General features: G+C 59.8%; 93 protein-coding genes, 1 pseudogene and 4 riboswitches. Of the genes and pseudogenes, 49 read left to right on the plus strand and 45 right to left on the minus strand.

The window, feature by feature from the left end:
- Positions 1–130: 130 nt before the first annotated feature.
- Complete coding sequence (locus tag GO007_RS07610; protein WP_095097637.1) at positions 131–712, minus strand: flavin reductase family protein; 582 nt, start codon at positions 710–712, stop codon at positions 131–133.
- Between the two features lie 211 nt (positions 713–923).
- On the opposite strand from GO007_RS07610, the gene GO007_RS07615 reads away from it, so the two are divergent.
- From GO007_RS07615 to nhoA, 4 genes are all read left to right on the plus strand, one after another.
- On the plus strand, positions 924–1,628 hold the full coding sequence (locus GO007_RS07615; RefSeq protein WP_189339843.1) for an ABC transporter ATP-binding protein: 705 nt from the start codon (positions 924–926) through the stop codon (positions 1,626–1,628).
- Entirely contained in the window at positions 1,625–2,593 is a 969-nt protein-coding gene (locus tag GO007_RS07620) for an ABC transporter substrate-binding protein (RefSeq protein WP_095097643.1), read from the plus strand. Before GO007_RS07615 ends, GO007_RS07620 begins: the two co-directional genes overlap by 4 nt.
- A gap of 78 nt (positions 2,594–2,671) precedes the next feature.
- Complete coding sequence (locus tag GO007_RS07625) at positions 2,672–4,324, plus strand: ABC transporter permease (protein WP_095097646.1); 1,653 nt, start codon at positions 2,672–2,674, stop codon at positions 4,322–4,324.
- Positions 4,325–4,403: 79 nt separating this feature from the next.
- Positions 4,404–5,249, plus strand: a complete 846-nt coding sequence (nhoA, locus tag GO007_RS07630) for an N-hydroxyarylamine O-acetyltransferase (protein ID WP_095097649.1) — start codon at positions 4,404–4,406, stop codon at positions 5,247–5,249.
- A gap of 65 nt (positions 5,250–5,314) precedes the next feature.
- Here the strand turns inward: nhoA and narI are convergent, their stop codons facing one another.
- From narI to GO007_RS07660, 6 genes are all read right to left on the minus strand, one after another.
- Positions 5,315–5,995 carry a respiratory nitrate reductase subunit gamma gene (gene narI / locus GO007_RS07635; protein WP_095097652.1) on the minus strand — a complete coding sequence of 227 codons (681 nt, stop codon included), beginning with the start codon at positions 5,993–5,995 and terminating at the stop codon, positions 5,315–5,317.
- Complete coding sequence (narW, locus tag GO007_RS07640; RefSeq protein WP_095097655.1) at positions 5,992–6,687, minus strand: nitrate reductase molybdenum cofactor assembly chaperone; 696 nt, start codon at positions 6,685–6,687, stop codon at positions 5,992–5,994. The genes narI and narW overlap by 4 nt, the downstream gene beginning before the upstream one ends.
- A complete protein-coding gene (gene narH / locus GO007_RS07645; protein ID WP_095097658.1) occupies positions 6,687–8,213 on the minus strand; it encodes a nitrate reductase subunit beta in 1,527 nt (508 codons plus the stop codon). Before narH ends, narW begins: the two co-directional genes overlap by 1 nt.
- Complete coding sequence (locus GO007_RS07650; protein ID WP_095097660.1) at positions 8,210–11,950, minus strand: nitrate reductase subunit alpha; 3,741 nt, start codon at positions 11,948–11,950, stop codon at positions 8,210–8,212. Before GO007_RS07650 ends, narH begins: the two co-directional genes overlap by 4 nt.
- A 68-nt stretch (positions 11,951–12,018) precedes the next feature.
- Positions 12,019–13,407 (minus strand): NarK family nitrate/nitrite MFS transporter, encoded by a 1,389-nt coding sequence (locus GO007_RS07655; protein WP_095097662.1) that lies wholly within the window; start codon positions 13,405–13,407, stop codon positions 12,019–12,021.
- 291 nt (positions 13,408–13,698) lie between these two features.
- On the minus strand, positions 13,699–14,283 hold the full coding sequence (locus GO007_RS07660) for a TetR family transcriptional regulator (protein WP_095097664.1): 585 nt from the start codon (positions 14,281–14,283) through the stop codon (positions 13,699–13,701).
- A 120-nt stretch (positions 14,284–14,403) separates the two neighbouring features.
- Between GO007_RS07660 and GO007_RS07665 the strand changes: the two genes are divergently transcribed.
- Entirely contained in the window at positions 14,404–15,903 is a 1,500-nt protein-coding gene (locus GO007_RS07665) for a SmvA family efflux MFS transporter (protein WP_095097666.1), read from the plus strand.
- Between the two features lie 79 nt (positions 15,904–15,982).
- On the opposite strand, the gene yddG is transcribed toward GO007_RS07665, so the two are convergent.
- On the minus strand, positions 15,983–16,861 hold the full coding sequence (yddG, locus tag GO007_RS07670) for an aromatic amino acid DMT transporter YddG (RefSeq protein WP_095097668.1): 879 nt from the start codon (positions 16,859–16,861) through the stop codon (positions 15,983–15,985).
- A gap of 225 nt (positions 16,862–17,086) precedes the next feature.
- On the opposite strand from yddG, the gene fdnG reads away from it, so the two are divergent.
- Genes fdnG through fdnI form a run of 3 tightly spaced genes read left to right on the plus strand, consistent with a single transcriptional unit; the run spans position 17,087 to position 21,679 of the window.
- Entirely contained in the window at positions 17,087–20,134 is a 3,048-nt protein-coding gene (gene fdnG / locus GO007_RS07675) for a formate dehydrogenase-N subunit alpha (protein WP_143350146.1), read from the plus strand.
- Positions 20,135–20,145: 11 nt separating this feature from the next.
- Positions 20,146–21,030: a formate dehydrogenase subunit beta gene (gene fdxH, locus GO007_RS07680; RefSeq protein ID WP_095097675.1), complete on the plus strand. Its 885-nt coding sequence runs from the start codon at positions 20,146–20,148 to the stop codon at positions 21,028–21,030.
- Positions 21,023–21,679 (plus strand): formate dehydrogenase-N subunit gamma, encoded by a 657-nt coding sequence (gene fdnI, locus GO007_RS07685; protein WP_095097678.1) that lies wholly within the window; start codon positions 21,023–21,025, stop codon positions 21,677–21,679. The genes fdxH and fdnI overlap by 8 nt, the downstream gene beginning before the upstream one ends.
- 47 nt (positions 21,680–21,726) lie before the next feature.
- On the opposite strand, the gene GO007_RS07690 is transcribed toward fdnI, so the two are convergent.
- Positions 21,727–22,158: a VOC family protein gene (locus tag GO007_RS07690; RefSeq protein ID WP_095097681.1), complete on the minus strand. Its 432-nt coding sequence runs from the start codon at positions 22,156–22,158 to the stop codon at positions 21,727–21,729.
- A gap of 138 nt (positions 22,159–22,296) precedes the next feature.
- The gene (gene ppk2, locus GO007_RS07695; RefSeq protein WP_095097684.1) at positions 22,297–23,115 is read right to left on the minus strand and encodes a polyphosphate kinase 2; all 819 of its coding nucleotides are present in this window, start codon (positions 23,113–23,115) and stop codon (positions 22,297–22,299) included.
- A gap of 332 nt (positions 23,116–23,447) precedes the next feature.
- On the opposite strand from ppk2, the gene araJ reads away from it, so the two are divergent.
- Positions 23,448–24,599, plus strand: coding sequence for an MFS transporter AraJ (gene araJ, locus GO007_RS07700; protein ID WP_095097687.1), 1,152 nt, complete (start codon positions 23,448–23,450; stop codon positions 24,597–24,599).
- 42 nt (positions 24,600–24,641) lie between these two features.
- Here araJ and GO007_RS07705 read toward each other — a convergent pair whose 3' ends face one another.
- The 6 genes from GO007_RS07705 to GO007_RS07730 are packed head-to-tail and all read right to left on the minus strand — an operon-like array spanning position 24,642 to position 31,755.
- Positions 24,642–25,733 (minus strand): alkylhydroperoxidase domain protein, encoded by a 1,092-nt coding sequence (locus GO007_RS07705; protein WP_095097690.1) that lies wholly within the window; start codon positions 25,731–25,733, stop codon positions 24,642–24,644.
- Positions 25,734–25,742: 9 nt separating this feature from the next.
- Positions 25,743–26,732, minus strand: a complete 990-nt coding sequence (locus tag GO007_RS07710) for a putative FMN-dependent luciferase-like monooxygenase (RefSeq protein WP_095097693.1) — start codon at positions 26,730–26,732, stop codon at positions 25,743–25,745.
- The gene (locus GO007_RS07715) at positions 26,729–28,333 is read right to left on the minus strand and encodes a dipeptide ABC transporter ATP-binding protein (protein WP_095097696.1); all 1,605 of its coding nucleotides are present in this window, start codon (positions 28,331–28,333) and stop codon (positions 26,729–26,731) included. Before GO007_RS07715 ends, GO007_RS07710 begins: the two co-directional genes overlap by 4 nt.
- On the minus strand, positions 28,330–29,181 hold the full coding sequence (locus GO007_RS07720) for an ABC transporter permease (RefSeq protein WP_095097699.1): 852 nt from the start codon (positions 29,179–29,181) through the stop codon (positions 28,330–28,332). The genes GO007_RS07715 and GO007_RS07720 overlap by 4 nt, the downstream gene beginning before the upstream one ends.
- Entirely contained in the window at positions 29,178–30,122 is a 945-nt protein-coding gene (locus GO007_RS07725; RefSeq protein WP_095097702.1) for an ABC transporter permease, read from the minus strand. The genes GO007_RS07720 and GO007_RS07725 overlap by 4 nt, the downstream gene beginning before the upstream one ends.
- 10 nt (positions 30,123–30,132) lie before the next feature.
- A complete protein-coding gene (locus GO007_RS07730; RefSeq protein ID WP_095097705.1) occupies positions 30,133–31,755 on the minus strand; it encodes a TIGR04028 family ABC transporter substrate-binding protein in 1,623 nt (540 codons plus the stop codon).
- Between the two features lie 300 nt (positions 31,756–32,055).
- On the opposite strand from GO007_RS07730, the gene GO007_RS07735 reads away from it, so the two are divergent.
- A complete protein-coding gene (locus GO007_RS07735; protein WP_095097708.1) occupies positions 32,056–32,625 on the plus strand; it encodes a hypothetical protein in 570 nt (189 codons plus the stop codon).
- A gap of 42 nt (positions 32,626–32,667) precedes the next feature.
- On the opposite strand, the gene adhP is transcribed toward GO007_RS07735, so the two are convergent.
- The gene (gene adhP, locus GO007_RS07740) at positions 32,668–33,678 is read right to left on the minus strand and encodes an alcohol dehydrogenase AdhP (RefSeq protein WP_095097711.1); all 1,011 of its coding nucleotides are present in this window, start codon (positions 33,676–33,678) and stop codon (positions 32,668–32,670) included.
- Between the two features lie 256 nt (positions 33,679–33,934).
- Between adhP and GO007_RS07745 the strand changes: the two genes are divergently transcribed.
- Positions 33,935–34,534: an inorganic diphosphatase gene (locus tag GO007_RS07745; protein WP_095097714.1), complete on the plus strand. Its 600-nt coding sequence runs from the start codon at positions 33,935–33,937 to the stop codon at positions 34,532–34,534.
- A 55-nt stretch (positions 34,535–34,589) separates the two neighbouring features.
- On the opposite strand, the gene GO007_RS07750 is transcribed toward GO007_RS07745, so the two are convergent.
- The 4 genes from GO007_RS07750 to GO007_RS07765 all read right to left on the minus strand — a co-directional run bounded on the left by GO007_RS07750 (position 34,590) and on the right by GO007_RS07765 (position 39,696).
- Entirely contained in the window at positions 34,590–36,302 is a 1,713-nt protein-coding gene (locus GO007_RS07750; protein ID WP_095097717.1) for an ABC-F family ATP-binding cassette domain-containing protein, read from the minus strand.
- A 373-nt stretch (positions 36,303–36,675) separates the two neighbouring features.
- Complete coding sequence (locus GO007_RS07755) at positions 36,676–38,373, minus strand: NAD-dependent malic enzyme (RefSeq protein WP_095097720.1); 1,698 nt, start codon at positions 38,371–38,373, stop codon at positions 36,676–36,678.
- A 172-nt stretch (positions 38,374–38,545) separates the two neighbouring features.
- Positions 38,546–38,686, minus strand: a complete 141-nt coding sequence (gene sra / locus GO007_RS07760; RefSeq protein WP_004861775.1) for a stationary-phase-induced ribosome-associated protein — start codon at positions 38,684–38,686, stop codon at positions 38,546–38,548.
- A 158-nt stretch (positions 38,687–38,844) separates the two neighbouring features.
- Positions 38,845–39,696, minus strand: coding sequence for a Vmh family MBL fold metallo-hydrolase (locus GO007_RS07765; protein WP_095097723.1), 852 nt, complete (start codon positions 39,694–39,696; stop codon positions 38,845–38,847).
- Between the two features lie 113 nt (positions 39,697–39,809).
- Here GO007_RS07765 and GO007_RS07770 point away from each other — a divergent pair, with 113 nt between their 5' ends.
- From GO007_RS07770 to GO007_RS07800, 7 genes and pseudogenes are all read left to right on the plus strand, one after another.
- Complete coding sequence (locus GO007_RS07770; RefSeq protein ID WP_095097726.1) at positions 39,810–40,700, plus strand: LysR family transcriptional regulator; 891 nt, start codon at positions 39,810–39,812, stop codon at positions 40,698–40,700.
- A 25-nt stretch (positions 40,701–40,725) separates the two neighbouring features.
- Positions 40,726–41,235 (plus strand): GNAT family N-acetyltransferase, encoded by a 510-nt coding sequence (locus GO007_RS07775; protein WP_095097729.1) that lies wholly within the window; start codon positions 40,726–40,728, stop codon positions 41,233–41,235.
- A gap of 64 nt (positions 41,236–41,299) precedes the next feature.
- Positions 41,300–41,731 carry an OsmC family protein gene (locus GO007_RS07780; RefSeq protein ID WP_095097732.1) on the plus strand — a complete coding sequence of 144 codons (432 nt, stop codon included), beginning with the start codon at positions 41,300–41,302 and terminating at the stop codon, positions 41,729–41,731.
- Positions 41,732–41,863: 132 nt separating this feature from the next.
- Entirely contained in the window at positions 41,864–42,739 is an 876-nt protein-coding gene (locus GO007_RS07785; protein WP_095097734.1) for an oxygenase MpaB family protein, read from the plus strand.
- A 263-nt stretch (positions 42,740–43,002) separates the two neighbouring features.
- The gene (locus GO007_RS07790) at positions 43,003–43,920 is read left to right on the plus strand and encodes a bestrophin family protein (protein ID WP_095097737.1); all 918 of its coding nucleotides are present in this window, start codon (positions 43,003–43,005) and stop codon (positions 43,918–43,920) included.
- 227 nt (positions 43,921–44,147) lie between these two features.
- Positions 44,148–46,448, plus strand: a complete 2,301-nt coding sequence (locus GO007_RS07795; RefSeq protein WP_095097740.1) for an FdhF/YdeP family oxidoreductase — start codon at positions 44,148–44,150, stop codon at positions 46,446–46,448.
- A 190-nt stretch (positions 46,449–46,638) separates the two neighbouring features.
- Positions 46,639–47,520, plus strand: a pseudogene (locus GO007_RS07800) (LysR family transcriptional regulator).
- A gap of 83 nt (positions 47,521–47,603) precedes the next feature.
- On the opposite strand, the gene GO007_RS07805 reads toward GO007_RS07800, so the two are convergent.
- The 7 genes from GO007_RS07805 to GO007_RS07835 all read right to left on the minus strand — a co-directional run bounded on the left by GO007_RS07805 (position 47,604) and on the right by GO007_RS07835 (position 55,436).
- Complete coding sequence (locus GO007_RS07805) at positions 47,604–48,029, minus strand: hypothetical protein (RefSeq protein WP_095097743.1); 426 nt, start codon at positions 48,027–48,029, stop codon at positions 47,604–47,606.
- Positions 48,030–48,238: 209 nt separating this feature from the next.
- Positions 48,239–49,648, minus strand: a complete 1,410-nt coding sequence (locus GO007_RS07810) for an MFS transporter (protein WP_095097746.1) — start codon at positions 49,646–49,648, stop codon at positions 48,239–48,241.
- Between the two features lie 380 nt (positions 49,649–50,028).
- Positions 50,029–50,547, minus strand: coding sequence for a ClbS/DfsB family four-helix bundle protein (locus GO007_RS07815; protein WP_095097749.1), 519 nt, complete (start codon positions 50,545–50,547; stop codon positions 50,029–50,031).
- Positions 50,548–50,722: 175 nt separating this feature from the next.
- The gene (locus tag GO007_RS07820; RefSeq protein ID WP_095097752.1) at positions 50,723–51,745 is read right to left on the minus strand and encodes an ABC transporter substrate-binding protein; all 1,023 of its coding nucleotides are present in this window, start codon (positions 51,743–51,745) and stop codon (positions 50,723–50,725) included.
- A gap of 8 nt (positions 51,746–51,753) precedes the next feature.
- Entirely contained in the window at positions 51,754–53,877 is a 2,124-nt protein-coding gene (locus tag GO007_RS07825; RefSeq protein WP_095097755.1) for a TonB-dependent receptor, read from the minus strand.
- A 187-nt stretch (positions 53,878–54,064) separates the two neighbouring features.
- Complete coding sequence (locus GO007_RS07830) at positions 54,065–54,838, minus strand: MBL fold metallo-hydrolase (RefSeq protein ID WP_095098144.1); 774 nt, start codon at positions 54,836–54,838, stop codon at positions 54,065–54,067.
- A gap of 55 nt (positions 54,839–54,893) precedes the next feature.
- Entirely contained in the window at positions 54,894–55,436 is a 543-nt protein-coding gene (locus tag GO007_RS07835) for a sugar ABC transporter (RefSeq protein ID WP_095097758.1), read from the minus strand.
- 146 nt (positions 55,437–55,582) lie between these two features.
- On the opposite strand from GO007_RS07835, the gene GO007_RS07840 reads away from it, so the two are divergent.
- Positions 55,583–56,476 carry a LysR substrate-binding domain-containing protein gene (locus tag GO007_RS07840; RefSeq protein WP_095097761.1) on the plus strand — a complete coding sequence of 298 codons (894 nt, stop codon included), beginning with the start codon at positions 55,583–55,585 and terminating at the stop codon, positions 56,474–56,476.
- Positions 56,477–56,635: 159 nt separating this feature from the next.
- Here GO007_RS07840 and katG read toward each other — a convergent pair whose 3' ends face one another.
- Positions 56,636–58,813: a catalase/peroxidase HPI gene (gene katG, locus GO007_RS07845; protein WP_095097764.1), complete on the minus strand. Its 2,178-nt coding sequence runs from the start codon at positions 58,811–58,813 to the stop codon at positions 56,636–56,638.
- A gap of 358 nt (positions 58,814–59,171) precedes the next feature.
- Positions 59,172–59,252: riboswitch (ZMP/ZTP riboswitch) on the plus strand.
- Positions 59,253–59,271: 19 nt separating this feature from the next.
- Between katG and GO007_RS07850 the strand changes: the two genes are divergently transcribed.
- The 10 genes from GO007_RS07850 to GO007_RS07895 all read left to right on the plus strand — a co-directional run bounded on the left by GO007_RS07850 (position 59,272) and on the right by GO007_RS07895 (position 72,852).
- Positions 59,272–59,904 carry a LysE family translocator gene (locus GO007_RS07850; RefSeq protein WP_095097767.1) on the plus strand — a complete coding sequence of 211 codons (633 nt, stop codon included), beginning with the start codon at positions 59,272–59,274 and terminating at the stop codon, positions 59,902–59,904.
- Positions 59,905–60,089: 185 nt separating this feature from the next.
- Positions 60,090–60,188: riboswitch (guanidine-I (ykkC/yxkD leader) on the plus strand.
- 58 nt (positions 60,189–60,246) lie between these two features.
- Positions 60,247–61,305 carry a putative urea ABC transporter substrate-binding protein gene (locus GO007_RS07855; protein WP_095097770.1) on the plus strand — a complete coding sequence of 353 codons (1,059 nt, stop codon included), beginning with the start codon at positions 60,247–60,249 and terminating at the stop codon, positions 61,303–61,305.
- Positions 61,306–61,329: 24 nt separating this feature from the next.
- On the plus strand, positions 61,330–62,145 hold the full coding sequence (locus tag GO007_RS07860; protein WP_095097773.1) for an ABC transporter permease: 816 nt from the start codon (positions 61,330–61,332) through the stop codon (positions 62,143–62,145).
- On the plus strand, positions 62,142–62,921 hold the full coding sequence (locus GO007_RS07865) for an ABC transporter ATP-binding protein (protein ID WP_095097776.1): 780 nt from the start codon (positions 62,142–62,144) through the stop codon (positions 62,919–62,921). Before GO007_RS07860 ends, GO007_RS07865 begins: the two co-directional genes overlap by 4 nt.
- A 4-nt stretch (positions 62,922–62,925) precedes the next feature.
- On the plus strand, positions 62,926–63,654 hold the full coding sequence (locus tag GO007_RS07870) for an urea amidolyase associated protein UAAP1 (protein WP_095097779.1): 729 nt from the start codon (positions 62,926–62,928) through the stop codon (positions 63,652–63,654).
- A gap of 10 nt (positions 63,655–63,664) precedes the next feature.
- Positions 63,665–64,300, plus strand: a complete 636-nt coding sequence (locus GO007_RS07875) for an urea amidolyase associated protein UAAP2 (protein WP_095097782.1) — start codon at positions 63,665–63,667, stop codon at positions 64,298–64,300.
- Positions 64,301–64,469: 169 nt separating this feature from the next.
- Positions 64,470–68,075 carry an urea carboxylase gene (gene uca, locus GO007_RS07880; RefSeq protein WP_095097785.1) on the plus strand — a complete coding sequence of 1,202 codons (3,606 nt, stop codon included), beginning with the start codon at positions 64,470–64,472 and terminating at the stop codon, positions 68,073–68,075.
- On the plus strand, positions 68,072–69,868 hold the full coding sequence (gene atzF, locus GO007_RS07885) for an allophanate hydrolase (protein WP_095097788.1): 1,797 nt from the start codon (positions 68,072–68,074) through the stop codon (positions 69,866–69,868). Before uca ends, atzF begins: the two co-directional genes overlap by 4 nt.
- Before the next feature lie 184 nt (positions 69,869–70,052).
- Complete coding sequence (gene mrdA, locus GO007_RS07890; protein WP_189339829.1) at positions 70,053–71,978, plus strand: penicillin-binding protein 2; 1,926 nt, start codon at positions 70,053–70,055, stop codon at positions 71,976–71,978.
- Positions 71,979–72,114: 136 nt separating this feature from the next.
- Positions 72,115–72,852 carry a glutamine amidotransferase gene (locus GO007_RS07895; protein WP_370525529.1) on the plus strand — a complete coding sequence of 246 codons (738 nt, stop codon included), beginning with the start codon at positions 72,115–72,117 and terminating at the stop codon, positions 72,850–72,852.
- Here the strand turns inward: GO007_RS07895 and GO007_RS07900 are convergent.
- Entirely contained in the window at positions 72,849–73,403 is a 555-nt protein-coding gene (locus GO007_RS07900) for a TetR/AcrR family transcriptional regulator (protein WP_095097797.1), read from the minus strand. The two genes, GO007_RS07895 and GO007_RS07900, sit on opposite strands and share 4 nt — an antisense overlap.
- Positions 73,404–73,519: 116 nt before the next feature.
- Between GO007_RS07900 and GO007_RS07905 the strand changes: the two genes are divergently transcribed.
- Complete coding sequence (locus tag GO007_RS07905; protein ID WP_095097801.1) at positions 73,520–74,302, plus strand: SDR family NAD(P)-dependent oxidoreductase; 783 nt, start codon at positions 73,520–73,522, stop codon at positions 74,300–74,302.
- Between the two features lie 18 nt (positions 74,303–74,320).
- Here the strand turns inward: GO007_RS07905 and GO007_RS07910 are convergent, their stop codons facing one another.
- Positions 74,321–75,208, minus strand: coding sequence for a LysR substrate-binding domain-containing protein (locus tag GO007_RS07910; protein WP_223261762.1), 888 nt, complete (start codon positions 75,206–75,208; stop codon positions 74,321–74,323).
- A gap of 99 nt (positions 75,209–75,307) precedes the next feature.
- Here GO007_RS07910 and GO007_RS07915 point away from each other — a divergent pair, with 99 nt between their 5' ends.
- Entirely contained in the window at positions 75,308–75,817 is a 510-nt protein-coding gene (locus GO007_RS07915) for a DUF4865 family protein (protein WP_095097804.1), read from the plus strand.
- 101 nt (positions 75,818–75,918) lie between these two features.
- Here the strand turns inward: GO007_RS07915 and GO007_RS07920 are convergent, their stop codons facing one another.
- The 6 genes from GO007_RS07920 to GO007_RS07945 all read right to left on the minus strand — a co-directional run bounded on the left by GO007_RS07920 (position 75,919) and on the right by GO007_RS07945 (position 82,222).
- Positions 75,919–77,400 (minus strand): pyridoxal phosphate-dependent decarboxylase family protein, encoded by a 1,482-nt coding sequence (locus GO007_RS07920; RefSeq protein ID WP_189339830.1) that lies wholly within the window; start codon positions 77,398–77,400, stop codon positions 75,919–75,921.
- A gap of 9 nt (positions 77,401–77,409) precedes the next feature.
- Complete coding sequence (locus tag GO007_RS07925; protein WP_095097810.1) at positions 77,410–78,795, minus strand: diaminobutyrate--2-oxoglutarate transaminase; 1,386 nt, start codon at positions 78,793–78,795, stop codon at positions 77,410–77,412.
- A 306-nt stretch (positions 78,796–79,101) separates the two neighbouring features.
- Positions 79,102–80,037 (minus strand): ABC transporter substrate-binding protein, encoded by a 936-nt coding sequence (locus tag GO007_RS07930; protein WP_095097813.1) that lies wholly within the window; start codon positions 80,035–80,037, stop codon positions 79,102–79,104.
- Between the two features lie 27 nt (positions 80,038–80,064).
- The gene (locus GO007_RS07935) at positions 80,065–80,805 is read right to left on the minus strand and encodes an ABC transporter permease (protein ID WP_095097816.1); all 741 of its coding nucleotides are present in this window, start codon (positions 80,803–80,805) and stop codon (positions 80,065–80,067) included.
- Positions 80,802–81,530, minus strand: coding sequence for an ABC transporter ATP-binding protein (locus tag GO007_RS07940; protein WP_095097819.1), 729 nt, complete (start codon positions 81,528–81,530; stop codon positions 80,802–80,804). Before GO007_RS07940 ends, GO007_RS07935 begins: the two co-directional genes overlap by 4 nt.
- Positions 81,527–82,222, minus strand: a complete 696-nt coding sequence (locus tag GO007_RS07945; protein ID WP_095097821.1) for a TenA family protein — start codon at positions 82,220–82,222, stop codon at positions 81,527–81,529. The genes GO007_RS07940 and GO007_RS07945 overlap by 4 nt, the downstream gene beginning before the upstream one ends.
- A 65-nt stretch (positions 82,223–82,287) precedes the next feature.
- Positions 82,288–82,389, minus strand: a riboswitch (TPP riboswitch).
- A gap of 683 nt (positions 82,390–83,072) precedes the next feature.
- Between GO007_RS07945 and GO007_RS07950 the strand changes: the two genes are divergently transcribed.
- The 5 genes from GO007_RS07950 (at position 83,073) to GO007_RS07970 (ending at position 87,217) form a co-directional block, all read left to right on the plus strand.
- The gene (locus GO007_RS07950; protein ID WP_095097824.1) at positions 83,073–84,311 is read left to right on the plus strand and encodes a GGDEF domain-containing protein; all 1,239 of its coding nucleotides are present in this window, start codon (positions 83,073–83,075) and stop codon (positions 84,309–84,311) included.
- A 146-nt stretch (positions 84,312–84,457) separates the two neighbouring features.
- The gene (locus tag GO007_RS07955; protein WP_095097827.1) at positions 84,458–84,883 is read left to right on the plus strand and encodes a hypothetical protein; all 426 of its coding nucleotides are present in this window, start codon (positions 84,458–84,460) and stop codon (positions 84,881–84,883) included.
- A gap of 5 nt (positions 84,884–84,888) precedes the next feature.
- Complete coding sequence (locus tag GO007_RS07960; RefSeq protein ID WP_095098149.1) at positions 84,889–85,449, plus strand: RNA polymerase sigma factor; 561 nt, start codon at positions 84,889–84,891, stop codon at positions 85,447–85,449.
- A 182-nt stretch (positions 85,450–85,631) separates the two neighbouring features.
- On the plus strand, positions 85,632–85,898 hold the full coding sequence (gene hipB, locus GO007_RS07965; protein ID WP_095097830.1) for a type II toxin-antitoxin system antitoxin HipB: 267 nt from the start codon (positions 85,632–85,634) through the stop codon (positions 85,896–85,898).
- Positions 85,898–87,217, plus strand: a complete 1,320-nt coding sequence (locus GO007_RS07970; RefSeq protein WP_095097833.1) for a type II toxin-antitoxin system HipA family toxin — start codon at positions 85,898–85,900, stop codon at positions 87,215–87,217. The genes hipB and GO007_RS07970 overlap by 1 nt, the downstream gene beginning before the upstream one ends.
- Here GO007_RS07970 and GO007_RS07975 read toward each other — a convergent pair.
- The 5 genes from GO007_RS07975 to GO007_RS07995 all read right to left on the minus strand — a co-directional run bounded on the left by GO007_RS07975 (position 87,214) and on the right by GO007_RS07995 (position 91,705).
- Positions 87,214–87,843, minus strand: coding sequence for an NrsF family protein (locus GO007_RS07975; protein WP_095097836.1), 630 nt, complete (start codon positions 87,841–87,843; stop codon positions 87,214–87,216). The genes GO007_RS07970 and GO007_RS07975 overlap by 4 nt on opposite strands.
- On the minus strand, positions 87,830–88,384 hold the full coding sequence (locus GO007_RS07980; RefSeq protein ID WP_095097839.1) for a sigma-70 family RNA polymerase sigma factor: 555 nt from the start codon (positions 88,382–88,384) through the stop codon (positions 87,830–87,832). Before GO007_RS07980 ends, GO007_RS07975 begins: the two co-directional genes overlap by 14 nt.
- Before the next feature lie 14 nt (positions 88,385–88,398).
- Positions 88,399–89,631, minus strand: coding sequence for a protein-disulfide reductase DsbD family protein (locus tag GO007_RS07985; protein ID WP_095097842.1), 1,233 nt, complete (start codon positions 89,629–89,631; stop codon positions 88,399–88,401).
- Positions 89,632–89,646: 15 nt separating this feature from the next.
- Positions 89,647–90,219: a peroxiredoxin gene (locus GO007_RS07990; protein ID WP_095097845.1), complete on the minus strand. Its 573-nt coding sequence runs from the start codon at positions 90,217–90,219 to the stop codon at positions 89,647–89,649.
- A gap of 190 nt (positions 90,220–90,409) precedes the next feature.
- Entirely contained in the window at positions 90,410–91,705 is a 1,296-nt protein-coding gene (locus GO007_RS07995; protein WP_189339844.1) for a glycoside hydrolase family 10-like protein, read from the minus strand.
- A 656-nt stretch (positions 91,706–92,361) separates the two neighbouring features.
- On the opposite strand from GO007_RS07995, the gene GO007_RS08000 reads away from it, so the two are divergent.
- The 6 genes from GO007_RS08000 to GO007_RS08025 all read left to right on the plus strand — a co-directional run bounded on the left by GO007_RS08000 (position 92,362) and on the right by GO007_RS08025 (position 98,782).
- Positions 92,362–93,420 (plus strand): branched-chain amino acid ABC transporter substrate-binding protein, encoded by a 1,059-nt coding sequence (locus GO007_RS08000; protein WP_189339845.1) that lies wholly within the window; start codon positions 92,362–92,364, stop codon positions 93,418–93,420.
- A 108-nt stretch (positions 93,421–93,528) separates the two neighbouring features.
- Positions 93,529–94,443, plus strand: coding sequence for an ABC transporter permease subunit (locus GO007_RS08005; RefSeq protein ID WP_095097854.1), 915 nt, complete (start codon positions 93,529–93,531; stop codon positions 94,441–94,443).
- Positions 94,444–94,453: 10 nt separating this feature from the next.
- On the plus strand, positions 94,454–95,740 hold the full coding sequence (livM, locus tag GO007_RS08010; RefSeq protein WP_095097857.1) for a high-affinity branched-chain amino acid ABC transporter permease LivM: 1,287 nt from the start codon (positions 94,454–94,456) through the stop codon (positions 95,738–95,740).
- Positions 95,737–96,612 (plus strand): ABC transporter ATP-binding protein, encoded by an 876-nt coding sequence (locus tag GO007_RS08015; RefSeq protein WP_095097860.1) that lies wholly within the window; start codon positions 95,737–95,739, stop codon positions 96,610–96,612. Before livM ends, GO007_RS08015 begins: the two co-directional genes overlap by 4 nt.
- On the plus strand, positions 96,609–97,325 hold the full coding sequence (locus GO007_RS08020; protein ID WP_095097863.1) for an ABC transporter ATP-binding protein: 717 nt from the start codon (positions 96,609–96,611) through the stop codon (positions 97,323–97,325). The genes GO007_RS08015 and GO007_RS08020 overlap by 4 nt, the downstream gene beginning before the upstream one ends.
- A 173-nt stretch (positions 97,326–97,498) precedes the next feature.
- Positions 97,499–98,782, plus strand: a complete 1,284-nt coding sequence (locus tag GO007_RS08025; protein ID WP_095097866.1) for a citrate synthase — start codon at positions 97,499–97,501, stop codon at positions 98,780–98,782.
- A 40-nt stretch (positions 98,783–98,822) separates the two neighbouring features.
- On the opposite strand, the gene GO007_RS08030 is transcribed toward GO007_RS08025, so the two are convergent.
- Positions 98,823–99,782: a DHHA2 domain-containing protein gene (locus tag GO007_RS08030; RefSeq protein WP_095097869.1), complete on the minus strand. Its 960-nt coding sequence runs from the start codon at positions 99,780–99,782 to the stop codon at positions 98,823–98,825.
- Between the two features lie 42 nt (positions 99,783–99,824).
- Positions 99,825–99,899, minus strand: a riboswitch (Fluoride riboswitch).
- A 242-nt stretch (positions 99,900–100,141) separates the two neighbouring features.
- Here GO007_RS08030 and GO007_RS08035 point away from each other — a divergent pair.
- The 3 genes from GO007_RS08035 to GO007_RS08045 all read left to right on the plus strand — a co-directional run bounded on the left by GO007_RS08035 (position 100,142) and on the right by GO007_RS08045 (position 101,820).
- On the plus strand, positions 100,142–100,819 hold the full coding sequence (locus tag GO007_RS08035) for a transporter substrate-binding domain-containing protein (protein ID WP_095097872.1): 678 nt from the start codon (positions 100,142–100,144) through the stop codon (positions 100,817–100,819).
- 95 nt (positions 100,820–100,914) lie between these two features.
- Complete coding sequence (locus GO007_RS08040; RefSeq protein WP_095097875.1) at positions 100,915–101,406, plus strand: GNAT family N-acetyltransferase; 492 nt, start codon at positions 100,915–100,917, stop codon at positions 101,404–101,406.
- A 168-nt stretch (positions 101,407–101,574) separates the two neighbouring features.
- On the plus strand, positions 101,575–101,820 hold the full coding sequence (locus tag GO007_RS08045; RefSeq protein ID WP_095097878.1) for a DUF2543 family protein: 246 nt from the start codon (positions 101,575–101,577) through the stop codon (positions 101,818–101,820).
- 242 nt (positions 101,821–102,062) lie between these two features.
- Here GO007_RS08045 and bdcA read toward each other — a convergent pair whose 3' ends face one another.
- Positions 102,063–102,776: an SDR family oxidoreductase gene (gene bdcA / locus GO007_RS08050; protein ID WP_095097881.1), complete on the minus strand. Its 714-nt coding sequence runs from the start codon at positions 102,774–102,776 to the stop codon at positions 102,063–102,065.
- A 37-nt stretch (positions 102,777–102,813) separates the two neighbouring features.
- Here bdcA and GO007_RS08055 point away from each other — a divergent pair, with 37 nt between their 5' ends.
- Positions 102,814–103,443 (plus strand): TetR/AcrR family transcriptional regulator, encoded by a 630-nt coding sequence (locus GO007_RS08055; protein ID WP_095097884.1) that lies wholly within the window; start codon positions 102,814–102,816, stop codon positions 103,441–103,443.
- A gap of 29 nt (positions 103,444–103,472) precedes the next feature.
- Here GO007_RS08055 and GO007_RS08060 read toward each other — a convergent pair whose 3' ends face one another.
- Positions 103,473–104,228, minus strand: coding sequence for an SDR family NAD(P)-dependent oxidoreductase (locus GO007_RS08060; RefSeq protein WP_095097887.1), 756 nt, complete (start codon positions 104,226–104,228; stop codon positions 103,473–103,475).
- A gap of 158 nt (positions 104,229–104,386) precedes the next feature.
- On the opposite strand from GO007_RS08060, the gene GO007_RS08065 reads away from it, so the two are divergent.
- The 3 genes from GO007_RS08065 to GO007_RS08075 all read left to right on the plus strand — a co-directional run.
- On the plus strand, positions 104,387–105,265 hold the full coding sequence (locus GO007_RS08065) for an AraC family transcriptional regulator (protein ID WP_095097890.1): 879 nt from the start codon (positions 104,387–104,389) through the stop codon (positions 105,263–105,265).
- Positions 105,266–105,480: 215 nt separating this feature from the next.
- The gene (locus GO007_RS08070; RefSeq protein WP_095097893.1) at positions 105,481–107,010 is read left to right on the plus strand and encodes an EAL domain-containing protein; all 1,530 of its coding nucleotides are present in this window, start codon (positions 105,481–105,483) and stop codon (positions 107,008–107,010) included.
- 576 nt (positions 107,011–107,586) lie between these two features.
- A partial coding sequence (locus tag GO007_RS08075) for a GlgB N-terminal domain-containing protein (protein ID WP_143350147.1) occupies positions 107,587–107,797 on the plus strand: 211 nt, incomplete at its 3' end.

Genomic DNA, 107,797 nt, shown 5'->3' on the forward strand with positions numbered 1-107,797 from the left:
ATCCGCCGGGTGCATCAGGCAGCGGTTGATGGCCGCCGGTTGCGCCTCACTTAGCAGCAGGTGAGCGATCCCCGCCATGCGTTTCACAATGCCCTGCGCGCCCTCAACCAGCCTGCCGTGAGCAGCGGGATTACTCTTCCGGCGTGTTCGCCCGGACGTGCCGGCCGCTGGCGACAAAGTTGCCGGTGCCGAGATGATGCAGCGTATTGAGCTTATCATCGTCGAACTGCCAGCGTCCGGTGACGAAAACCCGCTCATCGGCGGCGGCGGAAACCACTTCGCCGAACAGGGTATCGTACTGCTCCTGGGCGGCGGTGGGCGGCAGCAGCCGACACTCCATCCATGCCAGACACTTTTCTTCAATTAACGGCAGGCCGAGCTCCGGACCGTTAACCACCGGAATGCCGTAGGCGTTGAATTTATCCTCATCGCGTCCGCTGATGCTGCCGACCGCGTAGGTCCAGCTGGCGGCAGCCACGCCCGGCACCACGATGCCGAAGGTCCCGTTGCGCTCGACGATCTCCCGCGTCCAGGCGCTCTTATCGACCACGATGGCGACGCGGGGCGGCGCGAACTCCACCGGCATCGACCATGCGGCGGCCATCACGTTGCGGCGCCCGGATTGAGCGTCGTAGCTGGTTATCAGAATGGTGGGGCCGTGATTGAGCAGGCGACTAGCGTACTGAAGTTCGACGTGGCGAAAGCGGCTCATATGCGTTCCTTGGTAAATGGGTCTGATGCCAGACAACAAGTTAAGCCGCAATGAAAATGTAATCAATACGTCATCCAGGCTCCCTATAGTTGGCGGCACTAAGTCCCAAAGAGGATAACAACATGTTAGCTCCCCTGTATTTATCGCAGGTGGGCGCGGCCCGGCGGGTTTCAACCGCCGGTAGAGCATCGCTTTCCCGATGGGGAGGGCGATAATGCGCGCGCTTACCGGCATCAAGCTTGACGGCGTTTCATTCGCTTTCGGCGCCAACACCGTTCTCAATAATATCGATCTGCATATCGAAGCGGGTAGTATCGTCGCGCTGCTGGGGCCATCCGGCTGCGGCAAAAGCACGCTGCTGCGCCTGCTGGCCGGGCTCACCGTTCCCGCCAGCGGCGAGATCCGCTTTGGCGACCGCCTGGTGGCGAAAGCCGGCTGGGGGATGGCCCCGGAGCAGCGCGATATCGGCATGGTTTTCCAGGATTACGCCCTGTGGCCGCATATGACCGTGGCGCAAAACATCGCCTTTCCGCTGCGCATGCGCGGGGTGCCTCGCGGCGAACGCCAGCAGCGGGTTAGCGCCGCGCTGGCGCGGGTCGGGCTTACCGGCTTCGCCGAGCGTAAACCCTCCGGCCTGTCCGGCGGCCAGCAGCAGCGCGTCGCCCTGGCGCGGGCAATTGTCGCCGAACCTCGCGTGCTGCTGTTTGATGAACCCCTCTCTAACCTTGACAGCGAGCTGCGTGAGTCGCTGTGCATTGAGATGAGCCGTCTGCTGCGCCAGCTTGCCATCACCGCCGTCTACGTGACCCACGATCGCCGCGAAGCAGAGCTGCTGGCTGACCGTATTGTGCATTTATCAGCGGGCAGCGTTGCCGCCGTCCGCATTGTTACTTCATCCTCAGGGGAACCCGCATGAAATCCGTTATGACCTTTAAGAAAGGAGCTGTGCTCGCGATGATGCTGTCGGCCACGATGATGTCCAGCGCCCACGCGCTAACCGTTTACACCGCCGGTCCAGGCACGCTGGCGAAAGGTCTCGCCAGCGGCTACGAAAAGAAAACCGGCGTGAAGGTCAATATTTTCCAGGCCACCACCGGTAAGGTTATGGCGCGCCTTGAAGCCGAGCAGGCCAACCCGCAGGCGGATGTGCTGATCTCGGCCTCGTGGGACACCGCGGAAGATCTGCATTCCCGCGGCTGGCTGCTGGCGTATCAAAGCGCCAACGCCGATAAGGTGCCGGCCAATCTGAAATCGGCTGATTACGTTGCGCAGGGCATTTCGGCGCTGGGGATCGTCTGGAACAGCAAAAGCGGCACGCCGGAACCGAAGGAGTGGCGCGACCTGACGGAAGCGGCGTTTAAGGACAAAGTGACCACCCCGGACCCGGCGCTGTCCGGCGCATCTCTGGATTTGCTGATCGGGCTGCAGAACGGGATGGGTGATAAGGCCTGGGCCCTGTTCGATGAGCTGAAAAAGAACGGGATGGTGGTCAGCGGGCCTAATGCGCAGGCGGTGACGCCGGTGATGCAGGGCGCCAAGGCGGCGGTATTCGGCGCGGTGGACTACGTCTCTTACGGCAATATTAGCCAGGGCGAATCGCTGAAGGTGATTTTCCCGGCCAGCGGAACGGTAATTGCGCCGCGTCCGATGATGATCCTTAAAACCACCCAGCATGCTGACGATGCCAAAGCCTTTGTCGACTACGTCCTGTCGCCGGAAGGTCAGGCGATGGTCGCGGACGCCTGGCTGATGCCGGCGCGATCCGACTTCCCGGCGAAGCGCCCGCTGCTTAACGAGCTGAAGATCCTGCCGACCAGCGGCGACGGCAGCAGCGAACGTCGCGCGGTACTGACCCGCTTCAACACGCTCTTCGCGCAGTAATCTGCTTTCCCCCTTGCCGTGCCGGCCTGACGTTGGCCCGAGCGCGGCGGGGGGAATCCTCGCTTGCAGGAACATACGGTGAATCAAAAACTCATTTCCGGCGTTACGCTAGCGGCGCTGCTGGTGCTGGTGGCACTGCCGCTGTTTTTTATCGTCTTACAGGCGATATTTCCCCACTTCAGCGCCGGTTCGCTGGCCGGGGCGTTTAGCGGCGTCGCGACGCTGTTTGCCGACCCGCAGCTGCCGGCGATGCTCGGCGGCACCCTGTGGATCGCCTGCGGCGTGGCGCTGGTCAGCGTCGCCATCGGGCTCCCGCTCGGGGTGCTGCGCGGGCTGTTTAATCTGCCGCTGCCGCGCCTTTGGGATCTGCTGTTCTTAATTCCTTTTCTCACGCCGCCCTATATCGCCGCCCTGTCGTGGATGCTGGTGCTGCAGCGCAACGGCTATCTGCAGCAGCTCACCGGCTGGGATCTTAACGACCTGCTGTTCAGCCGCAGCGGGATCGTGCTGGTGATGGCGCTGAATATTTTCCCGGTGGTCTATTTTGCCGTCTCCCGGAGCCTGCTGGCGAGCGGGCAGCGGCTGGCTATCGTGGCGCGCGTGCACGGCGCCAGCGCCTGGCGGGCATTCTGGCATATCACCTTGCCGATGCTCTCTCCGGCGCTGGCGGCGGGCATGCTGCTGGCGTTTACCCTGGCGATTGAGGAGTACGGCGTCCCCGCGGCGCTGGGCTCCCGCGCGGGAGTGGTGATGCTGACCGTCGGGATTGAGAAGAAGCTTGCCGACTGGCCCATCGATCTCAACGGCGCATCGCTGCTCTCGCTGCTGCTGATCGTCGTCGCGCTGCTGGCCTGGTGGCTGCAGCGCCGTCTGGTGGGGGATAAAGAAGTGACCAGCGTGACCGGCAAACCGGGTGAAAATAGCGGGGCGACGGCGGGCTGGTTTACCCTCCCGGCGCTGCTGCTGATGGCGACGGTCGCCGGGCTGGCGGTGGTGCTGCCGGTGGCATCGACGGTTGTCACCAGCCTGATGGGCACGCTGTCGGGCGGAATCAGCGCGGATAATTTTACCTTTAACCACTTTATCGCGCTGTTTAACCAGCAGGGCGACGCGCTTTCGGCGCTGGGGACCAGCCTTTCTCTGGCGCTGGCCTCGGCGCTGATTGTTGGCCTGCTGGGGCTGGTGGCGGCGTGGCTGGTGCTGATCCAAAAAATAAGGGGCAGCGCCATTGTCGATGCGCTGTCGCTGATGCCGGCGGCGCTGCCCGGCGTGGTGGTCGGGGTGGGGCTGATTCTGCTGTGGAACCGCCCGTTCTGGCCGGTTTCGCCGTATAACACCTGGTTTATGCTGCTGCTCTCCTACTGCTGTCTGCTGCTGCCGTGGCCGGTGCGCTACGTGGGCAGCGCGCTGCGCCAGCTCGGTAATAATCTGGAACCGGCGGCCAGGGTGCACGGCGCCTCGCCGCTGCAGGCGCTGCGCCTGATCGTGCTGCCGCTGGTGTTTCCGGCGCTGCTGGCGGCGATGCTGATGGTGTTTGCGGTCGCCTCGCGGGAGCTGGTGACCTCTCTGCTGCTGGCCCCGGCGGGCACGCAGACCGTGGCGGTGTTTATCTGGCGTCAGTTTGAGCAGGGCTCGGCGGGACAGGGAATGGCGATGGCTACGCTGACCCTGCTGACCGGCCTGACGCTGATGCTGAGCGCCCTGGCGCTGATGCAGCGCAGCGCGCGCTGAGCCTCACGACCGCACAAAAATACCGGTGGGACGGAAAAAATACGCTATAAATGACGCACACCGATTGCTGGAGACATTGATGAGCCCATTTTTACGTGCCTATTTTTCTCGTCTGGGCTGGACGGGAACCCCGGATGTGTCGATTAACACCCTGCGGACGCTGCATATCCATCACAACAGCGCGATCCCGTTTGAGAACCTCGATGTTCTGCTGCCGCGGGAGATTCACCTTGACGATCGGTCGCTGGAGGAGAAGCTGATTAATGCCCGCCGCGGCGGCTACTGCTTCGAGCAGAACGGCCTGTTTGAGCGGGCGTTGAGCGAGATTGGCTTTTCGGTACGTAGCCTGCTGGGCCGCGTGGTACTGGCGAATCCGCCGCAGATGCCGCCGCGAACCCACCGCCTGCTGCTGGTGGAGGTCGACGGCGAGCGCTGGATTGCCGACGTCGGCTTCGGCGGGCAAACGCTGACTGCGCCCATCAGGCTGCTGGCGGACGTTGCGCAGCAGACCCCGCACGGCGTCTATCGCCTGCTGCATGAAGGCGAGCGCTGGACGCTGCAGTTCAGCCATCATGAGCACTGGCAGTCGATGTATCATTTCGATTTAGGCTGCCAGTTTGCCGCCGATTACGTGATGGGCAATTTCTGGTCCGCCCACTGGCCGCAGTCGCATTTCCGCCACCACCTGCTGCTGTGCCGCCACCTGATTGACGGCGGGAAGATGACCTTAACCAATTTTCATTTCACCCACTGGGATAACAGCCGGGTGGTGGAAAAGGTCGATTTGCCCGACGTCGCCGCGCTGTATGACACGCTGCAAACGCGCTTTGGCCTCGGCGTGAATGACGCGAAGCACGGCTTTAGCGAGACGGATCTCGCGGCGGTGATGGCGGCGTTTGACACCCATCCGGACGCGGGTAAATAGCGGGACTACTTAAGCGCCGGCATTGCTGCCGGCGCTTAACGCTGCTGCTCTCCCGGGAGAGAGACTCAGCGCCTTGAACGCACCACCTGGTAGCGGCGGGTCAGGTACTCGATCGGCGCGCTCCAGACGTGGACCAGGCGGGTGAACGGGAATATCAGGAAGATAGTCATCCCCAGCACCAGATGGACGCGGTAGATAAACGCCACGCCGTCAAGATGCGCCGAAGCGCCGGCGTGGAAGGTCACCACCGCCTGCGCCCAGTCCACCAGTTTGAGCATTTCGCTGCCGTCCGGATGCCGGGCGGAGAAGGGGATCGTCGTCAGGCCAAGAAGGCACTGAATCAGCAGGATGCTGAGGATCATAATATCCGCCGTCGACGAGGTCGCGCGAATGCGCGGGTTGGTCAGGCGGCGGATCAGCAGGCCCGCTCCGCCGATAAGCGTCAGCACGCCGCAGGCGCCGCCGAGGATCATCGCCATCAGCTGCTTTTGCGACATCGGAAGGAACCACGAATAGACCCAGTGCGGCGTCAGCATGCCGAACAGGTGGCCGAAGAAGATGCCGAGGATGCCGATGTGGAACAGGTTTGACCAGAGCACCATACCGCGTTTGTCGAGCATCTGGCTGGAAGCGGCGCGCCAGGTGTACTGGCCGTAGTCGTAGCGCAGCCAGCTGCCGAGCAGAAACACCGTGCCGCAGAGGTAGGGGTAGATATCGTAAAATAAGACGTTGAGGTACTGTATCATTTCGGGCCTCCGGCACGGATGTCGACGTACTGCGGCGCGACGTCCTGGCTAAAGCGTCGTTGATAGTTTTGCAGCGGAGAACTGTCGCAGGCGGTGGCTTTATCTTCGATAAATTTCACCTGCTCCTCTTCCCACACCGCATCCAGCGCCTGGCGGGTATCATCGCGCTTTTCACCCGCCACATGATTAGTGACACTGTCACTATTGAGTTTGCTGCCGGCCAGCGCCAGCAGCGCGTCAAACAGCCGATAATACTCGCACTGCCGCTGCTTGAGCCGCCCGCCGAGCAGCGCCAGAATCGGCGCGACGTTCTGCAATCCTTCGCGGCTGCCCGCCGGCGGCAGGGTGCTGAGATACTCCAGATACAGCGGTAAATGGTCCGGCAGTTCGCGGCAGTCGATCTGCAGGCCGGCCTGCTCATACTGATTCATCAGCTCGACCATCGCCTGGCCGCGGTCGCGGGACTCCGCGTGCACGTGCTCGAACAGCAGCAGCGAGGTGGCGCGCCCGCGCTCAAAGACTTCGCACCACTCGGCCTGACGGTCGAGCAGCGGGGCGGCCAGCAGCGGTTCAACAAACGGCAGCAGCGCCGGCGCATCGGCGCTGACCAGCGCCAGCGCCTCCTCGCGGTTGTCCCACAGTACTTCGTCCGGGTACTCCAGCAGCAGACCGATTACCTTGAGGATGCGCATTAGTCTCTCTCCCCGATATTGATCGCATCGATGCGTTGGCTGTTGAACAGGTTGAATTTGCTATCCGATCCGTGGCAGCCGTCGCCGAAGGTGAAGCCGCAGCCGTTGCATTCCGGGAAGGCGTCTTCCGCCATTTCGCGATGGCTGGTGGGGATCACGAAGCGGTCTTCGTAGTTAGCGATCGCCAGATAGCGGTACATATCCTCAACCTGCTCGACGCTGAGGCCGACTTCCTCAATGGCGCGGGTATCGGTGACGCCTTCTACGGTCTGCGAGCGCTTGTAGTGGCGCATCGCCATCATACGCTTCAGGGCGCGCAGCACCGGGCCGGTGTCGCCGGCGCTCAGCAGGTTGGCCAGATACTGGACCGGAATACGCAGGCTTTCGACCGCCGGCAGAATGCTGCCGTTGTTCGGCAGGCCGCCGGCGTCGGCGACGGACTGGATCGGCGACAGCGGCGGGACGTACCAGACCATCGGCAGCGTGCGGTATTCCGGATGCAGCGGCAGCGCCAGCTTCCAGTCCATCGCCAGCTTATAGACCGGTGATTTCTGCGCGGCGTCGATGACGTTATGCGGGATACCCTGCTTCAGGGCCTCTTCAATTACCGCCGGATCGTGCGGGTCAAGAAATACGTCGCACTGACGTTCGTAGAGGTCGGTTTCATGCTCGGTGCTGGCCGCTTCTTCGATGCGGTCCGCGTCATACAGCAGCACGCCGAGATAGCGAATACGCCCGACGCAGGTTTCCGAACAGACCGTTGGCTGACCGGATTCGATGCGCGGATAGCAGAAGATGCATTTTTCCGACTTGCCGCTTTTCCAGTTGAAGTAGATTTTTTTGTACGGGCAGCCGCTGATGCACATCCGCCAGCCGCGGCATTTGTCCTGGTCGATCAGCACGATGCCATCCTCTTCACGCTTATAGATGGCGCCGCTCGGGCAGGTGGCGGCGCAGCTCGGATTGAGGCAGTGCTCGCACAGGCGCGGCAGGTACATCATGAAGGTGTTTTCGAACTGGCCGTACATCTCTTTCTGCATCGCCTCGAAGTTGCGATCGCGGGCGCGCTTTTCAAACTCGCCGCCGAGCAGCTCCTCCCAGTTGGGACCCCAGGTGATTTTATCCATCCGCTTGCCGCTGATCAGCGAGCGCGGGCGGGCGGTTGGCAGGTGTTGGCCTTCGGGTGCGGTATGCAGGTGCTGATAGTCGTAGGTAAAGGGCTCGTAATAGTCGTCGATCCCCGGCAGCACCGGGTTGGCGAAGATTTTCGATAGCACGCCGACGCGGCTGCCGAGGCGCGGCGTGAGCTTGCCGGTGATCCCTCGGATCCAGCCGCCTTGCCACTCCTCCTGGTCTTCCCAGTTTTTCGGATAGCCGATGCCGGGCTTGGTTTCGACGTTGTTAAACCAGGCGTACTCCATGCCTTCGCGCCCGGTCCAGACGTTCTTGCAGGTGACCGAACAGGTATGACAGCCAATGCATTTGTCGAGGTTTAGCACCATCCCGACCTGTGAGCGTATTTTCATTTTTTCGCCTCCTGTACCCGATCGGAACCTTCGTCATCCAGCCAGTTAATATTTTTCATTTTTCGAATCATGATGAACTCGTCGCGGTTAGAGCCGACGGTGCCGTAGTAGTTAAAGCCGTAGGCCAGCTGCGCGTAGCCGCCGATCATATGGGTCGGTTTCGGGCAAATACGGGTCACCGAGTTATGGATCCCGCCGCGCAGTCCGGTGACTTCAGAACCCGGAATATTCATGATTCGTTCCTGGGCGTGGTACATCATGGTCATCCCAGGCGGCACGCGCTGGCTGACCACCGCGCGGGCGGTGAGGGCGCCGTTGGCGTTGAACGCTTCAATCCAGTCGTTATCCTCAATCCCCAGCTCCCTGGCGTCGGTTTCGCTGAGCCAGACGATCGGCCCGCCGCGCGACAGGGTCAGCATCAGCAGGTTTTCGCTGTAGGTGGAGTGGATGCCCCATTTCTGGTGCGGGGTCAGGAAGTTGAGCGCTTTTTCCGGGAAGCCGTTGGGCGGGATCGCCTTCATATGGCTGACGCTGCGGGTATCTATCGGCGGCCGATAGACCACCAGGCTTTCGCCGAAGGCGCGCATCCAGGGGTGATCCTGATAGAGCTGCTGGCGGCCGGAGAGCGTGCGCCACGGGATCAGCTCATGCACGTTGGTATAGCCGGCGTTGTACGAGACGTGCTCGCTCTCAAGGCCGGACCAGGTGGGGCTGGAGATGATTTTGCGCGGCTGGGCCTGGATATCGCGAAAGCGGATCTTCTCGTCTTCTTTATTGATCGCCAGGTGGCTGTGCTCGCGGCCGGTAAACTCGCCGAGGGAGTGCCAGGCCTTCACCGCCACCTGACCGTTGGTTTCCGGCGCCAGGCTGAGGATCACCTCGGCGGCGTCTATCGCGCTGTCGATGCGCGGGCGGCCTTTAGCCGGGCCATCGAGCTTGACGTAGTTGAGCTTGCCGAGGAAATCGACCTCGTCCTGGGTATTCCACGAAATCCCTTTGCTGCCGTTGCCCAGCTTGTCCAGCAGCGGGCCAAGGGAGGTAAAACGCTCCCAGGTCGCCGGGTAGTCGCGCTCAACTACCGCGATGGTCGGGGCGGTCTTCCCGGGGATCAGGTCGCACTCGCCCTTATGCCAGTCGAAGACGTCAAAAGGCTGCGACAGCTCCCCCGGGGAGTCGTGCTGCAGCGGCAGCAGCACCACGTCGGTCTCTTTATCAAGATGGCCGACGCAGACCTGGGAGAAGGTTTTGGCGATATCTTTGTAGATTTCCCAGTCGCTTTTCGCATCCCAGGCCGGATCGACGGCGGCGGAGAGCGGATGGATAAACGGGTGCATGTCCGAGGTATTCATATCGTCTTTTTCATACCAGGTGGCGGTCGGCAGGACGATATCGGAGAACAGGCAGGTGCTCGACATGCGAAAATCGAGGGTCACCAGCAGGTCGAGCTTGCCCTCAATGGCGGCGGTCTGCCACTCCACCTCTTCCGGCTTCACCTCATCCGTCGCCCCCAGCTCATCGCCCTGAATGCCGCTGTCGGTCCCCAGCAGATATTTGAGCATGTACTCGTGGCCTTTCCCGGAAGAGCCCAGCAGGTTGGAGCGCCAGATAAACATATTTCGCGGATGGTTTTTGCCGTTATCCGGCTGCTCGCTGGCAAAGCGGATATCGCCGGATTTCAGCGCCTGGGCGGTGAAGTCGGCGGGAGAGAGTCCGGCGGAATCGGCCTGCTGCTTAATGGTCAGCGGGTTGACGCTCAGCTGCGGCGCCGACGGCAGCCAGCCCATGCGCTCGGCGCGGACGTTAAAATCAATCAGGTGGCCGCTAAAGCGGCTGGCATCCGCCAGCGGGGAGAGCAGCTCCTGCGCGGTCAACTTCTCATAGCGCCACTGACAGGAGTGATTGTAAAAATACGAGGTGCTGTTCATCTGGCGCGGCGGGCGGTTCCAGTCGGTGGCGAAGGCCAGCGGCAGCCAGCCGGTTTGCGGGCGCAGCTTCTCCTGACCAACGTAGTGCGACCAGCCGCCGCCGCTTTGCCCGATGCAGCCGCAGAACACCAGCATGTTGATCATCCCCCGGTAGTTCATATCCATGTGGTACCAGTGGTTGACGCCGGCGCCGAGGATAATCATCGAGCGCCCGTGGGTTTTATGCGCGGTGTCGGCGAACTCCCAGGCGATCTGCTCGATATGTCGGCGCGACACGCCGGTGATCTGTTCGGCCCAGGCCGGAGTGTAGGCTTTGAGATCGTCAAAATCCTGCGCCGCGCTGGCGTCATCCAGGCCGCGATCGAGGCCATAGTTGGCGAGCACCAGATCGTAAACGCTGGCCACCAGGCCGCTTTCGCCGTTTGCCAGCGCCAGCTGCTTAACCGGCAGCTGATGGATCAGCACCGGCTCCTGCTTAACGCTGCGAAAATGCGGGTTTTCGTTACCGCCAAAGTAGGGGAAGCCCACCGCGGCGACGGAGTCCTTGATATCCAGCAGCGAGAGCCGCAGCTCGGTCTCTTTGCCGGCCGCCAGCGGTTCGAGGTTCCATTTCCCTTTCTCGCCCCAGCGGAAGCCGATCGAGCCGTTAGGCGCCACCAGCTCCCCTGCGGCATTGAAGGCGACGGTTTTCCATTCCGGGTTATTGCTTTCACCCAGCCCGTCCAGCAGGTCCGACGCGCGCAGCATGCGCCCGGGTACCCAGCTGCCGTCGTCGCGCCTGTCGAGCATCACCAGCATCGGCATATCGGTGTAGTGGCGACAGTAGTTGAGGAAGTAATCGCTGGGGTTATCGAGGTGGAAGCGCTTAAGGATCACGTGGCCCATCGCCATAGCCAGCGCGCTGTCGGTGCCCTGTTTGGGCGCCAGCCACTGGTCGCAAAGCTTGGCGACTTCCGAATAATCCGGAGTAATAGCGATGGTTTTGCTGCCTTTATAGCGCACTTCGGTGAAGAAGTGGGCATCCGGCGTTCGGGTCTGCGGGACGTTGGAGCCCCAGGCGATGATGTAGCTGGAGTTGTACCAGTCGGCGGATTCCGGCACGTCGGTCTGCTCGCCCCAGGTCATCGGCGAGGCGGGCGGCAGGTCGCAGTACCAGTCATAAAAGCTCAGGCAGGTTCCGCCGATCAGCGACAGATAGCGGGTTCCGGCGGCGTAGGAGACCATCGACATCGCCGGAATGGGCGAGAAGCCGACCACGCGATCCGGACCATAGTTTTTAATGGTCCAGACGTTGGCGGCGGCGATCAGTTGGTTGAGCTCTTTCCAGGTCGAGCGAATAAATCCGCCTTTCCCGCGCGCCTGCTTGTAGCTCAGGCATTTCTGCGGGTCCTGCATGATGCTGTTCCACGCGTTCACCGGGTCCGGGTGCTGCGCCAGCGCCTCGCGCCACAGCTCAATCAGCCGCTTGCGCGCCAGCGGGTATTTCAGGCGGTTGGCGCTGTAGAGGTACCATGAGTAGCTGGCGCCGCGCGGGCAGCCGCGCGGCTCATGGTTCGGCAGGTCAGGGCGGGTGCGGGGATAGTCGGTCTGCTGGGTTTCCCAGGTGACGAGCCCGTTTTTAACGTAGATTTTCCAGCTACATGAGCCTGTACAGTTTACGCCGTGCGTGGAGCGGACAATCTTATCGAACTGCCAGCGCTGGCGGTAGCTATCCTCCCAGTCACGGTTGGTGTTGTACACCTGACCGTGGCCGTTGGCAAAGCTCTCGCCCTTTTGCTTAAAGTAGCGAAAGCGATCCAGTAGTTTGCTCATGACATTATCTCCTGACGGGGGATTGCGCCCCCGTGGTTACATTGCTCAACATGCATTTATTATTTTGTTTATTTCGTCGCCGGCCTGCGGCGCCCGTAGACCAGCCAGGTCACCAGCACGCAAACCACATAAAACACAAAAAAGATCTTCATGGCGCCGACCGGGGAGCCGGTCATGGCCAGCGAGGTGCCGAAGGCTTTGGGGATGAAGAAGCCCCCCACGGCGCCAATGGCGGAGATAAAGCCGAGCGCGGCGGCGGTATCGGTCACCGCCTCATGCTGGGCCTGTTCGTCGGTACCGCCGCGCTTTTTGACGCTATCGACGGTGATTTGGCGAAAGATCACGGCGATCATCTGGAAGGTGGAGCCGCTGCCGAGGCCGGCGGTCAGGAACAGCCCCATAAACACCACGTAAAAGGCGAGGAAGCTGCCGGAACCGGAGCCCGGCAGGGTGAGAAACAGCAGGCCGGTAAACAGCGCCATCAGGATAAAGTTGGCGAGGGTCACGTTAACCCCGCCGAGGCGGTCAGAGATAATGCCGCCAAACGAACGGGCCAGGGCGCCGATAAACGGCCCAAAGAAGGCCAGCTGCAGGATATTGACGTCCGGGAACTGGGTTTTCGCCAGCATCGCAAAGCCCGCGGAAAAGCCGATAAACGAGCCGAAGGTCGCGAGATACAGCAGGCTCAGCAGCCACATATGCGGACGTTTTAGCACCGGCAGCTGATCGCGAATGGAGGTTTTGGAACCAGCGATATCGTTCATGCCGAACCAGGCGGCCGCGGTGGCGATCAGCAGCAGCGGGACCCAGATAAGCGGCGAGTTGCCCAGCCACAGGGTTGAGCCGTCCGGCTGCCCGGCGCCGCGCACGCCGAGGAAGGTAAACAGCGGGAGGAAAACGAAAACAGGCGAGAGCAGCTGCATCACGCTGACGCCGAGGTTGCCCAGCCCGCCGTTCACGCCCAGCGCGCTGCCCTGTTTTGCTTTCGGGTAGAAAAAGCTGATATTGCCCATGCTGGAGGCAAAGTTGGCGCCGGCGAAACCGCACAGCAGAGCGATGATGATAAATATCCAGTACGGCGTAGCCGGGTTCTGTACCGCGAAACCGAGCCACAGGCATGGCACCACTAATATAACGGTACTGATTACCGTCCAGTAGCGCCCGCCAAATATTGGCACCATAAACGAATAGGGCACGCGTAATATTGCCCCGGAAAGCGAAGGAAGGGCGGTTAATAAAAAGAGCTGGTCGGTAGTGAAATTAAATCCTACTTTATTAAGATTCACCGCTACTGCGCTAAATAACATCCATACGCAGAAGGCGAGTAGCAGACAGGTTACTGAAATAAAAAGGTTTCTCCGCGCGATCTTTTTACCTTTATTTTCCCAAAATGCCGGGTTTTCGGGTCGCCAGTCTTTTAAAAGGTAATGATTATCTTTCTCATTTTGTATTGACATATTGCCCTCGATTGCACCGTGACCAAACAAAAATAGAGATGAGAAAACAGAAAATTAAGCTGAGGCTGTTATGAAGGCTGGTCGTTTTAATTATTGTAATGTTTGAAAGAATAGATAAAAAAAACGGTGCAGAAGAAAACACGCGGCGAATAGAGGGTTGTTATTTGTTACAAAATGTAAATAATATGTTGCATGAAAGGGCGCTGCTGGCCGCATAAGCAGGAGGGCCGCGCTGGGTGAACCGTCTCCCACCCGCGCGGGCGGGCGGGAGACGTCGGGCCTGCCGGTTATTCAGGAAGGGCGAAAAAGCTCCATCATTATATAATGGTTTATATATCGACTAAAGGCAGCGTCATCAATCTCTTTCATTCCCAGCGCGTAAATACCGTCTAATCCGCAGACGAGAGCGATGAGCCGCCACGCAATATTCTCCGCGCTATCGCCGGGGTGAAACTCCCCGGCCGCGGTTCCGTGCTGAATAATGTTGACCGTCTCTTCGTGCCACAGGCTCATGGTGAGCAGGTAGGCCGCTTTGATATCGCGATCGCTGCTGGAAAGCAGCTGCCCCTCGCGCCACAGGCGAATGTACGGCTCCAGTCGGCCATCTTCGCTGCCCAGCATCGAAAACAGACGCTCGTTCCAGCTTGCCGCGTCATCAACCAGCTGGATGGCCAGCATATCCCGAATCAGCTGGACGAAGGCGTGGGCCTTAAGCTCGCCGATGGAGGTGAAGTGGTGGTGCAGCTGCCCGGTAGCAACGCCGGCCTCGCTGGCTATTTGCCGGACGGTCATCGCGCCAAGGCCACCGCGCAGGGCCACGCGCATCGCCGCCTGCAGGATAACTTCCCGACGATCTTCCCGACTTAAATAGTTCATATTCTCCCGCCGTGCAGTGGTTTTCATTGATAGTAACAAAAAGTTGGACAGTCGTTCAACAATCCGGCAGGATCGCAATCCTGGACGCGTGTCCAATTTAGTTAATTGAGGAAATGTAGTATGTCTCGGCAATGGTTAACGCTAATAGCGATTTTGCTGGTTTATCTTCCAGTGGCGATCGATGCCACGGTGCTGCACGTGGCGGCGCCAACGCTTAGCGTATCCTTGAGTACCAGCAGCAATGAGCTGCTGTGGATCATTGATATCTATTCATTAGTGATGGCCGGCATGGTGCTGCCGATGGGCGCGCTTGGCGACAAAATCGGCTTTAAGCGCCTGCTGCTGCTCGGCAGCGGAATTTTCGGCGTCGCATCGCTGGCGGCGGCCTTTTCCCCCAGCGCGATGGCGCTGATTGCCTCCCGGGCGCTGCTGGCCATCGGCGCCGCGATGATTGTCCCGGCGACGCTGGCCGGCATTCGTAACACCTTCGCCGAAGCCCGCCACCGCAATATGGCGTTGGGCCTGTGGGCGGCGATTGGCTCCGGCGGCGCGGCTTTCGGCCCGCTGGTGGGCGGAATGCTGCTGGAACATTTCTACTGGGGATCGGTATTCCTGCTCAACGTCCCCATCGTGCTGGTGGTCATGGCCTTCAGCGCGCGGATGGTGCCTTGCCAGCCCGCGCGACGCGAGCAGCCGCTGAATATGCTGCAGGCGTTGATGCTCATTACGGCGATCCTGATGCTGGTCTTTAGCGCCAAAACGGCGCTGAAAGGGCAGCTTGAGCTGTGGATCACCGGGCTGGTGGCCCTTGCCGGGGCGGGGATGCTGTTCTCCTTCGTGCGCCGGCAGCTCTCATCGGCGAGGCCGATGGTGGATATGCGCCTCTTCACGCACCGCATTATTTTAAGCGGCGTGATGATGGCGATGACGGCGCTGATTACGCTGGTGGGTTTCGAGCTGCTGATGGCGCAGGAGCTGCAGTTTGTGCACGGTAAAACGCCGTTTGAGGCCGGGCTGTTTATGCTGCCGCTGATGGTGGCAAGCGGATTTAGCGGGCCGATCGCCGGGATGATGGTCTCGCGTCTCGGCCTGCGCCAGGTGGCCACCGGCGGGATGCTGCTGAGCGCGTTCAGCTTCCTCGGGCTGTCGATGACCGACTTCAGCAGCCAGCCGTGGCTGGCGTGGGGGCTGATGACCCTGCTTGGCTTCAGCGTTGCCAGCGCGCTGCTGGCCTCCAGCTCAGCGATTATGGCCGCCGCGCCAAAAGAGAAGGCGGCCGCGGCGGGAGCGATTGAAACGATGGCCTACGAGCTCGGCGCCGGGCTGGGCATTGCGCTATTTGGCCTGATCCTGACCCGCAGCTACAGCTCGTCGATTGTGTTGCCGACCGGCGTCGACGGCGGCGCGGCGGAGCAGGCCGCATCCTCTATCAGCGAGGCGATAAAGCTGGCCCAGTCGATGCCCGCTATTCCGGCCCATGCGCTGGTTGAGGCGGCCAAAACGGCGTTTATCAGCGCCCACAGTATCGTCCTGGCGACCGCCGGCGTCCTGCTGCTGCTGCTGGCGGTAGGGATCTGGCGCAGCCTGGCGAAAGCGCCGCCGGTGAATGACGCCCTATAGCCGAAGAGAGAGCTCCTTTGCGGCCCGGCGCCTGTCGCGGCCGCAGGTACGCCAACGTTGAGCGCCTCCAGCGGGGAGGCTAGCGGCGGGTCGCGTACCAGCAGAGCAGGGAGCCGGCGCATACCATGCCGGCTCCCTGCCAGAACGACCACGAGAGGGACGCGCTCAGCAGCACCGCCGCCAGCGCGGATGAGAGCACCGGCGTAAAGTACGATGCCGCCGCCAGCAGGCTGACGTTGCCGTGCAGAATTCCCACGTTCCACGCGGCATAGGCCAGCCCCAGCGCCACCGCGACCATCACCAGCTTGATAACCACCGGCCAGCTAAAGACCATCGGCGGCTGCTCGCTGAACAGGAATTTCAGCCACAGGGTCAGGGCCGTTAATAATACAAACAGGGTGATGCCGTTTTTGCCCTTCGCATATTTGGCGGTCACCGTGCAATAGGCCGCCCAGATAAAGGCGCCGACGAACGCCAGAATATAGCTCAGGGGGCTGGAGACGACGTTGCTGATAATTTCATCGCTATTCAGGCCGTGCTCACCGCCTAATACCCAAACGACGCCAAACAGCGCAATAAATAAGCCGGGAATAACCAGCCAGGTGCTTTTCTGCTGATTAAAGAGAATGGCGAATAAAATCGTCAGGCTGGGCCACAGATAGTTGACCATACCCACTTCGATCGCCTGCTGGCGGGTGCCGGCAAAGCCCAGCGAAAGCGCGAGGCAGATTTCATAGCTGACAAACAGCAGGCTGCCGGCCAGTAAATAGCGGCGCGGGATCTGACGCAGCTGCGGGAAACCGACGGTAAACACCAGCAAAATACCGCTCAGGCTGTAGATCATTGCCGCACCGCCCACCGGGCCTAACCCTTCGCTCACTCCGCGGATCAAACCGACCATCGTGCTCCACAGCACAATAGCCACCAGTCCGGTTAATGTTGCCTTCTTCTTTTCCATCTTAAACCTGATGCCAATAGCAGTTCAGCTTGGATTTATAACACTTTTCTATTGCGCGAGGCCGATATTTTCATCAGCGGTTAATACTAAGGAGGTAATTAAACTCGCGAGGCCTGACTATTAAGAGGGCGAGCGTTTTCGACATTGATTTGACGCAATAAAAACAGGGTCATTGCTGTTAGTTTCCCCTCCGCAATGAACAAAATTCCTGCATGGAGAAAATCAATGGACGTCAGCCGCAGAAAGTTTTTCAAAATCTGCGCAGGCGGTATGGCCGGAACAACAGCTGCTGCCCTGGGTTTTGCACCCAAAATGGCGCTGGCTCAGGCGCGTAGCTATAAGCTATTGCGCGCCAAAGAGATCCGCAACACCTGCACATACTGCTCCGTGGGCTGCGGGCTATTAATGTATAGCCTGGGCGACGGCGCGAAGAACGCGAAAGAAGCGATTTATCATATCGAAGGGGACCCGGATCATCCGGTGAGCCGCGGCGCGCTGTGCCCGAAAGGGGCCGGTTTGCTGGACTACGTGCACAGCGAAAACCGCCTGCGCTACCCGGAATATCGCGCGCCGGGTTCCGACAGATGGCAGCGTATTTCGTGGGATGACGCCTTCGAGCGCATTGCCAAATTAATGAAAGCCGACCGTGACGCTAACTTTATTGAGAACAACGAACAGGGCGTAACGGTTAACCGCTGGCTTTCCACCGGGATGCTGTGCGCATCCGCGGCGAGTAATGAAACCGGCATGCTGACGCAGAAGTTTGTTCGCTCTCTCGGCATGCTGGCGGTAGACAACCAGGCGCGCGTCTGACACGGACCAACGGTAGCAAGTCTTGCTCCAACATTTGGTCGCGGTGCGATGACCAACCACTGGGTTGATATCAAAAACGCTAACGTCGTGATGGTGATGGGCGGCAACGCCGCAGAAGCGCATCCGGTGGGATTCCGCTGGGCGTTAGAAGCGAAGAACAACAACGACGCGACGCTTATCGTCGTCGATCCGCGCTTTACGCGTACGGCATCGGTGGCCGATATCTATGCGCCGATCCGCTCCGGCACCGACATCACTTTCCTGTCGGGGGTGCTGCTGTACCTGATTGAAAACAACAAAATTAACGCCGAATACGTGCAGCATTACACCAACGCTAACCTGCTGGTGTGCGATGATTTTGCCTTCGATGACGGCCTGTTCAGCGGCTATGACGCTGAAAAACGCCAGTACGATAAGTCCTCCTGGAACTACCAGTTTGATGAACACGGTTTTGCGAAACGCGATGAAACCCTGACCCACCCGCGCTGCGTCTGGAACCTGCTGAAACAGCACGTCTCCCGCTATACGCCGGACGTGGTGGAGAACATCTGCGGGACGCCGAAAGCGGACTTCCTCAAGGTGTGCGAAGTGCTGGCCTCCACCAGCGCGGCGGATCGCACCACCACCTTCCTCTACGCGCTGGGCTGGACGCAGCACACCGTCGGGGCGCAGAACATCCGCACTATGGCGATGATCCAGCTGCTGCTCGGCAATATGGGGATGGCGGGCGGCGGAGTGAACGCCCTGCGCGGACACTCCAATATCCAGGGGCTGACCGACCTCGGGCTGCTGTCGACCAGCCTGAGCGGCTATCTGACGCTGCCGTCGGAAAAGCAGACGGATCTGCAAAGCTACCTGCAGGCCAACACGCCAAAAGCGACGCTGGATGAGCAGGTGAACTACTGGGGTAACTATCCTAAGTTCTTCGTCAGCCTGATGAAATCCTTCTACGGCGACGCAGCGCGCCAGGAGAACGACTGGGGCTTTAACTGGTTACCGAAATGGGATCAGGCCTACGACGTCATCAAATACTTCAACATGATGGATAGCGGCAAAGTTAACGGCTACATCTGTCAGGGCTTTAACCCGGTGGCGTCCTTCCCGGACAAAAACAAGGTGGTGCGCAGCCTCAGCAAGCTGAAGTACATGGTGGTTATCGATCCGCTGGTGACCGAAACCTCCGTCTTCTGGCAGAACCACGGCGAGTCCAACGACGTCGACCCGGCGGCTATCCAGACGGAAGTCTTCCGCCTGCCGTCCACCTGCTTTGCCGAAGAAGATGGCTCCATCGCCAACTCCGGACGCTGGCTGCAGTGGCACTGGAAAGGCCAGGATGCGCCGGGCGAAGCGCGCAACGACGGCGAAATCCTCGCCGGTATCTACCACCGTCTGCGCGAAATGTACCGCGCCGAGGGCGGTAAGGGCGCCGAGCCGCTGCTGCAGATGGGCTGGAACTACAAACGGCCGGACCACCCGGAATCGGAAGAGGTGGCGAAAGAGAACAACGGCTACGCGCTGGCGGATCTCTATGACGCCAGCGGCGCGCTGGTGGCGAAAAAAGGCCAGCTGCTGGACAGCTTCGCGCTGCTGCGCGACGACGGCTCAACCTCATCCTCCTGCTGGATTTATACCGGCAGCTGGACCGAGCAGGGCAACCAGATGGCCAACCGCGACAACGCGGACCCGTCGGGCCTTGGCAACACGCTGGGCTGGGCGTGGGCGTGGCCGCTAAACCGCCGCGTGCTCTATAACCGCGCGTCGGCGGATATCAACGGCAGGCCGTGGGATGCGAAACGGATGCTGATCCAGTGGAACGGCGCTAAGTGGGTCGGTAACGACATTCCGGACTTCAACACCGCGCCGCCGGGGAGCAAAACCGGTCCGTTTATCATGCAGCAGGAGGGCCTCGGCCGTCTGTTTGCGCTGGATAAGCTGGCGGAAGGTCCGTTTCCCGAGCACTACGAGCCGATGGAGACGCCGCTGGGAACCAACCCGCTGCACCCGAACGTTATCTCCAGTCCGGTGGTGCGTCTGTACGAAGAGGATGCCGTGCGTTTAGGTAAGAAAGATAGGTTCCCGTACGTCGGCACGACCTATCGCCTGACCGAGCACTTCCACACCTGGACCAAGCACGCGCGGCTTAACGCCATCGCGCAGCCGGAACAGTTCGTCGAAATCAGCGAGGGGCTGGCGAAAGCCAAGGGGATTGCCAACGGCGATCGCGTGACGGTCAGCAGCATGCGCGGCTTTATTCGCGCGGTGGCGGTGGTGACCCGCCGCCTGCGGACCCTCAACGTCAACGGCCAGCAGGTGGAAACCGTCGGAATTCCGCTGCACTGGGGCTTTGAAGGGGTGGCCCGTAAGGGCTACATCGCCAATACCCTGACGCCGAACGTCGGCGATTCCAATTCGCAAACGCCGGAGTATAAGGCGTTTCTGGTCAACATCGAGAAAGCGTAAGGGGCGATTCAATGGCGATGGAAACACAGGACATTATTAAACGCTCCGCGACTAACCCTATGACTCCCGCGCCCCGCGCGCGGGACTTTAAGGCGGAAGTCGCCAAGCTTATCGATGTTTCATCCTGCGTGGGCTGTAAGGCCTGCCAGGTGGCCTGTTCCGAGTGGAATGATATCCGCGATGAAGTGGGGCACTGCGTCGGGGTTTACGATAACCCGGCGGATCTCAGCGCCAAATCCTGGACGGTGATGCGCTTTAGCGAAACCGAACAGAACGGCAGGCTGGAGTGGCTGATCCGTAAAGACGGCTGCATGCACTGCGAAGATCCGGGCTGCCTGAAGGCCTGCCCCTCCGCCGGGGCGATTATTCAGTACGCTAACGGCATCGTCGACTTCCAGCAGGAAAACTGTATCGGCTGCGGCTACTGCATCGCCGGGTGTCCGTTTAACGTCCCGCGCCTCAATAAAGAGGATAACCGGGTCTATAAATGCACGCTGTGCGTTGACCGCGTTAGCGTCGGTCAGGAACCGGCGTGCGTGAAAACCTGTCCGACCGGGGCGATTCATTTCGGCAGCAAGAAAGAGATGCTGGAGGTGGCGCAGGAGCGGGTCAACAAGCTGAAGGCGCGCGGCTATCCGCACGCCGGGGTGTACAACCCGCCGGGCGTTGGCGGCACGCACGTGATGTACGTGCTGCATCACGCCGACCAGCCGGAGCTGTACCACAAGCTGCCGAACGACCCGACAATCGATACCAGCATCAATCTGTGGAAAGGGGCGCTGAAGCCGCTCTCGGCGCTGGGCTTTGTCGCCACCTTTGCCGGGCTGATTTATCACTACATCGGGATCGGGCCGAACAAGGAAGTGGATGACGATGAGGAGCAACATGATGAGTAATTCGAAGATGATTGTGCGCACGAAGTTTATCGACCGCGCCTGTCACTGGACGGTGGTTATCTGCTTCTTTCTGGTTTCACTCTCCGGGATCGCGTTCTTCTTTCCGACCCTGCAGTGGCTGACGGAAACCTTCGGTACGCCGCAGATGGGACGCATCCTGCATCCCTTCTTCGGGGTGGTGATTTTTATCGCCCTGATGTTTATGTTCGTCCGTTTTGTGCACCACAACATCCCCGACAGGCAGGATATTCCGTGGCTGAAGGGGATTGTTGAGGTGCTGAAAGGCAACGAGCACAAGGTGGCGCGGGTTGGGAAATATAACGCCGGGCAGAAGATGATGTTCTGGACCATTATGAGCATGATTTTTGTGCTGCTGGTGAGCGGGGTGATTATCTGGCGGCCGTACTTTGCCCACTATTTCCCGATTCAGGTCATTCGCTACGGCCTGCTGATCCACGCGGCGTCGGCGATTGTGCTGATCCACGCCATCCTGATCCATATGTATATGGCGTTCTGGGTGAAAGGGTCGATTAAGGGCATGGTTGAAGGCAAGGTGAGCCGCCGTTGGGCGAAAAAGCACCATCCGCGCTGGTACCGCGATGTCGAACGTCTGGAAGCGAAGAAAGAGAGTTCGCAGGGGATAAAATAGGCCTGCCGCTGAATTGTGGATGGCGCGACCGATGTCGCGCCATTTTTTTAGCCTTTGCCGCGCATGACCTCCAGACCCACGCGCTGGCCGTAAGAGAGCTCGAGGGTATTGCCATCCGGGTCGGCGAAGAATACGTAGTAGCCCACCGGCTCGCCGAGCTGTTCAGGCTCGCTGCGCAGCACTCCCTCCCGACGCGCCATCGCGGTTTTTTCATCGATCTCCTGCCGCGTCGCGCACGCGACCCCGAGATGACCGAACGGCCCAAGCGGGGTATCGGTGTGGCTATCCGTCTGCACCAGCACCAGCGCGAACGGGCGGGTGCGGTCGCTCAGCCAGGCCACGTGGCGGGCGGAAGGCAGATCGGGCGAACGCCGGTGGATCTCCTGCATCGCGGTGTAGCGGCTATAAAAATCGATACTCTTTTGCAGATCGCGAACCATAAAGGCTACGTGGGTAAAACCGCTGTCAACTTCCTGCATAGCGCTGCTCCTGATTGGTCGTTTTGCTCTGCCGACAACGGTAATACCTCAGGTTAACCTGAGGTAAAGAGCGGATTGTGCCATCTGTGCCCGCCATTACGGGTAGCGGTGGTGAGGCTCCCGCCGCTGCGGGAGCTGCTAGAAGTGTTCCTTGATAAAACGGAAGGGGTATTCGATGGATTTGGCCTTGCCCGTTTTGCGTTTGGGCAATTTAACCGGCTCAATATGCGGGTTCTTGTAGGGGATCTGCGCCAGCAGGTGGGTAATGATATTCAGGCGAACGCGCTTCTTCTCCTCCGAGCGGGCGACAAACCACGGCGCCCAGGCGGTATCGGTGGCGGCGAACATCGCGTCCCGGGCGGCGGTGTAGTCGTCCCAGCGGTTAAACGACTTGATGTCCATTGGCGACAGTTTCCAGATTTTGCGCCCGTCGTTGATGCGGTCGCGCAGGCGACGCTCCTGTTCCTCCGGGGTAACTTCAAGCCAGTATTTCAGCAAAATGATCCCCGATTCCACCATGGCCCGTTCGACCATCGGCGCGCCTTCGAGGAATTTGTCGGTCTGTTCGGGGGTACAAAAGCCCATCACCCGCTCGACGCCGGCGCGGTTGTACCAGCTGCGGTCGAAGATCGCTATCTCTCCGGCGGCGGGTAAAAAGGGAATATAGCGCTGATAGTAGAGCTGGCTCTTCTCGCGCTCGGTGGGCGCCGGCAGGGCGACAACCCGAAACACGCGCGGGCTGACCCGCTCGGTGATGGCTTTGATGGTGCCGCCTTTCCCGGCGCCATCCCGACCTTCAAACACGATACAGACCTTCAGCCCCTGGCTGACGACCCACAGCTGCAGCTTGACCAGCTCAACGTGCAGCTTGCGCAGCGCTTTTTCATACTCTTTATCGCTGAGCGGCTCGGTTTTACCGACGCGATCGATGGCTTTGCTTTTTTTCTTGTTTCCCATGAGCTCTTCTCCGTCGTCTATCGCGCCAGGGTGAGCGCTTTACTATGAAGTGTAATAACCGCGCCAGCGGCTGGCGGAAAATATTAATCGCCGCGCGGGGCGTTAATTAAGCAACGGAGGAGATATTCATGCAGCTATCGCGCCGTTATATGGATAAAAATGTCACTTTACGTTTTTGGCTGGCCTGCCGCCGTCGAATGGTCAATAATGCCGACCGAAAGTAAAAACAAAGGGTTATACCGCCAGGGATTGACCTGTTTGCCACGTTGCCCGGCCTGCCGTCTCGCCCGCCTGGGGCCTGGGCAAGCCTGTATTATTTAAGGTTCAGAAGTATGAAAAAAACTATTTTTTCGTTAGCGCTTGGCACCTTTGGTCTGGGTATGGCGGAATTTGGCATTATGGGCGTACTGCCGGAAGTGGCCCACGACGTGGGAATATCGATCCCCGTCGCCGGAAATATGATCTCTTATTACGCCTGCGGGGTGGTGATTGGCGCGCCGGTGATGGCGCTGGTCTCAAGCCGCTTTTCGTTAAAATCGATCATGCTATTTCTGGTCGCGCTCAGCGTTATCGGTAATGCCGTTTTTGCCTTTTCTTCGAGCTATTCCATGCTGGCGGTCGGCCGGCTGGTCTCCGGTTTTCCCCACGGCGCTTTTTTTGGCGTTGGCGCGATTATCCTGTCGAAAATTGCCCCGCCGGGAAAAGTCACCGCGGCGGTCGCCGGAATGATAGGCGGGATGACGGTAGCGAATCTCATTGGCGTGCCTGCCGGCACCTGGATCGGCCACCAGTTTAGCTGGCGCGACACTTTCCTGGCTCTGTCTATATTTAACGTCGCGGTATTTCTGTCTATTATCCGCTGGGTGCCGACGCTATTTGATAAATCCGCGACGCGATTACGCGAACAGTTTTACTTTTTAAAATCCCCCGCGCCGTGGCTGATATTTGCCGCCACGCTGTTTGGCAACGCCGGCGTATTTGCGTGGTTCAGCTATATCAAGCCGTTTATGATTAACGTTGCCGGTTTTTCCGAAGGCGCGATCATCTTTATTATGATGCTGGTTGGCCTGGGGATGGTGCTGGGCAACGTGCTCAGCGGCAAAATTTCCTCCCGCTTTAGCCCCTTGCGTATTGCCGCCGCCACTGACGGCACGATCGCCGTGGTGCTGCTGCTGATGTTTATCTTCGGCGATCGTCCACCGGCGGCGCTGCTGCTGGCCTTTATCTGCTGTACCGGTCTGTTTGCGCTGGCGGCGCCGCTGCAAATCCTGTTGCTGCAAAACGCCCGCGGCGGGGAGATGCTGGGGGCGGCGGGGGGACAGATTGCGTTTAACCTCGGCAGCGCGATTGGCGCCCTGTGCGGCGGAATGATGCTGACGTTGGGCTTTGGCTGGAGCTCGGTTGCGCTGCCGGCCGCCGGGCTCTCCTTCCTGGCCATGAGTTCGCTGCTGATTTACGCCCGCTATCAGCGCAGCCTTCGCTAGCCGCTGCGCGCCATTCTTATCGCGGCGCGCAGGGCCGATGACTCAATCCGCAAACGGCTCGCCGAGGGTCAGCATCAGGCGATTTGCCCAGGCGAAAAATGCGGCGGATTGCAGCAGGTCGAGCTGGGCGAGGGTATCGAGCCCCTGGCGTTCAACGGCGGCCAGATGACCGGGGCCGAGCGCCGACGGGGTGACCGAGATCGCCGCGGCAAAATCAATTTCCGCCTGCCAGCGCGCCGACTGACCGTCGCTGAGATTATCGCCCGGCGTTACCGCCAGCAGCGTTTCCACCGCCGTCTCCTCTTTTGCCAGCTGGGCCGCCTTGCGGGCGTGCACCGACGCGCAATAAATACAGCCGTTAACTTTGCTGGCCACCGTAGCCGCCAGCTCCCTTTCGGCGCGCGGTAGCCCGCCCGGCGTGTAGAAGATGCCCTTGTCGGTTAGCGTGCGCTGCTCCAGCAGCGGCTGGTTGCGGGCCAGCAGGCGAAAGTAGGGCGAGTCGCTGTGGCCATATTTCGCCAGAATACCCTGTTCGGCTGCGCTGAATTCGTCCAGCGGTTTGGCGGCGATCCACGGTTCCCAGCTCAGCTCGTCGCGGGTGAAGTGCACCGGCGCACGCTTACCGCTGACCGTCTGCGGCGCGGTATGCCAGAAGCCGGCAACCACCGGCGTCTCCGCGCTGACCACCGGCTTACCGTTTAGCAGCCGCAGCCCGGCGATCAGCCGGCTCTGGAAGCTCACAAAGGCGATCAGCTGGGCGAGGGTGACCACCGCCCGCAGGCTCCAGCCGGCGTGAGTTAACGTCTGCAGCGCCGCTGGCGTGGCCTCAATCGGGGTAAAGGTCAGCAGGCGGGCAAACCCCAGCGCGGGGATCAGCCGCGGCGAGGTCGGGTCGGCAAGACCAAATCCGGCGTAGTGGGCGGCGAGGGCGTCGGCCTGGTGCAGCTTGGCCACCTTCGCCGCGACCGCAAAGCGCTCGTTCAGGGGGAAATCCTCCTCCTCCTGGCCGAACAGCGTTTCATAGCTGCCCTGGGCATGGCGGGTGGCTGCATCGCGCACGGCTCGGGCCTCGGCCAATGCGGAATCCGGGGCAATATCGGCCAGCTCAGCCAAAATATCCTGACTCAGTGTCATGGTGACTCCTTACTGTAGTTGCGGGGCAATATGCTGAGCGATCAGCTCAATGGAACGCAGCGTGTCGCGATGCGAAGGTTCAACGGAGTGGACCTGGAACGAAATATCGGTCACCCGCGCCAGCACGCTATCCTGCGCCAGCGAAGCTTTCACCTGTTCGACATCGCCGACGTGGGCATCCAGCTGAGAGAGATAATCTGTGACGGTGTCACCAACAAGCTGATGTCCGGCAGCGCGGTGCGCCGCTGCCTGACGACGCAGGCCCGGCTCCGCCACCTGCAGGGCGTACTGCCGGCTGTCTGCAACAAACGCGGTGCGTGAGGCGAGGATCCTCGGTGCGACCCCCGCCGGGAGCGCGCTGAGGTAGGCGTCGATAATCGGATTCTGGATGGCGTCCAGCGGCAGCTGCGGCTGACCGACGGGGCGCGGCTGGGTGCGGGAGAGCATCAGTCCGTGCCCGGCCTGGCCCGCGCGGATCGCCCCTTCGGCGGAGAACGTGGCAATCCATATGCGCTCGGCGAGCTGCGGCGCCGGCGGGTAGAGATGGTTATCCGGATGGGCCAGCGAATCGCCGCGCCAGGCGCTGTGGATCAGATGCAGGTGTTCGGCGAAGACCTCTCCCCGCCGTTCGCTGGTGAGGCCAAAGGGTAAAAACGAGGTCGGCGTGCCGCCCGAACCAAAGCCCACTTCCAGCCGCCCGTCCGCTAACAGATCCAGCACCGCCGCGTCTTCGGCAACGCGCAGCGGATTTTCCATCGGCAGGGTAATGATGGCGGTGCCAAGGCGAATACGCTCGGTATGCGCGGCGGCATGGGCGAGAAACACCAGCGGTGACGGCAGGCCGCCCTCATGCTCATGGAAATGGTGCTGCGCAATCCACGCGCTATCGAAGCCGAGACGTTCGGCGTGGCGGATCTGTTCGGTCGCCAGGCGGTAGCGCTCCTTTGGCGCCGCGTCGTCCAGCAGACGGGTGAAAAAGCCCAGACGTTTACGCGTCATGCAACCTCCTTGCTTGAGGTGGAAAAGTGGGGAATAGCGGCGATAAGCTCGCGGGTGTAATCGTGCTGCGGCGCGGCGAACAGACGGTTAACCTCACCGTGTTCGACAACCTGTCCGGCGCGCAGGACCGTCACGCTGTGGGCGATGCGGCGCACCGTGGCCAGATCGTGGGTAATAAACAGATAGGTCAGCCCCAGCTGCTGCTGGAGCTGCTGCAGCAGGGCCAGAATTTGCGCCTGAACCGTGACGTCGAGCGCCGAGGTGGCTTCATCCAGCACCAGGATGGTCGGCTCCAGCACCAGCGCGCGGGCAATCGCCACCCGCTGGCGCTGGCCGCCGGAGAGCTCGCGGGCGGTTCGCGCCAGCAGCTCAGGGGCGAGGGCAACCCTGGCGGCAACCGCCTCGACGCGGGCGCGCCGCTGGGTCGGGCTGAGCCGGCCAAAGTTTTTCAGCGGCTCTTCGATAATTTCCAGCAGCGTCTGGCGCGGATCGAGCGAGGCGAACGGGTTTTGATAGACGAACTGAATTTTGCGCCGCAGCTGGCGCTGCGCTTCGCGGCTTAAATGTCCGGCATTGATGCCGTCAATGGCAATCTCGCCGCTATCGGCGCGCTCAAAACCGAGCAGGATCCTCGCGAGGGTGGTTTTCCCTGAACCGGATTCGCCGACCAGCGCGTGGGTGCTGCCGCGCCGCACCTCAAAGCTCACGCTATCCAGCGCCTGCAGATGCGAATGGCCCAGCGAAAAGCGCTTGCTGACGCCTTCGAGGCGGATGGCCGGCGTCGCCAGCCCGCGTCCGCCCGCCGGGGCGATAGTCAGGCTTTGCCCCTGCAGGTCGCTGAGCAGCTGGCGGGTGTAGGCGTGCTGCGGCGCGCGGATCACGTCGGCCGTAGCGCCGTGCTCCTGAATTTCGCCGTGGCGAAACACCAGCAGGCGGTCGGCGCGCTGCGCCGCCAGCGCCAGATCGTGGGTGACAAACAGCACCGCGGTGCCGGATTCCCGGCGCAGGGTATCGAGCAGGTCGAGAATGCGCTTTTGTACCGTGACGTCGAGGGCGCTGGTGGGCTCGTCGGCAATGATTAAATCGGGCTTCAGGGCGATGGCTATCGCGATCAGTACCCGCTGCTTCATGCCGCCGGAGAGCTGATGCGGGTACTGGTTAAAGCGCTGCTCGGGATGGCTCAGGCCGACTTTCTCCAGCAGCGCCAGCACCTGATTCTTGCGCTCGGCGGCGCTGTGCTTTTGATGCAGGCGGAGGATCTCCCCGACCTGGGCGCCGATGGTCTGCACCGGGTTCAGCGAGTTGCCCGGGTCCTGAGGCACCAGACTGATGCGCGCGCCGCGCAGGCTATCGAGCCGCTTTGCCGACCAGCCGCTGATATCCTCGGCGTTAATGATGACCCGCCCGCCGTCGCGGCGGGCGTTATCCGCCAGCAGGCCGATAATAGCCTGGGCGGTGGTGGTCTTGCCGGAGCCGGACTCGCCGACAAATGCCAGCATTTCGCCCCGCCTGACGCTAAAGCTGACGCCATGCACGACCTCGCGCCACTGCTGCCGGGAGCGGTAGCTGATGCGCAGGTTTTCGACGCTTAATACGTTCATGCGCGTTCTCCGCTGAATTGACGGCTGATGCGGTTGGCGGCGAGCACCACCGCAACGACCGCCACGCCGGGGAAGGTGGTCAGCCACCAGGCGGTTGAAAGATAGTTGCGCCCTTCGGCAATCAGCAGCCCCCATTCCGGGATGGGGGGCGGAGTGCCGTAGCCGAGGAAGCTCAGGGTGGAGAGCGCGAGGATCGCCTGGCCGAACTGCAGGGTGGCGAACGCCAGCACCGCGGTCAGCGAATTCGGCAAAATATGTCGCCAGAAGACGGCGAAGAAGGTCCCGCCGCTGCCGTAAGCCGCCTCGACATAATCGCTATGGCGCACGCGAACCACCTCCGCCCGCGCCAGGCGGGCAAAGCTGGCAATCGCGGCGACGCCAACGGCCACGGCGGTGTTGACGGTGCCGAAGCCGAGGATAATGATCACCGTAAGCGACAGCAGCAGCGAAGGGATCGCCAGCAGAACGTCAACCAGCCGCATCACCACCGACTCCACGCGTCCGGCGGCGGCCCCGGCAAGGGTACCGAGCGCGCTGCCGACGATCAGCCCGATGGCGACCGCCGCCAGCGCCGCGCTGAGGGAGTGCACGGCGCCGTAAACAATTCGCGCCCACAGGTCGCGCCCCAGCTGGTCGGTGCCGAGCCAGTGCCCGGCCTGAGGCGCCAGGCGCTGGGCGCCGGGTATCCCTTCCAGCGGATTCCAGGAGGTAAAAAGCTGCGGCGCGACGGCCAGCAGCGCGGCGGTAACGATGACCGCCCAGGCCAGCCATAGCCCCGGCTGCAGGCGCAGGCTGCGCCGGCTAAACGTCCGGCGGCGGGCGGCGATGGCGTAATCGACCAGACTCATGCAGCACCTCCGGCAAGCGGTTTCAAACGAGGGTCAAACAGCGGCATCAGCAGATCGACCAGCAGGTTAATCAGCACGAAGCCAAGGGCCGAGATCATCACCACCGCCTGCAGCACGGCGATATCCTGATTATTCACCGCCTGCTGGGTTAGCTGCCCGAGCCCGCCGCGGCCAAACACGGTTTCGGTAATGAGCGCGCCGGCGATCAGTTCGCCAAGCAGCAGGCCGGCGATGTTCAGTACCGGCAGCAGGGCGTTACCGATGACGTGTCGCCACAGCACGCCGGTTTCGCTCATTCCTTTGGCCCGGGCGACGGCGACGAACGGCAGCGCGGCAACCTGGTCCATACTACGCAGCAGAATCTGCGCCAGCGGCGCGGAGATGGGCACCGCCACGGCAATAATCGGCAGAATCAGCCCCTGTAGCGGGCTGGGGTTGATCACCGGGATCCAGCGCAGCTGGAAGGAGAACAGCTGAATCAGGGCGATGCCGAGCCAGAAGGTGGGCAGGGAGATAAACAGCACCGGCAGCGATTGCAGGGCGTTGCTCAGCCAGCGTAACCCCGGCAGCCGCGCGGCGAAGGCGAGGGTAAACGCCAGCGCGATCGCCGCGATAAAGGCCGGAAACGCGAGGCTCAGGGTTTGCGGAAGATTGCTGGCGAGCAGCGCGTTGACCGCGATCCCCGCCTGCAGCGAGTAGCCAAAATCTCCGCGCAGCATCGCCAGCAGGCTGTGCACATACTGTCGCCACAGCGGGCTATCGGCGCCGTAGGCGAGGCGCATTTCGGCAATTTGCGCCGGGCTGAGGCCAAGATCCGGATTCTGGAACTTGATCAGCACCGCATCGCCCGGCAGAACCTGCAGCAGCACGAAGGAGAGGGTAAACGCCGCCCACAGCACCAGTAAACCCTGGCCCAGCCGGCTTAGAAGATAGCGGCTCATCGTCGGCTCCTTAATGCTTTTCGAGCCACGCGCCGTAGAACGACGGGCGGCCAACCGCTTCAAAACTGACGCCTTTCACCCATTTCGCCCCGGCAAACACCTGCGGCTCTTCAAAGATCGGGATCACGTAGGCGTTATCCAGCAGATAGCGCTGGGCGTCGCCGGTGAGCTGCAGGCGCTTCTGCGCATCAACTTCGGCAGAAATGGCGGTGAGCAGGGCGTTGAGCTTATCGTCGCGGAAGCTCTGCACCTTGTCGCTGGAGCCGCCTTTTTGCAGCAGAGCATCGCGGTTGCCCGGGAAGAACATGCTTTTCACCACGTCCGGGTCGGCGCGACCGACCTCGGAAACGGTGAGCGGCGTTTTCAGCGGATCGAGGTTATCGAGGGTCCGGCTGCCGGCGTCTCCGGCCTTGACGCTGAGCGCCACGCCGACCTGCCGCCACTGTTGAGCAACCAGCTGCAGCACCTCTTTATTTTGCGGCTGCGGCAGCGATTCATAGACCGTTAGCGCCAGCCGCTGGCCATCTTTGGCCCGAATACCGTCGGCGGCCGTTTTCCAGCCCGCTTCGTCCAGCAGGGCGTTGGCCTTCGCCGGGTCGAAGGTTAGCCTGTCGCTGAGGTTGACATAACCCGCCGCCGAGCTGGCGATGGCCGACGTGGCCTGCGGGTAGTTGGCGGAAAACAGCGTTTCGACGACCTGCTTCGCGTTAGTGGCATGCAGCAGCGCCTGGCGAACGCGCAGATCGGAAACCAGCGGGTTATCCGGACGGAAGCTCAGGCTATCGTTCACTCCGCGAGTCGGCGCGGCGTAGATCGTAAAGCCCTGGTCGGTGGCCTGCTTTTCGTCGTAGGCCTGAACCTGGCGGATAAAGTCGGCCTGGCCCGCCAGCAGCGCGCCGATGCGCACGCTATCTTCCGGGGTGACGATAAAGGTAATACCGTCGAGGTTCGCCGGCCCCTGCTGCGGCAGGTTTTTTGGCCCCCACCGGTAATCTTTGCGGGCAACCAGCGTCAGCTCGCGGCCCGGTTTTTCATCTTTAACGCTGAACGGGCCGGAGCCGATAATATTGCGCGCGTCGCCGAGCTCTTCGAAGTTGCGCTGCAGCGTGCTAAGCGACACCAGCCCGGAGCCGATGGTCGCCGTGCCCTGCAGGAAGCCAGGGGAGGGCTTTTTGAAATAGAACTTTACCGTCAGCGGGTCGATGACCTCGCTACGATCGTAGTTGTTTATCACCTCCGAGACCGGCAGGCGGTGGGCCTTATTCCCCAGCCCGTAGGTATCAAAGTTTTTGGCAACCGCGTTGGCGTCCAGCGGAGTGCCGTCGGAGAAGGTGACGCCGGGGCGTAGCCTGAACGTATATTCGGTTTTGTCGGCGTTAGTGCTCCAGCTCTCGGCAATCCACGGCTCGACCTCTAAGGTTTTGGGGTTCTGCCAGGTCAGCTTATCGGTGATCTGGTTGAGGATCCCGCCGTTAGGATAGAAGCCCCCGGCGGGCGGATAAAGGTTGGTATGCGGCTGCTGCTCAAGATAAATTAAGGTGCCGCCTTTAACCGGCGTATCGGCGGCCCAGGCTGAAAAGGCGCCTGATAAAAAAAGTGCTGCCAGCGCGGGCAGACGAAAACGGCTTTGCATGGTGAATTCCTTTGTTATCTATTGTGTTGTCATCATCCGGCGCGGTTATTGACAAAGGAACGAAGCATTTGCGCTAAGCATGTGCATAAAAAGCATTAATACCTGGGATAATTCAAACTGCGCCTGCGTTGACGGCAGTCACTTACTTAGGGAATTCTCTCCTGGCCGCCTTGGTGCCGGGTTAATTTTATTTTTTTTCGGCTGGCACTAATCTCATAATTTGATAAAAAGATTGAGATGATACTTAAGGTTGATAAATTAATGGCCGACAAATGAATGTCGCTAAACGGGAAAAGGGTAATGCTGAAATATTTACTGGGGCTGGCGGTGGTGTTATTGACCGGCTGCACCGCGGCGCCGAATTTACCGCCGACCGATACCATAACGAAAGTTAAGCCGATCTCGGCCGGTATTATTGCGGTGTCCAATAAATACACCTATCGGTTTTATCGGGACGGCGCCCCGCAGGAGTATCAGCGCTATAACACCTTCTACCAGCGTTTTAATAAAGTCGCCGCGGGCGTGCGGGTAAACTTTGCGGTTAAGCAACATGAGGTGGTGGCGGAATATCTGGTGGTGCTTGATAAACGTAAACTGGACGCAGCGCAGCAGACGATATTAACCAATGAATATAAAGCGACGGCGCTGGATAGTGAACATCTCGGCGTGTTGTTTAAAGCTTCCGGCTACTGGACGGCAGGGAATCCGAACGAGCTTGAAGAGTCCTGGCGACTCTCCAGCCCGGTGGTGGTGTCGATCAACGATCGGACGCAAACTCTTTCTACCCTCGGAACCATCGCGCTGATCCCGCTGGTGCCGCTATTTCCGCTGTACATGATGTACGGCTGCGCGACCGGGCCGTGCGTATAGCCTGAGCAGACGCCTCTCCCTGATTCGGAAGAGGCGCAAAGATCAGCGACGGAAGTCGATAACCATACGGCCGCGGATCTGCCCCTGTTCCATCTCTTTAAAGATGGCGTTGATATCGCCCAGCGGGCGCAGCGTCACTTTTGGCACCACTTTCCCTTCGGCGGCAAACTGGAAGGCCTCAATCAGATCCTGACGGGTACCCACCAGCGAACCCACCACTTCGATACCGTCCAGCACCAGACGCGGAATGTCGAGGCTCATGGCTTCCGGCGGCAGGCCAACGGCCACCACGCGGCCACCGGCGCGCACGGCGTCGACGGCAGAGTTGAACGCGGCCTTCGCGACGGCGGTCACCACGGCGGCATGGGCGCCGCCGGTCTTCTCCTGAATAACCTTCGCCGCGTCTTCGCTGCGGGAGTTGACGGTCAGGTCGGCGCCCATCTCTGCGGCCAGCTTCAGCTGCTCATCGTTGACGTCGATGGTGATAACTTTGGCATTGAAGACGTTTTTCGCATACTGCAGCGCCAGATTGCCCAGGCCGCCAAGGCCGTAAATCGCGATCCACTGGCCCGGCTTGACGTGGGAGACTTTCACCGCTTTGTAGGTCGTTACGCCGGCGCAGGTGATGCTGCTGGCGGCCGCGGAGTCGAGGCCATCCGGGACTTTTACCGCGTAGTTGGCGGTGACGATACACTCTTCCGCCATGCCGCCGTCAACGGTATAGCCGGCGTTTTTTACCGAGCGGCAGAGCGTTTCGTTGCCGCTGTTACAGTAATCACAGTGGCCGCAGCCTTCAAAGAACCATGCCACGCTGGCGCGATCGCCGGGTTTCAGTGAATTTACGCCGGGACCGACCTGCAGAACCACGCCGACGCCCTCATGCCCGAGGATAACGCCGGTTTTATCACCAAAATCGCCGTTTTTGACGTGCAGGTCGGTGTGGCAGACGCCACAGCAGTCCATTTTCAGCAGCGCTTCGCCATGTTGCAGGGGACGCAGCGTTTTTTCCGTTACATTGACCTGATGATCGTGAGTGACAACGGCAGCTCTCATGTTTTCTCCTTGATATTAGTGACAAATCACGTCGTGTTCTTTGTGAATAATACTCATTAAGGATTAACTATTGTGCCGTTAAATGCAATTTTTGTAGTGAAAAGTGTGGTTTAAATCAGGCGGTGTGGCTAAAAGGACGTTTTTTGCTCAATATTATAGCTGTTAATATTTATGCCATGAATCGGTCATATTCCTTTCATTGCTTACCGGCAGGCTGTTATTGGACAATTTCTTATAACAACAGAGTGATAACCCAATGCATCTGGTAAAAAACATCATCGCCGCAACGCTGCTCTTCTCCGCCGCCGCTCAGGCCGATAACGTGCTGGATTTCCCGCAGCCGGAAAACAATCCGGAGGAGTTTTACGCGGTCACCGAAATTCCCGCCGGCGGCATTATCAAATATGAAACTGACGCCAAAACCGGGTTTATCATCGCCGATCGTTTCCAGTCGATGCCGGTGGCTTATCCGGCCAACTACGGTTCGCTGACCCAGTCGCTGGCCGGTGATGGCGATCCGCTTGATGTGGTGTTCTATACCCGCGCGCCGATGGCGCCCGGAACCTTGATTAAGCTGCGGGCGATTGGCGTGCTGAAGATGATCGATGGCGGTGAGAAGGACGATAAAATCATCGCCGTGCCGGCCAGCAAAATTGATCCGACTTATGACGATATTAAAAGCATCAGCGATCTGCCGAAAATGGAGCAGGAGCGTCTGCAGGCCTTCTTCCGGGTTTATAAGCAGCTGCCGGATGGCCGTAAAAAGGTGGAGCTGAACGGCTTTAACGATGCCGAGACGGCGAAACAGGAAATTAAACAGGCATGGGATGCCTGGAAAGCGAAAAAGCCGCAGTAACCGGCTAAACGAAGCCCGGCTCAGGCTTGACGCCGCGAGCCGGGCTGGTTTGGTTTTAACTCAGTCGGGCATTAATTTCTGCGATCTCCTTACGCCACTGCGCCTGCTGCTGCGGTTTCTGATGCTTCGGCTTACGCGCAAGATCTTCAGCCAGGCGCTGTTCCAGGCTAATCAGCCGTTCCAGCAGCGCATCGCCGTCCTCTGCGGGCGTTGCCGCCGCCGGCACCTGCGCTGGCCGTTCGCACTGGCCGGTAACATTCCGCAGCCGCGCATAGACCTCGTCGACGTCGTGCCATTCGCTGAGGCCCTGGTCGTCGATCAGCCAGAAGCGGTTACAGCTTCTGGCGATCAGCTGACGGTCATGGCTGACCAGCAGCAGGCCGCCGGGATAGTCCCGCAGCGTAGCCGCCAGCGCCTCTTTGCCTTCCATATCAAGATGGTTGGTGGGCTCATCTAACAGCAGCAGGCTATAGCGCGCCAGCGACAGCCCGACAAACAGCAGCCGGGAGCGTTCGCCTCCGCTCAGGGTGCTGACCTTCTGCCCGTGACGGGCCCAGCCGAAGCCGGCGGAAATCAGCGCGCGCTTACGCGCCTCCGGGGCCGGCGCAAAGGCTTCAAGCGCCTCCAGCAGGCTGTGGCTATCGGCCAGCTGATGCAGCGTCTGATCATAGTAACCCGGGCTGAGGCGGGGGTGCAGACGTAGCCCGGCGTCTGGTGCCGCCTGCTGCAGTTGCCGCCACAGCAGGCGCAGCAGCGACGATTTTCCGCCGCCGTTGCGGCCCATTATTGCGACCCGATCGCCGCTTTTCAGCCGCGCCAGCCCGGTGGTGAACAGGGCGGGCAGCCCCGGCGCCGGCGGGACCGGTAGTCGTTCCATTTCCAGCAGACGGTCGGCCTGCACCGCGTCGCCATGCAGCGCCAGCCGCCACGGCGTCCCGGCGGTCACGCTGGTTTGACTCTCCTTGAGACGCAGCACCTGTTTTTCCATCTGTTTGGCTTTGCGCGAGAGATCTTCGTTGTCATAGACCTGCCCCCAGGTAGCTAACCGCCTGGCGCTGGCGGCGACGCGGTCGATCTCCTTTTGCTCGGCCTTATGGCGCAGGGCGTCGCTTTCATCCTGCTCCTGCAGCGCCCGGCGAGCCGCGCTGCAGGGGAGAGAGAAGGCGTGCAGGCTGCTGTCGCGCAGGATCCAACTGGTATTAGTTACAGCATCCAGTAAGAGATTGTCGTGCGACACCACGACGAAGCTCCCCTGCCAGGTTTGCAGGAAGCTTTCCAGCCACAGCAGGGTTGGCAGGTCGAGATGGTTGCCGGGTTCATCAAGCAGCAGCAGATCTGGCTGCTGAATCAGGGCCCGCGCCAGCAGCAGCCGGGTATGCTGGCCGCCGCTGAGGTTGGCCGCCTGCTGCCCGAAGCTGGCGGCGCCAAAGCCCATTTCGGCCAGCAGGCGCTCCGCCTGCCAGCGATGGTTTTCGCGACCCGCAGCGGGGAGGCGAGCCAGTACCGCCTGCACCAGCGATTGCGCTAATACCGCCTCCGGCAGATGCTGCTCCACGCGGGCCAGCAGGCAATGGTTAGCCAGCGCCACGCGGCCGGAATTGGGCGTAAGCGTACCGTCGAGTACCTGCAGCAAGGTGCTTTTCCCGCAGCCGTTATAGCCCATCAGGCCGATGCGGTCGCCTTTTTTGAGGGTAAAAGAGAGATCGTTGAATAACGGGCCAAATGCCGTTTCAACGTACAGCGATTGTGCGGTTAAGAGTGTGCTCATTGTGACTTACTCAAGAGTTACAGGCATGAGAATGCCTCGTCAAACATCGCTGACGATAACCCGGTAAGCCCGAGGGAAGGGAATTAAGGTTTGGTTTCTTCGCTCAAGCTAAAGTTATCGCAGCACGATACCGATAACGCTTGAGGGGGTACGATCGCCAAATGTATGTGAAAAAATAAACATTTCACAGTACAGCATGGGGTCCTCCTTTTTTATTCAGTTAGTTGACAGGTGCAGGCAGTGTAGAAGGAGAACGTCGATTTAGCTAGCGGCTAAATCCAGGAGGGATGCGGGGCAAAAAAGCGGGCCCCGTAGAGGCCCGCCGCGTTCGCCGTTATCCAGATGGCGTGTCGCTTGTCGAGACCAATCGCGATTAAATCGACGTCCGACGGTAGTTGCGATACTCCGGCTGCCAGAAGTTATCGCTGATCGACTGCAGCAACGCCTCAGCGGAGGTTTTCACCGCCACGCCCTGTTCCTGAGCGACTTTACCAACCGCAAAGGCGATAGCGCGCGACACGGTCTGAATATCCTTCAGCTCCGGCAGCACCGGGCCTTCGCCGTTGTTCACCAGCGGGGAGTGCTTCGCCAACGTTTCGCTGGCGGCCATCAGCATATCCTCGGTGACCCGCGAGGCGCCGGAGGCGATGACCCCGAGACCAATTCCGGGGAAGATATAGGAGTTATTGCACTGGGCGATCACGTACTGCTTGCCTTTCAGCGTCACCGGCGCAAACGGGCTGCCGGTGGCGACCAGCGCTTCGCCGTCGGTCCAGCTAAGAATGTTCTGCGGCGTCGCTTCCACCCGGGAAGTGGGGTTCGACAGCGGCATCACGATCGGCCGCGGGCAGTGCTTATGCATTTCGCGAATAATTTCTTCGGTGAACAACCCCGGCTGGCCGGAAACGCCGATCAAAATATTGGGCTTGACGTTGCGCACGACGTCCAGCAGAGAGAGAACGTCGCTGGTGGTATCCCACTGCTGCAGGTTTTCCCGCTTCTGCACCAGCTTGCTCTGAAACGGCAGCAGGTTCGGCATCGCGTCGGTGAGCAGACCGAAGCGATCGACCATAAAGACGCGCTGGCGCGCGGCCTCTTCACTTAGGCCTTCACGCTGGATCTGGGCGACGATCTGCTCGGCGATACCGCAGCCGGCGGAACCGGCGCCGAGGAAGACAATTTTCTGTTCGCTCAGCTGGCTGCCGGCACCGCGGCTGGCGGCGATCAGCGTACCCACGGTGACCGAAGCGGTGCCCTGGATATCATCGTTGAACGAGCAGATTTCATTCCGGTAGCGGTTAAGCAGCGGCATGGCGTTCTTCTGCGCAAAGTCTTCAAACTGCAGCAGAACGTCCGGCCAGCGATGCTTAATGGCCTGGATAACGTCATCAACGAACTGATAGTACTCGTCATCGGTGATACGCGGGTGACGCCAGCCCATATACAGCGGATCGTCGAGCAGCTGCTGATTGTTGGTTCCGACGTCCAGCACCACGGGCAGCGTGTAGGCCGGGCTGATCCCGCCGCAGGTGGTGTACAGCGACAGCTTCCCGATAGGGATACCCATTCCGCCGATGCCCTGATCGCCAAGGCCCAGGATACGCTCACCGTCGGTGACCACGATCACCTTAACGTTGTGGTTAGGCACGTTTTGCAGGATATCGTCGAGGTTATGTCGGTTCTGGTAGGAGATAAATACGCCACGGGCGCGGCGATAGATCTCGGAGAAACGTTCGCAGGCGGCGCCGACCGTCGGGGTATAGATGACCGGCATCATCTCTTCAAGATGGTTGCCAATCAGGCGATAAAAGAGCGTTTCGTTGGTGTCCTGAATATTACGCAGGTAAATGTGCTTGTCGATCTCGGTTTTGAATCCCTGATACTGGATCCACGCGCGCTCGGCCTGCTCTTCGATGGTTTCGACCACTTCCGGCAGCAGGCCCAGCAGGTTGAAGCTGCTGCGCTCTTCGATGCTGAAGGCGCTACCTTTGTTAAGAAGCGGAAACTCAAGCAGGACGGGACCCGCGTAGGGGATGTACAGGGAACGGTTTTTTTTATGGGTGAATTGCATCGCACTAACTCCTTGATAATCGCATCAGGCCCGGCGCGGCGATAGACGGGCGGGCTGGCATGGAATGCAGCGGGCAGAGTATAGAGCAGTTGCTGTTAAAGAGGGGAGATAGTGCTAAAAAAACACCATCCTGGCAAAAGGACGGTGTTTTTATCATCACTCAGTCGAGAAATTAGCCGGCGCGGCGTTTGCGGCCGGTGGCATGCGCGTGGTTGATGGTGGTTTCCACATCGCCGTCCAGCACCACTTTTTTCTGCTGGGACAGCTTATAGTTCAGACCGAGAAGATGACGTGCCTGATGGTTCGATTTCATTCTTACTCCTTAATCCACTTCTGTTTCAAGGACAAGCCCGGCGAAACCGGACGAAATATAACCCTAACGGCGGCCCGTTAACCGAACCGCGCTATCTATGGTGGGCTATATTTTCACCAATGGCAACCTCATGTTCGCGGATTAGGAACAGTCTGCGCTTACCACTTCATCTCGCCGGTGTTTACCTTAGCGCTAAGCTCCAGCGAGCTCTCTTCCGCAAGTTTCGGCCAGTGCTGCTTCATCTCTTTAATCACGCCGGCTGAATCCTTATGGTTCTTCAGCGCCTGCTCAAACTGCTGCAGATAGTCGCGGGTAAAGAGGATCGCGCGGTCGCCTGCCGGCGGCGTGCCGAGATAGTGCCCCGGAATTACCTGCTGCGGATGCAGCGCGGCCATATCGTCGAGGGTTTTGCGCCACTGCAGGCGGCTTTCAGCGGTCTGGGTATCGGCGGTCCAGACGTGCATATTCCAGGCGACGCCGGTACCGCCCAGAATGGCCTTGTTACCCGGGATCCACACGAAGGCGGCGTAGCCGTTCGGCTCGCGGATTTCGACCTTCTCGCCGTCGATGGTAAAGGTGCTGGCTTCAATGACCTGCGGAGCATAGACCTGCTGCGGGGCGCCGTCTTTCATCTGCGGACCCCAGTAGGCCAGCTTCGCGGCTTTAGTGGCGTTAATGTGATTAACCACTTCCTGCGTCGCGACAATTTTTGCCTGCGGGAAGGCTTTAACCAGCGGCTCAAGGCCGAAGTAGAAATCCGGGTCGCCGGAGGTGATCACAATCCGGCTCAGCTTCTTGCCGTTTTTGCGGATCATCTCAACCAGCTTCTCGCCGTCCTTGATGCTGAACTGGGCGTCAAACAGCACCGCTTCGTGGGGGCCGGACGCCAGCGTTGAGTTGACGGCGAAAATCCCTTTATCCTGCGGGTTGTAGGTTTGCAGCTGCAGCGGTGCGGCGAAGGCGGCGCTGCTGAACAGGGCAGTGGCGATGGCAAGAGTCGATAGTTTCATGATTGTTTTCTCAATGTCGGGTGAATAACGCTATTTTACGCATTTCCCGATTTGCGAAAATTCCTGAAAAAAGAGATGCTGAGTTTCATAAATCGTGCAGATGGAAACGACGTATGGATCGCATTATCGCCGCCAGGGTATATATCCGCATTTGCGAGCTGGGCAGCCTCAGCGCCGCGGCGCGGGCGCTGGGCATGTCGCGGCCGATGGTCAGCCGCTATCTTGAGCAGATGGAGCACTGGGCCGGAAGCCGCCTGATCCACCGCTCCACGCGCAGGCTAACGCTTACCGCCGCCGGGGAGAAGGTGCTGCAAAAAACCCGCAGCCTGACGCAGCTGTCGGACGAAATTGCCGGGCAGACCGAGCGGGCGGTGCCCAGCGGTACGCTGCGGGTGGCCTGCGCCCACTTTACCGCCATGCAGCTCATTTCCCCGCTGCTGCCGGATTTTCTTGCCCGCTATCCGCAGCTGCGGCTTGAGCTGGATATCAACAACCATCCGGTCAGCCTGATCGGCGAACGCATCGACGTGGCAATCCGCATCACCGATAACCCGGAGCCGGGAGCCATCGCCCGCCGGCTGGGGGTCTGCCGATCGGTGCTCTGCGCCTCGCCGCGCTGGCTGCAGCTGAACGGACAGCCGCAGACGCCTGACGACCTGAGCCGGCACAACTGCCTGCATTACAGCCATTTCGCCACCCAGACCTGGCAGTTTATCTCGCCTGAAGGGGAGAGCGCCGCGGTGGCGGTATCGGGAAATTTAAGCGCCGGGATCTCCTCCCTGCTGCTGGAGGCCGCGGTGGCCGGCTGCGGTATTGCGATGCTCCCCGAGCTTGAGGCGCAGCGCGCGCTGAGCGGCGGGGCGCTGAAGCAGATACTGCCCGGCTGGACGCCGAAGCCGCTGAGCGTTTTCGGTCTCTATCTCTCGCGCGACTACCAGCCCAGCGCGCTGCCGCTGTTTCTCGACGACATTCAGCAGCGTCTGGCGCAGCCTGCGAACGGCTAGCATTTTTCACTAAAGGAATGGAACGATGATGATATTCAGAACGATGCAGGAGGCCGACTATGCGGCCTGGCTCGCCTACTTTATCCCTGATTACGCCGCCGAAATTGCTGAGAACTATGGTCTTTCCGCTCAGGACGCCCGGGCTCAGGCGCAGCAGGAGATCGCCGAGAGTCTCCCCGACGGCGCGAGCACGCCGGGCCAGGTGTTACTCTGCCTGATTGAACGCGTCGGGGATGCAGAGCAGCACGTTGGCTACCTGTGGTACAAGCCGGACGCCAAAATGCGCTCCGCCTTTATTTGCGACTTTTATATTCACGCCGCGAGTCAGGGGAAGGGGCTGGGCAAACAGGCGATGGCGGCGCTGGAAAACGATCTCAGGCAGCAGGGGTTTGTGCAGATAAAGCTGCGGGTCGCCGGAGATAACGCGCGCGCCCGCCGCCTGTACGAGGCCAGCGGCTTTGGGGTAACCGGCGTCAATATGAGTAAGAATATCGGCGCCGGAACGTGGGGCAAAATGACGACGGGAGGTAAATGACGCAGGCCGAATCCGCCATCCGCTCCTATACTTAATCCTTTAACGTCAAAAAAGGAGCGAATCCATGGCAATTCATAAGAAAGGTCAAGCGCACTGGGAAGGGGATCTGAAAAGCGGTAAAGGAACCGTCTCAACGGAGAGCGGGGCGCTGAACCAGCAACCTTATGGCTTCAACACCCGCTTTGAAGGCGTCAAGGGCACCAACCCGGAAGAGCTTATCGGCGCGGCCCACGCGGCCTGCTTCTCAATGGCGCTATCGCTGATGCTGGGTGAAGAAGGGTATACGCCAACCTCGATTGATACGGTCGCCGTCGTGACCCTCGATAAATCCGCCGGCGGCTTCGCCATTACCAAAGTGGCGCTCCAGAGTCAGATCGTCCTGCCGGGTATTGCCGATGCGGCGTTCGAAAGCATCATTCACAAAGCGAAAGCGGGCTGCCCGGTTTCGCAGGTGCTCAATGCCGAAGTGAGCCTGGAATATCAGCTCAATCCGTAAACGCGCTTCCCGCCACAGCGTGCCCGCGACCTGCGGGCACAACGTATTTTGCCTGAAAGCCGCTGCCGGCAAATGAGTCCGGCGTTAAATAATGGTATGTTTTGTCTGTTACGCAAAGGAACAGGCACAGTAATGACCAGCATACGCGGCATGATTGAAGCGCAGGTATTGGGTTTAACCGGCATGGCGCTGAAAGAGATTGATTTTGAACACCCGCCCGGCGAACCGGGGCTGTTTGGCCCACGCTCGGCTATCTGGCCGGTGCACGGCGATTTTACCTCTATGCTCTGCGGCGGTATCAGCGCGCTGCTTCTGCAGATGCTCCACCCGCTGGCGCTGGCCGGCGTCTGGGATCACTCTAACTTCCGCGAAGACATATTTGGCCGCCTGCGGCGCACCAGCCAGTTCATTTCTGCGACCACCTTTGGCACCACCGCGGATGCCGAGCGGCTGATCGCGAAGATAAAGGATATTCATCTGCGGGTGAGCGGGCGGGATCGGGACGGCACGCCGTACGAAGCCAGCGATCCGGCGCTGCTAACCTGGATACACGTTGCCGAGTGCAGCAGCTTTATGGCCTCGCATTTGCGCTACCGGCGAACCGTGGTGAGCGAAGCGCGCCAGGAGCAGTATTTCGCGGAGGCCGGAGAGATTGCCCGCCGCCTCGGCGCGCGGGATATTCCCGTCACGCCGCGGCAGGTGGCGGAGTATTTGCAGGATATGCGTCCGCGCCTGCGCTGCGACGAACGCACTCAGGAGGTCGCCCGGGTGCTGTTTGCCACCCGCCTGCCAGGGAAGCTGAGCCAGCCCGTTGGCCGGCTGATGATGCGCGCGGGGGTCGATCTTCTGCCGCCCTGGGCGCAGGAGATGCTCTCCCTCAGGATGAGCCGCCTGCAGCGGCAGTCCACGCGGCTGGCGGTGCACGGCATTGCCCGCGTGCTGCGCGCCTCGGTGCGTAACGGCGCCTGGCACTGCGCGATGCGCCGGATGAACGGCGGCGTTTTGTAACCCGCCGGCCCGCTCCACGGCGTGCTGATAATTAACCCTATTAATAGAGCGGTAATTAGCTCTGCCGCTTTATTACTGCGGGGAGCGCGGTTCCGCATATTGCCGGACAAATAAAAAGGGACCATAATTAGCGGGCCATTAATCCATCGCTTATTAGTGGTAAATAATTAACGCATTGTCGTGTTGGTGCTCAATAAAATAAGCCAATGGCGTAATAGATAATATTAAGCCATGCCCAATGGCGTTCATCAGGAAGTAATACAATGATTATCCGACCAGAACAACACTGGTTTCTCCGTCTGTTTGACTGGCATGGCTCGGTGCTGTCAAAAATCGTCTTTCGCCTGCTGCTCAATGTGCTGATGTCGATTATCGCGATTATTAGCTATCAGTGGTACGAGCAGCTGGGGATCCATTTAACCGTCGCCCCGTTTAGCCTGCTGGGGATCGCTATCGCGATTTTTCTCGGCTTTCGCAACAGCGCCAGCTACAACCGCTTTGTCGAGGCGCGTAACCTGTGGGGAACGGTATTAATTGCCGAGCGCACGCTTATGCGCCAGCTAAAAAATATTCTGCCCGCCGCCGCAGAAACGCATAAAAAAATAGCCAGCTACCTGATTGCCTTTAGCTGGAGCCTGAAGCACCAGCTGCGTAAAACCGATCCCAGCGCCGATCTTTATCGTCTGCTGCCGCGCGATGTGGTGACGGAAATTATCGCCAGCTCGATGCCAACTAACCGGATTCTACTGCTGGTGGGGCATGAGTTAGGCCAGCTGCGCGAAGCGGGGAAGATCAGCGATATCACCTACGGCCTGATGGATAATAAGCTCGATGAGCTGGCGCACGTGCTGGGCGGCTGCGAACGTTTAGCGACGACGCCGGTGCCTTTTGCCTACACCCTGATTTTACAACGTACCGTCTATCTGTTTTGCACGCTGCTGCCTTTTGCGCTGGTTGGCGATCTGCACTACATGACGCCATTTGTCTCGGTCTTTATCTCCTACACCTTTTTGTCATGGGATTCGCTGGCGGAAGAGCTGGAGGACCCGTTCGGCGTCGCCGCCAACGATCTGCCGCTCAACGCGATGTGCAATACCATCGAGCGCAATCTGCTGGACATGACCGGCCAGCATCCGCTGCCGGAAAAAGTTCAGCCCGACCGGTACTACAATCTGACCTGATCCACCGCAGGCTGCTAATGTTAAATAAGTTAAATCTAATGCGTGATAGATAACATTGATTATACAGCTTAGGTCCTGATTGTTATTCTTTCGTTAACAAAACCCTCGCCGGCGTCGGGTATCAGCCACACGTCGGCGAGCGGCCATAAAAATAGTGCCGATCGCTCTGATAAGGCTATCTGACGCACGCATTTACCTGCATATCGACGGTGCATTCAGGAGTTAGCATGAACAAGAAAAGACGCGCAGTGCCGGGGGTTCATCCCTATGACGGCCCGGCCGGCGGCTGGGGCGCATTGAAAGCCACCGCAATCGCCGTTCGCACCCAGATGGATGCCCTTGATGCCCCCGCGACGCTGCTGCGCACCAATCAGCCGGACGGTTTTGACTGCCCGGGCTGCGCATGGCCGGATAAAGAACACAAATCGACCTTCCAGTTTTGCGAGAATGGCGCCAAGGCGGTGACCTGGGAAGCGACCAGCAAGCGCGTCACTGCCGAATTTCTGGCGGCCAATACGGTAAGCTCCCTGCTGGCGAAAAGCGATTTTGAGCTGGAGGGCTACGGTCGCTTAACCGAACCGCTGGTCTACGATCGCGCCAGCGACACGCTGCGTCCGGTCTCCTGGGACCGCGCCTTCGCGCGGATCGGCGAGATTGTCAGCCGCATGCAGCCGGATGAGGTTGAATTTTACACCTCCGGACGCGCCTCCAACGAAGCCGCCTGGCTGTTCCAGCTGTATGCCCGCGAGCTGGGCACCAACAACTTCCCGGACTGTTCCAATATGTGCCACGAGGCAACCAGCGTCGGGCTGCCGCAGTCCATTGGCATTGGGAAAGGGACGGTTTCGCTGGATGATTTTGACAAAACCGAGCTGGTCATTTCCATCGGTCACAACCCGGGAACCAACCACCCGCGGATGATGGGAACCCTGCACGAACTGTCCCGGCGCGGCGTGCCGATTATTGTCCTCAATCCGCTAAAGGAGAGGGCGCTGGAGCGTTTTGCCGACCCGCAGAACGTGATCGAAATGGCGACCTATAGTTCAACCAACATTGCCTCGACCTATTTCCAGGTCAAGGCCGGCGGCGATGCCGCGGCGCTGAAGGGGATTGCCAAAGCGCTGCTGCAGATGGATGACGATCTGGATAATGTCCTCGACAGCGCATTTATTGCCGAACATACGCAGAACTTTCCGGCCTTTGCCCAGGATTTGCGCCTGACCAGCTGGCACGATATCGAACGTGAGTCGGGCCTGACCCGCGACGACCTGCAGCGCGTTGCCGCGGCCTATGCCAAATCCAACGCCACCATCGTCACCTACGGCATGGGGATCACCCAGCATAACAAGGGCACCTCAAACGTCCGCCTGATCGCCGACCTGCTGCTGATGCGCGGCAATATCGGCAAGCCGGGGGCCGGGATCTGTCCGCTGCGCGGGCACTCCAACGTGCAGGGCAACCGTACCGTCGGCATTACCGAAAAGCCGAGCGCCAGCTTCCTCGCCAACCTGCAGCGAGAGTTCGGCTTTGTTCCGCCGCAGGCGCATGGGCACGACGCGGTGAAAGCGCTGGAGGCGATGATTGAGGGGAAATCGAAGGTGCTGCTCTGTCTGGGCGGCAATTTTGCCGTCGCCATGCCCGATCATCAGCGGGCCTTCCCGGCGATGCAGGGGCTGGAGCTGAGCGTACACGTTGGCACCAAGCTCAACCGCTCGCACCTGCTGATGGCCAAAGAGACCTATATTCTGCCCTGTCTCGGACGCACCGAGCTCGACCTGCAGGAAAGCGGCCGTCAGTCGATTACCGTTGAGGATTCGATGTCGATGGTTCACGCGTCGTCGGGCAAGCTGAAGCCGGCCTCGGCGCAGCTGCGTTCCGAACCGGCCATTGTGGCCGGGATGGCGATGGCGACGCTGGCGAACAGCAAAGTTGACTGGCTGGCGCTGGTGGCAAACTACGATCGCATCCGCGAGCTGATTGAACGCACCGTTCCCGGCTTTGAAAACTACAATCAGCGCATTCGTCATCCGGGCGGTTTCCGCATGCCGCTGCCGCCGACCGAGCGAATCTGGCCGACGCCAACGGGAAAAGCGATGTTCTCGGTTTTCGACGGCGTTCATGAAAACGTGCAGGTGGACGGAGAGGACGTTATGCGTCTGGTGACGCTGCGCAGCCACGATCAGTACAACACCACGATTTATGCCCTCGATGACCGCTATCGCGGAGTCTTCGGCCGCCGCGACGTGCTGTTTATGAACGAGCAGGACATGGAAAATATGGGGCTGGAGCACGGCGACCGGGTTGATATCAGTACTGCGCTGCCGGACAGCCACCAGCGGCTTGAGAACATTACGGTGGTGGCCTACAGCATTGCGCCGGGCACCGTGGGCGCCTATTACCCGGAGGCTAACGTCCTGGTTCCGCTAAACTATCTTGATCAAGAGAGCGGCACGCCGTCCTACAAATCGGTGCCGATTCGCCTGACGCTGCGCTCGAAAGAGATCCTGCCGCTTGCGGGTATGCGCTAATACCTCCCGCACTCCGTCGCCGGCGACCGCTGGCGACGAGGCCCCATCAGCGCGGCGTCAGGTTTGGCGACACCGCGGCGAACATCTTCCGGTCTTAAAATAACATTTGGCTAACATATTTGGGCTACAATAGCGCTCTGTATCGCGTTAGCGCGCCTTCAGGCGCGGGCGCAAATAGAGTGAATCAATAATGGATATTAAACAGCTCAAGTATCTGATCGCCCTCGATCGAACCCGCCATTTTGGCTAGGCCGCGGCGGCCTGTCATATCACCCAGCCGACGCTATCCATGCGCATTCGCAGCCTGGAAGAGGAGCTGAACCTCGTGCTGATCCAGCGGGGACAGCGCTTCGAGGGGTTTACCCCCGAAGGCGAACGCATTCTGGCGTGGGCGCGGGCGCTGCTTGCCGCCCACGACGGGCTGGAAGCGGAGGCGGCCATTTGCCGCGGGCAAATGGTGGGCCAGCTGCGGGTCGGCATGGTGCCGCTGGCCAGCCTCAATCCGATGCAGCTGATTAAGCCCCTGACGGAGAAGTATCCCGAGCTGCAGTTTAGCCTGCTGTCGCTGACCTCGGAGCAGATTATCGATGGCGTGAGCCGTAATCAGCTCGACCTGGGGATCTGCTACCTGCACCACGTCGATAGCCAGCTGTTTAACGTGCAGTGGCTGCCGGCGACGCGGATGGGGCTGCTGCACGATAAGCGGCATTTTCGCTTCGCGCAGGGGACGCCCGATTGGGAAAACCTGGCTTCTCTGCCGCTCGGTTTCCTCACCAAAGGGATGTACTACCGCGAATCGATCGAGATGAGCTTTAAAGCGAAAGGGCTAACGCCGAAATACGTTTTTGAAAGCGACTCTACCTTTCAGATAATCCAGGCGGTACAGGCGGGGATCTGCTGCGCCATTATGCCGCTCAATAATGGCCTGGAGGAGCTGAGCGACAATCTGGAGATTATCCCGATTGCCGAAACGGAGGTGGATTCGATGCTGGCGCTGATTATGCGCAATAAAGAGCCGGTGTCGTCGCTGGCGGAAAAATGCTTTGCCGATGCGCAGGCGATATTTGGCTAATTCTTTAGCAGAATATAATGTATGAATTAGCGCTCCGAAGAGGCTGGGGCGTTAATTAAGAACATCGCGGAACCGTTGCGTAATTAATGACAGCCGTAGGCGGTTATTCTGCTATAAAGATCCTGGAACGACTCTTCCGTCAGCACATCGCCCCGCAGCACCGAAACGGTAAAATGAAAGAACGGCGTGAAGATGCTATCCATGTCGCTATATTCTTGCTGTTTTAAACCACAGGCGGCATACAGCCTGCCTGCCAGGGTGGTTGACGGGAAACGGGCGATATCAAGCAGCTTCTTCGTAGCGTTCGGAGATGAGACAACCATTACTAGCGCCTGCTCCCCGGCGCTTTTATGCGCGATAAAGCCGTTATAACCGGTGGAGAAATACTGCGAACTGGCGATGGTTTTTACAGCATCAGGTAATTCAATCTTCGCGCTGACTGCCTGAGCCGAGCAAGCTATTAATAGCGTAACCAGTAATTGTACAATGAGGTTTGTTTTTTTAAGCATCGGGCTTGAGCCATAAATAATTCATTGGACATCTATAGCACGCGAAAAAATAGCGATCAATAAATAGCGCTGATTATCCGTTTTGCCATTGATATTTATCAGGTCAGTGAATGTGGGGTTTTTATTATATTGGTGACGGAGGGATTTTATAAATCAGGACACAGGCTCTGCCGTCGCCGCCGGGAGAGATCCGGCGACGCGGCGTGAGGTTAGATTTTTTCCAGGCTGATGCCGCGAGTTTTCGGCCCGAAAATACCGACCGAGAGCATCACCATCAGCATGCTGACCACGATAAAGCCGATCACTCCCGGCGCACCGGCGTATTGCAGAATGATGCCGATCAGGATGCTGGTGATTGCCGTCGACAGGCGGCTGAACGAGTAGCAGAAGCCTACCGCGCGGGCGCGAATATGGGTCGGGAAAACCTCGGCCTGATAGGCGTGATAGCTGATGGTGAGCCAGGCGTTGGACCAGGTGATCATAAACCCGCAAATAACCAGCATCACCGGACTATTTTGTAGTGCGAACAGGGTGCCGAACACCACCGTCATCAGCGCGGAGAGTACGATTTGCCATTTGTTCTCAAAGCGGTGGACAAAGCGGGTGCAGAACAGGCAGCCAATCGGATAGGCGAGGGTAATGAAAAAGGCGTACAGCAGGCTATGGGTAATGCTGGCGCCCTGGCCTGACAGCAGCGCCGGCAGCCAGTTTCCGAAGCCAAAGAAGCCGATAGCCTGGAAGAAGTTCATTACCATCAGCATGATGGTGCGTTGGCGATATTCCGGCGCCCAAATCTCTTTAAAGGTGCCGGTCTGCGTTTTGGTGGTCCCGGGCTGCGTAAGGTGCTGCGGCGAGGGGGCAATACCGCAGCGCTGCTCCATCTCACACATCACCGCGTGCGCATCGTCGTTGCGGCCTTTAACCTCCAGCCAGCGGGCCGATTCCGGCAGCTTCTTGCGGATGACCCAGATAACCAGCGAGCACAGCGCGCCGAAGATAATGACCCAGCGCCAGCCGCTCAGGCCGAACAGGGTGATGGGCACCAGCATCCATGACATCAAGGCGACGGCGGGCACCGAGAGAAACTGAATGAAGAAGGCAAAGGCGAAGGCTTTGTTACGCAGATGGGTCGGAACCCATTCGCTCAGGTAGGTGTCGATGGTGACCAGCTCAATGCCGAGGCCAATGCCAACGAGGAAGCGGAAGAAAATAACCCCCTCCGCGCTGCTCTGAAAGGCCATCAGCAGCGAGAATACGCCGTACCAGGCAAGCGCAAACATAAATGTCAGGCGGCGGCCGAGCTTATCCGCCAGCGGCGCGAGAAGGCTGGCGCCGATAAACAAGCCGAAAAAGGTCGCCGAGGCGAAGGCGGCCTGATCCGATATGCCGAAAACTCCCTGCTCGCCGACATGAAAAATATTCTCTGCCAGCAGGCCGGTGCTGATGTATCCGGTCTGAAAAAGATCGTACAGCTCGAAGAAACCACCGAGCGCCAGCAGGGTGATAAATGACCACAGGCCGAAGGAGGCGGGCAGCGCATCGATACGGCTGGTTAAGCTGGAGTGGGGTTGTCCTGCGGAAGCAAAGGGCGCATCCCCCAGAACGTGGGTGGTAGACATATTATTATTTCCCTCAGAAAAAATGTTCGCCTGCTAATGTTAATTGATTGTTAATAGTTTTAAATTTTTAATCGCCCGCTCTATATCAATTCTTCAGACAGATATCTGGTAAATCGTCTCCGGGTCTGTGGAATACGCTGGTTTTTGGCGGCCGGGCGCGGCAGATTTGAATGAAATGACTAACAGGCCGCTAGCGCAGACTTTCAGAGGGGATGACGGGAGAGGGGACGGGCGTCACGGAGCGTATTTATGACGTTATCGCCGGCGTTCCGGCTTAACCGCCGCCGGCGCTTGCCATTAAGAAAACCGGCGACGGGTCTGGCAGACCCGGAATACCGGCGCATGAAGATGATTAATCCATGCTCATTTCACGCAGACGTTTACTTTAAGCTGATATTATTCTCTTTCGCCCACTTTCTTAATCGTGCGCACGCGTTAGCATACGGGGACGATGTGTTAAATGAGATCATTCGTCCCATTGTCCATTTTGTGTACCAGGGTTTGCCATACAAAATTTCATCGCTGCGCTCATCAATCAGCTGCGTTATTTCATTTTTTACCCTCTGCAGCTCAGCGATTAGCGCGCTATAGCTTAATCCCCTGTAGTCTGCGTAAAACTTTTGCGCCAGAAGACCAAGCTGATTCCATTTATAGCCAGCCTCCGGAAAATCGACAGCCAGCCCTTTGGCGTCAGAAACGATCCACTTTACAACCAGCGCATTCCATCCCAGCAGATACGAAACCAGGTCCCGAACGCTCATCTGGCTGCCTTTGGCGTGGCCATCCATTGCGTTATCCGCAGTAAGTTCTGCCGGTATTGCATGGAGATAGCCCATTAATTTATCGAAGTTTTTATCAATAGCGCTAAGTAATTCAGATTTTGTTTGCGGCACACTCATAAAGAATTCCCTCTCACTCAAGGTTCGGTATCCGGAGCGGTATCAGCGCGCATTAAGATAAGTTTCTGCCGCTCGCGCCCGGCTCATTAAGCGGATAGTAGCGCTGAAAATGAGCCCAGGCGCATGGCGAGGCCGCAAATTTGTGAATGCCGCGCCGTTCTCCAGGTTCTGTGGCCTATTTTCCATCCTTTCGCTGCGGCGGTAGCGCCTGCAGTATTCTGCTGGCCTCAGATTCGCTCAGCGGGTAATCGAAAAAGCGCTGATAAAAGTCGCGGGTGACCGCGAGCATATCAATATCGGCGAAGCGCTGAGGCTGGATCTGCTTTGCCGCCCACTGAATTTGCAGCGCGCTTTCGGTCCCGTAGCGATCCCACGGGAAAACCCCCGCCGGGTTTTGCCGCACCTGCTGGTTTTTGACCGCCTGCAGGGTGGAGAAGAGGTCACGATAGGCGGAGTGCGCTAAATCGCCGCAGCCCGCGCCGAGGATAATAATATCCGGCTGCCAGGCCAGCACCTTCTCCGGAGAAATCTCCTGCATATTGCCCTCGATCCCGGCGGCAGCGTTCTGGCCGCCGGCCAGCCGGATCCAGGTATCGATCAGCGTATGGCCGCCGTCGACCTTGAGCGGCTTCAGCGACTGGATATGCAGCACGCGCGGGCGTTCGGCGTCGGTCAGCGCGGCGGTTCGCTGGCCGATACGCGCGATAGTCTGCTGTAAATACCGGTTGTAGGCCTGCGCTCTGGCCAGCGCCTGCGGCGTCCCGAGAACCTCGGCGGTGGTGGTGACGGAACGCGCCAGCGACGGGTAATCGGTAAAGCTCATCTCCATAACCGGCAGACCGGCCTGCCGGTACGCTTCGGCATCGCCGTTACCCTGGGCGACAAAGACCACTTCGGCTCCGCGCGCCAGCAGCGCCTCGCTGGTAAAGTGCGGGCCGCGGCTGATAAGCGCCTGGTTGAGGCGAGGATCGAGGTGAAACATCCACGGGCGGCTGTCCGGGCGATTAACCGTTGCCACAATGTTATCGCCCGCGCCGAGGGTCATCAGCAGCGAGTGGTGGGCGAACCATCCCTCGGCGATGCGATCAACGCGATCCGGCAGGGTGACGCTATGCCCGGCATCGTCCGTCAGCTGGCGGCTGGCGAGAGCCGGCAAAGCGAGCCAGGCGCAGAGTAAAGCGGCAGCTATTTTTTTCATTATGATCCTTAGAAATCAAACTGTACCGAGGCCGTCGCTTCACGCGGCGCGCCGAGCTGAGCGCTGGCGTAGCCGGCGCCGGTGTAGCCGGTCAGGGCCCCCGGAACGATATTGCTCCAGTAGCGGCGGTTGGTCACGTTAGTGACTGCCAGCCTGAAGGTGGTGTCGGTACCAAACAGTCGGGTGCGATAGTTGCTGCCGACATCCAGGGTGGTATAGCTACCGACCCAGCCGTCGTTGGCGCTATCGGTCGCCCGGCGGCCGACGTAACGGATATTGCTATTCATATCCAGTCCTGGTAGCGCAGCGATGCTGTAAATGACCAGCATGTTGGCGGTGAAGCGAGGCAGACCGACCACCTGTTTGTCGTCAGCGCTGGCGCTGGAGGTGTTGTGCAGACGCGGATCGAGCCAGCTGCCGCCGCCGAACACGCGCAGATTGGGCGTGATGCGTCCATCGGCCATCAGCTCCAGCCCCCGGTTTTTCTGCGTTCCGTCTTCGGCGAAATCACCGCTGTCGTTGGTATAGGCAAACGGGCGCTCGGCCTGGAACAGCGCGGCGGTAAGCAGCAGATCGCTGTGCACGGCGTACTTCGCCCCGGCCTCAAGCTGATGGCTGCGGTAGGGATTGAGAACGTCGCCTGCGTTATTGGCGCCGGCCGGGGCGGTGTCGCCCTGCTGCATGCTGTTGGCCCAGGTGGTATAGAGCGTCAGGTTATCGACCGGCTTATACATCAGGCTGGCGGAACCGCTGGTACCGCGATCGTCATGGCTGCTGCTGCGCCGGCTGTTTTTACCGTAGTTGTCGACGGTAAACAGGCTTTCGCTGCCGGAAAGCAGCAGGCTCCACTGGGGGCTGAAGGTCAGGGTGTCGTTGAGCAGGAATACGTGCTGGGTGGTGGTCGCGGAATGATAGCGATCGGTGAAATCCGGATAGGCCGGGCGCGGATAGTCAGGGCTGTCGTCGAGGGTCGAGCTGCCGAGCTTTTGCGTCCCGCCATCGCGAGGGTTGTAGTTTTTCCACACGAAGCCGCGCGCGCCTATCGCCAGATCGTGCTGCAGCCAGCCCGTTTCAACGCTCCCGGTCAGGTTGGCGAGATAGCTATTGATGGTAAAGCGGCTGGCCGCGGAGTTCGAGGTGGTGGTGGCGTAGCTGCCTTTATTATCGGTTAGCGTATTGGTCACGGTGGTGGATTCGCGATCCGCAATCTGGCGCAGGACCCCAACGTCCAGCAGCCAGTTGCCGTCAAAGTCGTGTTTGAGATGCAGGCTGCCGGTGGTCGTGGTGTCATCATTGCCGGCGTAATACTGACCGTACTTGCTCCTGGTCGGATCGAGCGGCGACGGGAAATGGGTGCCTTTGGCTAAAGCGAAGGAGCCGGGCAATCCCTTTTGATAAAAGTGGTAGTAGCTAAAGTTGCTCTCCAGTACCGTCTGGTCGGTGAGCTGAAAATCAAGCGCCAGACCCGCATACTGGTTGCGTTGACGGCTGCCGTGGGTATAGCCGCTGCCGTCCTGGTTCATCAGGTTCAGGCGATACTTCACCCGGTCGCCTGAGTCCAGCGGGCCGCTGAGATCCAGCGCGGCGTTGGCGCCAGAGCCGGTTCCGCCGCCCACCGTGACCCGGCGCAGCGGCACGTCGCTGGCGCGTTTAGAGACGAGGTTAAACATGCCTGCCGGATTCGCCGGGCCATACAGCGCGCCGGCCATGCCGCTAAGGACTTCAATGCGCTGAAACTGCTCGGCAGGGTATTCGGTTGTCGAGACCGCGTTCAGCCCGTCGATAGTGCTGTTCTGCACTACGCTGCCCTGCATGCCGCGGGTCTGCGGACGAACGCCATCGCCCTGAACCGAGGGCAGATAGCGATAGACGTCCTTCACGCTGCCGGCCTGCACCTGGCGGGTCAGCGAATCCGACAGGGTCTGTACCGACCACGGGACGTCAATCAGCTTGCGTTTGCCGAGGCTGCCGAGCGTTGCCTGCTGTTCGGCGGCAGGCGTGGCGCTATCCAGCGTTTCGGCGGGGGATTCAGCGGTGACGACCAGGGTTTCTGCGGCGTCAACGGGCAGAGTCAGCAGCAGAGAAGAACAGGGGATCATCCCGGTTAATAGAACGAGTTTATATGAGCGCATTGATTTAATTTCAGACGAATGAAAAACGGAATGAGGCGGGAGAGATCTCGCTTCTGTCTGAAGGGTACGGGTTTTATTTGTATGACAAAAAGATAGAGCCATTCGCTATGTATGTCAATATATAACGAATGGTTTTTTTACTTAAGAAAAACGAGGCCAGCGGCCGGGCGGGATGTCGCGCTAATCTTCAGGCCTGCTGATACACCATCCGGTAACCGCCGTCGATGGTCTTCAGGTAGGCAAAACCGGCGCCTGCGAGGTGCATGCCGGCAATCAGCCACTGCTCGCTTGCCGCCTGCGCCAGAATCCGTTTCCGCGTGCTTGCAGCCTCGGCGGGGTCGGCGTCAAAGGCGATAGCGACGGCCGGCAGGGCTGACTGAATGTGCGGGAAATGCACAATGTCGCCCCAGATCAGCAGGGGCTTATCCCCGGCATCGATACGAAACCCGGTATGACCCGGCGTATGGCCGGGTAGCCGGATTGGACGAATGCCGGCGAGCACCTCATCGTCCGTCAGCAGGTTCACCCGCTGCCCATAGGCCGCCAGCGTGCGGCGGAACAGCGTAAAATTGCGCCGGACGCGTTCGCTGGCCCGCATGAACAGGGCCTCATCCTGCCAGTAATCGATCTCCCGCGGGTGCAGATACAGCCGCGCATTTTTATAGACGGCCTCGCCGTCGGCATCGAGCAGCCCGCCGATATGATCGGGATGGCCGTGCGTCAGCAGTAGCGTATCGACGTCGGCCGCAGCGATACCCAGCTCACGAAGGCGCGCGGGGAGCTCGCCTCCGGCGTTATTCAGGCCGCCGGCGCCGGAATCAACGAGGATCGTGCGTCCCCGGCCGCGGATCAGATAGGCATTGATATGCAGAGCCGCCGGGTCAGCCATGCCGGCGGCGCGTTGCATTTTGTCGGCTTCTGCGGGGTCAATACCCGAGAGTATCCCCAGGCTGACGGACATATTTCCGTCGCTCAAGGCGCTCACCAGATAATCGCCAACCTGACGGCTGATAGGGTTAACGGTGCGCACGATCGCCTCCTTTTTGGGGGCGCAGCTGCCCGGTTAGCGGTTGATACAGGCGGATATCCGCCATTGTAGAGAGCAGGGCGGCGTTGTCTGCGGGAATGACGTACGCCAGCCGACCTTCAGGGAAGCTATCCAGACCGGCGGCCCGCAGCTGCCACGGCCGATAGCCCAGCTCATTGGCAATAAAGTCGACGGGCTGCGCCGCCAGCAGCAGGATCTGGTCGGCGGATACCGCCGGAGCCGGGTCCGTGCACTGATACAGACTGCGCCGCCAGTCGCTGATGTTGGCCTGCCAGCGGGCAAAGCTGCCGCCGCCCTTCTGGCGGTACTCCGCGCTGGTGAGAACCGCGGCGTCGCGGACGGTGTGGATGGCCAGCCAGGCCGGGCAGCCCGGCGTTGTGGCCCTGAAGCGTTGGGAGGTACTGAAGCCATCAACGCTAAGCAGCGCCGGGAGCTTCTCCCTGTTGTAAAAATCATTCCACCCGGCTTCGCTTTGCGGGTCGGTATAGGTGCATTCTACGATATACAGCATAAACGGGCCTCTGCATGAAGGTGTCATCAGCGTATTGCTGATAATTCATCATGTTACTGGCTGTATTTCGCCGCCTGAATCGATATTATCTCATCGGTTAGTGACATTCTGTCACTGAACACACTCGCAGCCGAAGGGGCGCTATCATGCGAAAAAAACTGCCCAGCAGCGCGTCATTACAGGCGTTTGAAGCGGCGGCAAGGCACGGTAATTTTGCCAGAGCGGCAGAGGAGCTCTCCCTGACCGAAGGGGCGATCAGCCGGCAGATTGGGCGGCTTGAAGCCTTGTTGAACTGCAAATTATTCGACCGCACGGGAACCCGCGTGCAGCTGAACCCTAACGGCGCGCGCTACGCCCACCGCGTGCGCGAGACGCTTGAGCGCCTCGACAGGGATACCCAGTACTTAACGGGCATGGCCGACGGCAGCCGCAGCCTCGAAATTGCCGCACTGCCCACCTTCGCCAGCCGCTGGCTGATCCCGCGCCTCAGCGGCTTTAACCGCCGGCACCCGGATATCACGCTGAATATTGCGGTCCGTACGGACCCTTTTATCCTGACCGGCAGCGGGTTTGACGCGGCGGTTCATTTTGAGCACCCGGCGTGGAGCGGAATGCGTATTCGCTTTCTGCTGCAGGAAAGGCTGGTCCCGGTGTGCCATCCCTCGCTGCTGACCGATCGCGACGGCGGGGAGCAGCTGAACGCGCTGCCGCGTATCCATCGGCGGCAAAACCCGGATGCATGGCGCCTGTACTCCCAGGAGAGCGGCATCGCGCTGGATAATCCGTCCCAGGGCGTGTGCTACGATCTGCATGAGATGGCCATCTCCGCCGTGCAGGCCGGGCTTGGCGTCGCGCTGGTGCCGCAGGTGTATGTCGAAAAAGAGCTCCGCAGCGGGGCGCTGGCCGCTCCCTGGCCGGTTTCTGCCCGGCTGAACAAAAATTTCTGCCTGGTTAAACCGGTTGAAACGGGCATTAACGAGAGCGCTTTAGCGGATTTTGAGCGCTGGCTGCTGGCCGAAACTGGCGGCGGCGCGGCATAAAGATCGCTAATTTTTGCCGCCGCTGACTCAGGAAAGAGAGGGGCGCGGGGGCGAGCGGGAGGATATTCAGCGTACCTACAGTCGGCTGCGGCAGTTGCGGCAAAGATAGGGCGGGAAGAGAAAAGCCCCGGCGGGCGAGAAGCCTGCCGGGGAGGGAGATTACAGATCGAAACGGTCGAGGTTCATGACTTTGGTCCAGGCCGCCACGAAGTCGGTGACCAGCTTCTGCTGCGCATCCTGGCTGGCGTAAACTTCTGCCAGCGCGCGCAGCACCGAGTTAGAACCAAACACTAGGTCGGCGCGGGTGGCGGTGAACCGGCTCTCGCCGCTCTTACGATCGCGGCCCTCAAACAGTTCGCCCCGTTCGTCGGTGGCTTTCCAGACGGTCGCCATGCTCAGGAGATTGACGAAGAAGTCGTTGCTGAGAACGCCCCGGCGGTCGGTGAAGACGCCGTGCTGGCTGCCATCGAAGTTGGCGCCCAGTACGCGTAAACCACCTACCAGCACGGTAAGCTCCGGCGCGGTCAGCGTCAGCTGCTGGGCCTTATCCAGCAGCAGCGTCTCGGTTGAAACGCCCCCTTCAATGCGGCGATAGTTGCGGAAACCATCCGCCAGCGGCTCCAGCAAACCGACGGATTCGACATCGGTCTGATCCTGACGCGCGTCCACGCGGCCCGGCGCAAACGGTACGGTGACCTGCACGCCCGCGGCAGCGGCGGCCTGCTCAACGCCGACCGCGCCCGCCAGCACGATAATATCCGCCAGCGATGCTTTACCGGACGCTTTTTGAATCGCCTGCAGCGTTGGCAGAACCTTCGCCGCGATGGCGTTGACCGGCCAGTCTTTCTGCGGCGCCAGCGCCAGACGCGCGCCGTTGGCCCCGCCACGCTTATCGCCGCCGCGGAAGGTAGAAGCCGAAGCCCAGGCAACGGAAACCAGTTCGCTAACCAACAGGCCTGCATCGGCAATGGCGGTTTTCAGGGTGGCGATATCCGCTTCGCTCGGGCTGTGGATCGCCTCCGGGAGCGGGTCCTGCCAGATCAGATCTTCTTTCGGTACTTCCGGTCCGAGGTAGCGGGATTTTGGCCCCATATCGCGGTGAATCAGCTTGAACCAGGCGCGGGCAAAGGCTTCATTAAACGCCTGCGGATCGTTGAGGAAGCGGCAGGAAATCTTATCGAATTCCGGGTCGAAGCGCAGCGTCAGGTCGGTAACCAGCATCGTTGGCTTACGCTTTTTCTCCGGGTCAAACGGATCGGGGATCAGATCCGGAGCGTCTTTGGCTTCAAACTGAATGGCGCCAGCCGGGCTGCGGGTCTGTACCCACTCATATTTGTACAGGTTTTCGAAGAAGTAGTTGCTCCACTGGGTCGGCGTCTGGGTCCAGACGACTTCAAGGCCAGAGGTGATAGCGTCCGCCCCGGCGCCGCTGCCGTAGGTGCTGGACCAGCCGAGGCCCTGGGCCTCAATTGCGGCCGCTTCCGGCTCGGCGCCTACGTGGCTGGTGACGGCCGCGCCGTGGGTTTTACCCAGCGTATGGCCGCCGGCAATCAGGGCCACGATCTCTTCATCGTCCATCCCCATGTTGCCAAAGGTGGCGCGAATCGCCGCCGCTGCGGAGAGCGGTTCGCCGCTGGCGTTCGGGCCTTCCGGGTTGACGTAAATCAGGCCCATTTCGGTTGCGCCCAGCGGCTGCTGCGCCAGGCTTTCCGGATGACGGTGCTCAAGCCAGGCTTTTTCATTACCCCAGTCAACGTCGAGGTCCGGTTCCCACACGTCTTCACGTCCGGCGCCGAAGCCAAAGGTACGGAAACCGGCATTTTCCAACGCCACGTTCCCCGCCAGCATATAGAGGTCGGCCCAGGAGATTTTCTGGCCATATTTTTGTTTGACCGGCCACAGCAGTCGGCGGGCCTTATCGAGGCTGACGTTGTCCGGCCAGGAGTTCAGCGGGGCGAAACGCTGCTGGCCGCGGCCGCTGCCGCCGCGCCCGTCAACGGTACGGTAGGTGCCGGCACCGTGCCAGGCCATACGAATAAACAGCCCAATGTAGCTGCCCCAGTCCGCCGGCCACCACTCCTGGGAGTCGGTTAGCAGGGCCCGCAGGTCGGCTTTTAGCGCAGAATAATCGAGCTTTTTAAACTCTTCCCGGTAGTTAAATTCTTCGCCCAGCGGATTTGAGCGGTTGGAGTGCTGGTTCAGCAGATCCACGCGCAGCTGGTTTGGCCACCAATCTCGGTTGGCTGTGCCGCCACCGGCGCTTTGCGTGGGCGCCGCGGTGTGAAAAGGACACTTCCCTGCGGATGCGTTGTTAGATGAATCGTTAGACGTGCTCATATCAGGCTCCGTTTACTTTTGTGAATGCCATTACGATATACACTGCTTCCAATAAGCGATACTTGAATAAATCTACGGAATTAATAGTTATATCCTTTTAACAGCGAGTGATAAAGAAATCCATATGTTATTTGTGGTTAAGGCCCAAAATACGTAAAAGCGACTTACTAACCATAGTATTAACGTATTAGTTTAGGAAATCGCAGCGGCGCGTTTGGCGATAAAAGCGTCATTCCGCCAGCAAAAATCTTATGCTCCGGCGGCGGCGGGCAACATGGGCATTACCCATGACGCGAAGCCGGGCATCAGCGGCGAAATTTGAGGGGTTGCTGAGCGGTGAGCGACAGGCTATTACTATTCATGGCCATGTAACTGGCGCCTTGAGACAGAATACTGTCGGGGAGCATGGCCGCGACCGCCGCGCGCCTGGGCATAACTTTGTCTGGTGGAGATAAGCTATGCCTGAATTGAGCTCGTTAATGACATTCGCGTTCGTTGCCCTGGGGCTGGTGCTGACCCCTGGGCCGAATATGATCTACCTGACCTCGCGCTCGATCTGCCAGGGCAAACGCGCCGGCCTGATCTCATTAGGCGGCGTGGCGCTAGGGTTTGTCTTTTATATGCTGTGCGCGGCCCTGGGGATTACCGCGCTGATTTTTGCGGTGCCCTATGCCTACGATATTTTGCGCATCAGCGGGGTCGTCTATTTACTCTACCTGGCCTGGCAGGCGATAAAACCGGGCGGTCGTTCGCTCTTTGCCGTGCGCGACCTGCCGGCAGACAGCGGCCGTAAGCTCTTTCTGATGGGCTTTATTACCAACCTGGCGAATCCTAAAATCGCTATTATGTATCTGTCGCTATTACCGCAGTTTATCTCCCCCGGCCACGGCAGCATTCTCAGCCAGTCTTTGGTGCTCGGCTTCACCCAGGCATTGATCAGCGTGGCGGTAAACGCGCTGATTGTGGTGATGGCCGGTGAGGTTTCGCTGTTTCTTACCGCTCGTCCGCTCTGGCAGCGCTTTCAGCGCTGGCTGATGGCGACGGTGCTGGCAGGGATGGCGGTTAAAATCGCCTTTGAGACGCGTAAATAGCGCCCGGGCAGGCGCGAGCCTGCCTTCTTCTGCACCAAATCTACGCACTGCCCCAAAACGACTCCCCATCCTGGTGTGTTGGCGCCGGTAAATATTCCATCCTGTTGATTTTATACTAATTATTATTTTGGCATATGCTTTGCAAGATAAAAACAGAAGGCAGCGCACCATACAATTTAGATGATCAAATAGCTGGCTAGGGTTCCGGTTCACCCAGGTGAATGACTGGTCCGAGAGCTGGCGACCTCTGCGAGGTTACACGGCGGGACAAAAGCCCGGGAGACAGCAGCACCAGTAGGTGTCGCGCTGCTCCTGTTTTTTTGTGCCAACCAGAGGTTCATCATGAAGCGATCGCCACTACTCCGTTCTTTTGTTCTGTCACTGGCGCTGTTGGCCAGTTTCCCCTCTTTTGCCGCGGTGAAAAAAGAGTTCAACGTCTGCTGGACGATTTATGCCGGCTGGATGCCCTGGGGCGCCATCAGCAACGAAAAAATCATCGATAAATGGGCCAGTAAGTACGGTATCAAGATCAATATCGTGCAGCTCAACGACTACATCGAATCGATTAACCAGTATACCGCCGGCCAGTTCGACGGCTGCACCATGACCAATATGGATGCTCTGACCATTCCTGCCGCCGGCGGGGTGGATACCACCGCGTTGATTACCGGCAGCTACTCGGACGGCAACGATGGCGTGGTGCTGAAGGGCGCGGACAAAAAGCTGAGCGACCTGAAAGGGATGCAGGTTTACCTCCCGGAGCTGTCGGTTTCCCACTATCTGCTGGTTCGCGGACTGGAAAAGGCGGGGCTGCAGGAGCGAGATGTCAAAGTGGTCAATACCTCTGACGCCGATATTGTCTCCGCCTTCGGCACCAGCAGCGTGCGCGCCGCCGTAGCGTGGAACCCGCAGCTGTCGGTTATCAAAAAGACCCCACAAACCAGCGAAGTTTTTAGCTCATCCCAGGTACCGGGCGAGATCATCGACATGATGGTGGTCAACAGCCAAACCCTCAAGGACAACCCGGCGCTTGGCAAGGCGCTGACCGGCGCGTGGTTTGAAATGATGAGCAAAATGCAGGCCGGAGATAAGCCGGCGCTGAGCGCGATGGCGGCGGATTCCGGCACCGACCTCGCCGGCTATCAGGGGCAACTGAAAACCACCCATCTGTTCTGGACCGCTGCCGACGCGCTGAGGTTCATCTCCAGCCCCGATCTGGCAAAAACCATGCAGCGCGTGGCGCAATTCTCCTTCGATAAAGGGCTGCTGGGCGAGGGCGCCCAGAGCGCCGACTTTATCGGCATGAGCTTCCCGGGCAAGGTCGCCGTCGGCGACGCGGGGAACGTCAGGCTGCGTTTCGACGATAGCTACCTGAAGATGGCCGCCGCGGGCCAGCTGTAATGATTGCTGACGGGAGTCAACGCCATGCGACAAATTAACCGCCATCCACAGCAGGGCATGCGGCTGATGCTGATGCTGATGCCCTTCGTGCTGCTGATCGCCGCCTGGTTCATCGGCTCTGCGCTGCGGCTGGAGGCCAATCCGCAGGACAAGCTGCTGCCCGGACTGTCGCAGATGGTCGCGGCCATCGAGCGGATGGCGTTCACGCCGGACAAACGCAGCGGCGAGTACCTGCTGTGGGCCGACACGCTGATCAGCCTGGGGCGCCTGCTGACCGGGCTGGCGCTCTCCTCGCTGATTGGGCTGAGCATCGGCATCGCCGCCGGCGTTTTTCCGCTCTACCGCGCCGCGCTGTCGCCGCTGATGACCGTTATTTCGATGATCCCGCCGCTGGCGATCCTGCCGGTGCTGTTTATCGTCTTTGGCCTCGATGAGCTCTCCAAGGTGATGCTGATTGTGATCGGCGTGACGCCAATGCTGGCGCGCGATCTGGAACAGCGGGCGCGGGAAATTCCGGCGGAGCTGTTTATTAAAGCGCAGACCCTCGGCGCCAACAGCTGGACGCTGGTGCTGCGGGTGGTACTGCCGCAGCTGCTGTCGCGCTTGATCGTCTCCCTGCGCCTGCTGCTGGGCTCGGCGTGGCTGTTTCTGATATCGGCGGAGGCCATTTCCGCCACCGCCGGTCTCGGGTACCGCATTTTCCTTGTCCGCCGCTACATGGCGATGGACGTCATCATCCCCTACGTCATCTGGATAACCCTGCTGGCCTGGCTGATGGATCTGGCCCTGCGGCAGTTGCACAAAGCCTGCTTCCCGTGGGCGGAAGGAGGCCGGGCATGAGCTTTATTGCCATTAAAAATATCTGGCAGGAGTACGGCGACCACGTGGTGCTGGAGCGCATCAATCTCGAGGTCAGAGAGGGGGAGTTCTGTTCAATGGTCGGGGCCTCCGGCTGCGGAAAATCGACCTTTTTGCGCCTGCTGCTGGGCCAGGAAAAACCGACCCGCGGCGCAATTACCCTCGACGGCCAGCCGCTGGCCGCCGAGCCGGACCGCAGCCGCGGCGTGGTGTTCCAGCGCTATTCGGTATTTCCGCATCTCAACGTGCTGGATAACGTCGCGGTGGGCCTCGAGCTGCCGGCCTCGCCGCTGCTTGGCCGTCTTTTTGGCGCCCGCAGGCGCAACGCCCGCGAACGGGCGGCGCAGATGCTGGAGAAAGTCGGCCTCTCCCACGCGCTCGATAAGTACCCGGCGCAGCTCTCCGGCGGGATGCAGCAGCGGCTGGCGATCGCCCAGGCCTTCGTGATGCAGCCGCGCATCCTGCTGCTTGATGAGCCGTTTGGCGCGCTCGATCCGGGTATCCGCAAGGATATGCACGGGCTGCTTTTGCAGCTGTGGAGCGAAACGCGGATGACGGTCTTTATGGTCACCCACGATTTGGCCGAAGGCTTCAATCTCGGGACCCGGCTGCTGGTCTTCGACAAGGTGCGCCACGACCCGCAGGCGCCCAACGCCTACGGCGCGCGCATAACCTACGACATACCGCTTAACGAAGCCCGCATGTCGCAGATGCTCGGCACCGGCAGCGATAACAACGTTTATGCATTAAGGAGATAGTCAGATGAAGCCACTTTTTCATTCGTTACCGAGCCTGCGCGAAGAGTTTGTCCCGGGCGGCGGCCATACCTCGTTTATTCTGCGCCGCGGGCAAATTCTGCGCCTGACCGATATCGACGGCGATGCCAACGTCAGCATGATGATGCTCAATCCACATGAAAAGAGCGAACGCCTGAACCTGCCGGATACGCTGAAAGGTCAGCATACCGCGCGCCTGACGGCCGGGCACTGTTTCTACTCCGATATGGGCCGCGTGCTGGCCGGGATCGTCGCCGATAGCAGCGGCTGGCACGATCCGTTCGGCGGGGTGCTCAACGCCGAAGAGACCTTAGAAAAGTACGGCGCGGGACGCTACCAGGAGCTGCGTAACGGCTACTACCGCAACGGCGTCGATAACCTGCTGGTTGAAATGGGCAAATGGGATCTGGGTCTGGAAGATCTGCTGATGGTGGTCAACTTCTTCAGCAAGGTCACCGTGGCCGCCGACGGCAGCTTCCATTTCTGCGCGGGTCACTCCGTTCCGGGCAGCTACGTCGAGCTGTTCGCGCCGATGGACGTGCTGATTGTCCTCACCGCGCTGCCGCATCCGCAGGACCCCGCCACGGAGTATGCGCCGCGTCCGGTCCAGCTGAGCTGGTACCAGGCCGATGATGAAGCGGCGGCGGTCGCCTCGCTATTGACCCGCGATGAAAACCAGCGCGCGTTTGCCAATACCCAACTTTTTGCCCTCTGAGGAGCCGATCATGAGCCTTGTTACCAGTACCCGCAACCCGGCTGATGCCGTTTATCGTCACGTGATCCCGGCGGGCGAACCCTGGCTGTTCGAAGTGAAGAAAGGGCAAACCCTGCGGCTGCTCGATCTTGAAGGCAACCAGGCTATCGATACCCTGTTTTATAACGCCGATAACCCGCGTGAACGCTACGATCCGCAGCGCACGCTGCGTCGCCAGGGGAATGCCTATCTGACGACCGGCAGCGTGCTGTTCTCCAATCTCGGTCGGCCGCTGCTGACCATCGTTGCCGATACCTGCGGCCGCCACGATACCCTCGGCGGCGCCTGCGCCCAGGAGAGCAATACCGTGCGCTACGCTGCGGATAAGCGCTATATGCACAGCTGCCGGGATAATTTCCTCTGCGCCTGCCTGCACGACGGCCGCCTGCACAAGCGCGATATCGGCGCCAATATCAACTTCTTTATGAATGTGCCGGTGACTGAAGAAGGCGGGCTGACCTTTGAAGACGGCATTTCTGCCGCCGGGAAATATGTCGAGCTGCGCGCGGAGTGCAACGCGATGGTGCTGATTTCCAACTGCCCGCAGCTCAATAACCCCTGCAACGGCTGGGATCCGACCCCGGCAGAGGTGCTGGTATGGAACTGACCCGCTGGCAGCGCTGGCGGCTGATGGCCTATCGCCTGTTTGCCGTACGCGCCGATCGCCTGAACAGTACGCCGTCGCGTAAATCGTAACGCCGGCGCTCCCCAGGGACGACCCTGGGGAAGAACGCTATTTTGCTGCGGGACGACCCGCCCTGATGTGAGTCCCGTTTATGTTCAATACCCTACTTATTGCCAACCGCGGCGCCATCGCCTGCCGCATTCTGCGCACGCTGCGCGCTATGCGGGTTAAAGGCGTTGCCGTCTATTCCGATGCCGATCTGAGCAGCCTGCATATCCGCGAGGCCGATGAAGCGCTAAGCCTCGGCGACGGCCCGGCGGCGCAAACCTATCTGGTGGTGGAAAAAATCATCGCCGCCGCGCGGCAAAGCGGCGCCGAGGCGATTCACCCCGGCTACGGCTTCTTATCGGAAAACGCCGCCTTCGCCGAAGCCTGCGAAGCCGCCGGGCTGGTATTCGTCGGCCCGACGCCGCAGCAGCTGCGGACCTTTGGCCTTAAACATACCGCCAGGGCGCTGGCTAAAGCGCAGGGCCTGCCGCTGCTGGAAGGCACCGGGCTGCTGGCCGATAGCGCCGAGGCGTGCCGCGCCGCGCAGGAGATTGGCTATCCGGTGATGCTGAAAAGCACCGCCGGCGGCGGCGGGATCGGGATGCGCGTTTGCCAGGACGCGGAGGAGCTGGCGGAGGCCTTTGAAACCGTTCGCCGCCTCGGGCAGAACAACTTTAGCGATGCCGGCGTGTTCGTCGAAAAATATATTTCCCGCGCCCGTCACCTCGAAGTGCAGATCTTTGGCGACGGGCAGGGGGAGGTTATCGCCCTCGGCGTGCGCGACTGTTCGATTCAGCGACGTAACCAGAAGGTTATCGAAGAGACGCCGGCCCCCAACCTGCCTGAGGGGATGGCGCAGGCGCTGTGCGAGGCGGCGATCGCCCTGGGCAAAGCGGTCAGCTACCGCAGCGCCGGGACGGTGGAATTTGTTTACGATAGCCTGGCGCAGCGCTTCTATTTTCTTGAGGTTAATACCCGCCTGCAGGTTGAGCACGGGGTGACCGAGCAGGTCTGGGGCGTCGATCTGGTGCGCTGGATGGTCTCCCTGGCGGCGGGGGATTTGCCGCCGCTGTCCCGGCTGATGGCGGATCTGCAGCCGCGCGGCCACGCGATTCAGGCGCGGATCTACGCCGAAGATCCCGGCCGTCAGTTCCAGCCGTCGCCGGGGCTGCTCAGCGAAGCGATCTTCCCGCCGGCGGATGGGGTAAACCTGCGGATTGACCGCTGGGTGGAGGCCGGCTGTGACGTGCCGCCGTTCTTCGACCCGATGCTGGCAAAAACGATCGCCTGGCAGCCAGACCGCGATCGGGCCATTGCCCACCTCGGCGAAGCCCTGGCGGCAACCCGGCTGTACGGCGTGGAAACCAATCGTCTCTATCTGCAGCAGATTCTGGCTTTCGCCCCCTTTGCCGACGGCGAACCCTGGACCCGCTGCCTTGAGCAGCTGGATTATCAGGCGGCGACCGTCGAAGTCCTGAGCGCCGGGACCCAGACCAGCGTTCAGGACTATCCGGGGCGCCTCGGATACTGGGCGGTGGGCGTACCGCCTTCGGGGCCGATGGACGACCGGGCGCTGCGCCTGGGTAACCGGCTGCTTGGGAACCCGGAGGGCGAAGCGGCGCTGGAAATCACCCTCAGCGGGCCAACGCTGAAGTTTAACTGTCTCGCCCAGGCCGCGATATGCGGCGCAGCGGCTGCGGTGACCCTCGACGGCGTGGCCCAGCCGATGAACCGCGTCTTTACGATTCCTGCCGGCGCGACGCTGAAAATAGGCCCGGTGACCGGCGCGGGCGTGCGCAGCTATCTCTGCCTGCGCGGCGGTATTCAGGTGCCGGACTATTTAGGCAGCAAAAGCACCTTTACTCTCGGACAGTTTGGCGGCCACGCCGGACGCGCGCTGCGCGGCGGAGACGTTCTGCACCTGGCCTCCTGCAGCGCGGACAGCGTCGGCGCCGCGCTGCCCGCCGCGCTGCAGACCTCGCTGGACGCGGTGCGAACGCTGCGGGTCATCTATGGCCCCCACGGCGCGCCGGAATTCTTTGCCGCAGAGTATATCGCCACCTTTTTTGCCACCGACTGGGAAGTGCATTTCAACTCCAGTCGTACCGGCGTCCGGCTGATTGGCCCGAAACCGCTGTGGGCCCGCGACAGCGGCGGAGAGGCGGGACTGCATCCGTCGAATATTCACGATAATCCCTATGCCATCGGCGCGGTCGACTTTACCGGCGACATGCCGGTGATCCTCGGCCCGGACGGCCCGAGCCTCGGCGGCTTTGTCTGCCCGGTCACGGTGATCGAGGCCGACCTGTGGCAGCTCGGCCAGCTGAAAGCCGGAGATAAAGTGCGCTTTGTGGCGGTCGATTTAGCCACCGCCCGTCGCCTGGCGCAGGGCCGCCGCGAGGAGCTGGCAACCCTTGAGCCCGCGGCTATCGCCTGGCAGCCTGCGCCGCTGGCGTCGCCGGTGGTGATGTCCTGCGGGGAAGCCAATAAGCGTCTGGTGGCGCGACTCTCCGGCGATACCCATCTGCTGCTGGAGGCCGGAGAGGCGGAGCTGGATCTGGTTCTGCGCTTTCGCATCCACGCGCTGATGCAGGCGCTGGAGGGCCAGGCCCGGGTTGGCGTGATTGACCTGACGCCGGGGATCCGCTCTTTACAGGTTCACTTCCAGCCGGAAACCCTGCCCCTTGATGCGCTGCTGGCATGGGTGCGCGCGGAATGGGCGACGGTGTGCGTCAGCGATGACCTTGAAGTTCCCACGCGGGTGGTGCACCTGCCGCTGTCGTGGGACGATCCGGCCTGCCGCAAGGCGATCGACAAATATATGACCACCGTTCGCCGCGACGCGCCCTGGTGCCCCAGCAATCTTGAATTTATCCGGCGGATTAACGATCTGCCCGACGAACGGGCGGTATGGGATACGGTGTTTGACGCCAGCTACCTGGTGATGGGGCTGGGGGATGTCTATCTCGGCGCGCCGGTGGCTACGCCTCTCGACCCGCGCCACCGGCTGGTGACCACCAAATACAACCCGGCGCGCACCTGGACGGCGGAAAACTCGGTCGGGATTGGCGGCGCCTACCTGTGCGTGTACGGCATGGAAGGTCCCGGCGGCTACCAGTTTGTCGGCCGCACGCTGCAAATGTGGAATCGCTATCACGAGGTGGCTGATTTTGCCGGCAAGCCGTGGCTGCTGCGCTTCTTCGACCAGCTGCGCTTCTATCCGGTCTCTGCCGAAGAGCTGCTGCAGATCCGCCGTGATTTTCCGCTCGGCCGCTATCCGCTGCGCATTGAGCACAGCACCCTGCGGCTGGCGGAGTATCAGCAGTTCCTTGCGCGCGAGGCCACGAGCATTGACGCTTTCCGCCAGCACCAGCAGCGCGCGTTTAATGAGGAGCGCGATCGCTGGATAGCCAGCGGCCAGGCGCATTTCGAGAGCCAGGAGGCGGCGGTCGAAGAGGGTGAGGACGCGCCGCTGCAGCACGGGCAGCAGGGGGTAGAAAGCCCCGTTTCCGGCAACCTGTGGCAGGTGCAAACCGCCCCGGGCAGCCGGGTTCACGCCGGAGACGTTCTGCTGGTGCTGGAGTCGATGAAAATGGAGATCCCGCTGCTGGCCCCATGCGACGGGGTGATCGCCGAGGTTAACGTTCAGCCTGGCGCCTCGGTTCGCGCCGGGCAGCGGGTGGCGGTAATTATTGAGGAAAACGTATGAATCAGCACAATTTTGATTTACGCCTGAGCACCCTGGCGACAGGCTATCGCGACGGCCGGCTGACGCCCCGGGCGCTGATGGCGGAGCTGCGCCAGCGTGCCGCCGCGCTGAATCCGCAGTATCAGCTGTTTATTCATATCCTGACGGCAGAGGAGCAGGAATCCTGGCTGGCGGCGCTGGACGGCGTGGCGCCGGAGACCCTGCCGCTGTACGGCGTGCCGTTTGCGATTAAGGATAATATCGATCTCGCCGGGATCGTCACCACCGCAGCGTGTCCGGCGTTCGCCTATACCGCCGAGCGGGACGCGACGATTGTGGCCCGGCTGATTGCGCTGGGCGCGGTTCCGGTCGGTAAAACCAACCTCGACCAGTTTGCCACCGGCCTCAACGGCACGCGATCGCCCTACGGACGTTGTCGTAACGCGGTGCATGCGGAGTATCCGGCGGGCGGTTCGAGCGCCGGTTCGGCGCTGGCGGTGGCGCTCGGCGTCGCCAGCTTTGCGCTCGGTACGGATACCGCCGGCAGCGGGCGGGTTCCGGCATCGTTAAATAACCTGGTGGGGCTGAAGGCCAGCAAAGGGCTGATTTCGACCGCCGGGGTGGTGCCGGCCTGCCGGACGCTCGATTGCACGACCTTTTTTACCGCCACCGCCGCCGAGTCCAGCCGGCTGCTGGCGCTGACCGCCGCCGTCGATCCGCGCGATGCCTACAGCCGACGCAATCCGCAGTGGAACGGGGAGCAGGCCTTCGGCACGCCGGCGCCGGGATTTCGCTTCGGCGTTCCGCAGACGCTCAACTTCCTCGGCTGCGCGCAGAGTGAAGCGCTGTTTTTACAGGCTAAAGCGCGGCTGCTGGCCCTCGGCGGCGTGGCGGTGAATATCGATATGGCGCCGTTTCTCGCCGCCGCCAGCCTGCTGTACGACGGGCCCTGGGTGGCGGAGCGCTACGCGGTGGCGGGGCCGCTGATTGAACGGCAGCCGGAGTCGGTTCTGCCGGTGATCCGCGACGTGCTGGCGAAGGCGCCGCAAACCGATGCGGTCGCCGCGTTTAAGGCCATGTATCAGCTGCAGGCCTATAAAGCGCAGTGCGACGCGCTGCTCGACGGCGTGGATTGTGTCCTGACGCCGACCTATCCGCGTCCGGTCACGCTTGCCGAGCTGGAAGCGGAGCCGGTGAAGCGCAACGCCGACCTCGGTTACTACACCAACTTTATGAATTTACTCGATTATGCAGCCGTCAGCGTGCCTGCAGGATTCTTGTCGAACGGCCTGCCTTCCGGCGTGACGCTATTTGGCCGGGCGTTTACCGACCAGTATCTCCTCGGGCTGGCCGATGCCTTCCAGCGGGCGCAGCCGCTGCCGCTGGCCGGCGGGGCGCAGATAGCGCCTGCGGCGTCGGCGAGCGTAGCCAGCCACGATCGTCAGGCGCTGGTGGTGTGCGGCGCGCATCTCGACGGGCTGACGCTGAACGGACAGCTGCGGGAGCGGGGCGGACGCCTGCTGGCGGCGACGGAAAGCGCGGCCTGCTATCGCCTCTACGCGCTGGCCGACGGCTGGCGTCCGGGGATGGTGCGGGATGAAAACGGCGGGGCGGCCATTGCGGTGGAGGTGTGGGAGCTGCCCTCCGCCGAGCTGGGATCGCTCCTGGCGGCGATTCCGGCGCCGCTGGGGTTAGGCAAGGTGGAGCTGGCGGACGGGCGCTGGCTCAGCGGCTTTATCTGCGAGGGGTACGGCCTGCAGGGCGCGACCGATATTACGGCCTACGGCGGATGGCGGGCCTGGCTGGCGCGCTAGGTGACGGTGTCACATATTCTGAAAAAAATAGCGTCGGCCCGCCCTGGGCCGGCGCTACTCACATGCTGAAACATTTCTGCCAATTCATTAGCAACCTTTCCGTAGGGCTACCGCGCCGATAAGGCTATCCTTCCCCGCTTTTAATTTTTTGGCTTCTTATTGAAACTCAGGTGAATTACCGCCAATGACTCTATTGAGAGATGAAATTCGCGATCACTCAGCGGAAGAGATGCTGTTTATTCGCCGGGCCGTGGTGGTTTTTATTCTGGTGGTGGTCTGCTTTAGCATTCTGATCGTTAACCTCTATCGGCTGCAGGTCAAACAGCACGATTTCTATCAGACCCGCTCGAACCAGAACGATATCAAAATGCTGCCTATTGCCCCGAGCCGCGGGCTCATCTTCGATCGCAACGGTATCCCGCTGGTACAGAACATCACCCTCTATCGCCTGCAGGTGATCCCCAGCAAAATCGCCGATATGAAAGCGCTGCTGCAGCAGCTGACGCCGATCGTTGATCTGACTCCCGATGATATCGCCAGCTTCCGCGACGATATGCTGCACAACAGTCGCTACAAAGAGGTGACGTTAAAATCCGCGCTGAGCGATGTCGAAGTGGCGCGCTTCGCGGTGAACGAATTCCATTTCCCCGGCGTAACCGTAGAGAACTACCAGCAGCGCGACTATCCCTACGGCGCCGAGCTGGCGCACGTTGTCGGCTACGTCTCGAAAATTAACGATAACGACCTGCAGCGGCTGGCAAAAAATGGCGAAGCCGAGAATTATGCCGCCGACCATAATATCGGCAAACAGGGTATTGAAGGCTATTACGAACAGGAGCTGCACGGTACCACCGGCTACCAGGAGGTCGAGGTGGATAACCACGGGCGGGTGGTGCGCCTGCTGAAAGAGGTGCCGCCGGTCGCCGGCAAAAATATCTATCTGACGCTCGATCTGCATCTGCAGCAGTATATTGAATCGGTGCTCAAGGGGCAGCGCGCGGCGGTGGTGGCGGTCGATCCGCGCGACGGCGGGGTGCTGGCGATGGTTTCCAGCCCCAGCTACGATCCCAATCCCTTTGTGAAAGGCATTGGCTATCAGGCCTACCGCTCGCTGCTCGATAACGCCGACCGGCCGCTGATCAACCGCGTGACCCAGGGCCTCTACCCGCCGGCCTCGACGGTTAAACCCTATATGGCGCTATCGGCGCTCTCTGCCGGGGTGATTACGCCCACCACCACCTTCTTCGGCGCGCCGACCTGGACGCTGCCGGGCACCCAGCGCCGCTACCGCGACTGGCTGAAAACCGGGCACGGCATGCTCAACGTCACCAAGGCCATTGAAGAGTCGGCGGATACCTTCTTCTACCAGGTGGCGTTTGAAATGGGGATCGATCGGATTCACAGCTGGTTAAGTAAATTTGGCTACGGTCAGCCGACGGGGATCGACCTCAACGAAGAGTATTCGGGGGTGCTGCCAAGCCGTGAATGGAAGCAGCGGGTTCATAAGAAGCCGTGGTATCAAGGGGATACCATCTCGGTCGGCATCGGCCAGGGCTACTGGATTGCCACCCCGATTCAGATGGTGAAAGCGCTGACGACGCTGATCAACAACGGCAAGGTGAAGAACCCGCATCTGCTCTACTCCATGAAGCGCGGCAATAAGGTTGAGCGCTATCAGCCGCCGCAAAACGCGGCGCAGGTGGGCGATCCGAAATCGCCGTACTGGGGGATTGTGCGTAACGGGATGTACGGCATGGCTAACCTGCCAAACGGCACCGGCTACAAGCTGTTCCACACCGCGCCGTATCAGATTGCCGCGAAGTCCGGGACCTCGCAGGTCTTCAGCCTGAAAGAGAACCAGACCTACAATGCGAAAATGATCCCGGTCAGGCTGCGTGACCATATTTTCTATACCCTGTTTGCCCCGTATCAGCATCCGCGGGTGGCGATGGCGCTGATTCTTGAGAACGGCGGCGGCGACGGAGTGGTGGCCGGCCCTACGGCGCGCGCCATTCTTGACCATATCTTCGACCCGGCCAACGAGCCGGCGGCGGTAGAGGGCGGCGCAGAGGCTAACGTCCCGCAGATCGATAGCGCCGACGCGCAGTAGAGAAGAAAACGCTCCCCGGACGGTTATGCCGTCCGGGAATAATCGCCGGTAAATTGATTATTTGCCGCCGACGGGGCTTTTCTCCATAGTGAAGCCTTACGCAAATCTGAGAAATAAGAAAGGTATCGCCATGTCGTTGAGCAGAAAAACGCTTCTTTTGGTGCAGACCGGCACGCCGCCGCAGGAGATTGTCGCCGATCACGGCGACCTGCCGCGCTGGTTCGCCGATCTGCTGGCACCGTGGCGGGAGCAGATGAAAGCGGTGCGCGTATTTGCCGGTGAGACGCTCCCGGCGCCGGATAACGACACGGTGGCGGTGATCACCGGCTCCTGGGATATGGTGACGGACCGCCTGGCGTGGAGCGAGATGACCGCGGAATGGATCCGCGCCGCGATGGCCATCGAGATGCCGCTGTTTGGCGTCTGCTACGGCCATCAGCTGATGGCCCACGCGCTGGGCGGCGAGGTGGATTACCACCCGGCAGGGCGTGAAACCGGCAGCAAAACCATATCGCTCTCGGCCGCTGGCCTTAGCGATAGCCTGGTTGCCGACCATCCCGCGACCTTCAGCGCTCATCTGACGCATCTACAAACGGTGACCAAACTGCCGCAAGGGGCGGCGGTGCTGGCCTCGTCCGAGCACGATCCGCATCAGATTGTCCGCTATGGCGCCCACGCGCTGTCGACTCAGTTCCACCCTGAAATCACCCCGGAGATTGCCCGCTCGCTGATTTACTATCGTCAGGCGGTACTGCGCAATGAGGGCCTTGACCCGGACAGGCTGAGCCGCGCGGTCGAGGAGAGCCCCGTGGCCTCGGCGATTTTGACCCGCTTTGTGGCGAACTATCTGACCCCGGCCCCGAGGACGGCTTAACTCTGCGGCGCTTTCTCCTGTAGCCAGGCCGCGGTTTCGCGAAGAATTTCGTCCGACAGCGCCGGGTCACAGGTCATTCGCGCCAGAATCACCGCCCCGACCATCGCCGACCAGCTGCCGACGGCCGCGCGCCGCCTCGCCGCGTCATCTTCCCCGGGAACGGTCTTGCTGAGATTGGCTATCTGCTGCTTGAGCCCGGCGCTCATTTCACTCCTGGCCGGCTCCGACTGGCGGATAGTGTCCGCAGCCAACGCCGCCAGCGGGCAGCCGCTGGCAAAATTATCCCGATGCTCAGGGGAAAGGTAGCGTTCGATTTGCGGCGCGCTACCGTTTTCGGTGGCGCCGCTGGCTGTCTGCAGCTCCGCAAGGGTCAGGGCGATCAGCTCATCCTTCGATTTGAAGTAGCCGTAAAATCCGCCGTGGGTAAGACCCGCTGATTTCATGATATCGGTGACCGTGACCGCATCAAAACCCCGTTCACGAAACAGACGACCGGCGGCGGCAAGGATTGTCTGCTTATTCTCTTCGACCTGTTTTCTGCTCACTCTCATGGCGTCATCCCGCGCTGAAATTATTTATGATGACCATCATATAACATTATTTACACCATACCCAGCCTGTGACATTATTCATGACGGTCATCATGTATAAATTCAGGAGAGCGAATATGAGCAGCAAATCAGCGGTACTGGTAACCGGCGCATCGACCGGCATTGGCGCAGTCTACGCCGAACGCTTTGCCCAACGCGGCCACGACCTGGTCCTCGTCGCGCGAAATACCGAGCGCCTTACCGCGCTGGCCCAGCGCCTGCGTAGCGAAGCGGGGGTGCAGGTCGACATTTTAACCGCCGATCTGACTAACGATGACGACGTTGCCGCCGTCGAGCAGCGTCTGCGGGAAGATACGCGCATCGGCATTCTGATTAACAATGCCGGCACCGCCATTCCCGGCGATTTTCTCAGCCAGAGCGGCGAGGAGCTCTCCCGGCTGATTGCGCTCAACGTAACGGCGGTGACCCGCCTGGCCCATGCCGTCGCTCCCCGGCTGGCGGCCGCGGGCGAAGGGGCTATCGTCAACATCGCCTCGGTTGTCGGGCTGGCTCCGGAAATGGGCCTGACGGTGTATGGCGCAACTAAAGCCTTTGTGCTGTTTCTCTCTCAGGCTCTCGACGTGGAGCTGGCCGCGAAGGGGATTTACGTCCAGGCGGTGCTGCCTGCGGCGACCCGCACCGAGATCTGGCAGCGCAGCGGCCAGGACGTTGATGCCATTCCCGGCCTGATGGAGGTGGATAAACTGGTGGATGCGGCGCTGGTGGGTTTCGACCGCCGTGAATTAGTCACCATTCCGCCGCTGCACGATGAAACGCAGTGGGGGGCCCTGAACGCGGCGCGCCAGGCGATGCTGCCCGGCTTCGCGCAGTCGGAACCGGCGCCGCGCTACCGCGCCTGACGCCTTCGCGTGACGTTGTCACCTGAACGTCAGCCCGCCCAGCGCCTCGGCCATCAGCTGTCCGAGCATCGTGCAGGCGGCGGTATTCCGCGCCTGCAGCGGATTCTCTTCGAGACCGATAGCCAGGGCGCCGGGGGATGGCAGCAGGGCGCCTGCGGCATGCAGATTCTCCGGCATGCCGATTTTGGTTCTGACCGTCAGGCCTAATCCGGCCTGCACCGCCGCCCAGACGCCGCTGAGGCTATGGCTAACAAACATCACCTGCCACGGAATGGCGGCCGCGTCGAGAGCGGCGATAGCCCTTGAGCGCATCAGGCACGGGCTTTCAAACATCACCAGCGGAAGTGGCTCGCCCGCGGCCAGCAGGGCGGCGACGTCGAGGTCCGGATGATGAATCCACTCCAGCTGGCACTGACCCAACGTTGGGCCGCTATCGTCGGTTTGCCAGAGCAGCGCCATATCCAGCGTGCGTTCGGCCAGCGCCTGGCGCAGCGGGAGATTGCGGTCCACTCTGGCGACGATCCGCAGCTGCGGGTGGTGACGTTTAAACTGGCCGAGGATCCCCGGCATCAGGGATTCGCCAAAATCCTCCTGCATCCCAATGCGGATCTCACCGGTAAGCCGTTCGCCTTTTAGAGCGCGCAGGGTCTCATCGTTGAGCTCCAGCATGCGCCGGGCATAGCCCATCAGCTTTTCTCCCTGGGCCGTGAGCGCCAGGTGACGACCCTGTTTCACCACCAGCCCGGCGTCGCACTGCATCTCCAGTTTCTTGAGCTGAGCGCTGACCGCGGAGGTTGAGCGCGAAAGACGTACCGCCGCCTGGGCAAAGCTGCCGCACTCGATCCCGGTGACAAAGGTGCGTAGCGCATCGAGATCCAGCGCCGGAGTAAGCTTTTCCATAATCATCCTCTTATTCAGGATGATGACTCCTGAATTATTCGATTTTCAGGAAGATACTGTGGCATCACACTGGGCTCAACGTCAACATTACCTTCCGGAGTTACCATGATCGTTATGCAGTATCGCTTTACGCTGCCCGCTGACTATGACATGTCGATTATTGAGCGCCGCATTCGCCACGGCGGCGCAAAGCTGGACGGCTTTCCCGGCCTGTTATTTAAAACCTATCTTTACTCCCGCCTCGATGACCGCGCCGGGGCTATAACGGAGAACCGCTATGCTCCGCTGTACGTCTGGCAAAACGCAGAGGCGATGGCGCGCTTTCTGCAGAGTCCGGGGTTTGCCGGCCTGTGCGCAGACTTTGGCTGGCCGCGGATCGAAAGCTGGCTGGCGCTGCGCGTCCCGGCGGTCGGGGAGGTGATGGATAAGTCCTGGCTGAGCGTCAAAAAGCGCGCCATTGCGCCGTTTAGCGATCTGGCAAACCTCGATCTGCAGGGGCAGCTCTGCGCATGGGACCTGAGCCGCTGGCAGCTGCTGGAGGTCAGCTTTGGCGATGCGCCGTCGGATGAAGGAGAGAGTTATCGCATCGGCTACGTTGCGCGAGGAGAGGCGTAAAAAAAAGCCGATAAGGTGAGTTATCGGCTTTCGGGAGGAGGCGGGGCGGCAAGGGCCGCTATCCCGGATCGGGCGCAGGCGCCGCAGCCCGGGAGTTCAGCTTACTTTGCCAGCACTTCCTGGGCGGTGCGTTCAACCAGATTCAGCAGCACCTTGACGTCATCGAGGGTGACGATCGGGTTGAGCAGCGTCAGCTTCAGGCAGGTCACGCCGTTGTGCTCGGTTACGCCGACGTTGGCGCGACCGGAGTCCAGCAGCGCGTCGCCGATGCGCTGGTTAAGCAGGGCGATAGCCGCATCGTCGCTGCCCGCCGTCTGCTGCGGGCGCGAACGGAACAGCACGCTCGCCAGCTGCGGCTCCATAACCAGCTCCAGCGTCGGCTGGCTGGCAACGTATTCAGCGACGTTTTTCGCCATCGTCACGCCGTGATCGATAATTTCCGCGTACTGTTTCTGCCCCAGCGCTTCCAGCGCCATCCACAGCTTCAGCGCGTCGAAGCGGCGGGTGGTCTGCAGCGATTTGGAAACCAGGTTCGGTACGCCGTTTTCTTCATCGAACTCGGAGTTCAGATAGGCCGCCTGATAGCGCATCAGCTCGTAGTGGCGCGCATCTTTTAGCAGGAACGCGCCGCAGCTGATGGTCTGGAAGAACTGTTTGTGGAAGTCCAGGGTGATGGAATCCACGCACTCAATGCCGTCCAGGTAATCGCGGTAGTGCCCGGAAAGCAGCAGCGCGCCGCCCCAGGCCGCATCCACGTGCAGCCAGATCTGATGCTCCGCCGCAATGCCGGCAATCACGCGCAGCGGGTCGATAGCGCCCGCGTCGGTGGTGCCTGCCGTCGCCACGATCGCCATGATCTGCTCGCCGTTGGCCTGCGCTTCGGCGATTTTCGCCTTCAGGTCTTCGACGTCCATGCGGGCAAAGCGGTCGGTTTTGACCAGGGTGACCGAACGGTAGCCGAGGCCCATCAGCGCCATGTTCTTCTGCACCGAGAAGTGGGCGTTTTCAGAACAGAACACTTTGTATTTGCGGATATCGCCCGGCAGGCCATCCTGCTGAATCGAGTGCCCCTGGCGGGCGAAGAAAGCATCGCGCGCCAGCATCAGGCCCATCAGGTTACTCTGGGTGCCGCCGCTGGTGAAAACGCCGGCGTCGCCTGCCCGGTAGCCCACCTGGGCGCGCAGCCATTCGATCAGCTTCATCTCAATGATGGTGGCCGACGGGCTTTGGTCCCAGGAGTCCATACTCTGGTTGGTGGCGTTAATCAGCACTTCCGCCGCCTGGCTTACCACCAGGCTCGGGCAGTGGAGATGCGCCACGCACTGCGGGTGATGCACCGACAGGCTGTCTTTCAGGAAGTACTCGATCGCACGTTCAATCGCCGCCTGGTTGCCCAGACCCTGTTCGGTGAACTCAAGGGTAATGCGCTCGCGCAGCTCGGCGACGCTTTTGCCTTGATACATCTCAGGCTGCTTGAGCCACTGCGCGACGGCCTGGCTGGTCTGAGCGATAACCTGCTGATACGCCTCAATGCTCTGCGGCGAACCGGCAAGGATCGGATTCAATTGGGACATGGCGGTCACTTACTCCACTCAGACCGGTTTTACGCCGGCGGCCAGCAGGGCCTGTTCAAATTTGTCGAAGAAAATCTCCAGCTCAGCGTTGCTGATCAGCAGCGACGGCAGCAGGCGCAGGACGCAGCCGTTACGGCCGCCGCGCTCAAGGATCAGGCCCGCTTCGAAGCATTTTTTCTGCAGCAGGGCAGAGAGCGCGCCGTCGGCCGGGTAGCAGCCCATGTGATCCTGAGCTTCGTTCGGCTTAACGATTTCGATGCCGATCATCAGACCGAGACCGCGAACGTGACCAATGACCGGGTAGCGTTTTTGCATTTCGGCCAGCTTGCCTTTCAGCCACTCGCCCTGGGCCGCAACTTTACCGGCGATGTCGTTCTCTTTCAGGTGACGCAGGGTGGTCAGGCCGGTTGCCATTGCCAGCTGGTTGCCGCGGAAGGTGCCGGTGTGGTGACCAGGTTCCCAGGCGTCAAACTGCTTCTTGATACCAAGAACGGCCAGCGGCAGACCGCCGCCTACGGCTTTGGACATCACGATGATGTCCGGCTCAATGCCCGCGTGTTCGAAGGCGAACAGCTTACCGGTACGCGCGAAGCCGGCCTGGACTTCATCGATAATCAGCAGAATGCCGTGCTCCTGGGTCACTTTACGGATGCGCTGCAGCCACTCGACCGGCGCCGGGTTCACGCCGCCTTCGCCCTGAACGGCTTCAAGGATCACCGCCGCAGGCTTACGCACGCCGCTTTCAACGTCGTTGATCAGGTTTTCGAAGTAGTAGGTCAGCGCCTTCACGCCGGCTTCACCACCGATACCCAGCGGGCAGCGGTACTGATGCGGGTACGGCATAAACTGGACTTCCGGCATCATGCCGTTAACCGCTTCTTTCGGTGACAGGTTTCCGGTCACCGACAGCGCGCCGTGGGTCATCCCGTGGTAGCCGCCGGAGAAGCTGATGACCGAAGAACGGCCGGTGTATTTTTTCGCCAGCTTCAGCGCCGCTTCAACGGCGTCAGCGCCGGACGGGCCGGTGAACTGCAGGCAGTATTCTTTACCTTCGCCCGGTAATAAAGAGAGCAGGTATTCGGAGAAGCGATCTTTTAACGGAGTTGTCAGATCGAGGGTATGTAACGGCAAGCCGCTGGTAATGACACTTTGGATGCTCTGCAGCACGTCAGGATGGTTATGACCAAGAGCCAGGGTTCCAGCACCGGCAAGGCAGTCCAGGTACTGTTTGTTATCCGCATCGGTCAGCCATACGCCTTCCGCTTTGGTAATGGCCAATGGCAGCTTGCGCGGGTAACTCCTGACGTTCGATTCGAATTCGGCCTGACGGGCCAAAAAGGTTTCGTTGTTTGCGTCCAATAAATCTGCACTTAAAGTATCAATACGGACTTTATCCGTCATCATATCACTCCCACAACCAGCGTTACGGTTGAACCCTGGTTGAATAATTGGTTTAAGAAAATGAATCGCCATTCATAAAGCGCGCACAATATATGGCTTTTTAAATCCGCATTCAACGTTTTATTTATTGCGCTATTTTTACGTTATTTTTACATTGTTAAATTTAATGATAAATGGCTGATTTTTATCCGTTATTTTAACGTTCATAAAACCATAAAAAGTGTAATTATTAGTGTAGGATTTTACCCTGTTTTATTACCGCTTCGCTGACGCCGCTGGCGGAAATAGTTCCGCCAGCGGTAAGGTTACTCAACGCAGTTCGATAGCGTACTGCGATAAAGGTGTGATTTTTTTAACCAACTTATTGTTAAACAAAAACTGTTCGTAGGCTTCGTAGCGCGGCTTATCAAGCGCCGCCGGATCGGTGGCGAACAGCGGTATCGTTTGCAGCCACGCCTGCTTGTTGAGCTCGGTATTCAGCTCCGGATGCGCGGCGGCGAAGGCCTGCCAGGTCTCCTGCGGGTGGGCGCGCAGCCAGGTCACGCCTTTTTGCAGCGCTACGAGGAATTTTTTGATTTTCGCCGCGTGCGCTTCATCCCGGTTGGCGACAATCACCAGCTCGTCGTAGGCCGGCACGCCGTAATCCTCTACGTTCATGACCTGCGGCTCTTTGCCCTGCAGCTTCAGCTCCAGCGCCTCAATATTGCGGTAGCCGCCGATAACCGCGTCGACCTGGCCGGCAAGCAGGGCGCTGGTCAGCTGGAAGTTAACGTTGATCAGCTTGATACTTTGCGGATCGATATGCGCCGACTGCGCCATAGTTGCCAGCGTCGCCTGTTCGATGCCGCTCACCGAGTAGCCAACCTTTTTCCCCTTCAGGTCGGCGGGCGTTTTGATGCTCTTATCCAGCGCAATAATAGTGTTTAACGGTGAGTTAATCAGCGTCCCGACGCGCACCAGCGGCAGCCCCTCATCGGCGAAAAAATGCACCTGCGGCTGGTAGGTTATGGCCAGGTCGGCCTGGCGAGCGGCCACCAGCCGCGGCGGCAGCGCCGGGTCGGATGGCGGAATGATTTTGACGTCGAGGCCCTGTTCTTTAAAGGCGCCAATCTGTTCCGCAACCATAATCGGCGCGTGATCCGGGTTGATATACCAGTCCAGCACCAGGGTTAGCTTCTCGTTCGCCGCAGCGTGTGCGCTGATAGCCGCGCTGAGGGCCATCCCGGCAAAAATACGTTTATTCATGGTATTCCTTATTATCCGTACAGCTCATTATTCCGGCGTCCAGTCGATCAGCCGGTGCAAGAAAGCGTCGACCGCCAGCCACAGCAGGACGGTCAGCAGCACTAAAATAAACAGGGCCGCAAAGCAGATGTCGGTCTGCAGCCGGGCGTTGGCGTTGAGCATGACGTAGCCGAGCCCTTCGGCTGAGCCCACCCATTCGCCGATGATGGCGCCAATCGGCGCGACGGCGGCGGCCATCCGCAGGCCGGACCCCAGCGCCGGCAGCGCGGCCATCAGCCGCACGTGGCGCAGCTGAGCGCCAAAGGAGGCGCCCATCGTGCGGGCCAGATCGAGATAGTCGTGATTGACCCGCCGCAGGCCGTCAAAGAACGCGGAGGTGACGGGGAAGAAGATCACCAGCACCGCCATCATCACCTTGGCGCTCATTCCGAAGCCAAACCACAGCACCAGCAGAGGGGCGAGAGCGAACACCGGGATGGCCTGGCTGGTCAGCACCAGCGGCATCAGCCAGCGCTGCAGCCGCGGCGAGACGATCATGCAGAGCGCCAGCACCACGCCGAGCAGGACCCCGAGCAGCAGTCCGCTGAGAATTTCGCTTAGCGTCACCAGGGTATGCCAGCCCAGATACGCGCGGTTGAGCCACAGGGCGCCGGCGACCGCCGATGGCGAAGGCAGCAGAAAGGCGGGGATCCCGCTGCGGGTCACCAGCCACCAGACCAGCAGCAGGCCGCCAAATACCACCGCGCCGCGCAGGAGTTTGCCCCTCATCCGTCGGCCCTCATCAGCTGCTGCAGCAGTTCCGCCTGGCTGGCAAGCAGCGCGGGATCGTCCGCCGCCCGCGGCGGCAGGCCAGACAAATGGTGCGAATCGTCGATCCCGCCCGCGGACGGCGCGAGCACCAGCAGACGGTGGCTCATCCGACAAGCTTCCATCGGATCGTGGGTAATCAGCACCACGGTCCGGTCGGCCAGCAGCTCAGCCGCCAGGGTTTGAATGCGCGTGCGGGTGATGGTGTCGAGGGCGGAGAAGGGTTCATCCATTAAGACCACGGGGCGGTCTTCATACAGCGTGCGGGCCAGCGCCGCGCGCTGACGCATTCCGCCGGAGAGCGACGCCGGGCGATCGTCGGCGCACTGCTCCAGCCCGACCTGGCGCAATAAGGTTGTCACGCGCGAACGGTCAACGCGCTCCCCGCGCAGGCGCGCGCCGAGCGCTACGTTATCGCGCACGTTCAGCCACGGATAGAGCAGGTCCTTCTGTCCCATCCACGCCAGCCGTTTCGCCACGGGCAGCCCGTCGCTGGCGTAGACCTGGCCGGACGTCGGCGCCGCGAGGCCGGCGATGATGCGCAGCAGGCTGGTTTTTCCGGCGCCGCTGGCGCCCAGCAGGGAGACCCACTGCCCGCCGGGGATATCGAACGATAAATCCTCAAAAACGACCCGCGAACCGAAGCGTAACCCCAGTTCCCGGACGTGGATGGCCGGGGGAGTCACGCCGACGCCTCCGGTACCGCATTCAGCCCCATCTGCCAGAAGTTGGCCTCCAGGCGCGTGGCGGTGGTGAAGATGGCACTGAGCTCAGCGAATCTCGACTCGCCGCCGCGCTGCTGCCAGAGGGTTTCCAGCAGGGTGATCGCCGCGTTGACGCCGTTGAGATAGCCTTCGTCGCCATAGTTACGGATCCACGAGGCGTAGGGATTATCGCTCAGGCGGGTCTGCGGACTATGCAGCAGCCCGAGCCCAATTTCTGCGTAACCGGCCACGCAGGGCATCAGCGCGGCCAGCAGATCCAGGGCGTCGTTGGAGTGGCCGATATCCAGCACGTAGCGCGTGTAGTTGATCGTCTCAGACGCCTCCGGCTCGGCGGCCATGATCGCTTCATCCAGCCCCCAGCCGGCGCAGTAGCCGACGTGCAGCGGCAGTTCGCTGAGGATGGCGTTCATCGAGGCCGCCGCGGCGCGCATCTCCGGCAGCGTGCGCAGCTTGCTGACCAGCAGGGCATAGCTGCGGGCAAAGTGGATCAAAAACAGATAGTCCTGCGTCAGGTAGCGGCGGAATGCGCGTTCGGGCAGGGTGCCGTCAGCCAGCTGATGTAAAAAGGGATGGGCGACGTAGTGCTGCCAGTCGCGTCCCGCCTGCTGGCGCAGACGACCGTAGATACCTTGAGTAAATGCGGGAAGAATCACAGGACCTCCTGATTAAGGGGAGATCCGGGCGTGCAGAAGTATGAACAGGCAATGGCGGAAAACTGGCAAAATTGCCGACCCGTCCCTTCGCTGGCATGACCCAGATCAGGTTCAAAGGGTTCGGCTTACGCCATCTCAGCCCTCACGGGACACCCCTCGGTAGGGCCATGTTATACGGCATTCACTTTTTGATTACAATCCCGGCTTCGGGTCATTGCGCCAGGGGATTGCGCTCCGTTTAAGTGACGGTGTCACGTGGTCATTAGCTGAAAAGTGCACGACGGCCAGGGGCAGGGAAATTTTTATAGCTAATTAGTGTGATTTATCGCGCTTTTTTATCCAAAAGTAAGGCGAAAACCGGCCGCCGGCAATGGGGATCTCCGCGGCGCGTACTATATATTCTCATAGGCTGAAAGCCATTATTCTTCAGTGACCTGGGGAGTAAAAAACCATATCGCCTGGAGAGTGCATGAAGCCGCTATTCCCCCGGCAGTCGCTGGCGCCGGGCAGCCCCTTGAGCGCAGAGAAAAACAGGCGTCCGGCGAGAGAAAAAGCTCGCGGAAAGAGGTAAAGTGACCCGCAGCAGATGGACAAAAAAGATACGACTAACTCTGTTGGTTTCCTCTCTCCAATTGAAATGAATTGAATAATAGGTACCAATGCTGGTCAGGAGCGGTGCGTAACGTTTTTTGCCAGCTCAGACACCGTCTGTGATTAAAAATGGGACTATAATTGGCGCTTCTGCGTCATCCCTTTGAACTCTCTGATTAATTTGATTTTGCGCCAGCAGGCGATAAATGCTCATGTGACCGGATTACAGATAGACGATGTATAGAGGGTGGAGGGCGGCATGCTATTAAAAGAATTAATTATTTTCGACCTGTTAGCCACCCCCGTCTGGGTGGTTCATCCTTTCAAAGAGCGCATCCTCTACAGCAACCAGGCCTCCAGAACCCTCAGCGGCGATATGTCGCTGGATGAGATGCGCAAAGGGACATTCTCCACCTGCCCGGAAGTGAGCCTGCAGAATTACCTCTATTACTGCAAAAATATTGCCGAGATTTTTGAAGTCTGGACAATTAATTCCGCCGACGGCCAGACCTCGATTTACTGTAAAACCACGCTGATTAAATCAGAAGAATATGACACGCTGATTCTCTTCGAAGCGGTAAAGCTGCTGCAGCAAAATGAGTCTATCAATACCTCCTCCCGGCATTACCAGCGGCGCAGTAACGGTTTTTTCTCCCGCTTTTTTATGACCAACTCCGCGCCCATGTTATTAATCGATCCTCACCGGGACGGCAGAATTATTGATGCCAATATTGCCGCGCTGCGCTTTTATAATTACACCTCGGATGAGATGCGGGCGAAGCATACCTGGCAGATTAATACTTTGGGCCGCGATGTTCTGCCGATCATGCGCAACGTCGCAAGCCTGCCTGGAGGCCATAAGCCGCTCAATTTCACCCATATTCTCGCCGATGGCTCCATTCGCCACGTTCAAACCTACGCCGGTCCGGTGGTGCTATACAATATTCGCCTGATGCTCTGCATCGTGCATGACGTAACCGAAGAGGTGCATTTAAGGCGCGAGCTTGAGTTTTCAGCTTCGCACGATCCGCTGACCGGTCTGCTTAACCGGCGTGAGTTTTATCGCATCGTTGATTCCGCTTCGTTTACAGCTGGCGGCTTCTGCCTGCTGCTGGTTGATGTCGATAACTTTAAGGCCATTAACGATAGCTACGGCCATCAGAAAGGCGATGAGGTTTTACTGGCTATTTCCCGGATCCTTGAATCGACGGTGACGCATCAGGACAAAATATATCGCTGGGGAGGCGAGGAGTTTCTGTTATTTCTTCCCGAACGCTCCATTGCGATGGCGCTGCAAATGGCGGAAACCATTCGCCTCGCGGTTAGCGGCCATCAAATGCCGGATCATCCCAGCCCGGTTACCGTCAGCATCGGCGTCGCCGATCGTCAGGATGATGAAGAGATCGACCAGCTGTTCAATCGCGTCGATAAGGCGCTGTATGCGGCGAAGAAAGAAGGGCGAAACCAGGTGAAGCTGCACCTGGTGGAAAAATATTGAGGCGCGGCGCGATGGGCCCCGCAATAAAATATTCGCCGCATAAATATATTTAGCCGTTTTTTTTAAATTCTTAGCAATATTTCTCCGGCTCATTCGTCTACCTCATCAGCAGTCACTTTTCACGACAGTCATGAGGTAGCAAGAAGATGAGAAATTTAGATATGCATGAAAACCGCCGTCATTGCGGCTTTGGTCGCCACCGGATGGGCAAACCGCTGATCGTTGGCGTGGCGATCGTCGCGATACTCGGGCTGGTGGTGATGTCGCTGTGGAACGCGCTGCTGCCGGCCATTCTTGGGGTTAAAAGCATCGGCTTCTGGCAGGCTTTAGGTCTGCTGGCGCTGTCGCGGATCCTGTTCGGCGGCCTTGGCTTCCGCCCGGGCATGTTCGGGATGGGTCGCGAGCGTCGGCGCATGCATGAACGCTGGATGCAGATGAATCCCGAACAGCGCGAAGAGTTTATGCAGCGCTTTGGTCGCCGCGGCCATCGCGGGCATTGCGGCTGGCGCGATCGCCGTAACGACCCCGCCCAGCCGGCAGACGATGCGTCTAAAACGACGCCGACCGAGTGAGCGAAATGAAAGGCGCAACGACGGGAGAGTCACTGCTCGTTTCGGCGCTCAACGCCTGCCGCTCCCGGCTGAAGGCCTTTATCCGCGGCCGCGCCTCGGTACGCGACGAGGCTGACGATATTCTGCAGGAAGTGACCTGGCAATTAATGAAGGTCGAGCAGCCGGTGGAGAACGTCGCCGCCTGGCTGTTCCGCGCCGCGCGTAACGAAATGACCGACCGGGCGCGCAAAAAACGCGAGCTGCCGCTGGCGGACTACTTCAGCGGGGATGAGGAAGGAGAGTTCCCGGAAGATGAGCTGGCGGAGACCCTGTTCGGCGTGCCGCAAACGCCGGAGGACGAGTACCTGAAAGAGCTGCTGTGGGAGGAGCTGAACCAGGCGTTATCCGAACTGCCCGCCGCCCAGCGGGAGGTCTTTGAAAAGACCGAGCTGCTGGGCTACAGCTATAAAGAGCTGGCCGCCGAGTGCGGGGCCAGCGAGCAGGCCCTTCTTTCGCGCAAGCATAAAGCCGTGCTCTATCTGCGTACGCGCCTGCGCGCCCTCTATGATGAGCTGATAACCGACTAAGGCCTGGCCCAATCGCCGGGCACCGCGGTCAATATCCTCAGGTGAGGATATTTCATGATTTATCCCCACTAAAGGATATCGCAGTCTTTATCCTCTTGTGGGGATATTTACGGCGAGCGTTGACATTATCCTCACCAGGGTATAAACAGAGTCTTATCCCCACAAGAGGATAGATAAAGACGATGATAACGCCCCCGACGATCTACAGCCCGGCCCAGCTGGCAAACCATATCAAGCTGGTCCGGCAAAAAAACCAATGGACGCAAAGCGATCTGGCCCGCCGGATAGGCATTAAGCAGGCGACGATCTCGAACTTCGAAAACCATCCGGATAAAACCACCTTAACGACGCTGTTTAAGATTTTACAATCTCTGGAAATGACGATGACGGTGTGCGAAAAGGGCGCGGCCTTTGAGCAAAACGATAGCCAACCGGATCTGGAGTGGTAATGGCAACGCTCGTGACGTGGATGAACAATGAACGCGTCGGGGAGCTGATCAAGCTGAGCAACGGCGCGCATCAGTTCCGTTATGATCGACGCTGGATACAAAACCCGCGCGCGCGACCGCTTTCCCTGTCGCTGCCGCTGCAGTTCGGCAACATCACCTCGGATGCGGTGTTTAACTACTTCGACAACCTGCTGCCCGATAGCCCGCTGGTGCGCGATCGCATTGTCAAGCGCTACCAGGCCCGCTCGAAGCAGCCCTTCGATCTGCTGGCCGAGGTGGGGCGGGATAGCGTCGGGGCGGTCACCTTACTCCCCGTTGGCGACGCACCGGCGACCGGCGGCCTGACCTGCGAACCGCTCGACGACGTCCGGCTTGACGCGCTGCTGACGGCCTATCGCGCGGATATTCCGCTCGGCATGATTAACGGCCAGGAGGAGTTCAGAATATCGGTCGCCGGCGCTCAGGAGAAAACGGCGCTGCTGAAGATGGACGGCCGCTGGTGCATACCGACGGCGACAACGCCAACGACGCATATTATCAAGCTGCCGATCGGCGAGATAAGGCAGCCGGACGCGGTGCTGGATCTTAGCGAAAGCGTGGACAACGAATATTTATGTCTGGCCCTGGCGCGGGAGCTGGGCTTTGCCGTTCCGCAGGCTGAAATTATCACCACCCGCAGCACCCGGGCGCTGGCCGTTGAGCGCTTTGACCGCCGCTGGGCGCAGGAAAACACGCGGCTGCTGCGCCTGCCGCAGGAGGATCTGTGCCAGGCGTTCGGGATGCCTTCCTCGATGAAGTACGAGTCGGACGGCGGGCCGGGCGTGGCGCAAATTATGGCGTTTCTGCTGGGCTCCAGCGAGGCGCTGAAGGATCGCTACGATTTTATGAAGTTCATCGTTTTTCAATGGCTGATCGGCGCCACCGACGGGCATGCGAAGAATTTTTCCATTTTTCTTCAGCCCGGCGGCAGCTACCGCCTGACGCCTTTCTACGACATCATCTCGGCTTTTCCTGTGCTGGGGGGCGCGGGTTTGCATATCAGCGACCTGAAGCTGTCGATGAGCCTGAAAGCAACCAAAGGGCGGAAAACGGAGATCCAAACGATCTACCCACGTCATTTCCTCGCCACGGCGAAGGAGGTGGGATTTGCGCAGCAGCAGATGCTGGAGATCCTGCGCTATTTTGCCGATAACCTGCCGCGGGCGGTCGATGCGGTAAGGGCCTCGTTGCCGGGAGATTTTTCGCCGACGGTTTACCAGTCCATTATTTCTCACACCCTCAGGAACCATGCGCGGCTGCAAAGCGGGCTGGCGGGTTAGCGGACGCTAACCCAACGCTTGCCGACAATCACCGTCAGCGCGACGATCGTCGCGATCGCCGCCAGATGCAGCGCAAAATCCAGCAGGTGCAGATGCACCGGATGACAAAACGCCAGCAGGCTTACCGCAAGGCTGGCGACGCCGAGCCCCGCCATCGCCAGGCTGCGCGCGGGATAGAGCGCCCGCGTGCGCCGCAGGCTGGCGATCATCAGCGCCATCATCGGCGTACTGACGACCAGCAGAAAGGTGAAACAGCTGACGCTGTCGTCATCGTGCAGCGGCGGCGCGTCGCCGGGAATGCTGCTGATGCTCAGGCCGAGCCACATCAGGCCAATGGGCAAAAGGGCCTTCCAGCTGATGCTCCGGCGCCCGGCAATGCTCATGGTGAACGCGCGGCGAATGGTTAACGTCCCGAGCAAAAATGCCAGCGCCAGCTGCACCACGGCCAGGCTCGCGCCGGGCTGGGACCAGTCGGTCAGGCCGCGCCGTACGAGGAAGCTGGCGGCGTAGGCGCAAGGCAGGGCAACGGCCAGCCAGCCCGCGACGCGCCAGCCGATCGGCCACGGACGTTTTACCGGGCGCATTTCGCGGCCCAGTTTTTCAATAAGCAGATTATGATCGGTCATGATGAGCTCCAAATCGGCGCAGGTTTTTCAACGCCCGATGCAGCAGCGATTTCACCGCCGCTACGCTTAGATTGTTATGGGTGGCCGCTTCCGTCAGGCTCATTTCTCGCAGATGAACGTGCTCGACAATTTCGCGCTGGCGCAGGGGAAGCTGCTGCAGATAGCCCGCCAGCTCCTCCCGGCTGTCCTGGCGCGGCGGATCGGCAGTTGCCGCCTCGGGCAGCACCTCGTCAGAGAGTTCCCAGTGCTGATAGCGCCCGCGCCGTCGCAGCGCGTCAACGGATCGGGCCGAGATAATCGCCAGCAGCCAGGGCAGAAAGGGAAAGGCCGGATCGTAGGTGTGACGTACCCGATGTACGCTGAGCAGTACATCCTGGATAACATCTTCCACCAGCGCCTCGTCGGCGATCCGTTTCCGCACCTGCGAACGGATCACCGGCACCAGCGCTTTGAGCAGGCGGGTGTAGGCGAGCTGATCCCCCGCCTGCGCCTGCTCCATTAGCGCGGGCCAGCTGTCGCGCGCGCTATCGTTTGTTTGCATAATCCGCCTTGTTATTACGCCTTTTTGCCGGCGGCCTGGGTCAGGGCGTTGACCACAATCCCCGGCGTCAGCACCTGCGGCAGGACTTTCGGCGGCCCGCCGTCGGCCGGATAAACCACATACAGCGGCAGTCCGCCCTGGCCGAACTGGTTGAGCGCATCGTCTACGTCCGGATTAAATTTAGTCGAGTCCGCCACCATATAGACGGTATCGGTTTTTGCCAGCGCCTCTTTCACCGCCTGGGTGGAGAGCGACGTTTTCTCATTCACCTGGCAGGTAATACACCAGGAGGCGGTAAAGTTGACGAAGATAGCCTTACCGTGACCGCGCTGCGCGGCGACGGTTTGCGGCGTCCAGCGCTGGGACGACACCTCCGCCGTTTGCCCGACATCCGGCGAGGAGGCGGCGGGTTTAACCAGCCCCGGCAGCGGCGCAATGACCGCCACAATCAGCGCGGCGGTAACCGCAAACAGGGCCTTGTGTCCCTTGCCCTGGAAGGCGCGACGTTGCGCAATGCCGTACAGCCAGGCGGCGAAGCTGAGCACCACCGAGGCGGCAAGCAGGGCGGCTAACGCCGCGCTCCCGGCCTGCTGGGCCAGGACCCACACCAGCCATGCCCAGGCGCCAAACATCGGAAAGGCGAGCGCGCGTTTAAGGATATCCATCCACGGACCGGGGCGCGGCAATATTCTGGCGAGCGCCGGAAAGAGCGACACCAGGGTAAAGGGCGCGGCGAAGCCGAATGCCAGCGCGAGGAAGATGGTTAACGACACCGCCGGCGGCTGGACCAACGCGTAGCCAATCGCACTGGCCATAAAGGGCGCGGCGCAGGGCGTGGCGACCACGATCGCCAGCGCGCCGGTTAGCGCCGAGCGGATAAAAGCGCCGCGGCCGATATCCAGCCCGCCGACGCGCTGCGCCGTCAGCCCGACTTCAAAGACGCCAAGCAGGTTAAGCGCCGCGCCGAGGATCGTCAGGGAGAGCAGCGCGATCACCAGCGGCGACTGCAGCTGGAAGCCCCAGCCGACGGCGGTGCCGCCGGCGCGAATCGCCAGCAGAATGCCCGCCAGCGCCATCATGGTGATAACGACGCCGAGCAAAAACGCCAGGCCTTCACGGCGGGCGCTGGCGGCGTTATCAGAGTGACGCAGCAGCCCCAGCGCCTTCAGGGAGATCACCGGAAAAACGCAGGGCATAAAGTTGAGAATGATGCCGCCAATAAAGGCGGCCAGCATCGCGGTTAACATCGCTGGCCTCTTTACTTAATGGGTTTGCGGGTGAGAAGCGTCGTACTGCTTCACGGCAGCGAGCGTTTTCTCAATATGTGCATCCGGGTTTCTATCAGTGTAACTCAGCAGGATGTTGCCATCCGGCGCAATCACGTACGAAGTGCGATCGGAGAGCGTTTTACCTTTCATCTCCATCAGCGTCTGATACTGCGCGGCGACTTTAGCTCCCGGGTCCGCCGCGACGGCGAACTTATCGCGACACTCCAGTTTGGAGAAGTCGCTGACCTGGTCGGTATTACCCGCGGTTACGCCAACGACGGTGGCCCCCATTTTAGTGAAGCTGTCGGTAGCTTCCGCGAAGTCATGAGCTTCAATGGTACAGCCGGCGCTAAAGGCCGCCGGGAAGAAATAGAGCACCACCGGCCCCTTTTGCAGCGCCTGCTGCAGGGAGAAAGTCAGCGGTTTACCGGCGAGGGCGCCCTGCAGCTTAAAGTCCGGCGCTTTAGCGCCCACGGGCAGCGCCGCGCCGGCGTTGAACGCGGTGGCGGACAGACCCAGCGCGGCGGTCATAGTCAGGGTACGGATGAGGTTTTTAATGCGTGTCATTATCTGCTCCTGCGATTTTGGGGAGTGCCGGTTTGGCCAAACTCGTTCATCTCAGCTATTCAATTCGCCGCAGCGGAGGGAAAAGTTGCGCGCAGGTGAAAAAAAAGTGCGCCCGGCCGATGACGCGATGAGTCGGGCGCAGAACGGAGGGAGAGAACGCCGGCTAAAGGGGTTCAGCCGGCGGGATGGGCTAACTTCCCCAGCGGTTCTGCAGATAGTTGACGGCCTGCCGGGTCTGCGGCTGGTTCAGGTTGTTCTCGCGGAACAGAATGGTGCCCTGGATTTCGGGAATCGACTCGTTGAGGTCCAGCTGCTTTTTCAGCTCCGGCACGCCGCCGTTAACCATCCAGTCGGGTTCATTTTTTGACGGTTCGCCGACTTTGTAGAGCGCCACGCCGATATAGAGCCGCGTACGGGTAGGCTTGACGACCTCCGCCCACCATTTCGCCAGCACGTCGTAGCGGGCGGCGTCGCGCGCAAAGGGCCAGTACAGCTGAGGCGCGATGTAGTCGAGCAGCCCCTGCTGTACCCAGCTGCGGGTATCGGCGTAGGACTCATCATAGGCCGCCGCGCCGCGGGTGTCTGAGCCGGCGGGATCGTGGGAGCGGTTGCGCCACACGCCGGCCGGGCTGACGCCAAACTCAACGTTGGGGTTAATCTGCTTAATCGTGCGCGACACCTGCGCAATCAGCTGCTGCGTATTGTGCCGGCGCCAGTCCGCTTTGCTGGCGAACCCCTGGCCATACTGTTGGAAGGTTTGATTGTCGTTAAGGGCTGAGCCCGCCGTCTCGGTGTAGAAATAGTCGTCAAACTGCACGCCGTCGACCGGGTAGCGCTGCACGACTTCGGCGACGATGCCGGTTATCCAGTCGCGAGCCTGCGGAATGCCCGGGTCGAGGACAAAGCGGTCGCTTGCGGTGCGGATCCAGTCGCGATGCAGCACAAATACGCTGGCCGGACTTTGCGACTGCGTGCGGTTCAGCTCGGCGACGGTTTTCGGGCGGGTGTTCACCGAGACGCGGTAGGGGTTAAACCAGGCGTGAACCCGCATCCCGCGCTTATGCGCTTCATCCAGCATAAACTGCAGCGGATCGTAGCCCGGGTCCTCGCCGATGGCGCCGGTCAGCATATCGGACCACGGTAAAATCTTTGAGGGCCACAGCGCGGTGCCGTCGGGTTTGACCTGGAAGAACACGGTGTTAATCCCGAGGCGCTGCAGATTATCGAGCTTGGCGATCAGCGCCACCTTTTGCTGGCTAATCCGGCTTTCCGGGCTGCTGGCAATGATCGAGCCCACCGGCGGCCAGTCGAGGCGTGAGACCGTCGTCAGCCAGACCCCGCGTACCGGCCCATGCGTTTTGGGCAGCGCCGGCTGTTTAACCGCTGGCGGCAGCGGCGTAACCAGCGAGCGAGGCGGCTGGCTGCTGCAGCTGGCGAGGATAAAGGCGGTCGCCACCAACGCGGCCGATGCGGCCACGGTAGCCATAAAAAAGCGACGAGAGCGGATAGTCATAGACGTGGGCTTATTCTGTGAGTCGCGTAAAAGAAGCATTTTCGTATTATGCGCATTTAAGTCAATCCTTAGTATGGGGAATTATCTGGGCCTGGGGTCGGCGCTTTTTACGATTGCCGCAGGCGTAATCTATTTTTTTAACTGCGTATTAAAACAACGCGACGAAACAATCGCTCTTGCTATCTCGTTCACAATATTGCAACAGAATTTTTCACGCTCATGATCATTTTCGCACTTTTGCACCAGGCCAGTGCGCAACGTCAGCAAAGAACAACTATGTTTAGCTCGCGGGTCGGAACGGATGCCGCAGTCCTCAATTCGCCACGTGATGGCAACATATCTCCTGACCTGTCCTGAAATGCACGTTGGTCGGTGGCGGTAACCGCGGCTGTTACGCGTTGCTCTCATCTATTAGTAAGCGATCTGTCATGTCATTTCTTCCTGGCGGGATTTTTGCTTCTTCCACCTTTAGCCGCTGCGGCTGGATAACGGCCTTCGGCAAACAAAACGGTAAGTGATATTTTCCGCGCCATTTAATGGCGCCAGGTTATAAATCGCTGAGGAATATCTGAATGTCTCTGAAACTGAAAAAGTTGACTCTTCATTTTGCGATTGCAGGTTGTATGAGTGTGGCATTTTGCGCACAGGCGGATGTGAAGATTGGCGTTGCCGGGCCGTTCACCGGACCTAATGCCTCCTATGGCGCTCAGTACTGGAAAGGGGCATCGCAGGCGGTAGCAGACATTAACGCGGCGGGAGGAATTAAGGGCGAAAAAATTGTGCTGGTGCAGGGGGATGACGCCTGCGAACCGAAGCAGGCCGTCGCGGTAGCCAACCGCCTGGTTGATGAGTCGGGGGTTTCCGCGGTTGTCGGACACTTCTGTTCGTCATCGACGATGCCGGCATCCGAAGTGTACGACGAGGCGGGGATCCTGACGATTACGCCGGGGTCGACTAACCCGCTGATCACCGAGCGCGGGATGAAGGATATGTTCCGTATGTGCGGCCGCGACGATCAGCAGGGGGCGATCGCGGCAGACTATATGCTTGATGTGCTGAAGGCGAAGAAAATAGCCGTCATTCATGACAAGGACACCTACGGTCAGGGGCTCGCCGACGCCACCCGCGCGGCGCTGGCAAAACGCGGTACCAAAGAGGTGCTGTACGAAGGGCTATCGCGGGGTGAGAAAGACTTCAACGCCCTGGTCACCAAAATTGGCGCGCTGAAGCCTGACGTGGTCTATTTCGGCGGCTGCCATCCGGAAGCCGGCCCGCTGGTGCGTCAGATGAGGGAGCAGGGGCTGCAGGCGAAATTCTTCTCCGGCGACTGTGTCGTTACCGAGGAGCTGGTGACTACTGCCGGCGGCCCGCAGTTTACCAACGGCGTACTGATGACGTTTGGTAAAGATCCGCGAACCATTGCTGAGGGCAAAACGGTTATTGAGAAATTCCGCGCCAGCGGCTTCGAGCCGGAAGGCTATACCCTGTACGCCTACGCGTCTATCCAGGCTATCGCCGCGGCCTATAACGCGGTGGGCGCCGACAACACCAAGGCCAGCGAGTGGCTGAAAAATCACAGCGTTGATACGGTTATGGGCAAAAAGGCCTGGGACGGTAAAGGCGATCTGAAGGTGTCGGATTATGTGGTCTACGCATGGGATGACAAGGGCAAGTATCACCAGCTTTAACCGTTTGCTGAACTCTTTGTCCCTATAAAAAAGGGCGTCGTACTACTGAAGGCAGCGCGCGGCGGGAGCTTTGCCGGTCGCTGCCTGCTTACTGGCAGGATGGTTTCTATGGAAGCGTTTTTTCTGCAACAACTGATTAATGGGCTGACGCTGGGAGCCGTTTACGGATTAATTGCCATCGGCTACACCATGGTTTACGGCATTATCGGGATGATTAACTTCGCGCATGGCGAAGTGTATATGGTTTCCGCCTACCTTTGCGCCATCGGCCTGGCGCTACTCTCCTGGTTTGGCATTCACTCCTTTCCGGTTTTGATCTTCGGCACGCTGGTGTTCACCATTGTGGTGACCGGCGTTTACGGCTGGACTATTGAGCGTATCGCCTATCGGCCGCTGCGCAATTCAACCCGCCTGGCGCCGTTAATCTCGGCTATCGGCATGTCGCTTATCCTGCAGAACTATGTGCAAATCAGCCAGGGACCGAACCAGCAGGGCATCCCGACCCTGCTGACGGGGGTGCTGCGCTTCGAGGTTGGCGACGGCGTGGTGCAAATTACGTGGACCAAAATATTTATTCTCGTCGCCGCGCTGGTGGGGATGATGATCCTCTCGTGGGTCATTAATCATACCCGGCTGGGGCGGGTATGCCGGGCGACGCAGCAGGATCGGCGCATGGCTGCAATCCTCGGCATTAATACCGACCGGGTTATCTCGCTGGTCTTTATGATCGGCGCCGCGATGGCCGGGCTGGCCGGGGTGCTGGTGACGATGAATTACGGCACCTTCGATTTTTATATCGGCTTCATTATTGGCATTAAGGCCTTTACCGCAGCGGTGCTGGGAGGGATTGGATCCCTGCCGGGAGCGATGCTGGGCGGTCTGCTGCTGGGCGTGGCTGAAGCCCAGTTTGCCGGGATGGTGAACTCTGATTACAAAGACGTGTTTTCCTTCGCTCTGCTGGTGGCAATTTTGATATTTCGCCCTCAGGGGCTGCTGGGTCGTCCGATGGTCGCAAAGGTTTAAGGGGTAAAGCATGGGTGAAGCATCGCGCAAGCAAGGGCTGGATATTAAAAAAAGCCTGATTGATAGCGTTCTGGCGGGGCTATGTGCGCTGATAGTGTTTGGACCGATCGTCGGCATTGTGCTGAAAGGCTACAGTTTTGAACTCTCCACCCAGCGGGTGGTGGTCATCGTCGCGGTGGTGATGGCCGGCAGGCTGCTGCTGAGCCTGCTGCTGCAAAGCCGCGGCGGACGCAAATTTATCGCCCGTTTTGAAGGGGCCGATGACGGGGTCTACGTCCGTCCGGTCGGCTACCGCTCGCGGCTGCGCTGGATCGTGCCGCTGCTGCTGGTGGCGGCGGCGATCTTTCCGGCTATCGCCACCAAGTATCTGCTGACGGTGGCCATTCTTGGGCTGATTTACGTGCTGCTCGGGCTCGGGCTGAATATCGTGGTGGGGCTCGCCGGCCTGCTTGATTTGGGCTACGTGGCGTTCTATGCGATTGGCGCCTATGGCCTGGCGCTGGGCTACCAGTATCTGGGGCTCGGATTTTGGGCGATGCTGCCGCTGGGGGCCATCATGGCGGCGCTGGCGGGGGCGCTGCTCGGCTTTCCGGTGCTGCGAATGCACGGGGACTATCTGGCGATCGTCACCCTGGGGTTTGGCGAAATTATTCGTCTGGTGCTGAATAACTGGGTCAGCTTTACCGGCGGGCCGAACGGCGTTTCCGTGCCGGCGCCCACGTTGTTCGGGCTGGAGTTCGGGCGCAGGGCGAAAGACGGCGGGGTGCCGATCCATGAGTTTCTGCACGTTAGCTACAACCCCAACCTGAAGTTTATCTTTATCTATGGCGTGCTGTGCCTGGTGGTGGTGCTGGTGCTGTTTATCAAACACCGCTTAACGCGAATGCCTATCGGCCGAGCGTGGGAAGCGCTGCGCGAGGACGAAATTGCCTGCCGCGCGATGGGGCTCAACCACGTGCTGGTTAAGCTTTCGGCCTTTATGCTCGGCGCGTCTACCGCCGGTATTGCCGGGGTCTTTTTCGCTACCTACCAGGGGTTTGTTAACCCGACGTCATTCACCTTTTTTGAGTCCGCGCTCATTCTGGCCATTGTGGTGCTGGGCGGCATGGGTTCAACGCTGGGGGTGGTGCTGGCGGCCTTTGTGCTGACCGTCGCGCCCGAGCTGCTGCGCGGTTTCGATGAGTATCGCGTCCTGCTGTTTGGCGTGCTGATGGTACTGATGATGATCTGGCGGCCGCGCGGGCTGGTGCGAACCAGCCGCATGGGGGTTACCGTGCGCAAGGGAGTGGCACCATGAGCGACAGCATTCTGCGGGTAGAGCATCTGATGATGCATTTTGGCGGTATCAAAGCGCTTAACGACGTTAACCTCGATGTGGAAAGGGGATCGATTACCGCGCTGATCGGTCCGAACGGCGCGGGGAAAACCACGGTTTTCAACTGCCTGACCGGGTTTTATCGCGCCACGGGCGGGGCGATTGTGCTCAACGCCCGCGCCGCGATGACCGACGTTATTCAGGTCCTCGGGCAAAAAATACGTCCCGATGATTTGCTCCACCCGGCGCGTCTGGGGTCGCGGATCTACTACAAAATGTTCGGCGGGACGCATCTGGTGAACCGGGCCGGGCTGGCGCGGACCTTCCAGAATATCCGCCTGTTTCGCGAGATGTCGGTGATCGAAAACCTGCTGGTGGCCCAGCATATGCAGGTAAACCGTAATCTGGTGGCCGGCATCCTGAACACCCGCGGCTATCGTAAGGCCGAAAACCAGGCCCTCGACCGCGCCTTCTACTGGCTGGAGGTGGTGGATCTGGTGGATTGCGCCAACCGGCTGGCCGGCACGCTCTCCTACGGTCAGCAGCGGCGGCTGGAGATTGCCCGCGCCATGTGCACCGGCCCGGAGATGATCTGCTTAGATGAGCCCGCCGCGGGGCTGAACCCTGCGGAGACGCACGCCCTGAGCCGAATTATCCGCTTTCTGCGCCAGCATCACGGCATCACCGTTTTGCTGATTGAGCATGATATGGGGATGGTGATGGAGATCTCCGATCATATTATCGTCCTCGACCGCGGGGACGTGATCGCCCGCGGCGCTCCGCAGGAGATCCAGTCGAATATCAGCGTTATCGCCGCTTATCTGGGCGCGGATGAAGAGGAGATTGCGGTATGAGTCAGCCGTTGCTTGAGTTTCGCCAGGTGGACGTCTTTTACGGTCAGATTCAGGCGCTGAACCAGGTCTCGCTGACGGTCAATGAAGGAGAGACGGTGGCGCTGATCGGCGCCAACGGCGCCGGTAAATCCACGCTGCTGATGTCCATCTTTGGTCAGCCGCGCATCGCGGAGGGGCAGATCCTCTATCGTGGGGAGGATATCAGCCGAAAATCCACCCATTTTATCGCCGGAAACGGCATCGCTCAGGCGCCGGAAGGGCGGCGTATTTTTGCGGATATGACGGTAGAAGAGAACCTGCTGATGGGGACCATCCCGATTGGCAGCCGCTATCAGGAAGAGGATAAGCGACGCATGTATCAGCTTTTTCCCCGGCTTGAAGAGCGGCGGACGCAGCGGGCGATGACGCTTTCCGGCGGCGAGCAGCAGATGCTGGCGATTGCCCGCGCGCTGATGAGCAGGCCGAAGCTGCTGCTGCTCGACGAGCCGAGCCTCGGGCTGGCGCCGCTGGTGGTTAAGCAAATCTTTCAAATACTGCGCGAACTGACGGCGCAGGGAATGACGCTATTTCTGGTGGAACAAAACGCCCACCACGCGCTTAAGCTTTCCGATCGGGCGTACGTGATGGTTAACGGCCAGATCCGGCTTAGCGGAACCGGGAGCGAGCTGCTCGACAATCCGGAGGTCCGGAACGCCTATCTGGGGATGGTGTGACAGGTGACGCTGTCACGAATCATGGGGCGTTATTGATTCGTGGCGGCAATAATTACCCCTTTTAGCTATTCATATCAAAGAATAGCGAATCCACTGCGGCTATGTTCAAGGTTGCGCCTGAAAAATTGATTCAGGTTTATGACACGCTTGTTGTACAGGGGGAACTTTACAGGATGGCCACTAAACCGCTAACGCTTACTTTCGATGGGCAACAGCCTATTCCCCTGGAGACGGTTTCCGGGACTTTGGGCCGCGTGGGCATTGATATCCGCGCGCTAAATCAGTCAGATCTATGCAGCTTCGACCCTGGTTTTACCAATACCGCCGGCTGCCGGTCGGCCATCTCCTATATTGATACCGAAAACAGCACGCTGCTACACCGTGGCTACCCGGTAGACCAGCTGGCGCGGCAGTGCGAGTTCCTTGAGGTGGCGTATATTATGCTGCGGGGCGAGGCGCCGGATGAATCCAGCTATCAGGTTTTCCGCAATACGATCACCCGCCACACGCTGGTGCATGAACAGATGTCGCGGATGTGCAGCGGCTTTCGCCGCGACTCCCATCCGATGGCCCTGATGTGCGCGATGGTTGGGGCGCTGGCGGCGTTTTACCATGATGTGCTGGATGTAGAAAACCCTGAACACCGCGCCCTTGCGGCCACGCGTCTGCTGTCAAAAATGCCGACGCTGGCGGCGATGAGCTATAAATACGCCATCGAACAACCCGCGCCCTATCCGCGCAACGATCTCTCCTATGCGGGGAACTTCCTGCATATGCTGTTTGCGGTTCCGGCGGAGAAATATGTGGTGAATCCGGTTATTGAGGAGGCGATGAACCAGATTCTGGTGCTGCACGCCGACCACGGCCAGTGCGCTTCCACCACCACGGTGCGGGCCGCCGGCTCCTCGGGGGCAAACCTGTTTGCCTGCGTTGCGGCGGGCCTCGCTTCCCTGTGGGGGCCGATGCACGGCGGAGCCAACGAAGCCAGCATGCGGATGCTGGAAGAGATTGAAACCGTGGATCAGGTGCCCGTTTTTCTGAGTAAGGCGAAGCGCGATCCGCAGGCGTTCCGCCGCCTGGGCTTTGGTAACTCGCGTTACCGCCACCTGGACCCGCGCGCCGCTATTCTCCGCGAAACCTGTCACCGGGTGCTTGCGGAGCTGGGAATGTCAGACCAGCTGCTGCAGGTGGCGATGGCCCTTGAAGAGGTGGCGCTGACCGATCCCTACTTTATTGAAAACGGCCTGTCGCCCAGCGTCGATTTTTATACGGCAGCGATCCTCAAGGCGATGAAGCTGCCTTCGTCAATGTTTGTGGTGGTAACCGCCGTCGGCCGCACGCTGGGCTGGGTGGCCCACTGGAATGAGATGCATGAAGAGCCGCTGAGTATTTACCGCCCGCGGCAGATCTACACCGGCGAAGCCCCGCGAGATTACGTCTCCCGCCGCGAGGTGTAATCCCACGCCGTCCCGTGAGCGGGGCGGCGTCCGTTAAATATCACGATCGCTCATCCGCTGCGGCCAGGCGCTCGGTCAGCCAAGGCAGAATTTCCTTTTTTCTGCTGGTCATGCCCGGGAGGGAAACCTGATGGCTGCGGATAAGGTCGTTGGGCGAAAAATAGAGGATGGAATGGCGATGGGTAATGTCGGTTAGCATCAGAACAACCATCTCCAGCCCCATTTCGCGCCTGGCTCGCTCCATCTCCTGTTTCAGTCCGGGCAAATGCGGGTTGATATCCGACATATCGCGAACCTCAATTTGCGCTAACAGGAGAGAGACGCCGTGGATCTGGTAATTTTTTGCATCGCGATGCAGCAGCTGCGCGGCGGACTGGCCCTCCAGGGAGGTTTTCGCCGCCAGCAGCCCGGCGACGAAGGCGTCGTAATCAACGCCGGCAATATCGCGCAAAATCGCCACCGACTCGCGGTCCCGCGGCGTAGTGGTGGGGCCGCTGAGGGCGACCGTATCGCTGAGTATGGCTCCCAGCAGCAGGATCGCCTGGGCCGCGCTGAGCGGCATCGGGCTCTCCGTCGTCAGGATGGTGAGAATAACCGTCGCGCAGCATCCTACCGCGCGGATCCAAACGTCCGGCGGATTTTTGGTCACAATGGTGCCTACGCGATGGTGGTCAATAATGCCGATCACATCGCTGTCGGGGAGCGTTAGCGGGCCTTGTTCAACGTCGGTGAAATCAACCAGCCAGACCTTTTTATTCGTCAGTTCGTCGGCGAGTAAATCCGGCTGTGCGACCCCCGCAACCTGCAGAATATACCGCGTTTCCGGGGTTAACTCCCCCAGACGGAAAGGGCGCGCCGGCCTGGCGGTATAGTTGAGCCAGTCGGCCACAACCAGCGCGCTGCAGATCGTGTCGCTGTCAGGGTTCCGATGGCCAAAGACGTGGATAATGGACTCTTGCGCTGAGGTAAGAGGCAGAGATAAAGCGCGTTGATTGTGCATAGCAACTCCTGACATACATGCCCGTAGGGGAACAGCAATAATTGTACATCAGGCGTCATCATCCGGTTCGACAGAGCCGGCGGTTGGGAAAGGTGGAACACCATCACCTTGTCGCCAAACCTTATCCAAGGCGCAAAGAGAAATCAATAACCAGTGGTGATGAATCAGAATCGATCCAGCACACCGATCCGCGATTTCTCAGCGAAATAGCGCGGCGGCGGCTCTGCCCGACGCGCTTAAATGAGGCTATATTTTGGGGACGCTAACCGCATTTAGCCTGATTCAGGCGCTTAATACCCGGTAGCCGGCAGGTCGGTGAAATTCAGCACCTCAATATTATCGCTTCAGGGAGACACCGCATGAGCGCCGCTAAACCAATACGTTTTGCGATTAACCTCGGCAACGCTGTTCTGGCAAAGACGCTGGCGGACGGGCAGCCGGGCGGGATTACGCCGGAGATTGCCGGGCGTATTGCGGCAGAGCTGGGGGCTACGCCGCAGTTTGTTACCTATCCGGCGGCGGCTAAGGTGGTGGACGATGCGCAAAATGACGTCTGGGATATTGCCTTTCTGGCGATAGATCCTCAGCGCGAGGAAACCCTGCGCTTCACCCAGCCCTACATCACCATTCAGGGTACCGTGCTGGTCAAGGCGCGGAGCCGCTGGCAGAGCGTCGCGGAGATGGATAAAGAGGGAGTGGTGATTAACGTCGGCAAGGGCGCGGCGTACGACCTGCACCTGACGCGTCAGCTCCGCTTTGCCACGCTCAACCGTCTGAGCTCATCGCAGGCGGCCATCGATGCGTTTATCAACGGCGAGGGGGATATGGCCGCGGGCATCCGCCAGCCTCTCGAACGTGCCGCCGCCGGGCACGCCGGCTTGCGCGTACTGGCCGATAATTTCGGTCAGATAAATCAGGCGATTTGCGTTCCTCGGCGCAGTGACGCGGCGTATGAAAGGCTGGTTGCTCTGCTGACGCAATGGCAGCAGGACGGCTCGGTCCAGCAAATTATTGACCGCCACCTGGCCGAGCAGTAAGCCCGCCTGACGCAGCGGCGTAGAGAATGCAGCGCAAAGCGGCCGCCTGAAGTGTATTATGCTCGCAACCACATGAGTATAAAGAGGTTCAGGTAATGACCACCCCCGTATTGCGCCAGGCTACGCTCGCCGATGCCAATCGCTGCTACGCGATTGAAATCACCTCTTATGAAGGCGATGAAGCCGCGACGTTAGAAAAAATCACGACCCGTATCGCCAGATATCCGCAAGGCTTCCTGTGTATGGAAATCGCGGGTGAAATCGTCGGTTTCATCAACGCAGGCTGCGCCTGGGAGGTGGTGATGTCAGATGAAGAGTTTAAGGAGCTGGTCGGGCACGATGCCGCCGCGCCCAACGTGGTGATTATGTCGGTGGTGGTGCACCCCGATTTCCAGGGTAAGGGCTATTCATCTCTGCTGATGCGCGAATTTTTATCGCAGATGAGGTCGATGAATAAGAAGACCGTTCATCTGATGTGCAAGGATCGCCACGTCGATCTCTACGCGCACTTTGGTTTTCAATATATCAAGCCGTCGGCATCCGATCATGGCGGCATGGCGTGGCATGAAATGATGCTGGCGCTGTAATATTGCTTGTCGGGAAAACCGCCCCCGAGCGGTTAATATTGTGGGCCGTGCGCCCGTGAATTATAGGGTAGAATCGTCTGACGGGCCGTAAACCTGCGCCGAATAAGAGCGGCAGGTTTGCGCGTCGGGAGTTCAGTCAATCAATATCAAGCCATGAGGAAAGACGTAATGACCAATGAAATACCGCTGAAATTTTATGACATCGTGGATGAGTATGCGACTGAATCAGCCAAACCGGTCAATGAATCAGAACGTCAGCCGCTGGCCGCCTATTTCCAGGCGCTGATTACCCGCTTAATGGCAAACGAAGAGATCAGCGAAAACACGCAGAAAGAGCTGGCCGCTGAGGCCGGGATCGCAGCGTCGCGGATCGATGATATTGCGGAGTTTCTGAATCAGTGGGGCAACGAGTAAACGCGGTCTGAGAGGGCGAGCGCGGGGCGGACTACGGGACGCGTATATTTACGACTTAAGGCGAGTAACACAGCGGAAGGGGATCTTTTTTTACGCTTGCCGCCCGGTCATCGCCTGGCAGAGCTGGCGTATCCTCGCGGGCCTGGTCGTCAGCACCGGCTCGTCCGGTACATCAATGCTCAGCAGCGTGAAATCTGCGGAGCATTGAGTAGCAGGCCACGACGCGGTGGCCTTTATAACGATTATGCGCCAAACGCGCCGTCGATTGTGTGCATGGCCCCCGTGACGAAGGAAGCCTCCGGGCCTGCCAGCCAGGCGACCATTCCCGCCACTTCTTCAGGACGCCCGTGCCGTTTAATGGCCATAAAGCTGTGCATCAGCTCCTTCATCGGGCCGTTCTCCGGGTTAGCATCGGTGTCGATAGGGCCGGGCTGAACGACGTTGACCGTGATCCCGCGCGGGCCAAAATCACGCGCTAATCCGCGCGCCAGCCCCTGCAGAGCTGATTTGCTGACGGCGTAAGAGGCCATTCCCGCGATGGGCATGCGATCGCCATTCACCGAGCCGATAATAATAATGCGTCCGCCATCCGGCATTTTACGGGCAGCCTCGACCGCAGCATGGTAGGGCGTATGAATGTTGATCCGAAACAGACGGTCGACGGCATCACTGTCCTGTTCCAGCGCATCGCCGAAGAGGACGATACCCGCGTTGACCACCAGCAGATCCAGCGGCCCGCTATCACGCACCAGCTTGATCACCGCCTCGCGATCGGCGCTGTCCGCCCGTACCGCTACGCTGCCGGTTTCTGCCGCCAGTTCCGCCGCCGCGTCCGGCGATCCGGCGTAGCTGAAGACAACCGACGCGCCATCCGCAGCAAAGCGGCGCACGATAGCCGCGCCGATACCGCGACTTCCGCCCAAAACCAGTACCGATTTGTTCTCAAATGCAGCCATTGCCTGTTCCTCATGATATTGTAGTGAGGATTACAATATGCTTCGGCAAATCACGCTGTCAAGGAGTAATGTAGTGAGTACTACAAAACAGGTTCGCACCCCGGGGCGTCCCCGCCAGTTTGATCCGGTGCAGGCCGTTGAAATTGCGCAACATCTTTTTCATTCCCGGGGTTATGACTCGGTCAGCATTGCCGACCTGACAAAGGCATTCGGCATCAATCCGCCCAGCTTCTATGCCGCGTTTGGCAGTAAGCTCGGCCTGTACACCCGCGTGTTAGATCGCTACAGCCACACCGGAGCGATTCCTTTTGCGGAACTTCTGCGCGCTGACCGTTCGGTGGCTCAATGTCTGATCGATGTGTTGAACGAGGCGGCCAGGCGCTACGTTGCCGACCCGACGGCAGCGGGGTGCCTGGTTCTGGAAGGTATCCATTGCAACGATCGCCCTGCGCGCGAGGCCGCGAGCGAATTGCATACTGCCGCGGAAGATAACATCCGGGCATATATAGCCCAGCGATATCCGCAGGATGCGGTGAGACTGGCAGACTTTATCAGCACCCTGATGGCCGGCCTTTCCGCGAAAGCGCGGGCGGGGGATAGCCTGGAGCGTCTTCAGGAAACCGTACGCCTGGCGGGTCTGGCGCTGGAGCAGCTGCTGCCTCGCTGAGGCCAGACCCTGTTGGCAGGAGTTCGGGGCTAGATGGTCTGCCCGCCCGACACCTCGATACGCTGTGCGGTCACCCACCGGTTATCGTCCCGCAGCAAGCTGGCGATCATCGGCCCGATATCGTCGGGAACGCCAACGCGGCCGAGCGCGGTCATGGCGGCAAACCGGGCGTTGACCTCGGCGTTGTCGCGCACCAGTCCGCCGCCGAAATCGGTTTCAATTGCGCCAGGCGCGATGGTATTGACGGTAATGCCGCGCCAGCCCAGCTCGCGCGCCATGTAAACGCTCAGCATTTCCACCGCCGCTTTTGCCGCCGCGTAGGCGGAAAATCCTGGATATGAGACCCTGGTCAGCCCGGATGAAAAATTAACGATCCGTCCGCCGTCGGCCAGCAGCGGCAAAAGCGCCTGAACCAGGAAAAACACTCCTTTGACGTGCACGCTGAACAGCCCGTCGAACTGCGCTTCGGTAGTATCGGCAACGGCGGCAAACTCGCCGTGACCGGCGTTGTTAATCAGACGATCGAAGGTGTCGCGCCTCCAGACCTCGGCAAGCTGTATGCGCAGCGTTTCGGCGAAGGTCGGGAAGTTTGCCGTCTGCGCCACGTCAAGCTGGAGAGCGACCGCCTTGCGGCCAAGGGCGCGGATCTCTGCCACAACCGCGTTAGCCTGGTCCTCGTTTCCTCTGTAGGCGACGATAACATCGCCTCCCTGTTGCGCAATTGCGATCGCGACGTTGCGGCCAAGGCCGCGGTTAGCGCCAGTGATGAGTGCGATTTTGCTCATGATATGTCCTTTCTGTTTGGTGGTGTCCCTACAATAGAACCTGGCCGCCCGTCCAAATTGCCCGATCCTTGTTATTATTTGCTCATTTCTCTTTTAGCCGTTCGTTCTGCCGCGAATTACCGCATACTATCGCTTAAAAACTTGCCTGAAAGGATGTTATGCGTACTGCTCTGTTCGATCTCTGTCGCCGTTATGCCGATGCTCATGCCGACCGTAACGGGCTTGTCGTTACGCCAGTTTCGGGGCTGACGATTATCCGGGCTTTACACCCCGCCGAATTACAGGCGGCCATTAACAAACCTCTGATTGCGATGCTGTTGCAGGGGCGTAAACGCGTCACCACCGGCAGCAGGAGTTTTGAATATGGTCCGGGCGAGGCTATGGTCATTGCCGCCGATGTTCCGACCAGCAGCCAGATTATCGAGGCCAGCCTGCGCCATCCTTACTATTCCCTGGTGCTGGAACTGGATACCGCGATCCTGCGTGAGCTTCAGGATGCTGCGCCAGCAGAGCAGGGGGATACGCCCTGCGTCGGGATTGAACCGATCAATGCCGAGGTTACGGACGCGGCTTATCGGCTGGCCAGGCTGTTTGAACAGCGGGAGGCGATGGCCATTCTGGGAGACGGATTACGACGTGAACTGCATTACTGGCTGCTCCGCAGCGTACACGGCCCCGCGATTCGCGCCCTCGGCGCGGTGGATAGCCATTCAGGGCGAATTAGTCGTGCGGTCGCTATTCTGCGTAAAGATTTTACGCGCACGATAAGCGTTGAAGAACTTGCCAGCGCGGCGGGCATGAGCGTTTCCGTGTTCCATCAGCATTTTCGGGCTATGACCACGACCTCGCCTCTCCAGTTCCAGAAACAGCTGCGCCTGATTCACGCCCGCCATCTGATGCTGACCGACGGCACGGGCATCGCACAGGCGGCGTATGCGGTTGGTTACGCCAGCATTCCGCAGTTCACTCGTGAATATGCCCGTATGTTTGGCGCGCCGCCGGGACGTGATATGCGAGTTGCGAAAGCCAGCATTTGATTCGAAGCGGGTTAAACGCTCAACGCGCTCGGGAGGCGGGGCAGCCGTAGGCCGGTGATGCCTTTGGCTTTCGGCTGAAAAGTACGATTTATCAGCGGTTGTGGCTCCGTTTGCCCGCGGGGGCGGACATTTTTCATGCGTTGAATTATCATTACCACAAGCGTACCGGTGTTAAAAAATAACTTCCCGCTCAGACCGTTTACTGGAACCTCTCAATGAAAAGACCTCCGGCATACCATAGCCCTCTGCTTCTGGTGTTTTTCCTGCTGGTTATGAGTCTGGGTATCGCGCTGTGCTATCTGCAGATGCAGTACTCTCTGGATAAAGATATTCATTCCCGCCTGAAACAGGCTATCACCAGCCTCGACGTCACGCTCGGCCACGCCGAGCTGGCGGCCGAGCGCGCCAGAGGATATCTGGGCGAAAGCTGCGGTGAGGAAGTATTGACGGGCCTGCGCACTATTGTTGCCACCATTCCGGACGTCAGGACGGTGAGCATGGCAAAGCGTGATGAAATATACTGTACCTCCGTTTTTGGCGGTAAGACATTTAGCCTCAATCAGGCCGCCTATCCGGACGGCTCGCTGATCCTGATGGGCGGCAATCAGATCACGCCTTCCAAATCGCTGGTTGTCTACACTCTGCAGGACCGAAGCGGCAACAGCGTGCTGATCGGTATTGACGGCTACTACCTGTATAACGTCCTGCGGGTGCTGGACGGCGACTCGCACCTGTATTTGAAGATGGGAGACCGCTACCTGGACCGTAATGGTCAGGTCAGCACGGCTGCGCGTATCGCCATCCCGGTGCCGCTCGAATCCGGGGAGTTCCGATATAGCGTCATTGCCGACCGCAGCGGCCTGGCTGGCCTCTCCGCGTTTATCCATTATGAGCAGAACCTGTTTATTGCCATTCTTGTGGTGTCGGCGCTGCTGACCTGGTTATTCAGAAGCTATCTGGGCTACCGCGGCACGTTAGAGTTTATGCTCCGCAAAGCGATACAGCATAAACAGCTGAAGCCTTACATCCAGCCGATTGTGGAAGGTGAGCAGGGGCGGATTGTCGGCGGAGAGGTGCTTGTGCGCTGGGAACATCCGAAGCTCGGCTTTATTCCCCCGGACAAATTCATCTCGGTGGCCGAGCAAACCGGTCTGATTAAAGGCGTGACGGCCATCTGCTTCAACGAGGCGATCCGCCAGCTGCGTGAACATGAGTCGCTGCTGCCGGAAGGGCTTTATATCTGCTTTAACGCCTGCGCCGTTAACTTCCAGGACGATGACATCGTGGCGCTGTGCACACGATTTCAGTCGCAGCTAAAGGGCGCGGACGTTCGGGTAGTCCTCGAAATTACAGAACGTGAATCGATCGAAAACACGCTGCAAACTGACGCGGTGACCGGGAAGCTCCGCCAGCTCGGGGTGCAGTTTTCCCTCGATGATTTTGGTACCGGCTACGCGAACTACAGCTACCTGCAGCAGTTTCAGCCGGAGTTCATTAAGGTGGACAAGGTCTTCACGTCCAACGTCGGGACGAACGAGGCCTCGGCGCTGGTCGTTAAAAATATGGTGAACCTGGCGCAGAAGTTTAATTGCCACATCATTGCGGAAGGGGTCGAGGATAATAATCAGCTGCAGGTTCTGCGGGCCCTGGGGATAGAGATATTTCAGGGGTACTATTTTTCCCGACCCGTGCCGGTAAGCGACTATATCCGCGCATTAGGCGCAGCACCGAAAACCAGGGCTTAAGGGAAGTTCTTTGGCTCTCATGATTCTTCACCTGCGGCGATGAACATGGGCCCAGAACTAACATGAGATTCACGCCGCCCACGATCTCAATGATTATTTTTGCCCGAAATTTAAATGCATGAGAAAGGTCTGATACCCGCCGGGACTGACTGACCCCACAACCATAGACTTCTCTTGTCCTCGCGACCATGCCTGTTCTTCGGTAAATCGTGCCGCTTCATCATGGCGAAATTTACTTTCTGAGTGGGCACAGGATGCCAACACGAAAAGTTAGTGTGACGAGCGTAATAATATCATTGCTTGCTTTTCCGTTAATTTAGAAATGCGTGTTTACTCACAGAAAGAAAATCAGGAGTAATTATTCTGAAGGTAGATAATACAAAATACGTACGGCACATTTAATTCACTTTTCAGGAGGTTAATCACTCTATATTGGTGGACGACCGACATGTCTTAAGGCTCTGGAATAACGGGTTGATATTTCGATGCGTAGCATCGCTGCGGGATATTACCGGATCAATAAAGCAGGAAGAGACGTTTTAATTCTTTCCGCAGGATGATAGTAGGGTGACTGACATGTCTGATTATAATGATAAAAGTGTGATTTCAGCACTTCTTGCAGGCCGTTGTTCCGATCCATTCTCCGTGCTTGGCATGCACGCCACCGATGCCGGGCTGGAAGTACGCGCATTATTACCCGATGCCACCGACGTGTGGGTGATTGAACCGAAAACCGGACGCAAAGTCGGCAAGCTTGAGTGCCTCGACTCGCGCGGTTTCTTTAGCG

Source organism: Klebsiella sp. 10-1 (assembly GCF_009758445.1).
Lineage (GTDB): Bacteria > Pseudomonadota > Gammaproteobacteria > Enterobacterales > Enterobacteriaceae > Klebsiella > Klebsiella scottii.

What these genes read in the sequence shown, in the direction of transcription:
- GO007_RS07935 (WP_095097816.1), bottom strand. Translation starts at nt 80,805, where the DNA reads ATGAGGGGCAAACTCCTGCGCGGCGCGGTGGTATTTGGCGGCCTGCTG.
- GO007_RS07750 (WP_095097717.1), bottom strand. Translation starts at nt 36,302, where the DNA reads ATGAGCACACTCTTAACCGCACAATCGCTGTACGTTGAAACGGCATTT.
- GO007_RS07875 (WP_095097782.1), top strand. Translation starts at nt 63,665, where the DNA reads ATGAGCCTTGTTACCAGTACCCGCAACCCGGCTGATGCCGTTTATCGT.
- GO007_RS07900 (WP_095097797.1), bottom strand. Translation starts at nt 73,403, where the DNA reads ATGAGAGTGAGCAGAAAACAGGTCGAAGAGAATAAGCAGACAATCCTT.
- narI (WP_095097652.1), bottom strand. Translation starts at nt 5,995, where the DNA reads ATGATACAGTACCTCAACGTCTTATTTTACGATATCTACCCCTACCTC.
- GO007_RS07910 (WP_223261762.1), bottom strand. Translation starts at nt 75,208, where the DNA reads ATGATTATGGAAAAGCTTACTCCGGCGCTGGATCTCGATGCGCTACGC.
- GO007_RS07755 (WP_095097720.1), bottom strand. Translation starts at nt 38,373, where the DNA reads ATGCAATTCACCCATAAAAAAAACCGTTCCCTGTACATCCCCTACGCG.
- katG (WP_095097764.1), bottom strand. Translation starts at nt 58,813, where the DNA reads ATGAGCACGTCTAACGATTCATCTAACAACGCATCCGCAGGGAAGTGT.
- GO007_RS07790 (WP_095097737.1), top strand. Translation starts at nt 43,003, where the DNA reads ATGATTATCCGACCAGAACAACACTGGTTTCTCCGTCTGTTTGACTGG.
- GO007_RS07950 (WP_095097824.1), top strand. Translation starts at nt 83,073, where the DNA reads ATGCTATTAAAAGAATTAATTATTTTCGACCTGTTAGCCACCCCCGTC.
- GO007_RS07840 (WP_095097761.1), top strand. Translation starts at nt 55,583, where the DNA reads ATGCGAAAAAAACTGCCCAGCAGCGCGTCATTACAGGCGTTTGAAGCG.
- sra (WP_004861775.1), bottom strand. Translation starts at nt 38,686, where the DNA reads ATGAAATCGAACCATCAGGCACGTCATCTTCTCGGTCTGAACTATAAG.
- mrdA (WP_189339829.1), top strand. Translation starts at nt 70,053, where the DNA reads ATGACTCTATTGAGAGATGAAATTCGCGATCACTCAGCGGAAGAGATG.
- GO007_RS07705 (WP_095097690.1), bottom strand. Translation starts at nt 25,733, where the DNA reads ATGACACTGAGTCAGGATATTTTGGCTGAGCTGGCCGATATTGCCCCG.
- ppk2 (WP_095097684.1), bottom strand. Translation starts at nt 23,115, where the DNA reads ATGGGAAACAAGAAAAAAAGCAAAGCCATCGATCGCGTCGGTAAAACC.
- GO007_RS07785 (WP_095097734.1), top strand. Translation starts at nt 41,864, where the DNA reads ATGACCAGCATACGCGGCATGATTGAAGCGCAGGTATTGGGTTTAACC.
- GO007_RS07835 (WP_095097758.1), bottom strand. Translation starts at nt 55,436, where the DNA reads ATGCTGTATATCGTAGAATGCACCTATACCGACCCGCAAAGCGAAGCC.
- GO007_RS08055 (WP_095097884.1), top strand. Translation starts at nt 102,814, where the DNA reads ATGCTTCGGCAAATCACGCTGTCAAGGAGTAATGTAGTGAGTACTACA.
- livM (WP_095097857.1), top strand. Translation starts at nt 94,454, where the DNA reads ATGGGTGAAGCATCGCGCAAGCAAGGGCTGGATATTAAAAAAAGCCTG.
- GO007_RS07865 (WP_095097776.1), top strand. Translation starts at nt 62,142, where the DNA reads ATGAGCTTTATTGCCATTAAAAATATCTGGCAGGAGTACGGCGACCAC.
- GO007_RS08025 (WP_095097866.1), top strand. Translation starts at nt 97,499, where the DNA reads ATGGCCACTAAACCGCTAACGCTTACTTTCGATGGGCAACAGCCTATT.
- GO007_RS07610 (WP_095097637.1), bottom strand. Translation starts at nt 712, where the DNA reads ATGAGCCGCTTTCGCCACGTCGAACTTCAGTACGCTAGTCGCCTGCTC.
- GO007_RS07860 (WP_095097773.1), top strand. Translation starts at nt 61,330, where the DNA reads ATGCGACAAATTAACCGCCATCCACAGCAGGGCATGCGGCTGATGCTG.
- GO007_RS07655 (WP_095097662.1), bottom strand. Translation starts at nt 13,407, where the DNA reads ATGTCAATACAAAATGAGAAAGATAATCATTACCTTTTAAAAGACTGG.
- GO007_RS07765 (WP_095097723.1), bottom strand. Translation starts at nt 39,696, where the DNA reads ATGAAACTATCGACTCTTGCCATCGCCACTGCCCTGTTCAGCAGCGCC.
- GO007_RS07985 (WP_095097842.1), bottom strand. Translation starts at nt 89,631, where the DNA reads ATGTTAACCGCGATGCTGGCCGCCTTTATTGGCGGCATCATTCTCAAC.
- GO007_RS07745 (WP_095097714.1), top strand. Translation starts at nt 33,935, where the DNA reads ATGCATCTGGTAAAAAACATCATCGCCGCAACGCTGCTCTTCTCCGCC.
- adhP (WP_095097711.1), bottom strand. Translation starts at nt 33,678, where the DNA reads ATGAGAGCTGCCGTTGTCACTCACGATCATCAGGTCAATGTAACGGAA.
- GO007_RS07620 (WP_095097643.1), top strand. Translation starts at nt 1,625, where the DNA reads ATGAAATCCGTTATGACCTTTAAGAAAGGAGCTGTGCTCGCGATGATG.
- fdxH (WP_095097675.1), top strand. Translation starts at nt 20,146, where the DNA reads ATGGCGATGGAAACACAGGACATTATTAAACGCTCCGCGACTAACCCT.
- GO007_RS07855 (WP_095097770.1), top strand. Translation starts at nt 60,247, where the DNA reads ATGAAGCGATCGCCACTACTCCGTTCTTTTGTTCTGTCACTGGCGCTG.
- yddG (WP_095097668.1), bottom strand. Translation starts at nt 16,861, where the DNA reads ATGGAAAAGAAGAAGGCAACATTAACCGGACTGGTGGCTATTGTGCTG.
- GO007_RS07810 (WP_095097746.1), bottom strand. Translation starts at nt 49,648, where the DNA reads ATGTCTACCACCCACGTTCTGGGGGATGCGCCCTTTGCTTCCGCAGGA.
- hipB (WP_095097830.1), top strand. Translation starts at nt 85,632, where the DNA reads ATGATAACGCCCCCGACGATCTACAGCCCGGCCCAGCTGGCAAACCAT.
- uca (WP_095097785.1), top strand. Translation starts at nt 64,470, where the DNA reads ATGTTCAATACCCTACTTATTGCCAACCGCGGCGCCATCGCCTGCCGC.
- GO007_RS07805 (WP_095097743.1), bottom strand. Translation starts at nt 48,029, where the DNA reads ATGCTTAAAAAAACAAACCTCATTGTACAATTACTGGTTACGCTATTA.
- fdnI (WP_095097678.1), top strand. Translation starts at nt 21,023, where the DNA reads ATGAGTAATTCGAAGATGATTGTGCGCACGAAGTTTATCGACCGCGCC.
- GO007_RS07720 (WP_095097699.1), bottom strand. Translation starts at nt 29,181, where the DNA reads ATGAGTCTGGTCGATTACGCCATCGCCGCCCGCCGCCGGACGTTTAGC.
- GO007_RS07905 (WP_095097801.1), top strand. Translation starts at nt 73,520, where the DNA reads ATGAGCAGCAAATCAGCGGTACTGGTAACCGGCGCATCGACCGGCATT.
- GO007_RS07960 (WP_095098149.1), top strand. Translation starts at nt 84,889, where the DNA reads ATGAAAGGCGCAACGACGGGAGAGTCACTGCTCGTTTCGGCGCTCAAC.
- GO007_RS08060 (WP_095097887.1), bottom strand. Translation starts at nt 104,228, where the DNA reads ATGAGCAAAATCGCACTCATCACTGGCGCTAACCGCGGCCTTGGCCGC.
- GO007_RS07770 (WP_095097726.1), top strand. Translation starts at nt 39,810, where the DNA reads ATGGATCGCATTATCGCCGCCAGGGTATATATCCGCATTTGCGAGCTG.
- GO007_RS08040 (WP_095097875.1), top strand. Translation starts at nt 100,915, where the DNA reads ATGACCACCCCCGTATTGCGCCAGGCTACGCTCGCCGATGCCAATCGC.
- GO007_RS08005 (WP_095097854.1), top strand. Translation starts at nt 93,529, where the DNA reads ATGGAAGCGTTTTTTCTGCAACAACTGATTAATGGGCTGACGCTGGGA.
- GO007_RS08035 (WP_095097872.1), top strand. Translation starts at nt 100,142, where the DNA reads ATGAGCGCCGCTAAACCAATACGTTTTGCGATTAACCTCGGCAACGCT.
- GO007_RS07735 (WP_095097708.1), top strand. Translation starts at nt 32,056, where the DNA reads ATGCTGAAATATTTACTGGGGCTGGCGGTGGTGTTATTGACCGGCTGC.
- GO007_RS07870 (WP_095097779.1), top strand. Translation starts at nt 62,926, where the DNA reads ATGAAGCCACTTTTTCATTCGTTACCGAGCCTGCGCGAAGAGTTTGTC.
- GO007_RS07665 (WP_095097666.1), top strand. Translation starts at nt 14,404, where the DNA reads ATGTCTCGGCAATGGTTAACGCTAATAGCGATTTTGCTGGTTTATCTT.
- nhoA (WP_095097649.1), top strand. Translation starts at nt 4,404, where the DNA reads ATGAGCCCATTTTTACGTGCCTATTTTTCTCGTCTGGGCTGGACGGGA.
- atzF (WP_095097788.1), top strand. Translation starts at nt 68,072, where the DNA reads ATGAATCAGCACAATTTTGATTTACGCCTGAGCACCCTGGCGACAGGC.
- GO007_RS07955 (WP_095097827.1), top strand. Translation starts at nt 84,458, where the DNA reads ATGAGAAATTTAGATATGCATGAAAACCGCCGTCATTGCGGCTTTGGT.
- GO007_RS08065 (WP_095097890.1), top strand. Translation starts at nt 104,387, where the DNA reads ATGCGTACTGCTCTGTTCGATCTCTGTCGCCGTTATGCCGATGCTCAT.
- GO007_RS07980 (WP_095097839.1), bottom strand. Translation starts at nt 88,384, where the DNA reads ATGCAAACAAACGATAGCGCGCGCGACAGCTGGCCCGCGCTAATGGAG.
- GO007_RS07990 (WP_095097845.1), bottom strand. Translation starts at nt 90,219, where the DNA reads ATGACACGCATTAAAAACCTCATCCGTACCCTGACTATGACCGCCGCG.
- GO007_RS07820 (WP_095097752.1), bottom strand. Translation starts at nt 51,745, where the DNA reads ATGAAAAAAATAGCTGCCGCTTTACTCTGCGCCTGGCTCGCTTTGCCG.
- GO007_RS07815 (WP_095097749.1), bottom strand. Translation starts at nt 50,547, where the DNA reads ATGAGTGTGCCGCAAACAAAATCTGAATTACTTAGCGCTATTGATAAA.
- narH (WP_095097658.1), bottom strand. Translation starts at nt 8,213, where the DNA reads ATGAAAATACGCTCACAGGTCGGGATGGTGCTAAACCTCGACAAATGC.
- GO007_RS07775 (WP_095097729.1), top strand. Translation starts at nt 40,726, where the DNA reads ATGATGATATTCAGAACGATGCAGGAGGCCGACTATGCGGCCTGGCTC.
- GO007_RS07650 (WP_095097660.1), bottom strand. Translation starts at nt 11,950, where the DNA reads ATGAGCAAACTACTGGATCGCTTTCGCTACTTTAAGCAAAAGGGCGAG.
- GO007_RS08045 (WP_095097878.1), top strand. Translation starts at nt 101,575, where the DNA reads ATGACCAATGAAATACCGCTGAAATTTTATGACATCGTGGATGAGTAT.
- GO007_RS07830 (WP_095098144.1), bottom strand. Translation starts at nt 54,838, where the DNA reads ATGTCCGTCAGCCTGGGGATACTCTCGGGTATTGACCCCGCAGAAGCC.
- GO007_RS07780 (WP_095097732.1), top strand. Translation starts at nt 41,300, where the DNA reads ATGGCAATTCATAAGAAAGGTCAAGCGCACTGGGAAGGGGATCTGAAA.
- GO007_RS07995 (WP_189339844.1), bottom strand. Translation starts at nt 91,705, where the DNA reads ATGGCTACCGTGGCCGCATCGGCCGCGTTGGTGGCGACCGCCTTTATC.
- GO007_RS07915 (WP_095097804.1), top strand. Translation starts at nt 75,308, where the DNA reads ATGATCGTTATGCAGTATCGCTTTACGCTGCCCGCTGACTATGACATG.
- GO007_RS07715 (WP_095097696.1), bottom strand. Translation starts at nt 28,333, where the DNA reads ATGAACGTATTAAGCGTCGAAAACCTGCGCATCAGCTACCGCTCCCGG.
- GO007_RS07975 (WP_095097836.1), bottom strand. Translation starts at nt 87,843, where the DNA reads ATGACCGATCATAATCTGCTTATTGAAAAACTGGGCCGCGAAATGCGC.
- GO007_RS07660 (WP_095097664.1), bottom strand. Translation starts at nt 14,283, where the DNA reads ATGAACTATTTAAGTCGGGAAGATCGTCGGGAAGTTATCCTGCAGGCG.
- GO007_RS08015 (WP_095097860.1), top strand. Translation starts at nt 95,737, where the DNA reads ATGAGCGACAGCATTCTGCGGGTAGAGCATCTGATGATGCATTTTGGC.
- GO007_RS07925 (WP_095097810.1), bottom strand. Translation starts at nt 78,795, where the DNA reads ATGATGACGGATAAAGTCCGTATTGATACTTTAAGTGCAGATTTATTG.
- GO007_RS07930 (WP_095097813.1), bottom strand. Translation starts at nt 80,037, where the DNA reads ATGAATAAACGTATTTTTGCCGGGATGGCCCTCAGCGCGGCTATCAGC.
- GO007_RS07850 (WP_095097767.1), top strand. Translation starts at nt 59,272, where the DNA reads ATGCCTGAATTGAGCTCGTTAATGACATTCGCGTTCGTTGCCCTGGGG.
- GO007_RS08070 (WP_095097893.1), top strand. Translation starts at nt 105,481, where the DNA reads ATGAAAAGACCTCCGGCATACCATAGCCCTCTGCTTCTGGTGTTTTTC.
- bdcA (WP_095097881.1), bottom strand. Translation starts at nt 102,776, where the DNA reads ATGGCTGCATTTGAGAACAAATCGGTACTGGTTTTGGGCGGAAGTCGC.
- GO007_RS07825 (WP_095097755.1), bottom strand. Translation starts at nt 53,877, where the DNA reads ATGCGCTCATATAAACTCGTTCTATTAACCGGGATGATCCCCTGTTCT.
- GO007_RS07710 (WP_095097693.1), bottom strand. Translation starts at nt 26,732, where the DNA reads ATGACGCGTAAACGTCTGGGCTTTTTCACCCGTCTGCTGGACGACGCG.
- GO007_RS07690 (WP_095097681.1), bottom strand. Translation starts at nt 22,158, where the DNA reads ATGCAGGAAGTTGACAGCGGTTTTACCCACGTAGCCTTTATGGTTCGC.
- GO007_RS07795 (WP_095097740.1), top strand. Translation starts at nt 44,148, where the DNA reads ATGAACAAGAAAAGACGCGCAGTGCCGGGGGTTCATCCCTATGACGGC.
- GO007_RS07725 (WP_095097702.1), bottom strand. Translation starts at nt 30,122, where the DNA reads ATGAGCCGCTATCTTCTAAGCCGGCTGGGCCAGGGTTTACTGGTGCTG.
- GO007_RS08020 (WP_095097863.1), top strand. Translation starts at nt 96,609, where the DNA reads ATGAGTCAGCCGTTGCTTGAGTTTCGCCAGGTGGACGTCTTTTACGGT.
- GO007_RS08030 (WP_095097869.1), bottom strand. Translation starts at nt 99,782, where the DNA reads ATGCACAATCAACGCGCTTTATCTCTGCCTCTTACCTCAGCGCAAGAG.
- GO007_RS07970 (WP_095097833.1), top strand. Translation starts at nt 85,898, where the DNA reads ATGGCAACGCTCGTGACGTGGATGAACAATGAACGCGTCGGGGAGCTG.
- GO007_RS07730 (WP_095097705.1), bottom strand. Translation starts at nt 31,755, where the DNA reads ATGCAAAGCCGTTTTCGTCTGCCCGCGCTGGCAGCACTTTTTTTATCA.
- araJ (WP_095097687.1), top strand. Translation starts at nt 23,448, where the DNA reads ATGAAAAAAACTATTTTTTCGTTAGCGCTTGGCACCTTTGGTCTGGGT.
- narW (WP_095097655.1), bottom strand. Translation starts at nt 6,687, where the DNA reads ATGCGCATCCTCAAGGTAATCGGTCTGCTGCTGGAGTACCCGGACGAA.